Origin of the sequence: Leuconostoc mesenteroides subsp. mesenteroides ATCC 8293 (assembly GCF_000014445.1) — a bacterium.
GTDB lineage: Bacteria > Bacillota > Bacilli > Lactobacillales > Lactobacillaceae > Leuconostoc > Leuconostoc mesenteroides.
Window position 1 is genome coordinate 499281 of the sequence record NC_008531.1, and the last position, 115343, is coordinate 614623.

The window sequence follows — 115343 nt, forward strand, 5'->3', positions numbered from 1 at the left end:
TGAGGTTATAGAGCGTACACCAAATTTGAGCAAAAAAAGTCTATATGCGCATGCACATATTATCGGTGGGCAAATATTAGGTACAGCTATTAACACACTTTTCTTTGGGGTTTTAGGGGCCAATCTACCGCTTTTAATCTGGTTTATTCGCTTACGGTATTCAATCGCAATGTTTTTTAATGCAAAGTTATTAATGATGGAAGTTGTTACAATGTTGTTGGGTATGCTAGGAATTTTGATGAGTATCTGGGTAGCTAGTCGATTAGTTGTACATGGATATGTAAAAATACAAAGCAAAAATATGAGAAAAGGAGAATGAAGTCCACTTCTAAGACTTCATTATTAAAAATTAATTCATTATGAAAGAAACTTTTGATTTAATTGAACGAATCACACGTAATGACGGCAGTTCTTATTTTGAGCTAGGAAACATCCCTCATAATGGTCGTGCTGAGTATGCGGCTGAACACGGGTTTATTCAAAGTGTTCAGATTTTGAAAGTGAACATACCACGCTCCACTCACGTAGAAAAAGTGGAAGAGTATATTAATTCACACTATAAACTATTGCCTTTGGAATATGATGGCTGGGAAGAATGGGTTAAGACACCTGAAATTGAAGAAGAGTTACAAAGAATACTTTTGGATAATCGGTTGGGCTAACTGAAAACCGTGTTTAAAGACCGATTAGTAACAATGTATATGAAAAGTAACCAAAATGTTGTAATTTTGATCAATTTTATATATAATTAAGAGCGTTGTTGTTTGATGTGACAACGCAAATAAGTTTGGTAGTGTAGCCAAGTGGTAAGGCAACGGTCTGCAAAACCGTGATCGCCGGTTCGACTCCGGTTACTACCTTCTAAATATGATAAACGCTGTAAAATTTTATGGATGCTAGTTTAATTGAACAAGCTGACATTATAATTTTAGCAGTGTTTTTTATATAAGAAATAGTTATGATTGAAGATTTTGCCTGCAAGCGAATAAAAAGCTATTTGGTGAAAAAATAGATAACATGAAAAATATTGTTGATGTCTTTCAACCATTGAATTGATGTTAGCGTTTGACGAGCAAATACAGGCAGACACTGCCAACTATTTTTTTAAAAATGAAGTCAAGAAATGATATAGATAGCATTGCTCTGCTGTTGCTGTTGCCACGCTATCCGTACTTTTTTATATGTTATAATATTCAAGATGATAACCCTAAATGACAATGTGAATATTTTGCCAGGTGTAGGTCCTAAGCGCCTAGATGCGTTACATGAAATTGGTATTTTTACCATTGAGGATTTAATTAATTATTTTCCATTTCGTTATGAAGACTTAGGAGAACGGCTACCCTCTGAAACATTGGATGGAGAAAAGGCTACTTTTAAGGGAATTGTGAGTACACCCGCTGTTGTGACTCGTTTTGGCAAACGATCTCAAACACGTTTTGGACTAATGATAGAGCATGAAAATGTACGTGTATCATTCTTTAATCAGCCATGGATTGCTCAAAATGTCGAGGTCGGCCAAGAAGTTGCTGTTTATGGTACTTATGATGCTGCTAAAGCGTCCTTGACAGGAATGAAAGTGATCTCCAAGGCTTCCAATGAATTTGACCCAATTTACCCTTCGTCAAAACAAATAAGCGCTAAAACAATACGTCATTTGATAGAAATTGCGTGGGCCGATGTACGTGGTACAGTTGGCTCGTTAGTGCCCGATAAAATTCGTCAAAAATACCGTTTACTAGACAGAAATACGCAAATTGAAAATATGCATTTTCCCGCTGACATGGAGCAAGCTAAATTAGCACGCCGAAGTATAGCTTTTGAGGAATTTTTTATATTTCAAATGAGATTACAATTGCTCAAATTAGCTGATAAGAACTTTTCCGGTGAAGGTATTAATTATGATAGTAAAGCGCTAAACAAATTTGAAGCTGGCTTACCTTTCACATTGACGGGGGCACAACAAAAAGTTGTTTCTGAAATTTTGACAGATCAAAAACGTCCAGTTCACATGAACCGCTTATTACAAGGTGATGTAGGTTCTGGTAAAACGGTAGTTGCAGCAATTGCATTATATGCTGTTGTCACCGCAGGAATGCAAGCTGCATTGATGGCGCCGACTGAAATTTTGGCTCAGCAACACGCCATTAATTTAGCTTTAATGTTTGAAAAATCAGGCGTTGACATTCGCATTGAACTATTGACCAGTGGTATGAAAGCTGCAGCTCGACGTCAACTATTAGAAGATTTAGCTGACGGAACAATAGATATCTTAGTTGGCACACATGCGTTGTTACAACCGGATGTAATGTTTCATCACCTAGGTTTAGCAGTGATTGACGAACAACATCGATTTGGTGTCAATCAACGTGCAAAATTACGTGAAAATGGTGTGAATCCTGATATACTAGCAATGACGGCCACGCCAATTCCTCGTACCTTATCCATCACTACCTATGGAGAAATGGATGTATCAATAATTGATCAACTACCCAATGGTCGCAAGCAAATTCAGACACGAAAGATTAGTCATAATCAACTTGACTCGGCAATTAATTTTCTTAAACAGCAACTCTCAGAGGGCGCGCAAGCATATGTTGTGACGCCTCTGATTGAAGAGTCAGAAGCATTAGATGTGCAGAATGCGCAAGCAATGTATGAAGCATTACAACTTGAACTACCAAATGACACAATTGGCTTACTTCATGGTCGGCTCTCGAACGACGAAAAAAAAGCTTTGATGGCCGACTTTAAAAGAAACAAAATTCAGGTTTTAGTTGCTACTACAGTCATTGAAGTGGGTGTTGATGTACCCAATGCTAGTATCATGTTAATTATGGACGCAGATCGATTTGGATTGGCACAATTACACCAATTGCGCGGTCGAGTTGGTCGAGGTACGAGACAATCGTACACGATTTTAGTCGCAGATCCAAAGACCGATTATGGACGTGCTAGGCTTGATGCAATGGTCGAAACAACAGATGGTTTCATTCTAGCGCAAAAAGACTTGGAACTACGAGGTTCTGGCGATATATTAGGAACCAAACAGTCTGGTGTACCAGAATTTGCCGTTGGGGATCCGATTAAAGACTTGAAAATGATGGAAGTTGCTCAGCAAGAAGCAATTAGTATGGTTAGTACTGACGATTGGGATAAATCCTCTGAAAATCAGGAACTAGTGGATTATTTATCAAGAACAATGGCGCATTATCGGCACTTAGATTAAGCAGTGTTGGCGTAAGAATAGAGATTAAAAATGGAAAGGAACGTGTTCAGCTAATATTAGTTGAACACATTTAAAAAATATGAAAATCGCAATAGATGCAATGGGTGGCGATTACGCACCGATGGAAATAGTCAAGGGTGTAGAAATAGCTCGTGATCGTTATCCAGATATTGAATTTTTACTCTTTGGAACAAGTGAACAGGTTAAGCCACTTGTAAAGGATTGGTCACATATTACCTTAATTCCCACAACTGAAGTTATTGAGATGGGTGATGAGCCGGTTAAAGCAATGCGACGTAAAAAAGACTCATCAATGGTTCGTGCCGCAAATGCCGTTAAAGCTGGCGAAGCCGATGCTTTATTTAGTGCTGGAAATACAGGGGCCCTACTATCAAGTGCTATTTTCTTGATTGGTCGTATCAAAGGTGTTGACCGTCCAGCTTTGGCCACCGCTTTACCAAGCTTTGCTGGTGAAAATGATCAATTTGTATTTATGGATTTGGGTGCAAATGCTGAAAGTAAAGCCTCACATTTATATCAATACGGAATATTAGGGAGCTTTTATGCTTCTCATGTTTTAGGAATTAATGATGCACGAGTGCGTTTATTGAACAATGGTGCAGAAGAGGATAAAGGGGATGAGGTTCATAAAATAGCGCATCAGCTGATGAAAAACTCACAATCTTTTAATTTTTTGGGTAATGTTGAAGCACGTGAATTATTAGAAGGAACTGCAGACGTAGTGGTAGCTGATGGCTTTTCGGGTAATGCAGCATTGAAAGCAACGGAAGGCACTGCATTGATGATGTTGAAGCAAATTAAGCAGGCTATTATGCAAACAGGGCTTCGTGGTAAGATGGGCGGTCTCTTGTTAAAGCCAGCTTTCAAAGATATTCAAAAGAAGTTGGACTATAATGAAGCTGGTGGTGCAGTAATCTTAGGTGTTAATGCGCCTGTCGTTAAAACGCATGGTTCTGCCAAAGCTAATGCAGTTGCTAATACAATGGGACAGATTAAAAAAATGATTGAAAAAAATCTAGTGCCAGATATTCGAACATACATTGCAGACCATAAGGATGAGTTGCAAGCTGCGAAGAATGAATTGTAGTCACAAATTAGTGAATAAGTTATGGTATAATAGTTCTTTAGATTAAAGATTCTGGGAGTAATTACTGATGGCAATGGAAAAAGAAGCAATTTATAATATGATGGCGGATGAAATTGCAGAACGATTTAATGTGAAAAGAGATACCATTACGCCGGATTTGAATTTTTTGACAGATATCGATGCGGATTCTATCGACTTTGTTGAGCTGGTATTAGAAGTAGAAGATATGTTTAATGTCGAAATTTCTGATGATGATGCTGAAAATTTGGTTACGTTGCAACAGACAGTCGACTACATTGTTGAACACCAAAATTAAATGTTTAAATACTTTGTGTCATTCATTGGACTAACAAACATTTACAATATAGATACGTTTTAATGATTGCAGGCATTGTACTGAATCATGATATATTTTTGTTAAAGTAAGTCCTCACAAATTGTTATTTGTTTGGGGACTTTTTGTATGGTTGGCCAAAATATTAATTGAAACGATGTGTTAAAATGACAGATAACGAATTACAAAATCTTGTTGAGAAAATATCATTTGATATTTTTGATCGTCCATTTCAACATCATGCAACATTCAATAGCCATCTACGAACAACAGGTGGTCGCTATCTTTTGAAAACACATGATTTAGAATTCAATCCTAAAATGGTTACATTAGAAGACTTTAACAAAATTATCAAGCATGAATTGGTACACTATCATCTACATTTAAGGCATCAAGGGTACCAACACAAGGATAGCGATTTTAAACAATTATTAGTACGTGTGGGCGGTATTCAATATGCACCTGATATTGGTGAAAGACAATCATCTAAGTGTCAGTGGTTATATCGTTGTGAAAATGGGCATGATATTATTCGAAAACGCCGATTTCAAACTGAACGCTATCGATGTGGTCAGTGTCAAGCACGGATAAAATTTATTGGTAAATTATCGAATAAATAAACTGTTTTGTTATAATGAATGTACAAACACAATTGGAGATTATAATGATAAAATTGATTCTTTCAGATTTAGATGAAACATTGCTCGATGATGATGGTACGATTAATTCTCAAAATGTCACTGCTGTTCAAAAATTTGTGAAAAATGGCGGCTATTTTGTTCCTAATACTGGGCGTTCTTATAAGTCTGTTTTTGGTACATTAAAGGATCTAGGCTTAAACAAGCAAAACAAACAGTACGTGGTTTCATACAACGGTGGTGCAATCGTGGAAATCCATGAAGATGGTGGCGAAAAGATTATTGTCCAACACGGCATGGATTTAGAATTAGCCAAGAAAATTTTCTCTCTTGGCCAGATTCAGGCGGACATTGATACACACATCTACACGATAGATACACTATTCATTTATAATATTTCAAAAAATGATGAACAATATATGAGAGAACGTAGTGTGCCATATCAAGAAATGGCCAACGATAAGTTAGATTTTCTTTCGAATGAAAAAACGATAATGAAAGTTATTTTTGAACATCGTGATCCAGATGTATTACAAAAAATTGCTGACACGGTTAATGCTCAGCTTGCTGATAGGGTATTGACAACATTCAGTTCCAATCGTTATGTTGAGTTCAATCCCAAGGGGAGTGACAAGGGTTCTGCCGGATTAGAATTAGCTGACATGCTGGGAATATCACGAAACGAAGTTGCTGCGTTGGGTGATAATTTGAATGATGCAGCTCAAATCAAAGCCGCAGGCGTAGGTGTTGCCGTGGCAAATGCTAAACCGGAAATTAAAGAAATGGCTGACTTGGTATTGTCAAAAACAAATAATGAAGGCGCGGTTGCGGAATTCATTAATGAACATACAAGGAAATAAATGGGTAATTTAATTACGAGAATCATACTGTCGGTTGTTAGTTTCGCACTTTTTGTCCTAATATTCTTGTTGAGTGACCAACAAAACTGGCCATTATGGGTAACGATAACGCTTGTTGCTGTTTTGTTCATCGTGTTTAACATTTGTTTTGTATGGCTGTATTGGCAAAAGAAAAAGCGCACACTGGATGAGGATGACGATGCTTGAAACGACAAATGAAGTAAGACCAAAATCTTTACTGCTTAGAATAATTAATGTTGTTTTTACGCTATTTTTAATAGTTGTGGCACCCATCCCTTTGGTCCTTGCTACAAAAACAGATAATATATTTTTACAAATATTGTGTGCCGCAACAATGTTCATTTTTTATATAGGCATTGGGTTCTATGCTTATAGACTACTAAGAAAAAATGTACCTGGCCCAGTCTTTACCAAACCAGATATTCGAAACTGGCGAGGCCTCTGGTGGCTAGTAGGTATGTGGTTTGTTATGATAGCCATCGAGATGATACTAGCTCAATTACGGGTTCAACTAACAGGGGTTACCACAACCGAAAATCAAGAGGCTATTAATGAGCTAACTTCAAATTTAAATGTGACAATGGTTGCTATGGTAATTTATGGTACGTTTTTGGCACCTGTAGTTGAAGAATTAGTTTTTCGTGGGCTTATTTTAAATTATTTTTTCCGCAAAAGTTGGTGGTGGGCAAATATTATTTTGTCGGGGGCAGTTTTTGCACTGCCACACATGGATACGATTCCCACTAATCTCGCAGACACCTTAAGTTATGTGATATACGCTAGCATGGGGATGGTGCTCGCCTACATTTACAAAAAAACTGGTGATTTGAAAAATAGTATTGCCGTTCATATGTTGAATAATGGTATAACAATGATACCATTGCTAGTTGTAGCAATTATGAATGCTATATAATAAAAGACCAATGACTTAAGTCATTGGTCTTTTATTTATTTCAGAATTGTAGTAGTTCTTTGGTTGTGTGCGTATAAGGAATGAAGCCTTCTTTACTCATATAACCACTATCTTCAATACGGACACCGGCAACACCTGGAACGTAAATACCAGGTTCAATAGAAAAGACCATGCCTTCTTCAAGAATCATATCATTTCCCGCCATGATTGAAGGAAACTCATGTACTGATGAGCCTAAGCCATGTCCGAGTCGATGATTAAAATATTGACCATAGCCAGATTTTGTAATGATATTTCGTGCGATGGCATCCAGTTCGCTGGCTGTCATACCAATTTTAGCTTGTGATTGGGCCGTGAGTTGTGCTTCGAGCGTAATAGCATGTATTTTTTTGGCCTCGTTGCTCACGTTTCCAAAAGCTACTGTCCTTGTGGCATCTGAGGCATATCCTTCAGTCATCGTTCCTAAATCAAACAACGCCATTTCACCAGTATTGAGTGTATTTGTTGATGTTGAACCATGTGGGTCAGCGGCGTGGGCCCCAAATTGAACTAGCGTTTCAAAACTCATGCTAGATACGCCTGCTTTTTTGAGTTCATATTCTAATTCAGCGGCAACAGCTAACTCTGATATACCACTCTCTAGTGCGTTAAAGCCAATCTCAAAGGCGCGATCGGCATCACGACCAGCGGCCTTCATATGTGCTATTTCGTCTGGTGTTTTTATTAGGCGAAGTTGATTAATTTGATCTGTAATGTCAATAGAAAACTCTCCATCAGGAAAAGCGGTTTGCAGTAATTTAAGACGTGCAACTGTTAGATTATCGGCCTCAATGGCAAACTTTTTACCGTTGGTTAATGTTCTAATATGGTTAGTTAATTTTAACCAAGGATTTTCATGGTCTTCATAGCCAAAAGCAGCATAGCGCCAGCCACTTTCTTTCATACTGTTGACTTCCAGTGCCGGTCCAAACAAAAAAGGTTCACTATTTTCCAGTAGAACGAGCGCTAAAACACGTTCTATTGGATCAGATTCAAAACCGCTTAAATAGGCAACACTGTGGTAATTTGTAATGATAGCGCCTGACAACTCTTGTTTGGTCAGCCAGCTAGTTAATGCGCTGATTTTTTCTGCATTCATGACACTAACTCCTGTGAAATTTTATATAAATACATTGTATCACTTTCATCATGATGAATCTTTTCTTGTAACAAAGTGAAACAATGATGAAAACACTTATAATTAATGTTGTAAGCGTTTGCAATTTGATTCTGATTTGATATAATAGTGTAGATAACTTCTAAAAAAATAATAATAAATGTATTAAAGAGGAATAAATTATGCAAAAAAAGCAAACGGCTACAATTTATGATGTTGCTAGTCGAGTTGGTGTATCACTAGCAACAGTATCGCGAGTTGTAAATGGCAACAGTAATGTCCGTGAATCTACGAAACGTAAAGTATTGGATGCGATTGAAGAATTAGGTTACCATCCCAATGCTGTAGCACGTGGGCTGGCTTCAAAAAAGACGACTACCATTGGTGTTGTGATGCCAGACGTAACAGACATGTACTATTCAGAGCTGGCACGAGGCATTGATGATGTCGCTAATATGTATCATTATGATGTCTTGCTAACAAATACAGATGAAGATCCTGTGCGTGAAACAATGGCTATTAACAATCTTGCCAGCAAGCAAGTTGATGGCATTATTTTTATGGGCAATGAATTGGATCGTGAAGTTTTAAAGACAATCTCCTCTGTTGATGCACCGGTTGTTTTAGCTGGTTCTATTGATGCTGAAAAGGTTTTGCCAAGTGTTAACATTGACTATATTGCAGCTACTAAAGAAGCGGTTGAAATGGTAGTTAAAAATGGACATGAACGTGTAGCGTTAGTTACCGGACCAATGGAATATGCAATTAACAAACAACATCGCTTAGTTGGCTACCAAGCAGGTCTAGAAGCTGCCGGACAAGAGTTTGATGAGGATTTGTTATTTGCCTCTCATCAGGACTATTCTGCTGGCTATCAAATCGCTGATAAAATTTTTGCCACTAATGCAACAGCAGCTATTGTTCATGATGATGAAGTTGCATTAGGAATCATGAATTATATGCGCGATCAAGGGAAGTCAGTTCCTGAAGATTTTGAAATCATCACATCAAATGATACAAAATTTGCAATTGTGACGCGTCCTGCTCTAACATCAATCGGTCAACCTAAGTACGATATTGGTGCAGTCGCAATGCGTATGTTAACTAAATTGATGAATAATGAAGTGGTGGATAACATGCAAGTTACGTTACCACATACATTTGAAAAACGAGGAACAACAATTAATTAAGAAATAATATTGAAATATTTGACATGTTACGTTAATAAAAGTAAAATTAGAGAAATGATGTAGATTTCGTGTATTTGAGATTATTGAGGGAACATAACGGTCAAAATTATGGAAAGTCCAAAAAGACGTTATATCAAGGGATTTGATGGCTTACGTGCTTTAGCTGTCATTGGTGTTATTTTATTTCACTTAATGCCCACAAAATTTGTCGGTGGCTGGTTTGGCGTGCCACTTTTTTTTGTGATTTCAGGATATTTAATTACTGATCAATTGATACAAGAGTTTGATCGTAATCACAAGATTGCAATTTTTAAGTTTTATAAACGCAGATTAAAGCGTTTGTATCCTGCTTTAGTAGCCATGATGTTGATAGTGACTGCGGTGATTTTGCTTTTTGATCATCAGTTAGTCTACAATTTACGTCCTACTGTTGAAACTAATTTATTGTATGTCTTTAACTTTTGGGCAATTGGCCATGGACCGTCCTATTTTCAACAATTTGGTGGTGCTTCGCCTTTCACACATCTATGGTCACTTTCGATAGAGGGACAATTTTATTTTATTTGGCCGTTAGTTGTTTGGGCTATTTTACGATTGGGTTTGAAGCGAATAAATATTGCTAGCGTACTAATTTTGCTTTCATTAATTAGTGCAATATTAATGGCTGTTTTGTATGATCCTACTGCTATTAATCGAGTATATTATGGCACGGATACCCGACTATTTGCTATCCTATTGGGCACAGCCCTAGCATTTGTTTGGCCCTCGATTAAGCTCTCTAATCATGTTAGTAGCAAGGTGCAACGCTATCTTAATATTGCGGGATTCTGTTCCTTTTTACTTTGGGGATTAGGAACATTGTGGTTGAATGGGCAACATCCTGCGACTTATTATGGATTAATGTACTTGTTAACTATAGCAAGTACTGTTTTGGTTGCTGTAACAGCTCATCCGGCTTCCTGGCATGCCAAAATATTGGATAACAAACTTTTAAATTATTTAGGGAAACGTTCCTATAGTATCTACTTATATCAATTACCAGTTTTTGTGTTTTACGAAAAATTTATCCCACATTATCAACCAAATGTTTTGAATATATTGATTGAAATTGCGCTTGTTCTGCTGCTAAGTGAATTGAGCTACCGCTATGTTGAAAATTTGTTCCGTCGTAATGGAGAAAACCTGCGCCAAGTTGGTCATTGGTTGGTGCAATCACGTAATCGATTTTTCTTAATTTTAACGCCTGCGCTGATTTTTTTGCTTTTCATAGGTCATGGATTGGCAAGTCAAAATGCTGGTCAACCGCAACCACAGACTGAATTACAAAAGAAATTACTCAAAAATAAATTGGCGGTGAAAAAAAGTAATCAAATCGCTCAAAAATCGGCTAAACACTCTTCTAAGCAATCAAGTAATAAAAACATGTCGGCAGCTGATAAAAAAGTAATTGCAACATATGATTTAAACGCTGCACAATACATGAGCTTCAAGAATATGTCATTTACAGCTATTGGTGATTCGGTTATGTTAGATTCAGCACCATATCTCCAAGACATTAATCCCAAGATAGTGGTCGACGCAAAGGTGGGGCGCCAAGCCTACGAGGCACCGAATTTAGTGAAAAAAATGGCTCGCAACGATGAGTTGGCACCGAACGTCATAGTAGGATTAGGAACAAATGGTGAGATTAGAAGACAAGATTTAGATCGCATGATGAAAACCTTTGGTACAAAGCGACAGGTTTATTGGATTAATAATTTAGTACAGAGCAAACCTTGGCAGAAAGATAACAATGATATGTTGGCGAAAGCTAATAATGATTATAAAAATCTACATATTATTGACTGGTATCGTTTGGCAAAAAAACATTCGGATTGGTTCGCTGATGATGGTGTCCACCAAGGACCTCTTGGCGCACGAAATTACGTCAGATTGATTGTTGAAAAAACAGGTGATGTGAACAAAATCAAGTAAGAATTAGCGCATGCAACGTTTTAACATAATATCATTATAAATTATCCGTCAAAAGTTGAATTTTACACTTATTTATATTAGAATGAATATAAATAAGTGTTTGAGGGGGTATTATGTTTAAAAACATCAGAAAATTAACACCATTTTCACTTGCGTTATTATCGATTGCATTTATCATGTCGATTAGTCAGTCTACTATGACAACGGCTTATCCGATTTTGATGAAAAGTTTTAATGTTAATGCGAGCACTGTTCAGTGGTTAACAACAGGTTTTATGGTTGCAATGACACTAGTCATGCCGCTAAGTCCTTGGCTTTTGGATAATGTGTCCTTACGTAAATTACTCAATGGAATTGTAGCCCTCTTTTTACTAGGAACGTTTTTGGCTATGGTTACACCCAACTTTACCGGTATTATTATCGGTCGGTTGTTAGAAGGTTTAGCGGTGGGGGCCTTATTTCCAACATTTCAAAGTGTCATCATGGAAAATACTGATAAAAATCAACGAGGTCTAGCTATGGGCGTAGTTGGTTTAGTTATGGGTTCAGCCTTAGCTGTTGGTCCGATTATTTCTGGCGTGGTCCTGCAATGGATTTCTTGGCGTGCTTTATTTATGTTATTTTTTGTCATATTGCTGATTTTGATTATTGTTTTGCAAAATAAAATAGAAAACACGCACACTATGAAACCATCTGAATTCGATTGGTTTTCGGCTATAACCTTACTCGGATTTGGCGGCATTTTGTATGACATTTCAATCATTCCAACATCAGGAATTAACTTCTCGTGGTGGTTGATTTTAATAATTAGTGTCAGTTTATTAGCCATATTTATCGTTCGTCAAGTAAAATTACCTCAACCGTTTTTAGATTTAGCGGTGCTCAAATATAGAGGCTATGTTCCAGCTATGTTTTTAACGGGATTATCATATTCAGGACTAATTATTGCAACGGTTCTGATGCCTTTGTTTTATCAAAAAGTTTTTCATTTTAGCCCATTGTGGTCAGGACTACTCATGGTACCTGCAGCAATCTTTCTCAGCCAATTGAATCCAAGATCAGGGGCGATGCTCAACAGAATTGGGTTAAAAAAATTAGTTTATATTGGTATGGCAATGATGCTTGTAGGGTATGCGATTTTGGGTACTTTAGGGTCATTTTCGTGGATAGCGTGTTTGATAGCAGCTATGTTACTTGAAGGTGGCAATGCTTTCATTATGATGCCCGCAATTACTGCGGCAAATAACGCACTACCTAAAAATTTAGTTAGTCATGGTACTGCGATTATTACTACGATGCGTCAAGTCATTGGTGCAGGAAGTGTGGTTGTTGCTTCTATTTTAATCACCGCAATTAATACCAATTCATCATTTGTACATGCGTTGTTAATGACAAGTCGCTGGTTTATTGTTGTGCCACTCATTGGATTACTACTGACAGTCAGAATCAAGTCGAATTAACTATTCGGTTGAGAAGATGTGATGCCGACTTGATTGCGTTCCACGATAAAGCATGCTAGTATTGGATATAATAAATTATTAACGGTTGGGCGAAAGCTTCAAGAAGTTAACTAGTCGGGGAGCTAGTTGATTTTTGAAGCTTTTTTCTTTTTGTTTAGGAGAAATAAACGATATGATAAATGTTCTATTATTAATCACAGTAACTCTATTTTTCGGGAAAGTAGCTGTAAAACTAGGCCTTTCAGAGGTCATAGGTCAATTACTTGCTGGCATTGTCTTGGGCATGAGCTTTTTAAACGTCGTTCATAGCACACATTTAGTTCATGTGCTGTCTGAAATTGGTATTTTTATATTGATGCTAAGTTCTGGATTGGCGTCAGATATGAAAACAATGAAAAAATATGTCAAAGCTTCATCATTAATAGCAATCATGGGTGTTGTTATTCCGATGATTGCATTTCCAATTGCGTTTATTTTAATGGGATATAGTGTATCAGTCTCTTTGTTTTCGGGTATAGTTTTTTCTGCCACATCAATATCAATTACATTAGCTGTTTTAGCTGAGCAAAAAAAATTAACATCAGCAGTTGGCGCAATAATATTGTCAGCCGCCATAATTGACGATGTCATTTCATTGCTAGCCGTTACTTTATTTTCCGTATTTATTGGTAATGGTGGCTTCAATATGAGTAGCCTGTTACCATTAATTGCTTTTGTTATCGGCATTTTTCTGAGGAAAACATTGATTGCGGATCAAATATTCGAAAATACAAATCGGGTTGGACAGTGGATTTTTTATCCTATGTTCTTTGGATCAATAGGCTTGAATGTTTCGATAGGACAATTGAACAATAAAATTGTAGCGATTGTCTTATTTATTTTGTTAGCGATTATCACAAAATTTGTTGGATCATGGATTGGAGCTAAAATATCTGGCTTGAACGATACAGCTGCAAAAGCTATTGGTGCGGGTATGGTATCGAGAGGGGAAATGGCATTAGTCATTACACAGATAGGTTTATCATCACAAGTCATTAGCGCTGCAGTCTCAGGGGAGCTTATCTTGGTGATTATTTTTTCTACGCTCATTGCGCCAATTTTAATGAAACCATTATTTGCTAACATATAAAAAGCTTATTTTATATTAAAAAAAGAATATAATGACAAAACAGGTATACGAATCTCATCGATTAGGTTATTCTAAATTATAACTAGTATTCGAAAGGAATCAATTGGGATGAAAAAGCAGGGCATAATTTGTGGGGTTTTAAGTGCGACTTTATTTGGGATTAGTGGCATATTGGCAAGTATTTTATTTCGTAATCAAAATATTAATCCGGAGTGGCTGGTTGGTGTCAGAATGAGCTTGTCAGGAATAATTTTGTTAATTGTATTATTTTGTTTTTCAGGCCGTCGGGTTTTTGAAATATGGTTGAACAAAAGAGATGTTGTTCTAATTATTTTATACGGTATCGTTGGTGTTTTGTTAGCACAATCCAGTTTCTTTTTATCTGTATACTTTGGTGACGCAGCAACAGCAACCATTCTGCAATCACTTGGCCCAACTATCATTGTTATTTTATTGAGCTTAGCGACGAGAACGCTACCTTCTCGCTTAGATATTTGGTCAATTCTGATTGCCTTAACTGGTGTATTTTTGTTAATTACTAATGGCAACATCAATCAGTTAGTAGTAAACTCTAAAGCTTTATTTTGGGGTATACTATCTGCATTTGGTTTAGCTGCGTATACACTTATTCCAAAACCTTTGCTTGAAAAACAGTCACCCTTGGTTGTAGTTGCTTGGGGGTTATTGGTGGGTGGAACAGCTGAGAACTTTTTTCATCCCATTTGGTATATACCATCTCAGGTGAGCACTAAAGACTGGATTATCATGGTGTTTATTATTATAGCTGGCACATTACTACCATATGCTTTATATGTTATGAGCCTGAGCCAATTAAAACCTACTACAGCAAGTTTATTATCTACCATTGAGCCGATGGTGGCGACTCTTTTGTCGGTGACACTTTTACACGTTCACTTAAGGATGTTTCAAGTTTTAGGAATCTTGTTCATTATTTCAACAATATTTTTAATCAGCTTACCCCTCGAACGTATCTTTAAAAAAAGGCTTAGTGATCCCAAAATAAATTAAGTATTTGCTCAATTTTTCTGGTTTATTTGCATTATTATACTGATAAACTTAAAATGATAGGTAAGAAGTGAGGCAAAACATGACAACAATATATCAACATGGTACATTAGCACAATTAGTAGCGCGCCAAATGTCAGGGACAATAACAGTCGCTGAAATGTTGGAACATGGGGACACTGGCATTGGTACTTTTGAGGGCCTCAATGGTGAAGCTATTTTTCTAAACGGGGAAGCCTATCAAGCTGATAGTACAGGAAAAGTTCACCACATTACTGATAAACAAACTACATTACCTTTTGCATCAATCCATTTTGATCAACCGGAGGCAAGCCAAAAATTACCTTTTAAAAAAATAAAATATAGTAATTTGACTCAGAACTTGAAAGATGAGCAGTTATTTAACGTTTTCTCTGCCTTAAAACTGCATGGTGAGTTTGCCCACGTTCACGTTCGTATTGTAACAAAACAAGAGAAGCCATATCCAAGTTTGTTACAAGTAGCTGAACAGCAGCCTGAATTCAAAGCAGACAACATAACTGGTACATTAGTTGGATATTATGCACCAAAAGTTTTTGGCGGTCCAACCGCAGCAGGGTGGCATTTACACTTTTTGTCAGATGATTTAACCTTTGCTGGGCACGTTTTGGATTTTGAAGCAACAGATGTCGATGGTACTTTAGAAGTTTTTGATAACTTTTTGCAACATCTACCTATTAATAATGCTGACTTTAGAAGCATGAATCAGGATATAGCTGGTTTGGATAAAGCCATTGAGGCCAGTGAAGGCGGAAAAAATTAGCAGTATTTCCTTTGGCGAATGCTATGTGAAAAGTAATAATATCAAAAAAAGGAGCTCATTGAGCTCCTTTTTAATGTGATCTTGTTTCTTCAATAACATCGCGCATGGTATCAACAACACTCTGAGTATCTTGCGATAAATGTGAACCAACTAAAGTAAATAAAGTATCGATGATTGTAAGTTGTGCGATTAACGAACTCATGGATTCACTTCGGAAATTAACTTCTTCTGCCAATGATAATAATACTAGATCCGCTAGTTTTGCTAGCGGCGAATCTTTAAATGAAGTTACTGCGATAATTTTAACATGTTGTTCGTGCAACTTTTTTGCGATGAGAAGTGTGTCTTTATTTCGACCGGAATGTGAAATAACAACTGCAGTATCATTTGAATTAAGTTTAACGGCTTGCATTAATTGAACATCGTAATCTGGATGAGCGATGACGTCAATTGGAGTACGCAAGAACTTATGGTAAGCATTAAAAGCAACAATAGATGATCCACCGATACCAAAAAAGCCAACGCGACGAGCTGATATTAAAGCTAATGTGGCTTCGTCCAACTGTGTTGCTGTTAAGTTACTAACGGTTGCTGCTAAAGCATTTTCTGCACCGCCAAAAACTTTTTGAGCAACCGCAATGGTATCATCCGTATCAGCTATTTCTCCAAATAAATCGACAGATGCTGCCATTTGCGTGGCAGCACTTGCTAGTGAAACAGAAAATTCACGAAATGATTCTAAGCCGATTTTTTTGACAAAACGTGAAATAGTGGCGGTAGAAACACCTGATAATTCAGACATTTCCTGAATGTTGGCCTCTCGAGCTTCACTAACATGATTAATAATGAAATCAATTAATTTTTGTTCAGTTGTATTATATTGTTTACGTTGTGCCCGTAATTGGGCTATGATGTTATTTGCCATTTTTAATGCTCCAATAAACTAATAATACAAGATTAGAAAACAATTTTCAATAATAAGGTTGCAATGTGTAAATTATTTTCATATAATAAAAGTGTATTAAAAACTCAAAAAACAAAGAGGTAAGTAGACATGAAGTTTGCGATGATCGGCCTTGGTAAGATGGGCTTGAACTTGGTAAAGAACGCCGTTGATAACGGTCACGAAGTTGTTGCGTTTGATTTAAACGCTGACTTTGTTAAGGAAGCAACTGACTATTCAGCATCAGTTGAAGCTGCTTCTGACATTGATGATATGTTGTCAAAGTTGCCATCTCCAAAGGCAGTTTGGGTTATGGTGCCAGCTGGTGTACCAACTAACTCAACAATCGATACATTGATTGAGAAGATGGACAAGGGTGACATCATTATTGATGGTGGTAACTCTAACTACAAGGATAACTTGGAACAAAACAAGCGCACATCTGCTGCTGGTATTAAGTTCTTTGATGCCGGAACTTCTGGTGGAATGAATGGTGCCCGTAATGGTGGTAACTTCATGATTGGTGGCGATGATGCCGAAGCTTGGAAGATCATCGAACCTTTGTTTAAGTCAATTTCTGAAGAAGATGGTTACTTGTACACAGGTCGTTTGGGTTCAGGTCACTACTTGAAGATGGTTCACAATGGTATCGAATACGGTATGATGCAAGCAATTGCTGAAGGATTCGAAGTATTGGAAGCCTCACAATTTGACTACGACTATGAAGCTGTTTCAAAGTTGTGGAACCACGGATCAGTTATCCGTTCATGGTTGATGGAATTGGCTGAAGAACAATTCGCCAAGGATCCACATTTGGATGCTATCGCTGGTCGTATGCATTCTTCAGGTGAAGGTAAGTGGACAGTTCAAGAATCATTGGACTTGGACGTACCTGCACCAGTTATCTACTTATCATTAGCAATGCGTTACCGTTCATTGCAAGATGACACATTTACTGGTAAGGTTGTTTCAGCTTTGCGTAACGGCTTCGGCGGTCACGCAATGGACGCAGCTAAGTAATTAATAGAAAAACTGTTCAGCTTAATGAACAAAGCTCCCGCTTAAGGGAGCTTTTTCTGTTTAGGAGAGAAAATATTAAACGCTTAACATCGATTGGAGGTAAACAAATGGAGTATATGATAGGAGTTGATATCGGCACGACATCAACGAAGGCAGTTCTGTTTGATGATAAGAACGTTGTCGTAGCAAGTGCGAATAAAAGTTATGCTTTGTACCGTGATTTGCCTGATATGGCTGAAGAAGATCTTGATGAACTTTTTGAGGCATTGGTTTCCGCATTATCAGAGGTTGTACGTGTAGCTGATTTGAATAAAGGTAATCAGATTACTGCCGTATCATTTAGTTCAGCAATGCACTCATTAATTGCATTTGATGAAGATTGGAACCCATTGACACGCGCCATTACTTGGGCAGATACGCGTGCGGTGAAATACACCGAAGAATTGAAGGCCAACGGTATAGGCCAACAAATTTATAAAAATACCGGTACACCTATCCATCCAATGGCGCCATTGTCCAAGCTATTATGGTTAAAATCAGAACATACTGATATTTATCAAAAAGCAGCGCATTATTTGGGCATTAAGGAATACTTATTCCATCGACTTTTTGGTTCAAATAAGATGGACATTTCTATTGCTTCTGGAACTGGTTTGTTCAACATTTTTAATTTGGATTGGGATGACCAAGCCTTGTCAGTAACTGGTGTTCGTAAAGAACAGCTGCCACAACCAGTTGAACCTTATGAATACGAAACAAGTATGTTTGAAAAATATGCTGCGTTGATTGGTCTTCCAGCAAACACACCATTTGTTTACGGTGCCGGTGATGGGCCACTTTCAAACCTAGGTGTTAACGCAGTTAAACCTGGTGTTGCGGCAATTACAATTGGTACTTCAGGTGCTATTCGAGTCGTGTCAGAGCAACCGGTTATCGACCCTAAAGGTCGTACGTTCACCTATGCTTTGGATAAAGATAATTGGGTTGTGGGTGGTCCTGTTAATAATGGTGGGGATGTCTTCCGTTGGGCACGTGATAATATGTTTGATGCTGAAAAATCAACAGCTGCCTTACTTGGAAAAGATTCCTATGATTTGTTAACGGAAATTGCCGAGCGTATTCCAGCTGGGTCCGAGGGGTTGATTTTTCATCCATACCTAGGTGGTGAACGTGCACCAATTTGGGATGCCAATGCGCGAGGATCGTTCTTTGGTCTTAATCATGGGCATACGCGTGCACATATGTTACGCGCAGTATTAGAAGGTATTACTTTTAATGTGTTTATGGTTAGCTTGGCACTCGAAGAAGTTGTAGGTGATTTGAAATCAATCCAAGCAACGGGTGGCTTCGCACGCTCACCACTATGGCGGCAAATGTTTGCGGATATTTTTGAACAACCTGTCACAGTTCCAGAGGCATTTGAATCTGGGGCGCTGGCCGCAGTTATTGTTGCACAAAAAGCACTAGGAAAAATTGATAGTTTATATGAGATTGAGAAATACATTGGGGCAGCTAATACGTATTTTCCTGAGCCAAAAAACTTTGAAGCCTATCGAGAATTAGCACCAATCTTTATCCGATTATCTCGTCAATTGCAGACAGAATATCAAAATATTGCTAATTATCAAAGGAAGCATTCAAAATAGTTTAGTAAATAGTTACTGAGTATGAGTGGGGGAAGAATGTATTTGTAAATGAAAAGGAGATAACGGTCAGAGACCGTTAATGCAAGTAGATGGAATTTGTTATGTTGATTGTGTCAATTTTGATTTTGCTTATTTTGATTGCAAAGTTAAAGTTAAACACATTTGTTTCACTAATTATTACTGCTTTTATTCTTGCCTTGTTGCTTGGCATGAAGCCCATGGAGATACCAAGTGCCGTGCTTGGTAGTGAAGGAGTAGGAAATATTCTTGGTCCAAACTCGGTAATCTTTATTTTTGGTGGTATGATTGGTCGTTTAGTCGCTGATGCAGGTGGATCATACCGTATTGCCAAAACATTGATTGATTGGTTTGGTGTTAAGCGTCTGCAGTGGGCAGTATTGATCGCATCGTTTATTATTGGTATCTCAATGATTTTTGGTGTTGGTATGGTGTTGTTAATTCCAATCGTATTTGCTGTTGCTATTGAAGCTGGCGTGCCATTGCTTTACTTAGGTATCTCAATGACAGCTGCCTTAAGTTCGGCACAAGGATTTTTGCCACCACAGCCGGCGCCAACAGCTGTTGCCTCAGCTTTAGGTGCTAATATTGGAATGATGTTGATTTTTGGTTTGATTGTATCAGTAATTACTGCAGTTGTGGCCGGCCCAGCATTTACAAAATTAGCACAAAAATATGCACCAGATGCTTTTCAATTTAAAACAGAAATTGAAGCAGTTGGACCCGCAAAAAAGTATGACTTGGATGCGACACCAAAGTTCGGTTTGTCCGTACTAACTTCTGTCTTTCCATTGATATTCATGATCATTGCTACAATTTATAAGTTAATTTACACAGGTGGTGTAACGCCAAAGAACCCAAATACAATTGATCAAATTGTCGAGTTTGTGGCTAATCCTGCAGTAGCTATGACAATCGCACTAGTTTTTGCTATTTTTACAATGGGTATTTGGCAAAAGAAAACAATGGTTGAAGTAGGAAAATCATTGAACGAAGGAATGTCAGCTGTTGCTGGAATTTTGTTAATTGTTGGTGGTGGTGGCGCCTTGCGTGGTGTCTTGGTTACCTCGGGGTTGTCTGACAAGATTGCGACGATTTTCCAAGCTGGTGGTGCCATGAGTCCGATTGCTATTGTTTTGTTTGCTTGGGCTGTTGCGGCAGTCTTACGAGTTTCAGTTGGTTCAGCTACAGTGGCTGGTATGACTGCGGCGGGGATTGTTACGGGTATTTTAGCCGCCAATCCTGGTAACACATTATTGCCAGTATTCGTAGCGTTAGCTATTGGTGCCGGGTCATTAATAGCTTCACACGTGAACGATGCAGGATTTTGGATTTTTAAAGAATTTTTCGACTTATCAGTTAAGCAGACATTCCAAATTTGGACTGTTTTGGAAACAATTATTTCCGTAACTGGTTTGATTATTATTTTGATTTTAACGTCAGTATTTGCTTAAATTAAAAATGCTATTCCGATTGGAATAGCATTTTTAATTTGGAAAGGTGGTAAGTAACAGATTTATTCTATTAAACTTTATCGAAACGCTATTTTATTATCAAAATCCAACGAAAATAATAATTTGATTGGCATAATCATTCCTTATATGGGAAACGTTGACAATAAAATTAGAAAATGTTAATATATTAAAGTAACTTTTATAGAGTTGAAGGGATAAACATATGTCAGAATCAAAAACAAGAACAGGGTGGCTACATAAAGCGACTCCTGCTAGTTTTACCACTAGTGATCGACATCTACGTAAGACGTTAGGTGTTAAAGAAATGTTAGCTTTAGGTATTGGGACTATCGTATCTACAGCTATCTTTACCTTACCAGGTATTGTTGCAGCTAACCATGCTGGACCAGCGGTTGCAATTTCATTCGTAATTGCGGCAATTGTTTCAGGACTTGCTGCGTTTGCTTATGCGGAGTTTGCTTCGGCATTACCATTTGCCGGATCAGCTTATTCTTGGGCAAACGTTGTCTTTGGTGAAGTATTTGGCTGGATTGCCGGTTGGGCACTTTTGGCGGAATATTTCATTGCTGTCGCTTTCGTGGCTTCAGGGTGGTCAGCAAACTTCAAATTATTCCTTGGCTCACATAACTTAGTATTGCCAAAGGCTTTGGCTGGTTCATTTGCTGCTGGAAATGGCGGTGTCATTGACATAGCTTCACTATTTGCGGTTTTGATTGTCGCAGTATTGCTATGGCGCGGAACAAACACGACGGCTCGTGTTGAAAATGTGCTGGTTGTTGGTAAAGTATTAGTTATCTTAATCTTTATTGGTGTTGGTTTAACAGCTATTCACCCTGGTAATTATGTACCATTTATACCTGCTCATAAGGCAGGCACTGATTTTGGTGGTTGGTCGGGTATATTCGCAGGTGCTTCACAAATTTTCTTAGCCTACATTGGATTTGATTCAATTGCTGCTAGTTCAGCTGAAGCAAAGGATCCCAAAAAGACCATGCCTCGAGGTATCATTGGTTCATTAATTGTAGCAACAATCCTTTTCGTGACAGTAGCGCTTGTATTAGTTGGTATGTTCCACTATACAGAGTATAAAGACAATGCCGCTCCTGCTGCCTGGGCATTATTGCACTCAGGTCATGAATTTACATCTAATTTGTTATCAGTGGTTGCCTTAATCGGTATGTTTACAGCAATTATTGGTATGATGCTGGCTGGTTCACGATTGCTTTACGCCTTCGGTCGTGACGGTTTGTTACCAAGTTTCTTAGGAAAAGTTAATGATAAAGGATTACCTAACAATGCTTTGTTAGTATTGTCAGTCATTGCTATCTTGATTGGATCAGTATTTAGCTTTACTGAATTAGCTGGTTTGATCTCTGCCGGTACATTGATTGCCTTTATCATTGTTTCTCTTGGTATTTATGCATTACGTCCTCGTGAAGGTAAAGATATACAAGAACCTGGCTTCAAAATGCCATTTTACCCAGTGATGCCAGCATTGGCCGCATTGGGATCTGGATTTATTTTCTATGAGTTGGATAATCAAGCAAAGATTTATGCCTTTGGTTGGTTTGTGGTCGGTATAATCATTTATGCCGTTTACGGTTCTAAGCATAGTAAGTTGTCTCAAAAATAATCTAACAAAAAGTCCTGAATTTACAGGGCTTTTCTTGTATATAAATCTAAAAATAAATGTGAAAGCTGCTAAAAATGTCAAAAAATAAAGAGATTTTAGAAGAAGAAAAAATTCACTTGGCAAATGCAACGCGGGTTAAATATTTTGATATTGTCATTGATCACGGAAAAGGAGCCATTATTACGGATGCAGATGGGCATGAGTATATTGACTTATTGGCTAGTGCAAGTGCCACTAATACAGGTCATTCACATCCAAAGGTTGTGGAAGCAATTACTAGCCAAGCTCAAAAATTAATTCAGTATACGCCTGCATATTTTGCTAACACGGTGACTGCAAAATTAGCTGATCGCTTAGTGAATGTAGCACCAGGAAACTTCCAAAAACAAGTTGCTTTTGGTAATTCGGGATCGGATGCAAACGATGCGATTATCAAGTTTGCCCGTGGATATACTGGGCGACAATATGTTGTCAGTTTTACGGGTGCTTATCACGGTTCCACATATGGTTCGCTTTCTATCTCAGGAGTCAGCTTGAATATGACTCGAAAAATTGGGCCACTATTGCCAAACACGGTGAAAGTACCTTTTCCTGATCAGACGCAACGAATAGCCGGAGAAAGCGACAATGATTTTTCCGAACGTTTATTTAAACAGTTTAAATTACCATTTGAGACTTATTTACCAGCAGATGAAGTGGCGTTAGTTATTATTGAACCTATTCAAGGTGATGGTGGAATTATCAAAGCACCACAACATTATGTTGAATTGGTTTATGAGTTTACACGTGAACATGGCATTGTTTTTGCTGTCGATGAGGTTAATCAAGGCCTTGGACGAACTGGTAAAATGTGGTCAATTGATCATTTTGGAATTGCCCCAGATTTAATGAGTGTTGGTAAATCGATTGCCAGTGGATTGCCTTTAAGTGCAGTTATTGGGCGCAAAGAAATTATGGACAGTCTGCAAGCACCAGCTAATGTTTACACGACCGCTGGTAACCCAGTAACAGCAGCGGCAGCGCTAGCAACGCTAGACGTTATTGAAGAGGAGAACTTAGTTGCACGTTCTCGACAACTGGGTGAGTTGGCTAAAGCATTCTTTGAGTCTGCTGCTAAACGTTATGCCTTTATTGGAGATGTCCGTTTATATGGTTTGAATGGTGGTATTGATATTATCAATGATCATGGTGAACCTGATAATGAGGCAACTAATAAGTTAATTTATCGTATTTTTGAGTTAGGGGCGATTATGATTAGCCTAAGAGGAAACACCTTGCGTTTTCAACCCCCACTAGTTATTCAAGAAGAGGAGTTGCAGCGCGCCTTTGAAATATTAGAAAAAGCATTTTCTGATTTAGCGTCGGGTAAAATTGCATTACCAAAAACTGATAATCACATTGGTTGGTAATATGATATAATGATTAGGAATTCTGGACATACGAATTAGCCGTCCGTCAGTTAGAAATGTGCTGGGTGATGAAAAGCACACGTTGGCTTTTTTGCGCTACCAGACTTAATTGTGATTGAAAAATCACCGCTGCTCAGCGTTATGAGACATAAAGGTAAAGATTTTATTCAAGATCATTACAAATTGCGGTGGTACCACGGTAGAGCGTCCGCACTTTGTTTTGGTCTTTTTATATTATTTAAGGAGAAAATTTTTTATGAAAGACTTGAGTTCAGCAGAAATTCGCCAAATGTTTTTAGATTTTTTTGCTTCGAAGGGTCACGAAGTTGTACCTTCAAAAAATCTAATTCCGCAAGATGATCCAACATTGTTATGGATTAATTCCGGTGTTGCGACTTTAAAAAAATATTTTGATGGTACAGTAGTCCCAAATAATCCACGTATCACCAATTCTCAAAAGGCAATTCGTACCAATGATATCGAAAACGTTGGAAAAACAGCTCGACATCATACACTTTTTGAAATGATGGGCAACTTTTCAATTGGTGATTATTTTAAAGAACAAGCAATTCCTTGGGCTTGGGAGTTATTGACTAGTCCTGAGTGGTATGGCTTAGATGCTGAAAAATTGTATGTAACTGTGTATCCTAAAGATCAGGAAGCCAGAAAAATTTGGGAAGAAAAAACTAGCTTGCCGGATGGTCACATTTATGAAGTTGAAGACAACTTTTGGGACATTGGGGAGGGACCTTCTGGCCCTGATTCTGAAATATTCTTTGATCGTGGCAGTTCATTTCAAGATTTACCTGATGATGATCCAGAAATGTATCCGGGTGGTGAAAATGAACGTTATCTAGAAATTTGGAATCTTGTTTTCTCTCAATTTAATCATTTACCAGGATTAACAGATAATTCACAATACCCTGAGTTACCGCACAAAAACATTGATACTGGTATGGGGCTTGAACGTGTCGTATCTGTTTTCCAAAATGGCCGCACTAACTTTGATACAGACTTGTTTTTACCTATCATTCGGGCCACAGAGAAATTATCAAATCAATTTACCTATGATGATAGCCAAGATTCAGAGGTCAATACGAGCTTTAAAGTAATTGCCGACCATATTCGTGCAATAACGTTTGCAATTGGGGATGGGGCTTTGCCTTCAAACGAGGGACGTGGATATGTCATTCGTCGCTTGTTGCGCCGCGCAGTTTTGCATGGACAAAAATTAGGCATTAAAGGACAGTTTTTAACTAACTTGGTACCAATTGTTGGGGACATCATGGAAAGCTACTACCCAGAAGTTAAAGCCAACACTGCCAAGATTCAAAAGACTGTTGCTGCTGAAGAAAAGCGTTTTAATGCAACATTAACAGGCGGACTTTCTTTGTTGAATGATGTGATTAAAGAAGCTAAAAAGACGGGTCAGACACAAATTAGTGGTGCTGATGCCTTCAAATTATCTGATACTTATGGATTCCCACTTGAGTTGACGCAAGAGCAAGCTGAAGATGCTGGGTTGACAGTGGATGTGGATAGATACAATGATGAGTTGCAAGCGCAACGCGTTCGCGCTCGTGCTGCACGCTCTAATACTAAGTCAATGGGCGTTCAAAATGCTGTATTAACTGATTTGCGTGTCGATTCAAAGTATGTCGGTTGGTCCCAAACTGAAGTCAATCATGCGGAAATCGTTGCTATTATTGGCGAAGATGAACAAGGTGTTGATGCGCTATTGGATAATGCTGATGTTGATGCTACCGTACAAGTAGCCTTTGATGTAACACCTTTTTATGCCGAAATGGGCGGACAAGTGCCTGACTTTGGTGATGTTTTGAATACCAATGGAGATGTGATTGCTCATGTGACAGATGTTCAAACAGCTCCAAACGGACAACATATTCATACTGTTGATGTCATTTCAAGCTTTACTCTTGGTGATAAAGTAGATTTGAAGGTTGATATGGCACGTCATATCGCCGTATCCAAAAACCATACAGCAACGCATATGTTAGACCAATCATTACGTAATGTACTTGGCGGTGATGTTCATCAGGCGGGTTCATTAGTAGAACCGGAATATTTAAGGTTTGATTTCAATAATGAGGGACCCGTTTCAAGCGAAGATCTTGATAAAATAGAATCGATGATGAATCAAGAAATTGCTAAGAACCTACCGGTTACTTGGTTAGAAACTGACATTGAGTCTGCGAAAAAATTAGGTGCAGTTGCCGTATTTGGTGAGAAATATGGTGATCAGGTCCGTGTTGTATCCATTGGTGACTTCAACAAAGAGTTTGATGGCGGTACTCATGCTAACTCAACCGCAGAGTTAGGTCTGTTTAAAATAGTTAGTGAATCAGGAATTGGTGCAGGGGTACGCCGTATTGAAGCGGTAACTGGTCTACAAGCACTTTCACAATATAAGGCTCAGGAAAAAGCTTTGAAGGAAATAGCTACTGCTTTGAAAGCACAAAAACTGACCGATGCTCCGGAGAAAGTATATGATTTGCAAGCTGATTTACGTACGGTACAGCGCCATGCCGAATCATTAGAAGCTAAATTAGCTAATGCTACAGCAGGTGAAATATTTAATGATGTAAAAACTGTCAATGGACATACTTATATTACTGCCCAGTTACAGGTTTCTGGCATGGATGGCTTACGACAAGTTGCGGATAACTGGAAAGAAAATTATCCATCGGATGTTTTGGTACTAGCAACCGTTGCTGATGAAAAAGTAAGTTTGATTGTTGCTGCTGCTCCAGATGCTAATCAATCGGGCATTAAGGCCGGCGAACTTATTAAATCTATTGCACCACATATAGGTGGCGGTGGCGGTGGACGTCCGGATATGGCTCAAGCTGGTGGAAAAAAGCCTGCAGGTATTCCAGATGCATTTGCCGCAGTTTCGGCATTCTTAGCAGATAAGTAACTTGTTTGTAACTTGATTGATGTGATTATAGCGTAGTATAATGAGTGAATAAACAAGGCAGTATGGAGATAATTTCTAAAGAAAGGAGCGTGTACTATGACAGTAGGAGATGAAACAGCAATATTTGATTTTGGTAATCAAATGCCAAAAGATATCCATGAAACACTTGAGATTGTGTATAGTTCATTGGAAGAAAAAGGGTATAATCCAATTAATCAAATAGTTGGTTACTTGATGTCTGGCGATCCGGCCTATATTCCACGTTTAAATGACGCACGTAATTTAATTAAACGTCATGAACGCGATGAAATCATTGAAGAACTTGTACACGCCTATTTGAAAAAATAATGCGCATATTAGGACTAGATGTTGGTAGTCGAACAGTTGGTGTATCGGTTAGTGATCCGATGGGGTGGACAGCGCAAGGTGTTGAAATCATCCGCATCAACGAGGATGAAAAAGAATTTGGCATTGATCGGTTGGGAGAGATCATCAAAGAGAAAAACGCAACAGGTGTTGTTCTTGGTTTGCCAAAAAACATGAATAATAGTGAGGGACCACGTGCGGAAGCATCCCGAAACTATGCAAAGTTGATTGAGAAAACCTTTGGTTTACCAACTGATTTTCAGGATGAACGGTTAACTACGGTAGAAGCTGAGCGTATGCTCATTGAAGAAGCTAATATATCACGTAAAAAGCGAAAAAAAGTTATCGATAAAATAGCTGCTGAATTTATTTTACAAAATTATTTAGATTCGAAAGGCAAGTTAACCAAGTAGAATAAAAGCCTTGTCCCTATACGGAACAAGGCTTTTATTGTATAATGAACTTATGACATTTGATAAGGAAAAGAAGATGAGCGAAAATAACGCAGAAGTACAAAAAATTACGTTAATTGATGAAAGTGGCGATGAAGCATTATATGAAGTGTTATTCACATTCCATTCAGATGAGTACAATAAAGACTATATTTTGTTAGTACCAGAAGGTATTGAAGATGATGAAGAAGTTGATATTCAAGCATACATTTTCAACCCCGATGAAAACGGCGATGCTACAGAAGAAGAATTAATTCAAATTGAAGATGATAAAGAATGGGATATGGTTGAAGAAGTTTTGAATACTTTCCTTGAAGACGATTCAAATTTTAATTAATAGTGTGCATTAATAATAAATACTGATATTCATGATTCAAACATCATGGGTATTTTTATTTTGTGTTAAAAAGGGGCAAATTACTTTCAACGTAGCTTATCAAGTGATAAACTAGAAAAGGTAGAAACTACTTAGTTTAGAGTTAGTTTAAATATTTGAGGTAGACATGTCGAAATTTTGATCGTGTCTTTTGGAGGAATTATTATGGTTACGTTAGTGGGCATACTTGATTTAGCGCGTTTTCAGTTTGCGATGACCACGATTTTTCATTTTTTCTTTGTACCGATGTCAATTGGTTTAGCAGTTGTCGTTGCATCAATGGAAACAATGTATGTGATTAAGAAGGAAGAAGTGTATAAGAAAATGGCCCAATTTTGGAGCAAAATTTTCTTACTTAGCTTCGCCGTTGGTGTGGTAACGGGTATTATTCAAGAATTTCAGTTTGGTATGAATTGGTCGGCATATTCACGTTATGTAGGTGACATTTTTGGGGCACCATTAGCAATAGAAGCGCTCGTTGCTTTCTTTGCTGAATCAACCTTCATTGGTTTATGGTCATTTACCTGGGACCGTTTTAAACCGGCAATTCATGTCATTTTTATTTGGATTGTAGCCATTGCCTCTAGCCTATCAGCGTTATGGATTTTGGCCGCTAACTCATTTATGCAAAATCCTGTTGGGTATGCCATTGATAATAATATGGGGCGTGCCGAGCTGACAAGTATTTTTGCATTAATGACAAATCAACAGCTATGGATTGAATTTCCGCACGTTTTGATGGGAACTTTTGTTGCCGGTGGCTTTATCATTGCAGGAATGTCTGCATTTAAGTTGTTGAAGCTTAAAAAAGATGATGTGCAGGTTGATTTTTTCCGTAAGTCCATTAATATTGCTTTAGCTGTTGGTTTGATTGGTGTTGGTGGTACGGTAATTACCGGGGATCGTCATGCTTTTGAGTTGCAGTCTATGCAACCAATGAAGTACGCTGCTATGGAAGGCGTTGATGAGACAATGGATTCGTCAAAACGCGCTGATAAAGCACAGCCTTGGTCATTGTTATCTGTTACTAATCCGAAAACACATAAAGTAATCGCAAGAATTGAGGTACCATACGTACTATCAATTCTAGGAAATCATTCCTTAACTGGTGGAACAACTGTAGGGACAACTGAGTTAAACAAGCAATTTGAAAAAAAATATGGAAAAACACATGATGGCATTAAAGATTACTATGTGCCAGAAAATACGTTATTCTATGCTTTCCGTGTGATGGCAGTTGGCGCCGGATTATTAGGTATGGTGGCTCTTGTAGCGCTTTGGTTCAATCGTAGAAAAACGAATTTAATTTTGACTCAGCGTTGGTTCTTATGGATTCTAGGAATCATGACGTTCTTCCCATTTGTTGTGAATACCGCGGGATGGTTGGTAACAGAATTAGGACGTTATCCTTGGGTTGTATATGGATTAATGACAATCGCTGACGCTGTATCACCGAATGTTTCTGCCGCTTCGTTACTCATTTCAAATATAGTTTACTTCTTAACCTTCGCGTCACTTGGCGGCGTTATGATCTGGTTGTCTCGTCGTGTGTTGCATGATGGACCTGATGCAGAAAAAGAGGAAGAGCTATCACCACGTGATCCATATGAGGATTTAGCAGGAAGTGAGGAGGCAGCAAGATGAGTTTCTTACAAATATTATGGTTTGTTTTGATTGCCATATTATGGTCAGGATTCTTCTTTTTAGAAGGCTATGATTTTGGCATTGGCATGCAGTTTATTTTCAATTCCCGTAATCAAGATGATCGAGAAGCGCTGTATGAATCTATCGGACCTCATTGGGATGCCAATGAAGTTTGGTTAATTACTGCGGGTGGCGCAATGTTTGCAGCTTTCCCTTACTGGTACGCATCACTGTTTTCAGGATTTTACTTACTATTGTTTATTGTACTGATGGCATTGATTTATCGCGGTGTTTCCTTTGAATTTCGTGAACATATGCCTACCATTCAGGGGTCACAGTTGTGGGAACGTTTCATTGCAATTAGCTCGTTTATCGCACCATTTTTCTTAGGAATGATTTTTACTGCAATGGTATCAGGTATGCCAATGGATGCTAAGGGAAACTTGTCGGCTGGATTTTTCGATTATGTAACACCATTTACGCTTGTGGGCGGTATTGCTGTCACATTAATGAGTTATGTACATGGCTTGAATTATACACGACTGCGTATTATCGGTGATATTCGCACAAGAGCAATGGCACAATTGAAAGTTCTATATCCAATTTTGTTGGCTGGAGAAGCACTATTTGCAATTCTGCTGTTCTTCTACACGGATTTTTTCCAAACTAAATTGTTATGGACATTAATTATACTAGTGGCAATTGTTTTATCCACAGTTATTGGTTGGTATTTAACGGTTAATAAGAAAAAAGAAGTGTTCCCATTTATTTTATCTGGTTTGACTTTGGTTGAAGTCGTTATCTTAATATTCGTTGGCCTATTCCCACGTTTAATGGTAGCTAACAATCCGTTACACAGTTTAAAAATTATTAATGCATCGTCATCGCCATATACATTAAAAGTGATGTCATTTGTTGTATTAACAGCTTTACCATTGACATTAGGATATCAAATATGGAGTTTCTGGGTTTTCCGTAAGCGTATTGTAGCTGATAAGGTAGTTGAATAATAATTCTAAAAACGTTTACAATTGATTGTAGGCGTTTTTTTATTTAAGGAGAGTGTTTGGCAGGGTATTGTTATAGAGATAACAAACTATTGTTTAACACATATAAAAAATATGATAGATAAAAGACTTTTTGCGTTACCAGGTATTATTAGTTCTTTGGTAATCTTAGTTATTTTGACAGGAATTCAAGCATTTTCGATTATATTCCAGGGAGTTTTCTTGGCCCGAGCAATTGCTGATTTATGGCAAGGTAAAAGCATTGACCAAACACTTATTAATGTATTGTTTTTTGCGTTTTCTTTTTTGGTGAGACAACTATTGATTGTGTTAAAAAATAACTATATGTCGAAATTTGCTGATCGTACAGTGGAAAATTATCGTATTCAATTGTTGGCTAAGTATGCCGAAATTGGCCCTAGTATTATTAAACAATCGGGCACAGGAAATGCAGTTACAACACTAGGTGCGGGATTGGATAATGTTAAAAACTATTTTCAACTACTACTGATTAAAGTTTTTGATTTGAGTATTATTCCTTGGTTAATTCTGCTATATATTGTTTATCTTAAGTGGGAACAGGGACTATTTTTATTGCTAGTATTTCCAGTGGTTATATTGTTTTTCATCATTTTGGGCTTGGCAGCACAAAGTAAAGCTGATGCAGAGTTCGCTAATTTTAAGAACTTAAATAATCGTTTTGTAGATGCTTTACGAGGCCTGCCAACCTTGAAGCAACTAGGTTTATCGCAATCATATGGTGACGAAATTTATAATATTTCAGAAGATTATCGAAAAACAACCATGCGAACGCTGAGAATTGCGATTACATCAACATTTGCGCTTGATTTTTTTACGACTTTATCAGTTGCAATTGTTGCTGTGTTTTTAGGAATGGATTTAATGAACGCCAAAATGGCACTTTTCCCAGCGTTGACAATTTTGATTTTAGCGCCAGAATATTTTCTTCCTTTGCGTAATTTTGCTGATGATTATCACGCAACTTTGAATGGTAAAAATTCACTAACTGATGTTTTGGAAGTAATTGATACCAAAATTGTCGGTCCACAAGATGAACTTCAATTAAATAAATGGCAAGCAGAGAGTGAATTGTCATTGAACGCTGTGCAGTTTTCTTATGACTCAAAAGTCACCTTGAAAGATATTTCGTTGCACGCTAAAGGGTATCAAAAAATTGCTTTGGTTGGGGAAAGTGGTTCTGGTAAATCTACACTACTAAGTATTTTGGGAGGCTTCTTACAACCTGAACAAGGAACGATAAATATCAATGGACAGGAGATCAAACATTTAACACAACAGCAATGGCAGAAGCAGTTTTTTTATATGCCACAAACACCTTATATTTTTCATGAATCGTTACGTGATAATATTAGGTTTTACGCACCAAGTGCTAGTGACGAAGCAATCAATGAAGCTGTTGAAAAAGCAGGTTTATCCAGTTTGATTGATGAATTGCCAGCAGGGTTGAATACAGTAATTGGTGAGAGTGGGCGTCAACTATCTGGCGGGCAGGCGCAGCGTGTAGCCTTAGCAAGAATGTTGCTAGATTCATCTCGTAAAGTGCTCCTTTTTGATGAACCAACGGCTCATTTAGATATTGAAACTGAAATTGATTTAAAGAGAACGATGTCAACTATCTTGGATAAGCACTTAGTTTTTTTTGCAACACACCGGTTACACTGGTTAGATCAAATGGATTTAGTTATTGTGATACGTGACGGGCGCATTGTGGAAACTGGCGTGCCTGGTGTCTTACTAGCTGATACCAATAGTGCTTTGAATGCGCTGCGTCATGAATTGCATAAAGGTGGTCTGAAATGAAGCGATTGAAAAAATTATTATCACAAGATAGATGGATTCTTCCGTCCTTACGTCAACAAAAATCTGGCCTTTTTTGGTCGATATTTTTGAATTTTATGATTACTTTTGCCGCTGGTGCATTAATGTTTGTATCCGGATTTCTAATTTCTCGTTCTGCGCAACATCCTTCTAATATTCTCATTATTTACGTTCCAATTGTGCTGACACGTGCATTTGGCATTGCGCGTCCAGTTTTTCGTTATGCACAGCGTTTGGTGTCACACAATTGGGTATTACGTGTCGTTTCGAAAACACGTAAGCGTTTATACGAAAGTGCGGCCAGCACGGCTAGCAGTATTCGAGGACAACTGCAAACAGGTGAAGTGCTTAGTTTACTTGCTGACGATTTAGACCGTTTACAAAATCTCTACCTTAGAACGCTTTTTCCATTAGGTTCAGGTATGGTATTGTACCTTTTTCTCACAATAGCAATTGGCACAATTAATTGGTTATTCATGTTGTGGTGGTTTGTTATGTTGGCTGTTATCTTGGTTATTGTGCCATTATTGAGTTTGGCAGTGAACTATAAAGGTGTGCAACAACAAAAGAAATTACAGCAGAGTCTTTATATAGATGCAACCGATGCTATTTTAGGTTTGCAAGATTGGGTGCTATCAGGACGACAAGAAGATTTAGTACAAAATCAAGGCGAAACAATGTCAAGATTAGCTCATGTTAAGAACCAAAGTATGAAATTTGGCTGGTGGCGTGATTTTGTCATTCAAGTTTTAGTATTGATATTGACTATAACAACCTTAATGTGGGCAACCAATCAGTTTTCTGATAGTTCAAGTACAGTTAATTATATTGCGGCTTTCACACTTGCAATATTTCCTCTAATTGATAGCTTTATTGCTGTGAATCAAGGTGTAAGTGAATCCTCATTCTACGAAGATAGCATTGTGCGGTTAAATGATTTACCAGAACCAACCTTGCTACAGGAGACTAGACACACAACTAACTCAGCAGTAATTAATTTTAATCAAGTCACATTTAAGTATGGGGACAAAACAATTGTTGATAATTTGTCATTTGAAGTTCAGCCTAAAGAAAAAATTGCGTTACTTGGTCGTTCAGGCGCAGGAAAAACAACTTTATTAAAGCTTTTGGCAGGTGATATCCAATCATCTTTGGGTGAAGTGACAATCGATGAAACGCCAGTCCAGAACTTACAAGGGAGTATGTCTAGTTTGGTGGCTGTGTTGGATCAACAGGCGTATTTATTTGATACAACGATTATGAACAACGTGCGTATGGGAAATATTCATGCCACTGATGAGCAAGTTCAAAAAGTAATTGAGCAAGCTGGGTTACAGCCATTAATCAATTCCTTAACCAACGGATACTATACACAAATGCAGGAAGCAGGAACACGCTTTTCTGGTGGAGAACGGCAAAGATTTGCCTTAGCACGAATCATGCTGCAAGATGCGCCAATTGTGGTGCTAGATGAACCAACAGTATCACTAGATCCCAAAACAGAGTACGAGGTTTTATCCCAAATATTTTCAGTTCTCAAAGATCGAACGATTATTTGGGTCACACATCATTTGACAGGAATCGAAAATGTTGATAAAGTTTACTTTTTAGAGAATGGAAAATTCACGTTGAGCGGTTCACCAGCTGAATTGCATCAAACTTCAGCAAGATTTAAACAATTATTACTCATGGATCAATATTAATGGCGAAAAAAAAGCGAAGAAGATCAAAAAAAGGATTACAAAAACAGCGATTGCGTATGTTGTGTGGCTTGTTAGTTGCATTAGTTATTTTAGCCGCCATCACATCCAACACTGCGATTTATGAAAGACCTCAAAACAATCAGATCAATACAAACAGTGAAGAAGCAAAGAAGGTGGCTTGGATTAATGAGCTAGCGCCATATGCTCGTGAACTGCAAGAAAAATATGGGGTCCTGGCATCAATTAGCATTGCGCAAGCTATCTTAGAGTCTGACTGGCACACAAGTACGTTGTCAACAAAGTATAATAATCTATATGGCATTAAAGCGGATGCAGGACAAAAAAGTGCTGTATTACCAACGCAAGAGTATGTTAATGGTGAATGGATCACCATTCAAGGACGTTTTGCGGCTTATGATAGTTGGCAAGAAAGTATGAAAGCACATGCAAAACTATTGCATGATGGTACGAGTTGGAATGCAAAACAATATCAACACGTCTTGGATGCAGATGATTACGCTTCGGCTGCCAAAGCATTAACACAGGATGGTTACGCGACGGATCCTAATTACGCTAAAAAGTTAATTACAATTATTCAAACTTGGCATTTGGAAAGATTTGATGCAACAAAAAAGTAGACGTTAGTCTACTTTTTTTGTTTTTAAAATGTAAATTCATGCGGGAAAATACCCATCATTAAACTGTCATGGTATTCTCCTTCAGCAAAAAAATGTTGACGGAGAGTACCTTCAGGAATGAAACCAATTTTTTTATAAATGTGAATAGCTGCCGAATTATTCACATCAACATACAAGTAAACTTTATGCATATTCAGTACTGTGAAGGCATACTCTATTCCTGCTCTCATAGCAGCCTGTGCGTAACCATGACCTTGGAACTCTGAATGGATAATGATTTGAATTTCTGTGTGTCTGTGTAGCGTATCGATATCCATTAATTCAACAACACCGATAAAACGATCGTTCTCTTCCACAACAAAACGACGTTCAGTTTGATCTAAAATATGACGATCGTAAAGAATTTGTAATTCATCAAAAGATGTATAGGGCTCTTCAAACCATAATGCCATCACTTTACGTGAATTTTCTTGTTCGTAAATATAAGGGAGATCTCTTTTTTCAAGTGGTCTTAATTTCATAGAATGCTTCTTTCCTTCAATATGCTTTTACTGGTGATTATGCTTATTATTTTATCATTGATTATGAGGGACGTGTGCGTAAAAATGTTAGAATAACAATGGAAGCATGTTCGGAAGAGCCATTAGAGTTATTACATGAAAAATGGTAAAATAAAGGAAGTTATTTTTACAAGTAAGGACATAAAAATGCCAATTGAAACCCTAATTCAAGGAATGAATGATAAACAGTCAGAGGCTGTTCAAACCACTGAAGGACCATTATTGATTATGGCTGGCGCTGGTTCTGGTAAGACTCGCGTTTTGACACATCGTATTGCCCATTTGGTGCAAGATAAAAATGTATACCCATGGCGTATTTTGGCAATTACATTTACCAACAAGGCTGCTCGTGAAATGCGTGAACGTATTGCACAACTAGTTGATCCAGAAATTGCAAGAGAAATTTGGGTCTCAACATTTCACGCTATGGCCGTGCGAATTTTACGTCGAGATGGTGAGAGAATTGGCCTAGCACGTAATTTTACAATTATCGATACAAGCGCCCAACGCACGTTAATGAAGCGGGTTATTAACGATCTGAACTTAGATACTAATCAATATGACCCACGCACAATTTTAGGCACAGTTTCCAATGCTAAGAATGATATGTTGACAGCTAAGGCTTATGCTAAGCAGGCTGGTAATGTATATGAGGAAACTGTCGCTGAAGTGTATGCCGCATATCAAGCAGAGCTACGTCGCGCTCAGAGCGTTGATTTTGATGACCTAATTATGTCTACGATTGATCTATTCAAACAAGCGCCAGACGTTCTGGAACGATACCAAAATCAGTTTGAATACCTGCATGTTGACGAATATCAAGATACCAATGATGCGCAATATACGATTGTTAACTTACTAGCGAAACGTTCACGTAATTTAGCTGTTGTAGGTGATGCAGATCAGTCTATTTATGGTTGGCGTGGTGCTAACATGAATAATATTTTAAACTTCGAAAAAGACTATCCAGACGCTCACACAGTTTTGCTTGAACAAAACTATCGTTCAACCCAAAATATTTTAGATGCAGCGAATGCAGTTATCAATAATAATAATGAGCGCATCGACAAAAGCCTTTGGACTGAAAATGGCAAAGGCGATAAGATTACTTATTATCGCGCGCAAACAGAACGTGACGAAGCTAACTTTGTCTTGGCCAACATTCAAAAATCACGCCAAGAGAAGAATGCAGCATACAGTGATTTTGCAGTATTATATCGTACGAACGCGCAGTCACGTGGTATTGAAGAAGCACTTGTGAAAGCTAATATGCCATACACCATGGTTGGTGGACATAAGTTCTATGAGCGTAAAGAAATTCTTGATATCATGTCATACATGAATCTGATGACAAATCCTGCTGATAATGCGGCGTTTGAACGAGTAGTTAATGAACCTAAACGTGGTATTGGTGCAACATCGATTAATCGGTTACGGGATTTTGCCAATCGAATGAATTTGTCTTATATGGGCGCAATTGAAAATATTGAATTAGCACCAGAAATTACAGCTAAGGCAGCTTCAAAATTAATTCAGTTTGCTGAAATGATGCACAATTTGCGTCAACAGACTGAGTTTTTAACTGTGACCGAACTTGCTGAATTAGCGATGACAAAATCTGGCTATCGTCAAAAGCTAGCCGAAAAAAATGATCCTGAAAGTCAAGGTCGTCTAGAAAACTTGGAAGAATTTTTGTCAGTTACAAAGGAATTCGACTCAAAATACAATCCAGACGATCCCGAATCCGTTGATCCGATGACTGATTTTTTGAGTTCAACTGCACTAATGAGTGATTTGGATGATTTTGAAGAAGGTGACGGGGCAGTTACCTTAATGACTTTACACGCAGCTAAAGGATTGGAGTTTCCTGTTGTCTTTTTAGTTGGTATGGAGGAAGGTATTTTTCCTTTGTCACGGGCTATGATGGATGATGACCAACTGGAAGAAGAACGTCGTTTGGCCTATGTTGGTATTACACGAGCGATGAAAAAATTATATCTAACTAATGCTTTTTCACGCTTATTGTATGGTCGTACGCAAGCAAATGAACCTTCAAGATTTATTGATGAAATTTCAAGCGATTTATTGGATACACAATATGGTGGTACCTCTTCTTCGTCAAGTGATCGAGCTTTTCCATTTGATAAGAAAATGCAACGAGCAACAGCCACAACTTATAAGGCGGCCAGCCCAGTAACCAAAATGACTTCAGGAACAACCGGTGCTGATAGTACGGTTTGGCAGCCTGGTGATAAGGTGTCTCATAAAAAATGGGGAATTGGTACGATTGTTTCTGTGTCGGGATCTGCACAAGATCAAGAATTAAAAGTTGCTTTCCCATCAGAAGGGGTAAAGCAGCTATTAGCCGCTTTTGCACCAATTAAACGAGCAGAATGACAACGCTAATTATTATACGTGGCAATTCTGGTAGCGGTAAAACAACATTAGCCCATCAATTACATCGTGTTTTACCAGATAGCCTACTCATATCTCAAGATATTGTTCGTCGGGAGATGCTCAATGTTAAGGATCAGGTGGGTAACTTATCGATATCGCTAATCGAACAGTTACTTGAGTTTGGTAATCAACAAGAACAGTTTGTGATACTAGAGGGCATTTTGAAAAATAGTGTTTATGGTCCAATGATACGTAAGCAAATCCAATATTTTAGTCAAGTGGTTACTGTTTATTACCAATTATCCTTGAACGAGACAGTTCGGCGCCATTGCACTAAGCAAGTCACTGACTTTACTCCTAATGATTTAACTCGTTGGTATCAAAGGGATGACTCACTTCGCGTAGAAGGTGAAATGATTTTTGATGAGTCTGTGAGTTTGATGATGGCGGAAAAACAAATACTTACTAAAATAAATAAATATTGAGGTCGAGAATGTTACCAGATTTTACGCCAATTGAAAAATTAACAACACAAGACGCGCAACAAGAAACCGCGCGATTACAAAAGCAGCTTGTGCAATATGGCACGGCTTATTATGAAGATGACGCGCCACTAGTTGAGGACTACATTTACGATGCATTATATGCGCGGTTAGTTGCGTTAGAAGAAAAATTTCCACAATATGTGATTCCAGATTCACCAACACAGAATGTTGGTAGCGCAGATACAAAGTCTGAATTACAAAAAGTGGTACATCCTGCCCCAATGCTGTCGTTAGGGGATGTATTTAGCTTAGACGAACTTAACGACTGGGATGCAAGAACAACCAAGTCGCTTGGAAACCAAGCACCTTATAATTTAGAGTTAAAAATTGATGGCTTAGCAGTTGCATTGACCTACGTTGACGGGCAACTAGTACAAGCTTCTACGCGTGGAAATGGTATCGTTGGTGAAGATGTTACAGCGAATGTGAAAACAATTAAAGCAATACCAAAAAAACTGACTGAACCATTAACCATTGAGGTACGTGGCGAAATTTATATGCCAAAAGCTAGTTTTGCTGCTCTAAATAAGCAGCGAGAGGCTGATGGTTTAGAACCTTTTGCTAATCCTCGTAATGCTGCAGCCGGTTCCTTACGTCAATTGAACGTTAAAATTACTAAGTCACGAAACCTAGCGGCTTTTGTATACTATACGGCTGAACCTGAAATGCTAGGAGTGACAACTCAAAGTGGTGCGTTAGAACGATTTGCAGAATTAGGTTTGCCAACAGACACACACAATCGTGTCATCAATAAAATGGCCGATATTGCTGACTATATTGATGAGTATACTTCGGAGCGCGAAAGCTTGTCTTATGGTATTGATGGTGTTGTTGTTAAAGTGAATCAACTAGATTTACAGTTTGATTTAGGGAATACAGTTAAAATCCCACGTTGGGCTATCGCTTATAAATTTCCTCCGGAAGAAGCTTTGACAATCGTTTGTGACATTGAATGGACTGTTGGACGAACTGGGGCGGTAACACCTACTGCAGTTATGGACCCCGTTTTGCTAGCGGGTACAACTGTGCAACGTGCTAGTTTGCATAATCCTGATTATTTAAGGGAAAAGGATATTCAAATTGGTGATACGGTTACGCTACACAAAGCGGGTGATATCATTCCAGAAATCGGGCAAGTCATTTTAGAAAAACGTCCGACAGATAGTGAAACTTATCAGGTTCCGACAATATGTCCTGCCTGTGAATCAAATTTAGTTCACATTGAAGGTGAAGTAGCACTCCGCTGTATTAATCCATTCTGTTCAGCTCAAATTCAAGAAGGACTAACACATTTTGCGTCAAGAAATGCAATGAATATTGATGGCATGGGACCAAGAGTTGTCGGTCAACTACTAAAGGCAGGCTATATTAAAGATGTGGCGTCCATTTACCGCATAACGGTTGAACAATTACTAACTTTAGACAAGTTCCAAGAGAAATCAGCTGTGAAGTTAATTGATGCAATTAACAGTTCAAAGGAAAATTCTCTTGAACGCTTATTATTTGGCTTAGGGATTCGCATGGTTGGTGCAAAAGCGGCTCGACTGATAGCAGAAAAGTTCAGGACCTTATCAGCTGTTTCAGAAGCCTCTGTTGAAGACATCGCAAATATTAATGGTATTGGTCACACGATTGCCCAGTCAATTGTTCAATACTTTAGTACGCCAGAATCTAAGCAACTACTTGTCGAACTAGCTTCTTCCGGTGTTAACCAATCATATTTATCTGATACAGTGATTGACGAAAATTCATTTTTCTATGGCAAAAAGGTAGTCTTAACTGGTAAACTAGAACAGAGTAGTCGACCTGCTGCAACAAAATGGTTGCAAGATCATGGGGCTAACGTCGCCGGATCAGTGTCAGTGAAAACAGACTTAGTTATTGCAGGAGAAGCTGCAGGTAGCAAACTTGATAAAGCTAGTCAATTAGGTGTTACAGTTTGGACCGAACAACAGTTTGTTGATGAACAAGTAAAAGAGGACGGAAAATAATGAAGCGGATTGGTTTTCGTGGTTATATAGCGATTGTCGTTGGTATTTTGATTATCGCCGTTGGCATTTTATATTTTTTCAATGTGAATCGTGTCACACTAACAACAAGTAAAAAAACAAGTGGTGTCCAGTTGACTCAGAGCACACCAGGTCAGTACCAAACGGTGATCAAAAATGGTCGTTATTTGGTGAGTGCAGCTCGTGGTATTACGTCAACTTCTGAGACGAATAGTCTTGATGTGAAAAACTTTGAATCATCATTGCTTGATTTGGCTAAAACACATTTTAAGACGAGCAGTTATATTTTTCAAGAGGGACAATATTTGAGTTCGTCTACTGTTTCTTCATTACTTGAGCGTAAAAGTAGCAGTAATAGTGATGGATTAAATCCTGAAGATAATGGTAAGACAGATAGTTCACGTAATCCGATTTACGTTCAAACACTAACCGAACAAGATTTCATGACCAAAGATGGTGACGACCTTAAATTAGCTGGCATGGTTATCGGCGTAGCGATGAACACACAGGATGAATACCAAAAAGAACAATATGGTGCTACATATACACAAAATATTTCAGATGCTGATCGCATAGCTTATGGTAAAAAAATTGCACCAGAAATTATCAAAAAAGTTCGAGAACAAAAAGGGGTTGATTCAGATACGCCTATTGTGATTGCCATGTATGCCAATTCAAAAACAGATTCATTAGCGCCAGGTAACTTTTATGCAGAGTCTACAAGTAGTAGCGGAACTGACTTGAAAGAATGGACTAGCATTAATCAAAAGTCTATTGTTTTGCCTAAGGAATCAACTGATACATCAAGCTTGGGTTCAGAGGCTAACACATCTTTTGCTAACTTTAAAAATGATGTTTCAAATTTCTTTCCTAATATAGCTGGTGCTACGGCAGTTGCTAATTTTAAGTCAGGTACGCTTTCTAGTATGAAAGTTACAGTGACAACACAGTTCTACAGTCAAACTGAGATTGAAAGTTTTGCGACATATGTATCTCAATCGGCCTTAAAGTATTTACCAACGAATGTACCGATTCGAATAATTATTAAAGCTGCCAATGAAATGCAAGCAATTCTAATCCGTAATTCAGGTGACAAAACATTTACGACAACAATATTAGACTAAAAAAATCGACCAACTTGGTCGATTTTTTTATAGCTTGTTAATATAAATACTGTTAATCCATCCTTTAGTAGCTATTTTATACCAAACAATGTTATTATCATCGTGAATTTCTTCCGTTATTGCCACAAAATCACTATCGGAAACACTACCGATTGGCAACCCATAAGGTTCAGCATAGACTTCTATAGATTGATCGGGAAGGAAATTAACAACCGCGTTAGGCTGATTACTTTTACTTTTTTCTGCATCATTAAAATAGTTAATATTTTCAACTTCTGGAGCTGTGTCTGACAATTTCATTTGGGTAGCATCATAACGAATCCAATGATAGTCACCAATTTGATACCAAAATTGACCATTACCAGAAATAGCGCGTAATTGAGTTGCCCAAAAAGTATTTGGGTTTAAGTTTGTCGTAACGTTTGATAAATTATCTGGCTCTAGAAAAACTTGTACACTGGTTACTGTTTCGATAAACATGTTAATACGGTGTACAGCTTGCCATTCTTGTGGCCGATAATAAAGCTCTAATGACTGAGGTAGGCTACCAAACAATCCCGTCAAAGATCCTGAAGTATCGATATACTGATAATTGACGATATCTAAAATTGCGATTTCGTAAGGTGCGCCTGCTTCGCCATCTAATCTTGTTGGTTCGTGTAACTCATCACCAGTTGCTATATTTTTATAATAAACCCATACGGGCGATGTATTTGCCATAATATCCCCTTTGAATATACCTACATATTATATCACAAACAAAAAACGACCTGAAAGTCGTTTCATATCACACGTAAGTTAAATTTTATTTACAGTAACTGGTTCTGGCTTAACTTCACTAATAACAAATTCATTATGAACAATGTCAGCTTGCAAATGATGAACATCTGGGTGTTCTAAATAGAAATCGGCGATACCATCGGCAATTTTATCTTGCATGACACGACGGAGAGGTCGAGCACCCATCGCAGGGTCATAACCGAGCTCCACTAATTTCTGCTTAGCAGCAGTGCTTAAATCAATGTGCAAATCGTTGTCAGACAAGTTCTCATTCATATCAGTCAATAATAAGTCGACAATTTTTAGTAGATGATCTTGTGACAAAGGTTGGAAATCAATGATATCGTCTAAACGGTTCAAGAACTCTGGACGGAAATAATTTTCCAAACGTTGCATCAAACGATTTTGTTGATCAACTTGGGCGAATCCCACAGGTGTATTTCCTGTGTCTGTTGAACCAGCGTTAGAAGTCATAATAATGACAGTGTCTTTGAAACTCACTATGTGACCTTGTGCATCAGTTAGACGGCCATCATCAAGAATCTGTAAGAACATGTTCATTACATCTGGATGTGCTTTTTCTACTTCATCAAAGAGAACCAATGAGTAGGGACGACGGCGAACTTGTTCTGTTAATTGACCAGCCTCTTCGTAACCGACATAACCGGCAGGAGCACCAATCATTTTAGAAACGGTATGTTTTTCCATGTACTCTGACATGTCGAAACGAATCATTGCATCTTTGCTACCAAACATTTCCTTAGCTAATTGCTTGGCAGTTTCAGTTTTACCAACACCGGTCGGCCCGACAAATAGGAATGATCCAATTGGACGACCAGATTTTGTTAGACCAATACGATTACGGCGAATCGCCTTGGCTAGTTTTTCTACTGCCTCATCTTGACCAATTACATGTTTCGATAAGTTTTTATCCAAATCTTTTAGTTGATTAGCCTCGTTTTCTTTTAAAGCTCCAACAGGAATATCAGTTTTATCTTCAACAATTTTTAATATATCTTGCTCTGTTACTGTTTGTGGCTTTGACATCTCGGGGTGAGCCTCGACTTGTGCCTTTTGTGACTCAAGTTGGTTTACCTGATCACGCCAATAGCTTGCTTTTTCAAAATCTTCTTTATCAATTGCTTCTTGCTTTAATTTATCAGCTGCTTCGATATTCACTTGAATAGTTTTGGGGTCCGCAACTTTCATTGTCAAATTTTTACGTGAGCCAGCTTCATCAAGTAAATCAATTGCTTTATCCGGTAGGAATCTTTCTGGAATGTAACGATCAGATAGTTCAACAGCTGCTTGAAGGGCAGAATCACTGAATGTAACATAGTGATACTTTTCATACCGTTCACTAATTCCTTCTAAAATCGTGATAGTTTCTTCTTTAGAAGGTTCTTCGACTTGCACTGGCTGGAAACGACGGGCAATAGCACCATCTTTTTCAATTTTTCGATACTCATTTAAAGTTGTTGCACCGATTAATTGGAACTCACCACGAGCTAGGGCAGGCTTCAAAATATTACCTGCATCCATACCACCTTCAGCATTTCCGGCACCCATAATTTCATGAATTTCATCAATGAACAAGATGACATCATCGCTGTTCGTAACTTCTTTCATTAATTCACGCATCCGTGCTTCGAATTGACCACGCATGCTCGTACCTTGAACTAAGGCCGACATTTCCAAACGAATAACTTCTTTATGCTGTAACTTTTCAGGCACCTTTCCAGCTACAATAGCTTGCGCTAGGCCTTCAACAATAGCTGTTTTACCAACACCAGGTTCACCAATTAGTACTGGATTATTCTTTGTACGACGATTTAAAATTTCAATTGTGCGAGCAACTTCGTTATCTCGACCAATAACAGGGTCGAGCTTTCCGTCGCGAGCTTGTTTGGTTAAATTAATACCAAACTCATCAAGTAAGCGTCTTTTTTTATTACCATTATTATTTTTTTGTGCTTGTGTATTTTGTTGTCCTTGTGCTTGCGCCATTTGTTCATTCATTGCGCGAAACATTTCATCTAAATTACCAAAACCAAACGAATCTTGTTGTGCCATATCTTTTACTTAGTGTGAAGCACCATGGAATACAGTTATTGCATTTCACCATAGTATTGCACACGATTCCTTTCTGTAGGTTATGCTTTAATTATAGCACGATTTAAGAAAAATGCAATTAAAATTAGCACTCTTTAAAGTAGAGTGCTAATTTTAAAAATGTTATACTGTCTATGAGGTGAATTATGGATTATACACAAGCATTAAATGATTTGCGTGATGGGAAAATAGACGAAATTGAAGTGACACCAGCAGTATTTCCGGAATTTCAAAAGGCATGGGCAAATTTCGCATATCAGAATACTATTCGTGGTATTGCTCACGCTCACGGTAAAGTTACATATGTTCGCTCAAATTGATGTGCGAATTAAACCAGTTTTATGCTACAATATTATAAGTTAAGTAAAATTTAAATGTGTTGCAATTGCAGTCGTAACACGATAAGGGGCAGTACAGTGGCATTTTCATTTGGACAAAAAAATGTTGGTATCGATCTGGGTACCGCTAACACATATGTATATATCGAAGGTCGTGGCATCATATTGCGTGAACCATCAGTAGTTGCGCGTAATACACAAACCAATGAAGTCGTTGCTGTAGGTTCTGAAGCTAAAGACATGTTAGGCCGAACACCTGCAAGTATCGCTGCTATTCGTCCGATGCGTGACGGTGTTATTGCCGATTATGATACAACCGTTGCAATGATTCGTTACTATTTGCAAAAAGCACTTGGCGGACGTATTGGCAAACCTTATGTAACGATTGGCGTACCTTCAGGTGTAACAGCTGTTGAAAGACGTGCTGTTATTGATGCTGCTCGTGTTGCTGGCGCGCGTGACGCTTATGTTATAGAGGAGCCTTTTGCCGCAGCGGTTGGTGCTGGGTTACCAGTTATGGATCCTACTGGATCAATGGTTGTTGACATGGGCGGCGGAACGACTGATGTTGCGACAATTTCATTAGGTGGAATTGTTTCAAGCCGTTCAATCCGTATAGCCGGAGACAAGTTGGACGAAGCAATTGCTAATTTTGTTCGTAACAAATATAATGTTACCATTGGTGAGCCGACAGCTGAAAGACTCAAAATCGAAATTGGTGCTGCATCACTTGCTTTAGCACGTACCTTACCAAATGCTACGGTCAGAGGTCGTGACTTATTGACTGGTTTGCCTAAGACAATTGATGTTACCGCTGAAGATGTAGCCACATCAATTCAAGAACCAGTGCAAGAAATCGTGGCAGCTATTCGTGAGACGTTGGAATCGACTCAACCGGAGTTAGCTGCAGATGTTATTGATCACGGTATGATTTTGACCGGTGGTGGAGCATTATTGCGCGACATTGAAAAAATTATTCAGGATGCAACTAAGGTACCAGTTTTAATAGCTAACGAGCCATTAGATGCAGTTGCTATTGGTACTGGTGAGGCGTTGAAATCTATTGATGTCATGCGACAAAAGTAATGGTAGTTTAAAATAGCGTGGCGCTTGCGCTACGCTATTATTTATTTTCAAGAATTAATGTCAAATAAAAGTTTCTAAGTAAAACAAGGTAGCATACCATTGAAAGTAGATGAAACTGTCAACTGTTTTTAGAAGTGGTAACTGGCTTTTTGGGGAAATACATGAAAAAAATATTTTCATCACGCACGTTGGTATCAATAATTGTTGCGTTTATAGTAATTGTAAGTTTAATTGCAGGATCAAATTGGTGGGCCAAGAGAACGAATACGCCACCTTTTTTACAGCGGTTTGGGAATGATTTAGCGGGTGGCGTTAGTCGTATTATTGCTGTTCCAACGACTGCCGTTGGGCGTACAGCAAATAGTATTAGTAACCTGTTAGATACATTTGAAGAAAACAAGCGGTTGAAATCTAAGATTGATGAATTTGCTCAAGACAAGGTTCACCTACAAACAGTTGAAGAAGAGAACAAATCTCTGAAGCAACAATTAAAACTAAAAGCCACATTGACAGACTATAAAACAGTTTCGGCTGTGACCATTAGTCGTTCACCGACAACATGGCAGTCACAATTAGTTATCGATGAAGGATCCAATTCAGGTTTGAAAAAAGGGATGCCAGTGCTTGCAGGTGCCGGAATTATTGGCCGTATTAGTGAAGTAAACACAACTAATTCAAAAGTGGCTTTGATTTCTGATACTAGTTCCGATGCCAATAGATTTGCGATTAAAATTAAGGGTGATGATGGCGATGTTAACGGCATTGTAACAAGTTTTAACCGTGAGAAAAATCAACTAATTATGGGGCAAGTTACGTCAAATAATAAAATCAGTAAAGGTGATTTAGTTGAAACTTCTGGCCTCGGTGGTGTTATTCCAGCAGGATTGTACGTTGGTAAGGTTGCTAGTGTCACGACGGATGATTATGGTTTATCCAAGAAAATATACATTGAACCTGCGGCTGATCTAGGTAATATCACCACAGTTATGGTTGCAATTTCACAGATAGGAGCAAATTAATGGCATTTTGGCAATTGACGAGATTGCGTGTAATTTATCCTGTGTTATTATTTTTGATACTGTTTGTTGATGGAACATTCATGTCTAGTATGGGGGGGTTATTTACACAATTTCCTTGGCATATTTTACCCACTTTGACACTTGGTTGGCTCTTTTTGGGTGTCCAATTTGATGTTGAAAACGAGTTACCTTTATGGTTTTATATTGTGGTCATTGGTATATTGTTTGATATGTACTACACTGGTATTTTTGGTACATATACTTTTGCATTTATTGCCGCGGTAGCTGTGATGAAGCAACTGCATAAAGTGCTAGATGAGCGTCTAGTAAGTGGCTTGCTTTTATATTTAGCTGGCTTGCTTATTTACCTACTGATTTCTTATGTTAGTGGATTTGTTACTGGAATTGCTAATGTTAGTATGTTATCGTTTTTATTGTACGAGGTATTGCCAACAGTAATTTTAAATCTAGTTTTTGCGGCTGCATCATATTATCCCGTATGGTCTTTATTTCAGTTTCTGCGTTGACAAGTTATCTTTTTATAGTATAATTATGACCATATAGTAAAACGTTGAGTAGAAGAGTAGTTCATTTTAAATTTAGAAGAGAATTTGCGGTTGCTGTGAGCAAATAGTTAAATTGAACGAAACACATCTATGAGTATAAAGCTGAACAAAGTAAGCTTTGTCGGAAGTGTCCGTTATCACATAACAGTCTTTGACTTATTGAGATGCTACTAGTGATAGTAGCATAACAAAGAGGTGGAACCGCGATGAAACGCCCTCTAAATACATTTCTTGTATTTGGGGGCGTTTTTAATTGGTTAGAAGACTGGTGGAGAACTTTTGTGTGAGCAAAAGTTGAATTCGAGGTGGAACCACGCTTTTGCGTCCTCTTGCAGTAGAAATACTGTAAGAGGATTTTTTCGTTTTATAAATACATTATAAATGTGATTGTTCTTTCTCGTGAAAATATATGAGTTATAAGTGCAATTCAACAAAGGAGTTTCAATTATGAGTTATCTAACTACAATTCTTCCCAGTTTATTGGCTGGACTAAAAACGACGCTAGGGGTGTTCTTCCTAACAATCATTGGATCTGTACCATTGGGAATTTTAGTATCCTTAGGGATGAAATCACCTTACTTTACAATACGTTGGTTGATTAACGGTTATATCTGGATTATGCGTGGTACGCCGTTACTTTTACAATTGATTTTTATCTACTATGGTCTTGGAATGATGGGTATAGCATTTCCACGATTTGAAGCTGCTATCATAGCGTTTATTATCAATTATGCAGCCTATCTTGCTGAAATTTTCCGTGGTGGACTACAATCAGTCCCAAGAGGGCAATATGATGCTGCTAAAGTACTTGGCTTTAGTAAAATACAAACATTTTTTAAAATAATTTTGCCACAAGTAATCAAGATTGTTGTTCCTTCATTTGGTAATGAAGTGATTAACTTGGTCAAGGACACTTCTTTAGTTTATGTTATTGGCTTAGGTGACATCTTGCGAGCAGGAAATATTGCGGCTAGTCGTGACGTCACTTTGATGCCATATCTATTAGTTGGATTGATATATTTGATTATGACGGCGGTTGTCACATTATTATTGCGCCGTAGTGAAACAGTTTTGAATACATGGAGGTAATTTAATGTTAGAAATCAAAAACTTAACTAAAAAATACGATCAAAATGTGATCTTTAAATCCTTGAATTTAACAGTACATGATGGTGAAGTATTAAGCATTGTCGGCCCATCTGGTATTGGTAAAACAACCTTAATTAAAATTATGGCAGGATTAGAAACTGCAGACGATGGCGAAATTATTTTAAATGGTGAAAACATCGATATTAAAGGTGAAAGCTCCGATACGAATATTGGCATGATTTTCCAAGATTTTAATCTATTCCCAAACTACACAGTCATTGACAATATCACGTTAGCACCTATTAATGTTAATAAACAGTCTTCATCAAAGGCCGTTGAACAAGGGCAGGAGCTTTTGGAATCCTTAGGCATGTTAGATAAAGCTAATTTGTTTCCCTATCAATTATCTGGTGGTCAAAAGCAGCGCGCAGCAATTGCACGTGCACTGGCCATGAACCCGAAAATTTTGGCATATGATGAACCTACAAGTGGATTGGATGAAGCATCGACACACCAAGTCGCTGATGTTGTTAAAACGCTTAAGAAACGTGGTGTAACACAAGTTATTATTACGCACGATCAGCCATTTGCTGAAATGGTTTCTGATCGCGTGTTTGATTTTGCAACGGAGGTAAAACGCTAATGCCAAGCATGAAAAAGAAGATTGTTGTTAATAGTATTGTTGGTATTTTATTTATCGCACTGGTCGTTATGGCAGCTCTCTCTTTATCTAATAATTCCCAAAAAAGCAAAAGTACAGAACAGACAGTAGTGAAAACAGATCAATGGTCACGAATCAAGAGGGAAAAGCAAATTACGATTGGTCTAGATGATACATTTGTTCCAATGGGATTTCGCGATAAATCGGGTAAATTAGTAGGATTTGATGTTGATTTGGCAACCGCTGTGTTCAAGAGTTTGGGTATCAAGGTAAAGTGGCAACCCATTGATTGGTCAATGAAAGAAACAGAATTAAATACCGGAAACATTGATGCTATCTGGAACGGTTATACAATTACAGATGACCGGAAAAAGAAGGTTGCTTTTTCAACACCTTATCACAAGGCAACGCAAGTGCTTGTTACTTTAAAGAAAAGTAACATTAATAAGTTTTCTGATATGCAAGATAAAGTATTGGGCGATCAAACAGCTTCAAGTGGTGATCAAACTTTTGCACAGTATCCTAAAGTTTTGAAACAATATGTTAAAGATCAAAAGGTTATTGGCTATGATACATTTGACAAAGCATTCAATGATTTGAATGCGAGTCGCATTGATGGGTTATTGATTGATGAAGACTATGCACGTTATTATGTTGCGCATCAGTCTAACCCAAATGATTACACAATCACAACAGGTGGTTTCCCAGTAAATGACAATGCAGTTGGCTTCCGCAAAGCAGATAAAAAATTACGACAAGCAGTAAATAAAGAATTAAAAACTTATAAAAAAGACGGTCGTTTACAAAAATATAGTACGAAATGGTTTGGTAATTGACACATACTTTAGCAGCACCGTAATGGTGCTGCTTTTATGTTAGAATGGTATTAATAGTTTTTGTTGCGCTGGGGAGGGCAGTATGCTTAGGACATCTTTTTGGATTGTTATATTAATAGCATTGGTTATCAATACAATTATTTCATTTATTGCTGTTTTTCGGCAAAAACGTGAAATTGCTACAATTTGGGCATGGATGCTTGTGCTTTTGTTGTTACCTGTTGTAGGATTTGCCATCTTCTTTTTGGCTGGTAGTCGTATTTCTAGTAAAAAGATATTTCGCCTACGGACCCAAGAACAACGTGGTTTAGATCAGATTGCTTTAAATCAAAAAAAACAGTTACAAGATATTGAGAACTTACTTCCTATTCCATACAGTGCAACAGAATTGTTGAAATTATTTTTATCATCTGATCGCGCAGTTTTGACACGTGGTAATAAAATTACAATTTTTAGTGATGGACAAAAAAAGTTTGATAAATTATTCTCAGATATTAGGGCTGCAAAGGAACATATTCATTTAGAATATTTTTCTATTTTTGATGATAAAATAGGACATCAGCTAGTTGACCTATTAACTGAAAAAGCTGGTGAAGGTGTTGAAGTTCGCGTTATTTACGATCAGTTTGGTTCTCATGGACAACATCCTAAAATGTATAGACAATTACGTGCAGCTGGGGGTGTTGCTGTACCGTTCTTAATGCGACGCTTTCAGCTACTAACTTTGCGCTTCAACTTCAGAAATCACCGTAAAATTGCTATTATTGATGGTAAAATTGGATACATCGGCGGATTTAATGTCGGTGATCAATATATTGGTGAATCTAAAAAATTTGGTTATTGGCGTGATACTCATACTCGAATTATTGGGGATGCAGTATTATCATTGCAAAGTCGATTTTTAATGGATTGGAACGCCACCGCTGAAGGTAGAGAGTTATTGACCCAGACGACAAAGTACTTCCCTGAAAACTTCTCGTTACCAGGGAAGTCTATGGTTCAAATTGTTTCCAGTGGTCCTGATGACGATATGAAGCAGATCAAACAAGGTTACATGAGAATGTTTTCTTCTGCCCGTGAGAGCATAAGTATTCAAACCCCTTATTTCATTCCGGACGGTCCTGTGTTAGAAACGCTTGAAGTTGCTATTTTATCCGGGGTTAAGGTGAAATTAATGATACCTAATCAGCCCGATCATCCTTTAGTTTATCGGGCAACAGAATATTATGCTCAAGAATTAATTGATCTCGGCGCGACAGTTTACCGCTATGATGGTGGTTTTTTACATAGCAAGGTTGTGATCATTGATAACGAGGTAGCAACTGTCGGGTCAGCTAATATGGATATCCGTTCATTTTCTCTTAATTTTGAAGGCAACGCATTTATATATGATCCGGACTTTGCAGCTGATCTAGAAGATTTATTTGAGCAAGATGTATTAAAGTCCACAAAATTAACAATGGAATATTTTGAGAAACAGTCTGCCTGGATGAAGTTTAAGCAAAAGTTTAGTAGACTTTTCTCACCAATACTATGAAAAAAACAATTATTAATCACGGCGCGAATCTTGTGATTCTGCCAACCACACAATTTAAAACATTGCACATCGCCGTTGATTTTTCAACAGCAGTTGAGCCTGAGAACATTAGTGCACGTGCATTAGTGTCTTATTTGACTGCTGTTAGCTCGGCACGTTATAAAACACAACAACAAGTGGCGCAAAAAACAATTGATTTGTATGGTGCCCAATATCAAACTGATGTTTTCCGCATTGGTCAAACGCATCATGTACGCTTTACTTTGCAAATACCAGCACCCACCTACATAGTGGGTGGAAAACAGCTTCTGACCGAAGCTTTTGATTTTTTACGCGAGATGATATTTAATCCTTTGACGGAGAATCATGCATTCAATGAACAAGTATTTGCCAATGAGCAGCAAAGCCTAATTAATGAACTTGCCAGCGTTAAAGATGATAAAAGTCGTTACGCGGTGGCTAAACTTCGTGAAATAACCTATGATAAATCTGGCATGCGTGTATCCGCTAGTGGTAATGAAGAGACTGTTGCTCATTTAAATCCATCTGGTGTTTATCAAGCTTATCAGAACATGATCAACGACGATGCTATGAATATCGTTGTGCTTGGTGATATTAATCAACAGCAAATTATTTCATTGTTAGAGAAGTGGCCGATTGTGCCACATCAAGCTAAGGAAGAAAAAGAGCCATTTTATAGGCAAGCCTCTCGATTACATCTTAGTGAATTAGTTGAGCATAAAACTTCGATTAATCAGGCTATGCTTACCATGGCTTATCAATTAAATGTTAAACCATTTGATGATCAGCGTTTTGCTGTTATGGTCATGAATTCGTTGTTGGGTGGTACGCCACTATCAAAATTATTTATGAATGTGCGCGAGAAGGAGTCACTAGCATATAGCATCTATTCTCGTTGGCAACATGATACTGGATTTTTAACTATTGCGGCTGGCTTGGATACTACAAAAGTGCGTCAGACTGACACGATGATACAAGAACAAATTAAAGCCGTTCAAGAGGGCGACTTTGACAATCAAACAGTTGATGCGATTAAGATGAGCTTAATTAGTGATTACTTAAGTCAACGTGACTCACCTGCAAGTCAAATGGAAGTTGCTTTTTCTCGATTACTCACAAGAAGAGAAACGAGTGAACAGGAATGGATTGATCGCGTTAAGTCTGTGACTGCTGACGATATTCAAAATGCTGCTCAAAAGATATCGCTTCAAAGTCGTTATATATTATTGCCTGAGGTCTAATATGAAAACAAAACATTATCTAAAGCTAAAAGAAGATGTGATTACAGAAACGTTAGATAATGGTCTGTCAATAGTGATGGTTCCGAAGTCTAATTACCATAAAACTTTTGCTGTGTTAACAACGGCTTATGGTGCGTTAGAGCAAAAATTTGCTATCGATGATGCACAACCAATTCAGATTCCTGCTGGCACAGCACATTTTCTGGAGCACAAACTATTTGAAAAAGAAAATGAAGATGCATTCGCAAGATTTGGTGAATTGGGGGCTGATGCTAATGCATTTACCAATGCTTATCAAACAAGTTATCTGTTTTCAACTACTCAAAACTTAATACCAGCCTTAACACATTTATTAGATTTTGTTCAAACGCCTTATTTTTCAAAACAAACAGTAGAAAAAGAACAAGGAATTATTGGGCAAGAAATACAAATGTATGATGATGACCCTAATTGGGCACTCTATATGGGATTGTTAAATACATTATATCCTGACTCGTCAATTGCTAAAGATATCGCTGGAACCCGTGAAACGATTGCAACCATCACACCTGAACTACTATACGCTATTCATTCTGCATTTTATCAACCTACACAGCTGACACTACACATTGTGGGGCATTTTAATCCTGAAGAAATATTAGCAGTTGTTAAAGATAATCAATTCAAAAAAGATTTACGTCCTAAAAAGTTAACCCGTTTCCAGGAAAAAAATTTACCAGCAAAAGAACAACAATCAGAACGCTACTTTAATGTTTCGCGTCCTAAAGTTGCCTTTGGTATCCGACTTGATCAGAATCAGGTCGCTGGTATAGAAGCAACCAAACGTATTTTAATTGCTGATATTTTGGATGATTTATTGTTTGGCGAGCAAACAGATTGGTATCAGAATTTATATAGTCATGGTATTATTGATACAGAATTTAACACATCATTTGATATTATAAAACATTATCAGTATGTGAGTTTTTTTGCGGAAACGGACGATTATGACATTCTGACGCAAGAAATTCAAAGTCAAATTGACGATTATCAAAATGTTTTAGAAAACCAACAAAATGCTTTTGAGTCACTACGAAGAGCTACAGTTGGCGAGGGGATCCAGAAATTGAATTCCTTAGAAAATATGGCTTTGCAAGGTGATGATGTCTTGTTTGGAACTAATCTTTTTGATAAGATAGAGTTGTTACAAGATTTAACATTTGATGACATTCTTGTAACAGCGGATAAAATATATCGAAATGCTACGTTGCAACGATTTGTGTTGCATAAGTAGTCTTGTGGGCTATTATGAATGAAACTTTAACAAATCAAATAGGCGAGCAACTTAAGGCTGCTCGCTTAGAAAAACAATTATCATTGGATGATATCCAAGAAATTACAAAAATCCAACGCCGGTATTTATCAGCTATTGAAGAAAACAATCTTAGCGTTTTACCTGGTGATTTTTACGTTCGTGCTTTTATTCGGCAATATGCATTAGCTGTTGGGTTACATCCCGATGAGTTATTAGGAGAAACAAAACCAATTTCTATGTCTCGAACTAGCGACTTGAGCCGGGCACACAGGGATAATGATGGTATTGTTCGTGCTGGGATAGATAATACCCCAACAGCAAGATCACGGTTGGCAAACTCTATGCCAACAATTGGTTTAGGGCTATTGATTCTTGTGGCTTTAATAGTTATTTGGTTTGTATTGACACACATAGGAACCAATTCTCAACAGACATCTAACGGCGGTAATATCTCTGTTTCTACTTCTGAGGTTTCCAAATCCTCTAGTAAATCATCAGCATCGAAGTCATCTGCTTCTAGTTCCAGTGAGGAATCCTCGATACTTGATTTAGGTACACCAGAAACAAATACAAGTTTGCAGACGACAATCTATAATTTGTCTAATGAAAATACTAAAAAGCATACAGTTGTTATAACAGCAAAGAACACAGGTACTTCAGTTAAGGTCAATGATGCTAGTAGTAACATTTTACTAAATGAAACATTGGCTAGTGGCAGTAAAACAGTAGAAATTCCATCGGGAACAACGGCATTTAATCTACAATTTTCTAATGTTAATAATGCTTCAGTTACAGTTGATGGACAAAATGTCGAAGTAAGTGGTGCAACAACATCATTTTGGAATGTGCTTTTTAATCTCAATAAATAAAGGATGTATCATGAATTTACCCAATAAACTAACTGTTTTCAGAATTATTTTAATTCCAGTATTTATTTTATTGCTGACAGTACCATATGCTTGGTCTAATATCAGCTTTTTAGGAGCAACCATGCCCGTTAATTGGTTGATTGCCGCTGTTGTATTTGCAATAGCCTCTGCAACTGACTTCTTGGACGGTCAGATAGCTCGTAGCCAGCATTTAGTTACCAATTTTGGAAAGTTTGCGGATCCTTTGGCTGACAAACTTTTGGTTATGACAGCGTTGATTTTCTTAACGAGCTTCAATGTTGTCCCAGCTTGGATGACTGCGGTTATCGTTATTCGAGAGTTAGCCGTTACAGGTTTACGTACACTAATTGTTGAAAACAATGGCAAGGTTTTGGCAGCACAGATGCCAGGAAAGATAAAAACATTTTCACAAATGTTTGCTATTTTCTTCTTATATATTCACAACGCGCCATTTTCCATTATTAATTTTCCTATTGGGGATGTCTTATTGTGGGTTGCTGTTATCTTTACAATTTATTCTGGTATCGATTATTTTTGGCAAAATAGAAATGTCTTTTCTGATGGTATGTAAGGAACTAAAAGCGCTTTTAGCGCTTTTTTCGTATAATCAAGAAGAAAGCAAACAGAAACGAACAAATGTTCGAAAAGCACTTGCTTTTGACTCGCGAAAAAGGTACACTAATCAAGTAAGATAAAAGGAGTTAGCCGCAATGGTAGCAAAGAAAACGACTAAAAAAGACGATCAAGCAAAGAAAGATGGTCGTCGAGCCGCGCTAGATGAAGCGCTAAAGAAAATTGAAAAGAACTTTGGGAAAGGTTCAGTGATGACGTTAGGAGATAACGCGCTAACGCAGATCGAAACGATCCCTTCTGGTTCTGTTAAAATTGATGTTGCTTTGGGTGTTGGTGGCTATCCCAAGGGGCGTATTATTGAAGTATACGGTCCAGAATCATCAGGTAAAACAACCATCGCACTTCATGCAGTTGCTGAAGTTCAAAAGCAAGGCGGAACGGCTGCCTATATTGATGCTGAAAATGCTTTGGACGTTAAATATGCTGAAGCCCTCGGCGTTAAAAAAGACGAATTACTTTTGTCACAACCGGATACAGGCGAACAGGGATTAGAAATTGCTGATGCTTTGGTACAATCAGGTGCCGTAGATATGATTGTTGTTGACTCAGTTGCTGCATTAGTACCTCGTGCCGAAATCGAAGGTGAAATGGGTGATGCGCACGTTGGATTGCAAGCTCGTTTAATGAGTCAAGCACTACGTAAGTTAGCAGGAACCCTGAACCGAACGGGAACAATTGCTATTTTCATCAATCAAATTCGTGAAAAAGTCGGCGTAATGTTTGGAAACCCAGAAACTACACCCGGTGGTCGTGCACTAAAGTTTTATTCGACAGTACGTTTAGAAGTTAGACGTTCAACACAAATTAAAGACGGTACTGATGTCACTGGTAATTTGACAAAAGTTAAAATTGTTAAAAACAAGGTGGCTCCACCATTCAAAGTTGCTGAAGTTGATATTATGTATGGCCATGGTATTTCACAAACTGGTGAAATTCTTGATCTCGCTGTTGATCAAGATATTATCGACAAAGCAGGTGCATGGTATGCTTACGAAGGTGAACGAATTGGTCAAGGGCGTGAGAAAGCTAAAGACTATTTGGATGATCCTGAGCATGCCGCATTGCGACAAGAACTATATGTCAAGGTGCGTCAAGCATATGGTATTGATTCTAATGCGAATGGTACTGCCGTTTCAAATACGGAGGCTCAAGCAGAAAAATCTGATGAGCAAATTAATCTGCCGGATTTGGATACAACGACTGATGATTCTTTAACGGACGAACCAATTGTATAAATTACGTAAATATTGAGAAAAACGTTAGGTCGTTTTTCTTTTTTTTGTTACAATGCAAGTATAGAAACGCATGGAGATAGACATGACTAAGATACTTGTTGTTGATGATGAAACGGCAATTGCAACGCTGCTGCAATACAATTTGCAACAGAATGGTTACGAAGTAACAGTTGCATCGGATGGTTTATCCGCTTATCAAAAGGCAAAAGAGCAACAATTCAATGCAATATTGTTGGATCTAATGCTGCCAGAAATGGATGGCATGACCGTTTTAAAGCAGTTACGTCAAGATAAAGTTAGCACACCAATAATTTTGGTGACTGCAAAAGGGGATGAGTTTGATCGTGTGCTTGGCTTAGAATTAGGTGCAGATGATTATATCACTAAGCCTTTCAGCCCTCGAGAAGTTGTAGCAAGACTAAAAGCTGTATTACGTCGTTCACAAGTTAGTACAGATACCAACAAAACGGACGAAATGGTTATTTCTATACAAGATTTGCTCATCAATGATAGCAAAAAAACAGTTATGAAAGAAAATATTGTTTTGTCCTTAACGCCACGGGAATATGATTTATTATTATATTTTGCACAGCGATTGGGACGTGTAATTGATCGTGAAACAATTTTGACGGCTGTGTGGGGATATGAATATACTGGCGAAAGCCGTATGGTAGATATGCATATCAGTAACTTACGAGATAAGATTGAGTCAAATCCAAAGGCGCCTAAAATATTGAAAACAGTTCGCGGATTTGGATATACTATGACGAATTAGTGTTTTCATAAGACATATGTGGCGTTATTATAGTAAATGGCAAACTGTAGACATAGCGTCGGAGGTGAGCCATTTTTGTTTTTGTAAATTTTTCTTTACACGCATTTACAAGAATGCGACCAAATTGTGGCGTGTTTCATAACATAACTCCCGTAATATATAAGTTGTAAACAAGGAGCGGCACCCAAGAGCCTCTACTACAACCTTGTTTCACTACATATTTCTAAGGGAGAAATCTTCATGAACAAAAAGATTGTAGGAATTATTGGTGGTATAGTGGTCATTGCGGCTGGAATAGCCTTGTATACTTCTGCTAATGATAAGTCCAGCGATAATAAAACAAGTACGACGTCATCTTCTAATGTTAGTGGAAAAGTGTTATCGTTAGGATCAACAGCATTACAGCCTTTAGCAGAGCAAGTTGCTAAGTCATTCCAAGAGAAAAATCCTAATGTAACAATTACAGTGCAAGGTGGTGGATCGGGTGCCGGGTTAAGTCAAGTATCTGATGGATCAGCACAAATTGGTAACTCAGATGTGTTTGCTGAAGAAAAAGATGGTATTGACGCCACTAAACTAGTGGATCATAAAGTAGCTGTGGTTGGTATTGCGCCAGTTGTGAATAGTGATGTGCAGATCACGAGTTTAACAAAAGAACAGTTGCGTAATATTTTTACTGGTAAGGTAACAAATTGGAAAGAAGTTGGTGGTAACGATGAAAAAATTGTCGTTATCAATCGTGCAACTGGGTCAGGAACACGGGCTGTTTTTGAAAAAAATATCTTGGACGGTCAGGATGCTGTACAAGCGACCGAACAAGATTCCAATGGCACGGTGCAAAAGATTGTCAAAACAACACCAGGATCGATTTCGTACCTGGCATTTGCTTACCTCGACTCTGACGGTATTAAGGCACTGGACTTAAATAAAGTTCATCCTAATAAAAAAAATGTTGAAGATAATTCATGGCCAATTTGGGCTTACGAACACATGTACACTAAGGGGAAGCCAACTGGGGCTACTAAGTCATTCTTAGAGTACTTCACGACCAAAGAGGTTCAAAAAAATATTGTACCTAAGCTAGGATACATTGGATTAACAGATATGAAAGTCACTCGCGATGCAAGTGGTAAAGTGACAGATAAATAAGTATATTTGATAAGGACAAGCAGAGTGCTTGTTTTTTTGTGCGTTACCGTTATGCAAATTCAAAACCATGATAGAATAAACTTATGAAGAAAAGAATTGGCAAAATAACCAGTATATATAGTCTAAATATTTTATTATTATTTATAGTAACTCGAGTGATCCACGTGTCTCATAATCAGCTCTACATATTAGTTATTATATTTTTTGTTGTAGCTAATTTTGAAGTATGGTTTTTAAATTTTTGGCAAAATAAAGAAACAGCAGAATTAACAATTATGAAGAATAGAATGATTGCTACTTCAGCTGGAGAAACACCACGGGGTGTTTTAGCAGAACCAACATCTCCATACTACGAATTATTAGAACATTCAATGAATTACAAAGTTATGTTCGCCATTCGCAATATAGTGCCAATCGTGAAATAAATAATTATCAGACATTATTGGCCAGCTTACCAGTTGGGGTCATTAATGTTAGTCGTCATCATATGATAGATGTTTTCAATCAAACCGCTGCCGATATGCTTGGTGTAGAGATGCCAGAAGTACCAATTTTAGACAGTTTAGTGATTCGTCAGTTTACTTTGTCAGAAATCATTAATCATACCTTTAATACCAATCAAAGGCAGCATTCCATTTTGAACTTGATGATTGATGGCGAGGCGCGACAATATGACGTTAGCACATTATTTCATCAATCTGGATCAAATGCAGAAGTGATGGTTATGTTGTATGATTTGACAGAGGTATTGAAATTAGAGCGCATGCAAGCCGATTTTTTGGCAAATGCTTCGCATGAGTTTAAAACACCGTTGACTGCAATTACAGGATTTGTTGAGACGTTACAGGGTGACGCAGGGGCGGACGAAGAAACGAGAACCCAATTTTTGCAAATTGTGGCGGATGAGGCAAAACGTTTGTCAGCACTGGTTAATGACATATTGTCTTTGTCACGTATGCAACACAAAGTGGATGAAAAAATATCTAATTTGGAAATTTCAGCCATTGTTGAACAACAATTAGAAAAAATTGATACTAAAACGATTACGGTACACAATGATATTGCGCCGGACTTTAGTGTGTCAGGTATTGCTAGTGATGTGTCTACTATCGTCCAAAATTTATTAACTAATTCGGTTAAGTATAATAAAATAGACGGTGAAGTTTGGATATCAGCATATAAAGACACGCAACAATGGCAAATAAAAGTCAGTGATTCGGGTATTGGTATTCCGTTAAATCAGCAGTCTCGTATATTTGAGCGTTTCTATCGTGGTGACGAATCAAGACAACGTAAAATAGCAAGTGGTACTGGATTGGGGCTCGCTATTGTCAATGAGATTGTGAACCAACATAATGGGGAAATCAATATTAAATCACAAGTAGGTGTCGGTACGACAATCAGTGTTATTCTACCCTTGTAGAAACGCGTCAAAACATTAAAATTGATGTTTTTTTGTATGAAAACATCATGCTCTTTACACAATCTTTACATAAAAGCGTTTTGACATTTACATAGGTTTAAGATAATAAATATGTAGTAGTAAATCTTGGGAGGCATTAACATGTCGAAATCATATCGCGGTTCAATCGTATTCACGATTGTAGCCGTGGCAGTTGCTGCAGCGCTTGGAACAGCGTATGCAATGCGCGATAAAAGTGCGTCAAATACGTCGATCACTGCAGTTGGGTCAACGGCTTTACAACCGCTGGTTGAAGCTGCTGGCGAGGAATACGCTAAAGACAATATTGGTACCTTCATCAACGTTCAAGGCGGTGGAACAGGTACAGGGTTAAGTCAGGTGTCGCAAGGCGCTGTTGACATTGGTAATTCTGATGTATTTGCTGAAGAAAAAGACGGTATTGATGCCAAAGAGTTAGTAGATCATCAAGTCGCAGTTGTCGGCATTGCGCCACTATTGAACAAACACAATGGTGTCAAAAATTTGACAACTAAACAACTTATTGCTGTTTTTACTGGAAAGGTAACGAATTGGAAAGAGGTTGGTGGTAATGATCAAAAAATTGTCATCATTAACCGTGCGGCCGGATCAGGGACACGAGCCACTTTTGAACAATGGGGATTGAATGGCGCACAAAGTACTGAGGCACAGGAACAAGATTCTTCAGGAATGGTTCGTTCAATTGTCAGCACGACACCAGGGGCTATCTCATATGCAGCCTTTGGTTATATTGATGACAGTGTGGTAGCGGCTAAAGTTAATGGTGTAAAACCTACTAAACAGAATGTCGTTTCTGGAAAATATGCTATTTGGTCATATGAACATGTTTACACCAAAGGAAAACCATCCGAACCTGTAGCTAAGTTTTTAAAGTATTTAACTTCCAAAAAGGTTCAATCAACACTTGTATCGAAACTAGGATACATATCAATTCATGACATGAAGATTAGTCGTGACGTAAATGGTCAAGTGACTAGAAAATAAACATATTTCTTGTTCGAAAATATCATATTTCGACATGCACCTTGGAGAAAAAATGGATAACATTACAAAAAAACTTATGCAGAGATCTGAATCCACGCATAAGGACACGTTTGGACGTGCTGTTAGTTTAACGGCATTAGCCTTGATTGGTATTGTGGTCGTGGCAATTTTCGCCTTTGTTCTGAGTCGCGGACTTTCAACATTCTTTAGAGATGGCGTTAATGTTAAAGACTTTCTATTTGGAACAACTTGGAATCCGTCTGTAACCAACCCGGCAACAAAGCAGCCTTATATTGGTGCATTACCAATGATCATTGGTTCATTTTTAGTAACCTTTTTAGCTGCGGTAGTTGCTACGCCATTTGCGATTGGAACATCTTTGTTTATGACTGAAATAGCGCAAAAACGCGGGGCAAAAATTATGCAACCAATTATTGAATTGCTGGTTGGTATTCCCTCAGTTGTCTATGGGTTCATTGGTTTAACTGTCGTCGTTCCTTTTATACGAAATATAACTGGTGGCTCTGGTTTTGGTATTTTATCTGGAACAATAGTTTTGTTTGTTATGATATTACCAACTATCACCTCGATGACCGTGGACACATTAAAATCAGTTCCGCGTTATTACCGAGAATCTGCTTTAGCAATTGGTGCTACACGTTGGCAAATGATTTATAAAGTTGTTTTGCGTTCAGCAACACCTGGTATTATGACAGCTATTGTGTTTGGCATGGCACGTGCATTTGGTGAAGCCCTAGCTGTTCAAATGGTTATTGGTAATGCTGCATTAATGCCTACAGGCTTAACTACTCCAGCATCTACCTTAACGTCTGTTTTGACTATGGGTATCGGAAACACGGTTATGGGATCACTACAAAATGATGTCTTGTGGACTCTGGCAATGATTCTATTACTGATGTCATTGGTATTTAATTTGATTGTTCGTGCAATTGGACGTAGAGGAGCGATGAAATAATGAATGCAAAAACTGCTGATAAAATTGCAACAGGCGTTATTTACGCTATTTCTGGCATTGTCGCTTTAATTTTGTTTGCGATGCTAGCTTTTATTCTTGTACAAGGCGTACCACATTTATCATGGCACTTCTTAACTTCTCCAGCACGTGCATTTGAAGCAGGCGGTGGTATTGGAATACAACTTTTTAATTCTTTCTACTTGTTAATTTTAGCCATGTTGATTAGCTTTCCCATTGCGTTGGGTGCAGCAATTTATCTTAATGAATATGCGCAAAAAAATCATTTTACAGCAATTATACGTACAGCTATCGAAATATTAAGTTCTTTGCCTTCTGTTGTTGTTGGTTTGTTTGGATTCTTACTTTTTGTTGTACAATTTAAATTAGGTTTTTCTATTTTGTCTGGTGCAATTGCATTAACATTGTTTAATCTACCTCTTTTGACACGTTCAATCGAAACGAGTTTAGCACAAATTCCTGATTTACAGCGTGAAGCAGGTGCGGCACTTGGCTTGTCACGATGGGAAACGGTTTTGCATGTTATTTTGCCTGCAGCCGTTCCATCAATTGTGACGGGTGTTGTTCTATCGGCTGGACGAGTATTTGGTGAAGCTGCAGCCTTAATTTATACTGCAGGACAATCTGCTCCAGCTTTGAATTTTGCCGACTGGAATCCATTTAACATTTCAAGCCCTTTGAATCCAATGCGACCAGCAGAGACACTAGCTGTACATATTTGGAAAATTAATTCTGAAGGTATTATGCCTGATGTTAGTGCCGTGTCAGCAGGAGCTTCTGCTGTTTTGATTATTGTTGTGTTGCTATTCAACTTTAGCGCACGAAAATTAGGTATGAAGCTTTACAAGAAGTTAACGAGTGCGTGAGGCCATTATGATAAATTCAAATACAGATCTTAAACCAGCTAGTGAGTTCATTAGAGAAAATGCACCAGAGCGGTTTATTTATAAAATGGATACCGAAAAACATGAAATTGCTCTGTCCACACATGACTTGCAAGTGTTTTATGGTGATAATCTTGCCTTGAGCGAAGGCGACCTGCAGTTTGAGCGTTATAAAATTACGAGCTTGGTTGGCGCTTCAGGATCCGGGAAATCAACATTTTTACGTTCACTAAACCGTATGAATGATGGTGTTGCTACCGTTAATGGGAACATTATGTATCGCGGTTTGGACATTAATACCAAGAAAATTGATGTTTATGAAATGCGTCGACATATCGGCATGGTATTTCAACGTCCCAATCCTTTTGCTAAGTCAATTTATGACAATATAACTTTTGCACTAACTAGCCGAGGTAATTACACTAAGCAGCAACTAGATGAAGTAGTTGAAACCAGCTTGAAACAAGCTGCTTTATGGGATCAAGTTAAGGATGAACTAAATAAATCCGCATTAGCATTATCCGGTGGTCAAGCACAGCGATTGGTGATCGCTCGTGCGTTGGCATTGAAGCCTGATATTTTGTTGTTAGATGAGCCTTCGAGTGCGCTAGATCCTATATCATCCGCTCAGGTTGAAGACACGCTACTTAAATTAAAAGATCAATATACAATTATTATTGTTACTCACAACATGCAACAGGCAGCCCGAATTAGTGACTATACAGCATTCTTTCATATGGGCAAGGTCATTGAATACGATCTAACACGAAAAATATTTACGCGACCAAAAGTAGCACTTACAAACGATTACATATCAGGTAACTTTGGATGACAGATAATAAAGAAAAAACAATTTTATCAACCCGCGATGTACATCTTTGGTACGGAAAAAAAGAGGCGTTGCATGGTATTGACTTAGATTTTCCAGAGAAGGGCATTACTGCGTTAATCGGCCCTTCGGGATCAGGAAAATCAACATACTTACGTGCAATTAATCGTATGCATGATTTAGAAGATAATGTGACGGTGACAGGGTCTTTCAAATTCAAAGATACGGATATTTATGCACCCACAACCGATACGGTTGACCTACGCAAACGTATTGGGATGGTCTTTCAACAGCCTAATCCATTTCCGTTTTCAACTTATGAAAATGTGGCATTTGGCTTGCGACTTGCTGGGGTCAAAGATAAAGCTGTTTTGGATGAAGCGGTAGAAAAAGCTTTGAAGCAATCTTCTGTTTGGGATGAAGTGAAAGATAATTTGCACAAGTCAGCTCTTGGATTATCCGGTGGTCAACAGCAACGTGTCTCCATTGCACGTGTTTTGGCTACATCCCCAGAACTTTTATTGTTAGACGAACCTACATCTGCGTTAGATCCAGTGTCTAGTCACAACATTGAAGAAACTTTGTTAAAATTGCGCGACGATTATGCAATGATTATTGTGACACATTCGATGTCACAAGCATCACGAATTTCTGATCGTACTGCATTTTTCTTGAGTGGTGACTTAATTGAAGTTGATGAGACAAAGCATATCTTCTTGGATCCAGCAAAAAAAGAAACACAAGATTACGTTTCAGGTCGTTTTGGCTAATTTACACAATTTGGATACAGAACAGTTATAATATAATAAAGTTAAAGGAGGTTTCACTATGCGTCGATTATTTGATGAAGAATTAGCAGATTTAGATAGCTCATTTACAGAAATGGGTATGCTGGTTTCACAAACTATTCAAAAAGCTGTGCAATCATTCGTGGACCACGATCGTGAAGGGGCTCGTAAGATCCTAGAAAACGACCACCAAATTAATGAGCGCGAGGCAGCTATTGAAAAGAAAACTTTCGAAATGATAGCTTTGTATCAGCCAGTAACCACTGATTTACGTGAAATTGTTACTATCTTAAAGGCTGTATCAGTGCTTGAACGTATGGGAGACCAAGCACGTAATATTGCAAATTCAACAATACGTGTTAAAGGCACGAAGCACATTGCTAGTGTTGAACAAGAACTGGGCGAAATGGGCGAGATGGTTGCTACTATGGTTTCAGAGGTCATGGATTACTATGTGAAAAATGATGCTCTTGGTGCTGAAGCGATTGCTGATAAAAACAGTGTGCTTACGCAAAGTGCTGCTAAAGTTCGAACAGATTCTGTTAATGGTATGAAAGAGGACGCCGAATTGGTAGACTCAGCAGCAGATTACTTAGTAATTGCAGGATACTTGAAGCGAATTGGTGATTACACGACAGATATTGCTGAGTGGATCGTGTACAAGAGAACAGGAAAAATTATTGAATTAAATCCTGGCTATAATTTCTTTATATAAAATTTGTTTAGTTAAAAGGCACGACAACTATGTCATGCCTTTTAATTTGCTATTAATTTGAGAAAAAAATAAAGTTTTGAATCATAGTTATAGCAAAACGATTCCCACCACAATGAATAGGACTAGAAAAATCATATTGAGTAGGGTAAAGGTTTTGAAGAATTGAAAGTTTGAACGATTTTGCGAATAGCCAGCGTATTGCCTTAAGGCCAGTAAGTTAGCTAAGGAGGCAATAATAGTGCCTAGACCACCAACGCTGACACCTAAAAATAATGCATAGACATGGTTTGTGAATTTGGATAATAATACAGCAGCAGGGACATTACTAATCAATTGACTTGTGACGATAGCCGATATAAAAGTTGATAAAGCATTATTTGTATGGTTAGTGATCAGCCCGCTAACAAAGTTAATACGACTAATCGCGCCAACAATTATGAAAAAATTAATGAACGTCAGTATGACTGCATAATCAACGCGTTTAAATATTTTTTTACTAAGCGTCAACCCACTTAGGAGGCTAATAAGCAGAGATATGATTACAGGAATGACTGATAGTATACCCAATAACACCACTATACTTGCTAGTAGTAGCCACACTGTCTTTGTTCGGTTTATGGATATTATATTTGAACTTTGTTTTTCAATCTGTTTATTTTTAATAAACAAAACAGAGAAAAGCAAAGTGATCAGTGAGATTAAACCAAAAGGAATGCTCATTCCTAAAAAATCAATGACACTTAACTTATAAAAAGAAACAATATATATGTTTTGTGGATTACCAAAAGGTGTGAATGAACTGCCAAGGTTAGCGTAGATGGTTAACAAGCTAATAGCGAATATTTTAGGAAATGGGATGCGTTTACTAATATTAAAGAAAATTGGGATAAGCGTCAGGATAGCTACATCGTTTGTAAATAACATCGAACCAAAGAACGAACAGAGTAAAAGGACTAGAAAAACTAAGCGTGTAGAATGGCACTTTGAAACGATGTAATTGGCAATAAATTTTAAAATTCCTAAATCTTGATAGATGGCAATAATAATTAACAAGGATGATAAGGAAATAATGGTTTTAAAGTCGATGTCTGTTGATTTCACCTGACCAAAGCATAAAGATAAGATGGACAGTATGAGCGTTATGAAAAATGTTTTATCAGTTAAAATGCGTTTCAATGTGTTAATCATAGATTATTGTGCCCCGATGTAACAAGGAAATAAGTTAGTCGTTTCATAAGGAGTTCTCCGTATGCTTTCAAGTGATGTCGTTATTTCATGCCACTGCTAGTTTTGCGTCATCACAATGTGATAATCAAAAAGTGGATTGATAGCACGACTAGTTACAATAGTACCAAATCTGCAAGAGCATAAACACAGTTAGGTTAAATTTAATTAAATACTAAGTATCACAGATGATTATTAGATAACAAAGTAAGTAAGTATTTTGGATAGTTACTTTCAAGTACATTTGACAAACTATCTAGGATATTTGTTATAATGGAATTATTGAAAGCTTACCATATCAATATGGTAAACGTTTTCAAAAATTATAAGTAATGGAGAATTTAATGCGATTTATTGTTCGTTTAGCGATAAACATGCTGACCTTTCTACTTTTATCAATGATTTTTCCATCAGGATTTAGAGTAGATAGCTGGGGTGCAGCTTTGTTGGCAGCATTTGTATTATCGATATTGAATGCTATCATTAAACCAATTTTAACAATTTTAACGTTACCATTAACGATTTTGACATTTGGCTTTTTTGCTATTGTTGTTAATGCAATGTTATTGGAAGTGACTGCTGATCTTGTTGGCGGATTTGAATTTTCAAGTTTTGGCTGGGCAATGATTATTGCACTTATTGTTTCCATTATTAACACGTTTTTGACAAAAGATTTGCATGTGCAAGTAGAAAGACATTAAAATGGCACAAAATTCAGTAACAGTAAAACAATTAGTAGAAAATACCCGACTAAAGATTGTTGCCGGTGAACAGTATCTAGACCGAGAAATTACTACTGCAGATATTTCTCGCCCTGGATTAGAAATGACAGGTTATTTCAATTACTATGCGCCAGAAAGAATTCAGTTGCTTGGTATTACTGAAACATCGTTTTCTGAGCGTATGAGTCATGATGAATTACTACTAGTATTTCGTCGCATGGCGGATGAAAAAACGCCGGCATTCGTTATTTCAACTGGATTACCAATAAGTGATGAATTAAATCAAGCAGCTGATGAAGCACATATTCCGATTTTGTCATCAACCTTAACATCCTCACGAATTTTATCCAACATGACATATTATTTGGGTGGTGAACTCGCGCCACGTAAAAATGTGCACGGTGTTTTGATTGATGTTCATGGATTAGGCGTTTTAATTACTGGCGACGCGGGAATTGGTAAGACAGAATCAGCCTTGGAATTAATTCAACAAGGAAAAGCACGTTTGGTCGCTGATGATCGTGTCGATATTTATCAAGAAGATGAAGAGAGGCTGATTGGAGAGCCAAACGGTGTATTACGTAACATGATGGAAGTGCGTGGTGTCGGAATAATTGATGTTCAGCAAGTTTATGGTGCTGTATCTGTTCGATCACATGCTACAATTGCGTTAAACATCCATTTATCTAATGGTAAAATTGGTGAAGCTAATTTTGACCGCTTAGGTGACGATAATGACTCCTTAGAAATTTTGGGTGTTAAGATTAAGCGAATGGTTGTGCCGGTGACGCCTGGTAGAAATACTGCAAGTGTGATTGATGCAGCCTCGGTCAAGTTCCGTACGGCGAATATGGGCATTGATGCGCTGAAAACATTGGAAGAGCGTATGACTGCTGAAATGGAAAAGAATGAAAAAATTGATGCAGGGGACGAAAAAAATGACTAAAATAGCCGTATTGGGCGGTGGCTCTTGGGGCACTGCGTTGGCAAACGTTGCTGCAGAAAATAATAATGATGTGCGTCTGTGGACACGTACTGCGACACAAGCGGATGAAATAAACAGTCAACATACCAACCAAAAGTATTTGCCAGACGCAAAGTTATCATCTGAGTTAATGGCAACCAGTAACATGGCCTTGGCAGTGATGGATGCTGAAATTGTTTTGACAGTTGTTCCTACTAAAGTTGTACGAGAAGTTGCACGTCAGCTAGCCGACGTTTTAAATAAGCAAGATCATCAGGTGATTTTGGCGCATGCTACTAAAGGACTAGAGCAAGTAACCTATAAGCGTGTGTCGGAAATGCTTGCCGAAGAAGTACCTGCAAAGTACCGTTCCACGTTGGCAATGATTTCTGGCCCATCGCATGCAGAAGATGTTATCAAGCATGACTTGACATCTGTATCGATTGCTTCTGAAAATGAAGAGGCTGCCAAATTACTACAGCAGGTATTTGCCAATAGTTCATTTAGACCTTATACGAATCATGATTTGTTAGGATCAGAACTGGCAGCGGCTTTAAAGAATATTATCGCCATCGGATCAGGTGCGTTAATAGGATTAGGTTATGGTGCTAATGCACAGGCTGCTTTGCTGACACGTGGTTTATCGGAAATGCGCGCCCTAGGTCAAGCAATGGGCGCCCAACCAGAAACGTTTTTAGGACTTGCAGGCATTGGTGATTTGATTGTTACTGGCATGTCACCAAACTCCAGAAATTACCGTGCTGGGAAACAGTTAGGTGAAGGAAAGAGTTTGCAAGAGATTCAAGATGACATGGGCATGGTTATTGAGGGTGTTAGCACTACAAAAGCAGTATATGAATTTTCGCAACATCATCATGTGGAAATGCCTATAACAGCCGGTATTTATCGCATATTATATGAAAATGAGCCATTACGCGATGTAATTAGCGACCTAATGAGTCGTCCGTTGCGCAGTGAAGATTAGAAAAAATAAAGAGGAAAAAATCATGAAACCAGTACGTAAAGCTATTATTCCAGCAGCAGGATTGGGCACACGTTTTTTGCCAGCAACTAAGGCATTAGCTAAAGAAATGTTGCCAATCGTTGACACACCAACGATTGAATACATCGTGCGTGAAGCGATTGAATCTGGCATTGAAGATATCGTTATTGTTGATGGTAAATCAAAGCGTTCCATCGAGGATCATTTTGATTCTAACCCAGAATTAGAGAATAATTTACGTGAAAAAGGAAAGGATGAATTATTAAAGCTTGTCGAGGAAACAACAGATATTAATATGTATTTCATCCGTCAATCACATCCCAAGGGTCTCGGTGATGCTGTACTGACTGCTAAAGCGTTTATCGGTGACGAACCGTTTGTTGTTTTGCTGGGTGATGACTTGATGCAAGATGAAGTACCGTTGACAAAACAATTGATCCAACGTTATGAGGAAACTGGTGAATCAACGTTAGCTGTTATGAAAGTACCTCACGATCAAGTATCAGAATACGGTGTAATAGATCCAGCCGCGCAAGTTGATAAAGGTGGACTATATCGTGTAAAGAGCTTCGTTGAAAAGCCAAAGCCTGAAGATGCACCTTCAGACCTAGCGATTATTGGCCGGTACCTTTTGACACCTGAAATTTTCGAGGAACTAGAAAATACAAAACCTGGTAAAGGAAATGAAATTCAATTGACTGATGCTATTGATTCATTGAACAACCGTCAACACGTATATGCTCATGAATTTAAGGGTAGCCGTTATGATATTGGTTCAAAAATTGGCTTCTTGGAAACAAACATTGAATTTGGTTTAAAGCATCCGCAAACAAAAGATGCATTACGTGCTTATATTAAAGAATTGGCATCAAAGTTGTAATTTAAAAACAGGAGAAATACTTCCTGTTTTTTTAAATAAGATGGTTATGCTCGACAAGGGGTACATAATCGAGTACAATTAGTGTTAACAAAAAGTAAGTAAAGGGGTAAAATATGTCAGAAGAACTCAAGGAATATGATGTGGTCGTTATTGGGGCTGGACCAGCGGGAATGACTGCAGCCACATATGCTTCAAGAGCTAATTTATCAGTATTAATGTTGGATCGTGGTATTTATGGCGGCCAAATGAATAATACAGCTGAGGTGGAAAATTACCCTGGGTTTGATTCGATTTTGGGACCAGATTTAGCTGAAAAGATGTATTCTTCGTCAACACAATTTGGTGCTGAATATGGTTTTGGATCAGTAGAAAGTATTGAAGTTGAAGATTATAGAAAAATAATTCACACAGACATGGGGACTTATGCTGCTAAAGCAATAATTATCGCAACTGGGTCAGAGCATATCCACTTAGATGTAACGGGTGAAGATAAGTATCAGGGTCGTGGTGTAAGTTATTGTGCGGTGTGTGATGGTGCATTTTTCCGAGACGAGGATGTTCTAGTTATTGGTGGTGGTGATTCGGCTATCGAAGAAGGTTTATACCTAACTAATTTAGCAAAATCAGTGACAGTACTTCATCGTCGTGACAAATTGCGTGCACAACAAATTATCCAAAATCGTGCATTTGATAACTCTAAAATGAAATTTGAGTGGCATACCGAAGTGGTGGCGATTACTGGTGACGATGACAAAGTTACAGGTGTTGACGTTATCAATAACCAGACAAATGAAAAGCGTCATATTGATGCTTCAGGTGTGTTCATTTACGTAGGATTAAAGGCAAATACGCAAGGCTTTGAAAATCTCAATATTACTGATCCAGAAGGATGGATTGTAACAGACGATAAGATGCAAACGAGTATTCCCGGTGTTTTTGCTGTCGGCGATGTTCGTGTAAAAGATTTGAGGCAAATAACTACTGCTGTCGGCGATGGTAGTTTGGCTGGTCAGGGTGTATACGATTATATAAGCAGTTTGCCCGCTACTGAAAAGATTGCAGAATAAGCTAAAAAAAAACGATGACCAAGAGTCATCGTTTTTTTTATTTTAATTATTTAACGATTTCACAGAATTCTACGATAACGCCATCAGGTCCTTGAAGATTAAAGAACTTGATTCCTTTATCCCAAAATGGTAAATGTTGTACTTCTGAATCAATCAGAGTGAAGCCTTCAGCCTTAGCGGCATCAAAAGCGGCATCAGCATCAGTAGTGTCCATTGAAATATGGTTAATAGCTCCTGGCTTACCAGCAACTTCGTCACCACTCCATGTTTCGATCACTAGATTTTCACGTTGCATAAAAATGACATTTCCGGCAGGAAAATCACCAGTCTTTTTAAAACCTAATTTGGTCCAAAATGCTTCAGATTGTTCTAGTGAAGATGATGGAATACCAACGTGTTGTAAACCTGAGTAATAATCAGCAAAAGCCATAATTTTTTCCTCCAAAATTAATATTTTTCATACCAAACAATGAGTTTATCTTATTCACCAACATCAACAGCTTGGTGATCTAAATTACGAAATACTAGTTTGTCAGCAATTCCAGTTATTCCGCCTTGGAAAAGAAAGGCGAAGAGCGTTCCTAAGCCAAAATTATACAGATTTGGGAAAGTAATAATAAACGCAATAATGGCAAAAATTGTTGGTGGAATGTATGAGGCCCACATTGCTTTGAAAGCAGAACCCTTAAAATACTTAAAACGCAAAATTTGCATCAAATCATCTGCTGGATGCAAAACCAAATTCACACGTTGATATATTGAAATAGCAGTACCAATAAGGGCAACTCCTACGAAGTTAATCACGATGTACAAAATGACCATTGGCAATGACTTTGCATCAGGCATAATTTGATTAAAAATGTTTGAAAACCATTGAATGAAAATTGAAAAAGGTAGCATGAATATAAAGTTACCTAAAATTCTTTTCCAATCAAGCTTCTTCATCAAAAATGCATTTAAGAAGGAGATTAACATACCAAGAACTAGAAAAGCCCAGAATAATGCTAGAGAATTATTTCCTAGAATCGCGTGACCTAAGTTAGCTTCTGCTGCTGTCCAGTATGCAGAACCAAGAAAGGCAGGGTGAATATGATCAGAGGTAACTAATGTTAAGACATTACCCATGGCATTGATAACTAGCGAAATAGTAAAGTAGGTAATCGACAAACTCATTGAAATAGTTCTAGAGCTTTTCGTCTTTGTCTCGTTTTGAGTCATAATTATGCCTCTTCGCCGCCAACCTTCACAACAGCCTTAGATACGACACCTAACTTACCGTTAACAAAGTCGTCAACAGTCTTATAGTCTAATTCGTGTGACATCAATGCTTCAACATTCAACTTACCAGATGATAGCAGAGCCAGTGAATCTTCAAAGGCGTTAGGGTTGATAAATGAACCTTGAATAGTTAACTGCTTTTGGAATACTTCATAAGTGTTCATTTGGAACTTGGCGTCAGGACCACCAACACCAAACATCAATACTTGAGCGCCACGAGCTGATGCTTCAATAGCAGCTTCTTGTGTTTGTGGTAGACCAACGGCTTCAATAATGACATCATATTCACCTTCAGGGATCTTGTCACCCTTCATTGTGTTGTACGTGTTCTTTACGCCAAACTTTTCTTTGTTCATTGCCAACTTTTCGTCAACAATACCAGCTAAGTCAACTTGGTGAATACCATATGCTTGCAAGATTTGAACGAATAATTCGCCCATGAATCCATCACCAATTACCAAAGCCTTTTGGTAAGGGGTAACCTTCAACAATTGAATACCGTGAACGGCACATGAAATTGGTTCAACAACAGCAGCTGACTTTAATGAAACGTTATCAGGAATTGGATAAACAACAGATGCAGGTGCAGTGAAGAATTCTTCAAAGCCACCATCACGTGTCACACCAACAGCTGACAAGTTTTCGCATAATTCAGGGCGTGCAGTACGGCAGTACTTGCATTGTCCACAATAAATGTTAGGGTCAACAGTTACGCGGTCACCAACTTTAACGTTAGTAACAGCAGAACCGATTTCTGCAACAACACCTGAGTTCTCATGACCAAGAACGATTGGAGGAACAGCATCAGCTGAACCTGGCAAACCAGCGTATAGTGCGTGATCAGTTCCACAAATACCAGCAAACGCTGTGTGAATCAAAACTTCATTTGGCAAAACCTTTGGACGGTCAATGTCCTTTACTTCTAATTTCTTAGTTCCGGTTAGAACAAGTGCTTCCATGATTAATTCTCCTTTTTTGTGACAAAAGTAACTTACGGTGACTATGCTAAACCTTTGGCATTATAAAGTCAAGTCTCAGGCCAAATTAATTTTCGATTATAAGGCTGTTGGTGTGATAAAATAATATAAGACTATGGAGGTATGTAATGGTTGCAAAATTAAGTGATGTCGCAGCGCTAGCTGGTGTTTCTGTGACAACAGTATCACGTGTTATTAACAGCTATGGTTCTTTGAGCCAAAAAACAATTGATAAGGTCCATGCTGCAATGCGTGAACTACATTATCAACCAAATGCAATGGCACGTTCATTACAAGGTAAATCATCACAATTTATAGGTTTGATTCTACCTAATATGGAAAACCCATTTTTTACTGCACTAGCCAATGAAATCGAACAGTTATTGTTCTTAAAAGGTTATAAAGTTATTATTGCAGTATCAGCAAATAATGTTGAAAAAGAGCAGCAATACTTGCAAATGCTCGCTGCTAATCAAGTTGAAGGTATAATAACTTCTTCACACAATCTAGATATTGAAGAGTACCAGAATACTTATTTACCGATTGTCTCTTATGATCGATATCTATCAGATGATATTCCTATCGTTTCTGAAGACAATGAGGAAGGAGGCTATCTTGCTGGTAAGTACTTGCTTTCAACAGGTGCTCGACGCCTATTAATACTGAGCGATGATGATGGCTCGAAATCACCTACACATATTCGCTATGATGGTTTTTTGAGAGCGACAAAAGATTCTTCAGCCAAGGTGTTCCAAGAAAACTTTAACTTGGAAGGGTTTGCTTCCAAAGAAGATCTCGATAAAATGATTAACTACGTTATAAAAGACGATATTGATGGTGTTTTTGCTTACAATGATGTTGGTGCAATTCAATTACAAAACGCACTTAGAAAAATCGGCAAACGTGTTCCAGAAGATGTAAAAATTATAGGTTACGATGGTACACCAATCGTTCGTCAGCTACACCCTGATTTGCCAACAGTCGTACAACCAGTGAAGCAGGCGGCGAAAGTTTTGATTGACGTATTGTTTGCGGTGATAGAAAATCCTGGAGAAAAGCCACAAAATAATGAATTACTTGGTGTTGAGTTATTTCAACCCGAGTAATAAGTGATCTTGTCGCGCTTTTTTCAAAATAATATGACATTTTGGAGGGGAAATGTTTATAAATATATTAGCAACGATGCCAGAGTGGATTACCCATCTAATTGGAAGCGACACTGAATTTTCTATATCAACTTTCATTGTGATGTTTTTACTAATCTTTGTTGAAACGGCAGGTATTCTAACAGGATTTATTCCTGGAGATGCTATTTTGATTACAGTCGGAGGCTTGGCAGGGACACATCACAATATTTTTGAATTGGGGCTAGTTATTTTAGTTTTTGCCGTTGCGTCCTTTTTGGGGGATGGTGTTAATTACTGGTTTGGCGCCTATATTACAAAGCAATTTGGTAAAATTCCAATTATTAAAAAACATGTACATGGTGAGTTAGTTGAACAAATCGCAGGCAATTTTCATCCAAAACGCTGGTTGTTATTTATTGTCTTGGGACGTTTTTTACCTTTTATTCGTGTTGCGGTACCACTATTAGCTCACCGTTTAGGGTTAGCATTTTTAAATTACTTACGGATGTCAGCCTTTGCTAGTTTTCTGTGGTCACTAGTCATGGTTTCAATAGGTTATTTTATTGGTCATCTTGAAATTCCAAGACGAATTTCAATTGCCTTAATCATTATAATGGCTGTAGTATTTATAGTGATTTTACGCAGTCCTAAATGTCGGCAACGCATTATTCAATTGTTTATTCGAAAATAAATTTGTTATAATTTAAGAAATTACGAAAGAAGAAGGTAAATCATGAGTTATAAAGAAGCACTTAAAAAATGGCAAGAAGCGACTTTACCAGATTATTTGGCTGCTGATTTAGAAAAATACACACCAGACCAGCAGGAAGACGCTTTTTATCAAAATCTAAGTTTTGGTACAGCTGGAATGCGCGGTGTATTGGGTGCAGGGACAAACCGCATGAATGTTTTCACAGTTCGTCAAGTAACTGAAGCTTTGGCGCGTTACATTGATGAGCAAGGATCAGATGCAAAAAAGCGTGGCGTAGCAATCAGTTTTGATTCGCGTCATTTTTCGCCTGAATTTGCTTCAAATGCGGCACAAGTATTGTCGGCACACGGAATTAAGAGTTTCCTTTTTAGTTCGTTGCGTCCAACACCAGAATTGTCATTTACTGTACGTGAATTACACGCTTTCGCCGGCATTATGATCACTGCATCACATAATCCTAAAGAATATAACGGTTACAAGGTTTATGGAGAAGATGGCGGTCAAATGGTTCCAGAAGCAGTTGATGCTGTGGTTAACGAACTGGCGAACATTACTGATATTTTTAATATCGCATTAGACGAAGACAACAAAAATGTACAAATTATTGATGATGAAATTGATAATAAATATTTGAAGAAGATGGAAACAGTGACGGTGAACGCTGACCTTGTTGCCAAAGAGGGTGCTTCGCTAAAGTTTGTTTATTCACCGCTACACGGAACAGGGCAATACATTGGTGAAAAAGCATTGCAGCAGGCAGGTTTCACAAATTACACAATTGTAAAAGAACAAGCTGTTATTGATGGTGATTTTCCAACGGTTAAAAAACCTAATCCGGAAGATGCTGCCGCGTTATCATTAGCTATTGAATATGCTAAGCGTGATGGGGCAGATGCTGTTGTAGCAACAGATCCTGACGCTGATCGTATGGGGGCTGCTGTTAAACTAGCGGATGGTACATTCCAAATTTTGACAGGAAATCAAATTGCCGCTGTGTTGGTTAACTACTTATTAACAGCTAAAAAAGACACAAACACTTTGCCAACTAATGGGTCGATTGTGACATCAATTGTATCGTCACGCTTTGCGTCAAAGGTTGCTGAAAGCTTTGGTGTTGAAACAGCTGATGTGTTAACTGGGTTTAAATATATTGCAGCTACAATTGATCAATTTGAGGAAACAAAATCCAATACATTTTTGTTTGGTTTTGAAGAAAGTTTTGGCTACTTGGTCAAGCCATTCTCTCATGATAAAGATGCCATTCAAGCATTGGTATTATTTGCAGAGGTAGCTGCATACTACAAGTCACAAGGGAAGACTTTCGCAGATGGATTGTATGAATTATTTGAGAAATTTGGATACTTTGAAGAGAAAACAATTAGCTTAGATTTCCCAGGAATTCATGGCAATGATGAAATGGCGGCAATTATAGCTGGCTTTCGTGATAACCAACCCGCTGAAATTGGCGGAGTAAAAGTTGCACGCGTGCAAGACTTTTCAACCTCGGTCGAAACAAGCAAAGATGGATCAACGGCTAAGTTATCTCAACCAAAAGCAAATGTGTTAAAGTATTGGTTGGATGATGGTTCTTGGGTGGCCTTACGACCATCAGGCACAGAACCTAAGCTAAAGTTCTACATTGGGGTTGAATCTGAGTCACAACAAGAATCACAAGCTAAAATTGATATTATTTCCGCCGATTTAATGAAGCGCGCAAAATAATACTAGACATAAAAATTATAATTTGCTATAATTACTGTTGGCTATCAAAGCCCACATTAACGATAATCCGCTGTGCGTTTAGCCTAAGGGCAAGTGTATGATTGTCGATCAGGAGAATGACCAATGCGTCAAAATACTATTTTAGAAAACGTTACATCAGCACAATTACGTACTGACATTCCTGCTTTCCGTGCAGGAGACACTGTTAAGGTGTATGCCAAGATCGTTGAAGGTTCACGTGAACGTGTTCAGTTGTTTGAAGGTGTTGTTATTAAGCGCAAGGGCGCTGGCATCCAAGCAACTTATACAGTTCGTAAGATTTCTTCAGGTGTTGGTGTGGAACGTACATTCCCATTACACTCACCACGTGTTGAAAAGATTGAAGTTACTCGCTTTGGTCAAGTACGCCGTGCAAAGTTGTACTACTTGCGTGCTTTGCAAGGTAAGGCAGCTCGTATTAAAGAACGTCGTCGCGACGTTTAAGGTATGTAAAAGGTATTTCTTCGGAGATGCCTTTTTTTGTTAATTATTCCTTAAAAAGTTATTTACTTCACTAAATGTTATGTCATTGTCGCGTAATACTTTTGTCAAAATCCAGACACATTATTACGAATGAATTAGTCTATAATAGACATATACTCAAATAACATTTGAGTTTCATTACTTCCCCCAGTAATGCATCAATCAGCTCCCCCAATTGTTGATTGATACACCGATAACTTATGTTATCAACCCCCTGACCAACCCCCCTCTTCGGTCAGGGGTTTTTGTTTGCAAAAAAGTATTGAAATGTAATAAAAAACCGCTAACGCTGTCGTTAACGGTTTTTTATTATTTAAAAGGGGACTGTGAGTTTTCTGTAGATGTTGGCACATTAAATGGATCAATTTCTTCACCAGATAAAGCACTTAACCCAGAACTTTCTTCTGTAGGCATGACGGTTTCATCAAACTTAAAAGCTAACAAGGAGTCTGTGATAGACTGTTCACGTGAAATATCGTCGTTATCGCGTACTTCCACAACGGTAGCTTTTTCTGTTGTAGCATGTGTTCGATCTAAGAAAGAATCTCGTGCAGCTGCACGTTGCCTAAGATCATCAACATTAACCGTTTCAGATAGGTCAGTGATTACTTCAAAAGAAACGCCTTCGTTTTTCTTCAAATACTTGAAATTGGCTTCTGCAATGGCACCAGTTTGTACTTCAAGCTGTTGTGCTAAAAAGCCGGCCTCTAAACTAAAATCAGCATTTTTATTTAACGCAAGACGTTGTCGCACTAAATCGCCAGTTAATTCCCAACGTTGGTTCTTGCTATTTTGTGATTTAATTTCTAAATCACCAAAGGCAGCGTTGGCAAAAAACTCTTTTACTGTCGACAGTGTGTCAGTTGGAAACTGACGTGCAATTTCTTTACCGGCCCAGTATAAAATATGCGGATAGTCTTCTTGAAGTAAATTCTTTAAGAGACCGTCCCGTAGCAAACTGAGTGCAAAACTGTTTACTTGAAAGTTTGTTTGTAAAATTTTATCGTAATCGTTGATATCCATGGTTGACGAAAATCCTTTCATTTCATTATACACAAAATTAGTGCTCAAATGCTTGCATTTTTTATTATCCTCGTCATAATTAATTATATGATAAAAAATAATCCTATTGGGCTAGTTGACTCTGGTATTGGTGGCCTAACTGTTGTCAAAGAATCCCAGAAGCAATTACCGAACGAACAATTAATTTATATTGGTGATACGGCACGTATGCCATATGGACCGCGCTCCGAAAAAGAAGTTATTGACTATACTTTTCAAATGGCTCATTATCTGGTAAATGAACAAAATATCAAAATGTTGGTCATTGCTTGTAATACTGCCACTGCTAGAGCTTTATCACAATTACGAGAACAATTATGTATTCCAGTCATTGGTGTCATTCAACCAGGCGCAGAAGCGGCCGTTTCAATTAGTCAAAATAAAAAAATTGGATTGATTGCAACTCAAGGCACTGTCGAATCGCAAGTCTACAATGAAAAAATGTTAGCAATTGACAATAATGTTCAGATTACTTCGCAAGCTGAGCCTGAATTTGTTACTTTAGTGGAAAATAATCTCTATCAGAGCGATGAAGCCCGCGAGGTAATTGCCCATCATTTGAGTGCCTTCAAAGAGGCAAATATTGACACGCTAATCTTGGGGTGTACTCATTTTCCATTACTGACGCCTTTTATTCAAGAAGCAGTCGGATCGGATGTTACACTAGTTGATTCTGGCGCCAAGACGGTTGCGGTGATGAAACAATATTTGGATGAACTCGACATTCATTCAGAAGTGAAACACAATCATAGCGATGATATTTATAACACGACAGGTGATAAACTAAAATTCAAAACGATTGCTAGTAGTTGGTTAGCACGAAATCATGAGTTAGATGTGCGCCACCTTAATATTGTTGGGGACCATTTGGAGGAAGAAAAGTGAAGCTAATTATAGCGAGCAATAATGCTCATAAAATAACTGAAATTGAAGCCTTACTGGCGTCAATAAGTATTGACTTACCTGTCGTTTCACTTCAAGAAATAGGGGATGTTCCCGAAATTGTTGAAGATGGGACAACATTTGAAGAAAACGCTGTGAAGAAAGTTGAAACGATTGCTAAAGTTGCCCCTAATGATTACATTTTGGCTGATGACTCTGGTATGTCAGTGGATGCTTTAAATGGTGAACCTGGAGTTTATTCAGCACGTTATGCTGGCGATCACGATGATCAAGCAAATATTGATAAAGTTTTGCAAAAGTTAGCTAAGGTTCCTAACGAGCAGCGAACAGCACACTTCAATAGCGTTATCGCTTTACATAGTCCTAAGGGATCAAACCTAATAGTTAACGGACAAGTAGATGGCTATATAACAGAAAGTGAACGCGGACAAGATGGATTTGGATATGATCCAATATTTTTTGTACCCAGCATGAACAAAACCTTTGCAGAAATGTCTGCAAGTGAAAAAAATACAATTAGTCATCGTGGTTTAGCACTGCAAGAACTCGGTAAAAAATTACCAGTTTGGTTGAAAGGAGAATAATGGTTAAATTTTTAATTGTTTCAGATATACACAGTGATCGAAAAATTTTAGTAGATATTTTGGCTCAGTGGCGAGATAAAGTTGATGGCATTTTTTACAATGGTGATTCTGAATTGAACGCTGATGATGACATTTTTGCGGGTGTTTCTACGGTAATCGGTAACATGGATGATGATCCTGATTTTGCTGAAGCACGTTCAACGGTTATTGATGGTATAACTTTTTTTCAAACCCACGGTCACCTTTACAATGCGACGGCAATATTAAAATGGGCTAATTTGGATTCGATGAACGAAGCTGCAAATGATGCCCATGCACAAGTTGTTTTGTTTGGTCATACACACAAAGAAGGGGCTGTTTCATATGATCATAAGTTATTTATCAATCCAGGTTCAACAACCCTGCCAAAGGGGTCACGTGCGGACCTTGGTGGAACTTATGCGGTTCTAGAAGTAACAGATGATAAGTATATCGTAACGTTTTACACACGTCAGCATCAGGCCGTGCCTCATTTAACTGTGACAGTAAATCGATAAAATTTTTTAAAACATAAAAACTCCTTTTGTTATAATTTACTTATAAGCTTAAGGAGTTTTTATTACGTCATATTAAACAGTATGATGTTCAAAAACATAACCACATCATCGAACGTGTATAATATAGGACTAGCTATGACAGAAGATAACCCACAATTTAATCAATGGTATGAACAAGACACCGAAGTAGATCATTTATTACGTGACGCAGCTGCCAATGATGAAGAACAGCGTAGTGAATTATCATTGCGTCCGCAATTTTTGCGTGAGTATATTGGGCAAGAGGCATTAAAAGAAGAGTTAAATGTTTATATTTCGGCAGCAAAGCAACGTGAAGAAGCATTGGATCATGTATTGCTTTTTGGACCACCAGGATTAGGTAAAACAACGCTAGCGATGATTATTGCTAATGAGATGAATGTTAATATTAAAACAACATCGGGTCCTGCTATTGAAAAGCCAGGTGATTTGGTAGCATTACTGAATGAACTGGAGCCGGGGGATATCTTGTTTATTGATGAAATACATCGAATTCCTACTAATATTGAGGAAATAATGTATTCAGCAATGGAAGATTATTTTGTTGATATTATGGTTGGTCAGGGGCCAACGGCGCGTCCAGTTCATTTTCCGTTGCCGCCATTTACTTTAATCGGGGCAACCACGCGTCCTGGTATGTTATCCAAGCCACTTCGTGATCGATTTGGCATTATTAACTCGCTACAATACTATACTCCAGAAGAATTACAGCAAATAGTCGTTCGCACGGCAGACATCTTTAATGCACCAATTAAATCGGAAGGTGCATATGAAATATCGCTGCGCTCTCGTGGCACACCTCGTATCGCCAATCGTTTGTTGAAACGCGTCCGTGATTTTGCTCAGGTCGAGGGAAAAGATGCAATTGACAAGAATATTGTGACTATTGGTTTGGATAAATTGCGCGTTGACAATAGAGGTCTTGACGAAACCGATCATAAGCTTTTAGAAACAATGATCGAATATTATAAAGGTGGGCCGGTTGGGTTAAATACAATAGCTGCTAATATTGGTGAAGAGTCAGAAACATTAGAGGCAATGGTTGAACCATATTTATTGCAGATTGGTTTTTTGCAGCGCACACCGCGTGGACGTGTTGTCACTGAAGCGGGGTACACTCATTTAGGGCACGCCTATCAAAGGAAATTATGACAAATTTTATTATTTCAGACACACATTTCAATCATGAAAAAATTCTATATTTTGATAAATCACGGGCAGTATCACTGCAAGCATTAAATATAGAGCCAACGATTGAAAATATGGATCGATATCTGGAGGATACTTGGAACGAAACTGTAACGGATGAGGACGCAGTTTATTTTCTTGGCGATTTGGGCATGTTTCGCAAGAAACAGGATTTTGTAGCACAACTTAGTCGTCTAAAAGGTAAAAAAGTGTTCTTTAAAGGGAATCACGATCATTCAGATCAAATTAAAGCAGCAATAAAGACACCGGAAACAAACATTATTGAATATATTGAAACTGCTAAGGCTATAAAAATCAATGGTATTAATGTATGGATGAGCCATTATGCAATTGATTTGCCATACCCCGTTTTATCTGTTCACGGACATATTCATGAAGCAGAATACAAACAAGCTAGTATGGTGAATTTATCGCTTGATTCCTCGTTTATGCAAAAAAGACGTTTCGGCCAACCGCTTACTTTTGATGAACTAACCGAAGAATTGACGGACAGAATGGACAAAATTCAAAATGAATATGCAATTGAGTCCGATAACAAGCGTTATGATCGGTCTGTTGAGCGAGCTTTCGATGAAACGATAACAATTAATAAACCGACCGCTACACAGCGTCATGAATTAGCTTTATTAGTTGATCATTTGAATCAACATGATTTGACATATGCTGATGTCTTGGAGCAACTTGAAATTCCAAATGTAAATAAAGTGTTGACTGCCGATGAACTTGAAAAAGTAGCGCAAACTGGCTTTGAATTCGAAAAGAAAACAGGTCTCAGTGGTAACACCGGCAGTGTATAAAGTGTTTTCTAATTTTTTCATTTGTTAAGCCAGTGCAATGGCTTTTTTCTTTGCAAACAAGTATGTTACAATGGAAATTAGATTATTTTTAAAGGGATTCGATATCATTATGGCAGAAGAAAAAAAATATACATTATCAGATTTTGATTATGATTTACCAGAGGCGTTAATTGCACAAACACCGTTGAAGCAACGTGATGCTTCGAGATTATTAGCATTGAACGCTAAAACTGGTGGCTATGAGGATAAACATTTCTATGACATATTAGATTACTTGAATCCTGGGGATGCTATTGTCATGAATAATTCACGTGTTTTACCAGCACGTTTACATGGCGCACGTCCGGAAACTGGTGGACATGCTGAAGTCTTACTACTTCGTCAAGATCATGGTGATGTATGGGAGACGTTAGTTAAACCAGCGAAAAAATCACCCGTTGGGTCAACCATTGTTTTTGGTGATGATATTGAAAATCCGATTATGACCGCAACAGTTGTTGGTGAATTAGAACATGGTGGTCGATATATTGAATTTCATTATGATGGCATTTTCATGGAGCTACTTAATCAGTTGGGCGAAATGCCATTACCACCTTATATTAAAGAAAAGCTTGACGATCAAGAACGTTATCAAACGGTATATTCAAAGGTTGATGGTTCAGCAGCAGCACCAACAGCAGGGCTACATTGGACACCTGAGTTGTTAGATAGGGTTCGTGCCAAAGGTGTTAAAACGGTCGAATTAACGCTTCATGTAGGTCTTGGAACGTTCCGGCCTGTCGATGAAGAAAATATTGAAGATCATAAAATGCATTCGGAATTTTATCAACTCAGCCAAGAAGCTGCGGATGAATTGAATTCGGTTAGAAAACACGGTGGGCGTATCATTGCTACCGGTACGACGTCAATACGTACCCTTGAAACTATTGGTACTAAGTTTAATGGTGACCTGACCGCTGATTCAGGTTGGACGGATATTTTTATTAAACCAGGATACAACTGGACAGTTGTAGATGCCTTTATAACTAACTTCCATTTGCCTAAATCAACATTGGTCATGTTAGTCGCTGCTTTTACTGGGCGTGATAATATTTTGAATGCTTATAAACATGCGGTTGATGATCAGTATCGTTTCTTCAGTTTTGGAGACGCGATGTTTATTCATAAATAATAAAGACGAACAAAACGAAAAAAAAATACATCTGACTCTCAGACGTATTTTTTATTTGTGTATCTGTTTATCAAAGTAGAATGCTATAAAGAGTAACAACGGGGGTAACATGAGATTTATTTTAGGTTTGTGTGCATTGATATCGGGCATGCTTTTTACCAAAATTGTGAATTCGGAAGCGGGCTCTGTGGAGCCACCTTCAATGTTAGAAAAAGTAGTGCTAACACAAATTGAAAATGGTTCGGTAGGCCAAACGCCGCACTCTGGCTATGTGAATGGCAGTTATCATAAGACGGCTGAACCGGCTAACGGTTATTTAGATGATGGAACTGGAAAGTATTTTTTTAAAGATGGCAAACGTCAAAGTGGTTTACAAACGATTGGATCAAAAACTTATTATTTTGATTCAGTAACAAACCTTGCTGTTAAAAATCAATTGAAGTCAGTTGATAAGCATACGTATTACCTTGCTTCTGATGGGAGCGTTCAATACCGTGTTAATGGTAATTTTCAAACAAAGCTAATTGCTCACCGTGGGGCGTCAAATTTAGCACCTGAGAATTCAATACCAGCGTTTCAATTAGCTAAAGGTAGTTATGGTGCGGAGACAGATATTTGGCTTACAAAAGACAAGCAGTGGGTTGTGAGCCATGATGGTACTATTGATCGTATGACTAACGGTCATGGTGCTATTAAAGACTTAACCTTAGCTCAGATTAAACAATATCATATTGATTCTGGTGTTAATGTTGGAAAATATCAATCACTAACTTTGCCAACCTTAAAAGAGTATTTAACTGAGATGTCTAATAATAATTTACGGCCAATTATTGAAATTAAACAGCCGGCTAGTCAAATGAGCGATGGTGATGTTCAAAATTTAATTGCTGCAGTTAAAAATGCAGGATTGTATAACAACAGTACGATAATTAGCCTGCAGTGTGAAGCCTTAAAACACGTATATGCACTAGACAAAAAGATTTCGCTCGAACTTTTATGGGATTCGGCTAGTGATCCAGTGCAGTTGTCTGAAAAATTAAACGAATTAGGGCCCAAAGCAGGGCTGGATATTAACGGGAAAAAATTAACGAGTCAAACAATTCAAGCGCTCAGACAGCAAGGGCGACGACTAAATGTTTGGACAATATCACCGTCAGAGTTCCCTTATTATATTGGACTAGGTGTTGATGAAATTACGACGGATGCTAACAGTTTTAGTTTAAACTGATTTATTTTAGGGTGAGTGCTATGTGCGTTTTATGCTAAACTAAAAGAAACCATTTGAAAGAGAGTTATTGCGTAAATGTATGAGTATATTAATGGGCTAATCACAAATATCACACCATCGTATATTGTGATTGCATCCCGAAGTGGCGTGGGATATCGCCTGTACAGTGCTAATCCTTATCGTTTTGAGGAGAATGTGGAATCGCATGTCTATGTACAGCAAATTGTTCGTGAAAATGACATCAGCTTATATGGATTTATTGATGCTGATGAGAAAGCCTTGTTTAATAAACTATTAAATGTGTCAGGGATTGGGCCTAAAAGTGCCTTAGCCATTTTGGCAAACGGGGACGCCGAGGGTCTTATTAGTGCAGTTGAAAATGATAATGTGGCTTATTTGACACAATTCCCTGGTGTCGGAAAGAAAACGGCGCAGCAAATTGTTTTGGATTTGAAAGGGAAGTTAGATGAGTTAGCATCTAAAACAGGTATGGTTGATTCTTCAAGCAATCCAGAACAATCGCAAGCCTTGGATGATGCGCTTGAAGCACTATTAGCACTTGGCTACACAGCTAAAGATGTGAAAGCGGTCGCTCAGATTATTGGTCGTAATAGCGATACTACAGATGGATATATTCGCTCAGCTTTAAAGCTGTTGGTTAAATAAAAACATCCGTGAGGATGTTTTTTTGTAGAATAAATTGATAGGCATTTGAAGTAGTCTGCATTTATTTTGAAGGATGTATTTGATATAATAAACATTGTCTGAAATACTGAAAATACCTCTGAATATTTTGCGAGGATTAATCAGATATGACAAAAGTCGCTCACCAGCGATTACTTGAAAATGGCTGATTTAAACTAATTTTCAAGTCAAAATAATGAAAACATCAGGAAGAAGGTTGTCATGGTGATTATTACTGCGGGTATGATCGGTGTTGGTAAAACAACACTCACAAGTTTGATTGCAAAGCATATGAATACGAAAGCATTTTATGAACCGGTAGGCGATAATCCCGTTTTACCGCTTTATTACTCTGATCCAAAGCAATATGGTTTCTTGTTGCAAATATACTTTTTAAATCGTCGTTTCGACATGATTAAGCAAGCGTTGGCGGATGATAATAATGTGCTTGATCGTTCAATTTATGAAGATGCTTTGTTTACAGAAGAAAACCACAAAGATGGTAATATCTCTGACTCTGAGATGGACGTTTATACCAGCCTATTAGATAATATGATGGTTGAACTACAAAAAATGCCTAAAAAAGCTCCTGATTTGATGGTATACGCTGAAACTGATTTTGAAACCATTTTATACCGTATTAAAAAGCGTGGTCGTGATTATGAACAATTTGATAATAATGAAGGTTTAAGAGCCTATTATTATAAAATGTGGTCAGCCTATCGTGATTGGTTCGATGCTTATGATGCATCTCCAAAAATTAAAATCGATTTGCAGACTTATGATCTTGAGCAAGCAGATAACCAAAAGATTATTTTGGAACAAATTGATGATGCACTAAAGGCTATTCGATAAATAAAAAAAGAAGTTCAAATTTGAACTTCTTTTTTATTGAGCCTTTTTCTCAGCATCTAACAAGTCACGGATTTCTGTTAAAATCTCTAATTCAGGATTAGCTTTTGCTTCTTCTTGTTTGTTAGCTTTAAACAAGCGGTTAATAAACTTAACAATCAGGAATACAACGAAAGCAGTAATCAAAAAATTAATTACGTCATTTAAGAAAGCACCATATTTAAATGTTAACGTTTTTGTAATGACAAGCTGCAATTGGTCTAAGTCTGTTGTTCCGCCAGTTGCAAATGCAATGATTGGACCGATTAAGTTAGTTGTTAATGATTTAACTAATCCAGTAAAGGCGCCACCAATAATGACACCAACTGCCAAGTCAAGTACATTTCCTCGCATAATAAAAGCTTTGAATTCCGATAACATTAAGTTTGCTCCTCTATTCTCTTTAAAATTATTCTTGATTAAATTATACAATAAATGCAGATTTTTGCCAAAAAAACGAATACTATGATACTTTAATTTTCGTTTAATTGATTTGAATTTAATTTAGAAGTGCTAAATTACCAATATTAAGAAATGTTAAGGAGCATTATTATGGATTTTATCAAACGGGCTGGGCTCTATTTACGGCAAAAAATAGGGCGTACAGCGTTGATTACACTGGTAATGAGTGCCATTATGATATTTGTATTGGCAGGTATCATCATACAAAGCGCTGCTATTCAAGCAACGAATAGCGCTAAAAATTCGGCAGGTACGACGGTTACTTTAAGTGCAGACCGTGAAAAAGCTTTTGCCTCAATGCGCAAAAGTCAAAGCAGTTCGTCTTCATCAAGTAGCTCATCGTCTAATGCAGCACCGGCTGCCATTACAATGCCAAGTGTAAAAATTAAAACGGCTGAAAAAATTTCTGCTTTGAGTAATGTGGCTGGTTATCAATATAGTAATAGTGCTTCAGTAAATGCTAGTGGCTTTTCAGCGGTTACAACATCCTCATCAAGTGGCGGCGGTGGTCAAGGTGGATTCGGTGGTTCATCAAACAGCGGTGATATAACAATTAGTGGTGTGTCAACAACAGCTGCCGAAACTAACTTCAAATCAAAAAGTTATAAAATCACATCAGGTCGCGGTATTACCGCCGCCGATAAAAATACTAATAATGTTGTGATCGAAAGTGAATTGGCAACAAGCAACAGCTTAAAAGTTGGTAGCACCATTAAGGTTAAAACAACAGACGATGATGCAAAAACTTATACATTAAATGTTGTGGGTATTTACAAAGCAAAGACATCATCATCAAGTCAAGGTGGACCAAATATGAGTGATCCATCAAATACAATCTATACAAGTTATACATTTGCAGGAACAGTTAATGGTGACACAACATCTGTAACAAGTGTTGTTTACACATTAACAGATTCATCTAAAGAAAAGGCATTTACAAAGCAAGCTAAAAAGCTAATTTCAAGCAGTTTCAGTTTGACATCTAGCTCGGAAACTTATGCTTTGTTGATGAAGCCTATGAAGAATGTTCAAAGTTTTGCCAATAAGATTGTTTGGATTGTTGGTATTGCTGGTACGATTATTTTGGCATTAATTACCGTTTTGATGATTCGTGAACGTCGTCATGAGATTGGTGTCTTGATGGCATTAGGAGAAAGTAAATTTAAAATTGTGCTTCAACTTTTCTCAGAATTATTTGCGGTATTAGTATTGTCTCTAGTGATTGCAGGAGTTGCTGGAAACTTTGTAGGAAGTGCGGTAGGGAAGCAACTTGTTTCACAACAAACTACTGCTACGCAATCAACTAGCACCGGCGCTGGGTTTGGTGGCGGTGGTGGACAACAATCAGGTGGCGGCGGTGGATCAGCACCTTCTGGCGCTGGTAGAAGTGGTCAAACTAGTATGACAGCTAGTGGCAGTCAAGTAAGCAACCTAAAAACAAAGATTAGCGCAAAGTCAATGGCTGAACTTGGTGGCTTAGGTTTGGGAATCATTGCGATTGCTGTCGTCGCTGGATCAACACCAATTTTCCGCTTAAAGCCAAAAAAGATTTTGTCAAATGAATAAAGTAAAACTATTGCAAAATTATTCATGCGCCTTAATGGCTAATCAGAAGGAGAATTATTAATGACATTGGCAATAAAAGATTTAACACATCAATATAATGCACAGGAAAAGCCACTATATGAACATATTAATATGTCATTTGAACCGAAAACATTGTATAGTATAGTCGGACAATCTGGTTCTGGTAAAACAACACTGCTTAGTTTTTTAGCAGGTTTAGACACACCATCAGAAGGGACGATTACGCTAGATGGTGAGAACATTAGTAAGTATGGATTAACCAAATACCGGAATCAAAAGGTTGCAATCATTTTCCAATCATATAATCTCTTAAATTATATGACGGCCGCACAAAATGTATCATCAGCGTTGTCGATGACCAAATCAAAGCATACTGGCGACAAGGATTATATTTATGCAACCTTAGAGAAGCTTGGTATTAACCGTACGTTGGCAGATAAAAATGTTCAGCAGTTGTCAGGTGGTCAGCAACAACGAGTGGCCATTGCACGAGCTTTGGCTGTGGATGCTAAAATAGTTATTGCTGATGAGCCAACAGGTAATCTGGATGAGGAAAATACACAAGAAGTTATCAAAATTTTCCAAGAACTGGCACATGAAGTTGGTAAAACAGTTATTTTGGTTACACACGAACCCAATGTGGCTCAAGCAGCCGATGTGCAAATTAGTTTGAAAAATCGTCAGTTCACAATTGTAGAATAACAATCAACAAAGAGCGCTATCATCAAAAGTTAGTGCTTTTTTTATTGACAAATTAATGATGTATCTATATAGTTTAGGGCATATGCAATTATTGGGGAGTCTATAATGATCAATCAAAAAACACGTTATTTCGTAATAACGACACTTTTTATCGCAATTGTATTTTTACAAATTTTTGTTCCTTGGCTTGGGTTATTACCCCTTGGGGCATTTATTGTTGGCGCTTCAGTGACGATTATTCAATTTACCGTTGCCATTGCTAGCATTATTTTAGGTCCAAAATATGGCGCAATTGTTGGCTGCTGGTGGGGATTATTATCATTTGCAAATGCCATCACTCATCCAGGAACGATAGGTTCTTTAATGTTTCAAAATCCTTTGACTGCCATTATTCCACGTGTTTTAGTTGGTTTGATTATTGGCTATCTCTTTAATAAGCTACTACGAAACCAGTCTACAGCGATTCGGACGGTTGGGTTAGGGGTATTAGGTACAACCGCAGCTTTAATCAACACAGTAGGGGTTGTTTTGCTAACCACGTTAGGTTTTACCATTATGCATACTAACTTCACGGGTGTACCAACGCACAATATCTTAGCTTGGCTGATTAGCATTGTATCATTTAATGCCTTGTTTGAAATGATTGTAGGATTTATTCTAGTCAGTATAATTGGTAGTGTATTATTACCAATAGCCGAACGAGCGAATATAATAGGATAGAAAAAGGGTGCCAAATCGGCACCCTTTTCTGATGCGTCCACCCAGACTCGAACTGGGAGCTAAAACTTAGGAGGTTCTTGTTCTATCCCGTTGAACTATAGACGCAGTACTCATAAATTATACCGATATTTGGTGACAAAAACAAATGTTAAATGAATAATGTTGCTCTATGATATGATATAGGCGTGGAATACACAATAGGAGTAAATATAATGAGCAACAATAAGACGAAATATTTGGTGATTACAACCTTCTTTATGGCAATTATCTTATTACAAGTACTGATTCCTTGGCTTGGATATATACCGCTCGGTGCTGTTATTGTGGGCGCACAACCAACAATCATACAGTTTACCGTAGCTATCGCTGCAATTCTTCTAGGCGCACGTCGGGGTGCCTTTATTGGTGGCTTTTGGGGATTGTTAACTTTATGGCAAGCTTGGTCGACACCGGGGTCTATCGGTTCATTAATGTTTCAAAATCCTTTTACGGCGTTTATACCTCGTATTTTGGTAGGTCTAATAATTGGTATGGCGTTTAATAAGTGGTTGCGCAACAAAAATTTTGGTTTCCGTACGCTTGGATTGGGATTCTTGGGCGGACTAGCCGCTTTGATTAATACAGTTGGAGTGGTCTTGCTTACTGTCATCGGTTTTACGGTGATGCGCACGAATTTTACCGGCATACCTAATCATAATTTACTAGGCTGGCTCATAGGCATCGTGTCGTTTAACAGTATTTTTGAAATTATTACTGGAATCATTTTAGTAGCTGCCATTGGTAATGTTTTGGTTCCCATTGCTGAAAGAGCTGGGATAAAAGGGTAGCAGCATAATAAAAAAGACATCAGTTAAGATGTCTTTTTTATTGTAAACCTGATTGGGTTTTGTTACTTGCAATGAGTTGAACATTATTGCTGTCACCGCTAGGTGTAAAGACGATAGAGACTTTTGTACCACTTTGGCTTTGCCAAGTAGCATAAGCATATTTTTGATCTGCGGTTAAGTAAGTAGGGTTACCGTAAGTAGCACGAATTTGATCATAGGTGGCTGAACCAAGGGCAACTTCATTATAAGTTGCTAAAGACCAGTTTCCAAATGTAGTTGTACTTGAAGAAGCGGCACTTGATGAGGAAGAACTATCGCTAACACTAGATGTATTGCTGTTATCTTGTACTGGTGTCTGCGTCGCATCTTGGGTAGCACTGCTTAAGACTTGGGAAACTTCGCTACTAGCAACAGATGGAGCTGCAGCCACGCTTGTGGAAGAACTTATAACTGAAGTGGATTCTTCTGCTGAAGTACTGTTTGATGTATCTGAAGAGGTACTTGCTTTTTTTGCCTTCTTTTTGCTTGAAGATGTCGATGAGCTATGAGAAACTTTGCTTGAAGAAGTTGCTTTTTTGTTGTCAGATTGGTGACCAACAATTACAAATCCCATCACCACTACTGCAACAAAAATAATAATTATTATAATGGCATTGCGAACTTTGTGTGATGGTTTGAATGGATGACGTTGCATGAGGTATCTTGTTCCTTTCATCTATAGACATGCTGTTTATTAATTTTTATCTGTCATCTTAACAGATACTATTCTATTATTAACACGCTGTTTCAATAATACCAGAAAAGAGTTGAAAAGTATGCTAAAATAGAAACATTACGTATCGAGACAAGCAACAAGGAAGACCTCAGTGTTTTAGACCAGTAGGCTCCTGTTATTCATAAATATACGAATAAAAAAAGTGTGTAGACTATGGTGATACCTAAAACATCTAGTTAATCGCACGTTTATAAAGGAAAGATTAATGACAGATTTAAGTATTATTCCCTTTGGCGGAGTCCGCGAAAATGGGAAAAACATGTATGCCGTCACAGTTAATGACGAGATTTTTATATTGGACGCAGGATTAAAGTATCCAGAAACAGACCAGCTTGGTGTAGATGTAGTGGTGCCGGATTTTGAATATTTGATTAAGAATACTGAAAAAATTGCGGGCGTTTTCTTGTCACACGGACACGCGGATGCAATTGGTGCTTTGCCGTATTTTTTGCAGCAAGTCAATGTACCGATTTTTGGATCCGAACTAACAATTGAATTAGCTAAGCTAGCAATAAAAGATCAGCCGGCACTAAAAGATTATAATGATTACCACATTATTAATGAAAAAAGTGAAATTGACTTTGGTAATGTTAAAGTATCCTTCTTTAATACCACACATTCAATTCCAGAATCACTAGGTATTGTAATTGGTACTGAATATGGCCAAGTTGTGTATACTGGCGATTTTAAGTTTGATCAAACAGCAGAAAGTTACTATCGTACTGATATTCCTCGTTTAGTAGAAGTTGGTCAGAGGAAAGTATTGGCTTTATTGGCTGATGCTGCTGGTACAGAGGGTGGAGCTGATTCAGTTAATGAATCAAAGATTGGCGATTATATATTAGAAACGTTCCGTGACAACAAAAAAAAGCGCATTATTGTAGCGGCCGTTGCTTCGAATATTCAAAGAATTCAGCAAATTATTGATGCCACTGCTGCGACAAAACGTAAGCTTGTCTTATCAGGAAATGATATCGAAAATGTTGTACGGACAGCTATCAAATTAAAAAAGTTGCAGTTACCTTTGCCAGAAAGTCAACTATTCGTCAGTTTAAAAAATATGAAGAGTTTAGTTGCCCATGAAACGGTTATTTTAGAAACAGGCCGCATGGGGGAACCAATTAAGCATTTGAACCGCATGGCAAATGGCGAAGACGCTCACATTAAGATTGGCTCAGATGATCTTGTGTTTATTACCACAACACCTTCTACAGCCATGGAAAGTGTTGTAGCAAAAACACGCGATATGATTTTCAAGCAAGGTGCTGATGTGAAGCAGATTAGCACTGATATGCGTTCTAGTGGTCATGCATCACGAAATGATTTACAAATGATGCTTAACATCATGCAACCAGCGTACTTTATGCCTATTCAAGGAGAGTATCGTGTGATGTCAGCAGCTAAAGATGCTGCTGAAGAGGTTAATTTACCTGAAGATCATATTTTGATGGCAATGAAGGGGGATCAATTTAAGTTAATTGACGGCCAATTTGAGTTAAAAGATTCTTTTGCTATTGGTGAAACGTTGATTGATGGATCCGGTATTGGCGATATTGGTAACGTGGTCTTGCGTGATCGTCGTATTTTGTCTGAAGATGGTGTTTTTGTTTCTGTTGTGACAATTGATCGTAAAAAACGTCAAGTTGTATCAAAACCAAAGTTAACATCACGTGGATTTGTTTATGTTAAAGCAAATCGTGATTTAATGAAAGAAGCTTCTGATTTAACCGTTAAACAGATTGAAGATTATTTAACTAACAATAAAAGTTTTGATTGGAATGAGCTAAAAGCCGGTGTTCGCGATGTATTGTCACGTTTCTTATTTGAGCAAACAAGACGCCGACCTATGGTTATGCCTGTAGTTATGGAAGTTAACCAAAATCGCAGACCAAATAACCATAAAACAACGCCGACACAATCTGGTGCTCAAGCAAGCAAAAAACCAGCACAAAAGAAACTGGCAACACCTAATAGCAATAAAAAAAAGGTTCGCCGTCCAGCAAAAAAGAACGTACAAAGTAAAACTACTGAATAATAAAAGTCCCAACTCGATTGAGTTGGGCTTTTGAATATTTGAAAGGAGGGCATGTGTTTTAATGATATACTGCATGATTTGGATATTGTTTGAGCACAATAAATTATGGATGAAAATATAACACCAGAAAATCAAGAATTAATTGATCGAGCCAATATTGAGACAAAACAAAAAAATTGGCATGATGCTGCTGAAACGTTAGCCACACTCTACGAAAAGATGCAAACATTCAAAGTTAATTATCGTCTAGTAACGGCGTTATTTATGGATGAGCAATATCAACTTGCTTCATCTTATGCGGATGACTTTCTATTAGAATATTTAGATGATGAATCTAATTTTCGAATGATTGTAGCGCTTGCAGTTCAAAATCAAAATTTTGTTTATGCACAACAATTGGCTGTACTTTGGGATGATTTAGACGTCGTTGATGAAGTTCTAAAGGAAATTAGACAGGCTGAGGAACGGGCGCAAGAGAATATGAAAGCAACACTTGATACTGTTGCGCGTCAGTTTTATCATATGAGTGATTATGATTTACTAGCACAACGTGATCGCTACGAATCTGCGCGACATTTACCAGTAGCACAGTTTGTTGTTGGTGCTAAATTTCTCCTTGTGGATCCGTACGCATTACCCATTATCCGCGCAACTTTATTAGAAGATCTGCAAAAACTACAGATTGATGGGGTAGTTAAGTACCGCTGGCTTGATGATGAAATTTATACGATACAGCTCAGTGATGTAATGCCATTAACTAGTTCAGCAGTTTTTGAAGCTGCAGCAGCAACACTTGAAAGCAGATTAGGGCAAGAAGACCCCATTGCCTTAGAAATGTTGGCTCATCAAATGCGCATTGAGCTAACATTGCTATACCCACGAGTTGATATCGCAATAACTGATATTGAAAAATGGGTTGATAACAGTATCGCACATTATTATGGTCGCTCTAAACCAGATGAGCCAGAAAATCAACGACAATGGCATGAAAAAATAAATGCGTTGACTGAAAGCTTTTTTGAAAATTAAGTTCAAAACGGTTTACATTTTCTTAATAAGTCGGTATAATAATTTCTGGCTTCAAAAGCCGGAAAAATGCAAGTTATTTGTTGTCTTTTGACGGCTTGCGTTGTAAAATATATTTATAAACATTTTTCATAATATTGAAAAATGAATTTTGGAGGAAACTACATTGGCTAAGGAAACTTACGTTCGCACTAAGCCCCACGTTAACATTGGTACTATTGGACACGTCGATCACGGAAAGACGACTTTGACTGCCGCTATCTCAAAGGTATTGGCTGAAAAGCAAGGTGTTGATGCTACTGATTTTGCTGAAATCGATAACGCGCCTGAAGAAAAAGAACGTGGTATCACAATTAACACTTCTCATATCGAATATGAAACAGAGAAGCGTCACTATGCCCACATTGATGCCCCAGGTCACGCGGATTACGTTAAAAACATGATCACTGGTGCTGCCCAAATGGATGGTGCTATCTTGGTTGTTGCTGCAACTGATGGTCCTATGCCACAAACACGTGAACACATCTTGTTGGCACGTCAAGTTGGTGTTGACTACTTGGTTGTCTTCTTGAACAAGACTGATTTGGTTGATGATGAAGAATTAGTTGAATTGGTTGAAATGGAAGTTCGTGAATTGTTGTCAGAATATGACTTCCCTGGTGACGATATTCCTGTACTTAAGGGTTCAGCTTTGAAGGCTTTGGAAGGTGATCCTGAACAAGTTAAGGTTATCGAAGAATTGATGGATACTGTTGATTCATACATTCCAGAACCAGCACGTGAAACAGACAAGCCATTCTTGATGCCTGTCGAAGATGTCTTCACAATCACTGGTCGTGGTACAGTTGCTTCTGGTCGTGTCGACCGTGGTGTATTGACTACAGGAACTGAAATTGAAATCGTTGGTTTGAAGGACGAAGTTCAAAAGACTACTGTTACAGGTATCGAAATGTTCCGTAAGACTTTGGAAGAAGCTCAAGCGGGTGATAACATTGGTGCATTGTTGCGTGGTGTTGATCGTAGCAACATTGAACGTGGTCAAGTTTTGGCAAAGCCAGGTTCAATTAAGACACACAAGAAGTTCAAGGCTGAAGTTTATGTCTTGACAAAGGAAGAAGGTGGTCGTCATACACCATTCTTCACTAACTACCGTCCACAATTCTACTTCCACACAACTGATGTTACAGGTGTTGTTGAATTGCCAGCCGGTGTTGAAATGGTTATGCCTGGTGACCAAGTGACATTCGAAATCGAATTGATCTCACCAGTTGCCATCGAACAAGGGTTGAAGTTTACTGTTCGTGAAGGTGGCCACACTGTTGGTGCTGGAACAGTTACTGATATCGAAGACTAATAATGTTATTAGTCTTCAAAAAAACACGCGTAAGCGTGTTTTTTTTATTTCTTCTTTTCGTCTTTATCATGACCTAGTGCTGCTTTTCGAGTTTCGTCATTACTTTCACTAGTTGGTAATGAAATGAGATCTTCGAATGAATTTGATACTTTTTCTTCACGATTTACAATTTTAGCCATTAATAGTCTCCATATATAGTTTATTAAAGTTAGTTTTATGCAATATTATACAATGTATTCAGTTTAATACGAATAACAGATGCATATAAATTATAACACTGTATAATAGTAATTAACATTAGAAATGGAGATTAATAATGACTGAGTTATTGAATATAAAAAACTTGAAAAAACAATTTGGTGAAAAAATAATTTTTGATAATGTAAATGTCGCTGTGCAAAAAGGAGAGGTTATCTCTGTTATTGGTCCTTCTGGCGCAGGCAAATCTACTTTTTTGCGCGCCATTAATATGTTAGATGCACCAACTAGTGGTAAGGTGAATTTTGAGGATCAGGATTTAACAAATCTGTCTGAAAAAGAGTTGGATCAGTTACGTGAAAAAATGGGTATGGTGTTTCAAAGCTTTAATTTGTTTCCAAATTTGTCTGTGATTGAGAACATTAAATTAGCACCGGTAAAAGTTAAAAATATTAGCGACAAGGAAGCAACAAAAACTGCTGAAAAGCTACTTGCTCAAGTTGGCCTAGCCGATAAAGGAACTGTTTATCCAGACAGTCTCTCAGGAGGGCAGAAACAACGTGTAGCGATTGCACGTGCTCTGGCAATGTCTCCTGATGTATTGCTCTTTGATGAGCCGACAAGTGCCTTAGATCCAGAAATGGTAGGTGAGGTATTAGGCGTGATGAAGCAGTTGGCAGAAGATGGAATGACCATGATTGTTGTAACGCATGAGATGGGGTTTGCACGTGAAGTAGCGGATACTGTATGGTTTATGGCTGACGGTGGCATACAAGAGATTGCTACACCACAATCATTCTTTGATAAGCCAAAGACAAAGCGGGCACAAGAATTCTTAGAAAAAGTGTTGTAAAACAAAAAGATGAACAAGCAAAAGAAACATGCCGGTGAATTTGCCGCCACACTAATAGAAGATGGAATGGTTGTTGGTCTTGGAACAGGTTCTACGATAGCATACTTTTTAGAGGCATTAGCTAAACGTATTCAAGATGAAAAAATGACTATTATTGGCGTGACCACCTCAACAAAGACTGCCAGATGTGCGGAAGAACTTGGTATTCCGATTCGTGATATTGACTTAGTACCAATGATAGATTTAACAATTGATGGTGCGGATGAGGTTGATCAGCATTTAAATGGCATCAAAGGTGGTGGAGCAGCTTTCTTAATGGAAAAAATTGTGGCGAGATATTCTAGACGTGTGATTTGGATTATTGACGAACAGAAGCTGCATAGTAAACTGGGACAATTTCCTTTGCCAGTAGAAGTAGTAGCATTTGGCAGTGGTAAACTAATAGCTGAACTAAAAGAGCGTCATTTGCACCCCAAATTACGTCTAGACAACCATCAGCAACCGCTAGTAACGGACTTAGGACACTATATTGTTGATCTAGATTTAGAACAAATTGATCAGCCGTTTGAACTAGGGCGTTATTTAGATGGACAGATTGGTATCGTTGAGCATGGGCTATTTCTAAATGTTGCGGATCAAGTTATTATTGGACAGGACGAAGGCTATCGGATCATGAATAATTTACAGAAAGAAATGTAATGTATTAAAAGCGCTTACATTATTTTTTTAATAGCGTTATAATGTAGTTATTAAGAAATAAGAGGGATAGGCGTATGGCATATAATAACATTTTGGTTGCAATTGATGGTTCAGAAGTTTCAAACACATTGATAAAAAAAGTTGTTGCGTTTGCTCCTGATTCACACATTGATATTTTGACAGTAGTGGATACCACAGGTGGTGGTTATTTTGGTTCGATCGCAATGAATGAAGACGTGGTTTACCAAATGGAACAAACTGCAGAAAAGGCTATTAATGAATCTTTTGATTACGCTAAGTCATTGGGGCATAATGATGTCGATATTCATGTACGTTTTGGTTCACCAAAGCGCGTGATTGCACGTGATTTCCCGAAGGACCACCATAATGATTTAATTGTGATTGGTGAAACCGGGCTGAGCCGTTTACAAAGAGCGATGGCAGGTACGGTACCATCCTTCGTAACACAGGTTTCTAAAGTAGATGTTTTGATTATGCGGACGTTTGAAAAATGAAGCTCAAAAAAACAGGTAGCATACACTACCTGTTTTTTTATTGTGCTTCTTTTATAATTTCAATATTTGTAATCTTTACGGGATTAGCCGGCTTTGATTTTTCACCACTTGAAGTTGCGCTAACTTTAGCGTTGGCTATTTTATCTACTACCGCCATGCCATCAATGACTTGACCAAATACAGTGTAATTACCATCCAAACTAGGATAGCCGCCTTTTTTATAAGCATTGACAATTTTTGTCGGGTAAATATTGGGGTTGACGCCACTTGAAACATCTTCTGGGTTTTGGACAATGAAGAACTGACTAGCATTAGTGTCTGTACCTGCATTTGCCATTGAAACAGCGCCACGAATATTGTATAGTGAGGTACTAATTTCATTTTTAAATCCGTTACCACTATCGATATTCTTGTCTTTACCTTTCCAAATTGATTGCCCACCACTACCTGTACCTGTTGGATCACCACCTTGAATCATAAAATTATTAATAACACGATGAAATGATGTGTTGTTATAGTAACCATTTTTGGCGTGAGTAATGAAATTTTCAACAGCTAGTGGTGTGTATTTATTGAAGAGTTTTATGGTGATGTCACCATAAGTTGTCTTCATGATGAGTTTACTCTCGTTTTTAGCAATTTTAGTTGTTAGTTGAGGGAGGGCAACTTTATCTAGTTGAGGATCTTTTTTTGTACTAGCTGTTTTTTGCTGTGTCATCAGTAAAATGCCAACAATGCTAATGATTAATATGATTCCCATAATAATATGCGGCAAAAATTTTTTCATCATTAAATCCTTTCAATAACATCCGTTTGGACGAACCTTGTAATATAACTGGCTTGTGAATAGTCGGCCTCAAGTAGATTATTTTTATATTCATGCCATGCTTCAGGTACTTGCTCAAATTTAACAATGAGTAAACCCCCGTGGGTTAGCCGCGGTAAGACGTATGAAATTTGTTGTAGGTAATTAGCTGGTCGATCGTTAACATTTTTAGCGTCATCAGAATAATCGAAAATGGCGACACTAATTTGGTTTTGTGAACCAAGTTCATTGATGAATTGGTCATCCAATGTTTTCCCCAGCAAGGTTACACGATCTGACAAGCCACTCATGAAAAGTGAAGCAGCGGCAGCATTGGCATTGTCCTTGGTTGTCGCATAGCTAAGCACTTTTCCAGCATTCCCAACTCTCGTAGCTAAAAATCTGGTATTGATACCATTTGCCGTCGTGCCATCGAGAACTATATCGTTAATTTTGACTGTTTGTTCAATTAATTGATGTGTGAAAGTATTACTTGTGAGAATCATGAAGAACTCCTGTAGGTGATTTAAGATCAAAAATAAAATACTTCGAAATAAAAAGTAACACGTAACCAAGTGATAAACCAGCAAGAATATCACTTGGATAATGCACGTTAACATACACTCTGCTGATTGGAATAATGATAATTAAACTAGTTAGAACAATTACACTGGCAGTTTTGAATAAACTTGGCTTTAGGTGATAATTGATCAAAATAATTAATGAACCATATAATAAAATTGCGGCCATAGAATGACCAGAGGGAAAGCTGTAGCCACTCTCTTGAATAAGTTGTGGTTGTGGCCTGACACGAGTAATCATGTGTTTGAGCACTTGTGTAATGATTCCAGCTGAGAATATGATATTAACGGACAAAAATAAAAGTTCGCGATAACAATGTTTATAGGCCAGAAAAATACTAACAATTACTGATACTACAATAATTGCAGTCATATTGCCAGCCTGTGTAATATAAGTAAAAAATAAAGTAGTAAAGGTACCACGATGTTGGATCAACTGTTGGAAAAATATATCAAATTGGCGAAACCAGTTGGGACTCATCAGAACGCCAAACGTCATTATACCAAAGAGTATAGTCGCCAATACTGTACTTAATCTTTGTTTCTTTTGTTGAATAGTCATGCATTCAATTATACCTGATTATAGTAATTTGTGTTATAATAATAGCATTATTGTTCAACACTATTACGTATGGCGGGGTATCAGAGAGTAAGTGGCGCTGGAAACTTACCAAACAAAGTTCGGAACTCAGTTGATTAAATTGCTAGTGAAACTAAGTAGCTGGCAACGTTTTGTCGCGTTAAGATAAATAAGACGTAGCAATACGTGAACATGGGTGGTACCGCGAAAATTAAGTTTCGCCCCGTGTCATGCCTTTTTGGTGTGATATGGGGCTTTTTTGTTTCAACGGAGCGTCCATGCATCACTAAAGAGAATAAATAAATGATAAAAGGAAAAATTTATGGCATACGATCACAAATCTATTGAAGCCAAGTGGCAAAAATATTGGGATGAACACGAGACGTTTAGGGCTCCTGATAAATCAGAAAAAGAAAAGTACTACGTTATGGATATGTTCCCCTATCCTTCTGGACAAGGATTACATGTTGGGCATCCCGAGGGGTATACAGCGACTGATATTATGAGTCGTTATAAGCGTGCTAAAGGTTTCAATGTTTTGCATCCAATGGGATGGGACGCATTTGGATTACCTGCGGAACAATACGCAATTAAAACAGGTAATAATCCAGCAGGCTTCACCAACAAAAATGTCCAAGTGTTTAAAAATCAAATTAAGTCACTTGGCTTTTCAATTGATTGGTCGCGTGAAATCAATACAACTGATCCTGAATATTATAAGTGGTCACAATGGATTTTTGAAAAGTTATACGAAAAAGGCTTAGCCTACGAAGATGAAATCATGGTTAACTGGGCTCCAGATTTTCCAGGTGGGGGTATTGTTGTTGCCAACGAAGAAGTCATTGATGGTAAGACAGAACGTGGTGGTTATCCAGTTTACCGCAAGCCAATGAAACAATGGGTTTTGCGCATTACAGCTTATGCCGATCGTTTACTTGAAGATTTGGAAGATTTAGATTGGCCAGAAGCTATTAAGGAACAACAACGTCACTGGATTGGGAAGTCAATTGGTGCTTCTGTATTCTTCAATATTGCAGATTCAGACAAACAAATTGAAGTTTATACCACACGACCAGATACGTTGTTTGGTGCCCAGTATATGGTTCTATCACCAGAACATGAACTGGTAGATGAAATCACTACGCTAGAGCAAAAAGAAGCCATTGCCAACTATAAAAAAGAGGTAGAAACTAAATCTGATTTGGAACGAACAGATTTGAACAAAGATAAGACCGGAGCCTTTACAGGTGCTTATGCTACTAATCCAATCAATGGTGAGAAGTTACCTATTTGGATTGCTGACTATGTTTTGTCTTCTTACGGTACTGGTGCTATCATGGCTGTTCCAGCACACGATGATCGTGATTGGGAATTTGCTAAAAAGTTCAATTTACCAATTAAAGCTGTTATTGAAGGTGGCAATGTTGAAGAAGCTGCTTACACTGACGATGGTACGCATATTAATTCTGGCTTCTTAGATGGGTTAAATAAGCAAGAAGCCATCGATAAAGCTATTAGTTGGTTGGAAGAACATAATGCTGGTCATCAACAAATTAACTATCGCTTGCGTGATTGGATCTTTTCACGTCAACGTTATTGGGGTGAACCTATTCCAGTTATTCATTGGGAAGATGGTACACAAACCCTCGTTCCTGAATCAGAATTGCCATTGCGTCTACCAGAAATGACACAAGAACAATTAAAACCTTCTGGAACGGGAGAATCACCATTAGCTAATGCTACTGATTGGCTAAATGTTACTCGTAAAGATGGTGTTAAGGGGCGTCGTGAGACCAATACTATGCCGCAGTGGGCTGGTTCATCATGGTATTTCCTACGTTATGTTGATCCGCATAATTCAGAGGCATTGGCTGATCCTGAAAAGTTAAAGTACTGGATGAATGTTGATTTGTACGTAGGTGGTGCAGAACACGCTGTTTTGCATTTATTGTATGCACGTTTTTGGCACAAGTTCTTATATGACTTAGGTGTTGTACCAACTAAAGAGCCATTCCAAAAATTAGTTAACCAAGGCATGATCTTAGGTGAAAACCACGAGAAAATGTCTAAATCTAAGGGGAATGTTGTTAATCCTGATGAAATTGTTAACAATTATGGCGCAGATACATTACGTGTATATGAAATGTTCATGGGGCCATTGACACAAAGCAAGCCTTGGTCTGAAGATGGCGTTTCCGGATCGCGTCGTTGGTTGGATCGTGTATGGCGTCTGCTAGTTGATGAGGAAGATAAGTTACGTGACCATGTAACAACGGTCAACAAAGGGGACTTAGATAAAATCTATCATCAAACAGTTAAAAAAGTTTCGGAAGATTTGGAGAATATGCGATTTAACACAGCTATTTCTCAATTAATGGTTTTTGTTAATGAAGCATATAAATCAGAAGCTTTACCTGTCCAGTATATGGATGGTTTTGTTCAAATGTTGGCGCCGATTGCACCACACTTAGCTGAAGAACTATGGTCAAAACTTGGACATGAAGAGGATATTAGTTACGTTTCATGGCCAACTTATGATGAAAGTCAGCTTGTTGAAGATAGTGTGGAAATTATTTTCCAAGTGAATGGTAAAGTGCGTGGTAAAGCCACTGTTGCTCGTAACATTGATAAAGATGCTATGCTCGACTATGCTAAGGCTGATGAAAATGTCCAGAACTTTATTTCTGGTAAGGAAATTCGCAAAATAATTGCTATTCCTGGTAAGTTTGTTAATATTGTGGTAGGTTAAGATATCGAATTAACAAATTTATACTTTATTGCTAGTTGAAGAAAAGCAATAATCCCGCTTTTGCGGGGTACATAATTAAAAATGAGGTCTCAAACATGACGAATGATCAACGTCCAGAAAAATTCAACGGTAATAGTCGCGTTGATAAAACAGATGTTGACGGTAAAACGTTAACGGCTGATGAAATTCTAGCATTGGCAGGACGGCACTTACAAGAAAAACGTAATCTGGGACCAAAAACGACACGGAAGTCACGTAGCCATGCTACTATGCCTCAGCCAACAGAACAAGAAATTTTGGCTATTAAAGAGAAAAATATTCGTGCACGGCAAAAAATTATAAAAAAGAAACCTAATTTGCAGGTTCCAGAACAACTATCTACTGCTGATAGCTCTCTAGAGAAACAACCAACGACAAAAGAAAGCAATCAAGCAACATTAATTAAAGGTTCAGCGTGGTTGTCCGTTGGAAACATGGTTTCACGCGTATTAGGCGTTGTATACTTAATTCCGTGGATGGCCATGCTTGGTAGCTACGGTACAAGAGCGAACGGCTTATTTAACCAAGGATATACCATCTATGCAATCTTTTTAGCGATAGCCACATTTGGTATTCCTGCAGCCATTTCAAAAGTAGTCGCGGAATTGGCAGCTAAAAACGATGTCTACAGATCAAGGCAGTTAACAAGGCAATCTATGGCCTTGGGTATTGTACTAGGCATAGTGTTTGGTTTGATTTTGTACTTTGCTGCTCCCGCTTTATCCAATAATAATGCTGATGTTATTCCAGTACTTCATTCCTTAGCACCGGCGGTAGCTATTTTTCCTTTAATGTCAATGATCCGTGGCTTATTTCAAGGGCATCAATTAATGAGTATATCAGCCATGTCACAGGTTGTAGAACAAATTGCTCGGGTTATTTACATGCTAGTAATGGCAGTTATTGTGTTAAAAGCTGACCCAGATAATTGGACTGGTGTAGTTGTGCAATCAACTTTTGCAGCATTTATTGGTGCCATTTTTAGTATGTTGGTATTAATGTGGGGATGGGTGAAGTATCGTCATATATTGTCCCGACCAGTGCTTCACTCTGTAAAACACGAAAAGGCTAGAACACTCAGTTTAGTGCTAAATATTTTGAAAGAATCATGGCCATTTATCATTATTGGCTCTGCTATAACACTGTTTCAAGCTGTCGATCAGTATTCATTCTTTAGCATAATGAATCACTTTTTTTCCGTTTCTAAATCGGATTTGTTGGAAAAATTTTCACTCTTTAGTGCAAATCCCAATAAGCTCATAATGATTATTGTGCCATTTTCAACTAGTATAGCGGCGACAGCGTTACCAATGTTATCAGGTAGTAAAGCTGCGTTAACTTATGAAACGATTCAAGATCAATTAAAGCAGGTATTGAAGTTGTTCTCTTTGATTATGTTGCCTAGTGTTTTGGGAATGTATGCAATTGCAGAACCTTTGTATAAAATGTTCTATCCAATTGAGGCCTCAAACCAAGAAGGTATTTACATGCTACAATACTCAACAATCTTGGCATTGGTATTTAGTTTGTTCATGTTGCTTGCATTTGTATTACAAGCTCTTTCAGAAGTTAAAATTGTTATGAAAGCATTCTTTGTTGGCATTATCATTAAAATCGTTTTGCAGATTCCATTGATACGCTATTTTGAAGGTATGGGTGCTTTGATGACGAGCGTGATTGGCATGTTCATTTCAATTCTCTATATGTTGGACTTTTTGCAAAAGGTTTATGGTGTTTCATTTAGTATGATTGGTAAAGAACTATGGCAAATGTTTATGGCTTCAGCCCTAATGGCTATTGTTGCCTATATTATCGTCTTTGCTATGGACAACTTTATTTTCCCAATGGATACAAAGTTCTCGGTTACTGTGACAACTTTTAGTGCGGTCTTGATTGGTGGCGCTTTGTTAATCATAACGTATTTGCGAATGGGCTTGGGAGATGAGTTATTAGGCCGAAGAATGCGTTATATTCCTAAAATACTGCAACCAAAACGATGATTTTTCATCGTTTTTTTTTATGATAAATAACACCTATAAAGACAATAAAAAATTCTTAAGATAGTACTTTTTGAGGATTATATAGGGTATGCTAAAATTAGGTTTTAAATTAAGCTTTTAGCGGAGGCAAAACAATGACAGATTCTCAAACTGTGTTGCAGCCAGAATTAATCAATCGGCTCGATAGTAAAATTATGTACCTCGGACAATTACAGTCTGCTGTAATGAACCAACAGGTGCCCCAAGTATATGAATTACTTGACTCCAAAAAATTTAACGAGCAAATTCGCCAACGTCCTCATGCAGATTCTAATGCCTTACTCGCCCAAATGGTTACTGACATTCATGATAATCTGGCAATTTTCTTAGCACCTGAATTATTGAAATATTTAAAACAACAGTTTAGTTTTTTTGATTTTGTGGCAACCAGCGATGAACCATCAATTTATCAAGTGTATATTGGCACTTGGTGGGATCACCGCCAATTTGCAATCTTAGACGTGTTGTCGCTCACGTTAACAATTAATAAAAAAATAGTCAGTGAATGGCAAGAAACAATTAAATTGCCAACTGGTGCAAATATCAATGATATTCAAATTCGTGAAATAAAACAAATTACGAATGGCTTACAAACTTTTTTGGACGATGAAACTAAACGGAATTTAGAAGTGCAAGTTTTAAATGATCAGTTAGCTCAACTAAAAGAAAATAAATCTGGACTGCTAGGGCGTACTGATAAAAAGGCCCGGGAAGAATTAGAAAATAAACGTGATTTGTTGTTGGCCTCGCAGCAAAGAGTTCCTGAAGTAAAAGCTAAGTTAGCTGAACACGAATCCGAAATGCTTCAATTGGAAAAAGATGACGCTTTACGTCACCTAGAAATCGAAGAAATATTGTCACATTTTGATGACATTGACGCTTTCATTCAAAAAGTAGATCACCTTTATGTTGACTACTTGAAAACACTATTGCAGAAGAAATGATATGAATTTTGATACTTATAACTATTCACAACAATTGAAGAAAGACTTAGAAGTGTTTCAACGGTGGCAAGTGTTAATTGAAGCACTTTCTGAAGCCAATCAGACTGCTGAAATATTGGATATTACCAAAAAAATATTGGCTTTTGACGTTCATAAATCAGAAATTATGCGTGTAGCGAGTGAACACTGGTACCCCAATACACATTGGATTGCTGTGGCTTTCTCAAACTTAGCTAAAATGACCTCGCTATCGCATACGCAAGTCATTTTACCAAAGATGCAAAAAGTGGCTGAACTCCATTTTGAAGAATTTCCAAACGCGGCTTTCCAATTTACCAAGGCACCTTTAGCTGCAGGAGGTTATTATTTAGAAGAAATATCTCAAAATTTACGCGTTGCATACTGGGATATTGTAAATAAACGTTTTTACTTAGACACTGTGCATTTCATGAAGTTAGTGCAAACAGAAGCCATTCAAATCGCTGGTGTTGAGGCATTAACTATTTTTCAAAAGCGCTTGACAGCAATTAGCTATCTTCTAAAAGATAACGAGTATTCTATTGATATTGTCGGACTTGATATGACAGATACTCAAAATTTGATGATGCAGCAAAAGGATTTGTCAGCTGAAATACTTGATAGTTTGTTTGTTGAGGCGGCAAAGCAAAACTTTGTCTTAACGTTATTACAAAATGATAAAGACGGAGCGGTATTAAAAATAGGATCTGTATCATTAGAGATTATTCAGTACCGTGACCAACAAGAGCACGCGGTCTGGCAATATGATATCATTGATAATAATAAACGTGTTACAATTTATACACTGTTTCAACAATTACCTTTTTTTGCCAACTGGTATGAAAAATGGTTTAATGAAGTTGGTCTGAAGGACAAACGTGCAGTTTTTGTGGATTAAAGCCCAAACTGGCGTCGATTAGAAAGAGGAAACATTATGACAATATTGATTATAATTGCGATCGTTGTAATTATCGCTGTTGCTTGGGTTAGCATTTACAACTCGCTTGTAAAAACACGCATGCAAACAAAAGAATCTTGGAGCCAGATTGACGTTCAATTAAAGCGTCGTAATGATTTGATTCCAAATTTAGTGGAAACTGTTAAGGGGTACGCTAAGCATGAAAGCGGTACGTTAGAAGAAGTAACGAAACTCCGTCAAGAGGTGGAACGGGCCGCAACGCCGGCTGATAAAATGGTTGCCTCAAACCAATTGACTGGTGTTTTATCTGGATTCTTTGCCCGTGCTGAAGCATATCCTGATTTGAAAGCTAATACAAACTTTACAAAGTTGCAAGAAGAACTAACAAACACGGAAAACAAGATTGCCTATTCACGTCAGTTGTTTAATTCAACAACAGCACTTTACAATACGAAGTTACAACAATTTCCAAGTAATATTGTTGCGGGAATTCATCATTTTGAACCTAGTGAATTTTTGCAAGTCCCAGAAGCTGAGAAAGAAGTCCCTACGGTTAAGTTCTAATGTTGTACCAACAAATACAATCAAATAAACGGCGCACCATTGTATTATTATTTGTATTTTTTATTTTGGTAGCCTTAGTCGGAGCTGCAGTAGGTTACCTATTGCTTAATTCCTTAGAAACTGGCGTAGTTGCGGCCATAGTTATTGGTGCTATTTACACAATTATTATGGTTAGTAATTCAACTAATGTAGTCATGGCGATGAACCATGGTCACGAAATCAAAAATGCTGACCAAGCTCCAGAACTGTGGCACACAGTCGAGGACATGGCGATGGTTGCTCAAGTACCGATGCCACGGGTATTTATTATTGATGACGATAGTCCTAATGCTTTTGCTACCGGAAATAATCCTGAGCATTCGGCAGTTGCCGCCACTACTGGGCTACTGAAGATTATGAACCGAAGCGAGTTAGAGGGTGTTATCGCTCACGAAATGAGCCATGTGCGCAACTACGACATACGAATTTCAACTATTGCTTTAGCCTTAGCCGCTGCTATCACACTATTAACTAATATTGGTGGTAATTGGTGGTTTTGGGGCAGTGGTGATAGGCGACGGAATGATGATCGTAATGGTGGTGGTGGTTTACAAATACTGTTGTTAGTATTTTCGATTTTAATGATGGTTTTAGCACCGTTGGCTGCTGCAGCAATTCAAATGGCGATTTCACGTAACCGTGAATATCTTGCTGATGCTGGTAGTGCGGAGCTAACGAGAAACCCACAAGGATTGATTTCAGCATTACGAAAATTAGGTAACGCACAGCCGATGAAGGATGTGGATTCTTCATCAGCTGCATTGTATATTAGTAATCCTTTGAAGAACAAGGAGCGTTTGTTTGATACGCATCCACCAATTGAAGAACGTATTGATCGTTTAGAAAAAATGTAAAATGCGTAAAGGTTAATATAATTGAGCAAAACAAAAAGTCACGAACATATTCGTGACTTTTTTTGTTATGATAAAGAATGATGTAATTTGAATTTTGTGGAGTGTTGGGCGATGAAAAATATTAAAATTAACTGGCGAAAAGTACTACTTACGATACTCATCTTTTTTGCTAGTTCAGTTGTACAAGTAGTTGGATTAAACGCTTTTTTAATTCCTAATAATGTTTTCTCAGGTGGATTTAACGGTATTGCGCAGCTATTATCTTTGTTCTCCCAAAACTTTTTCCACGTTAGCATGCCTACTGGAACATTTATTATGATATTCAACATTCCAGTTGGAATTGTTGGTTGGAAAATGATTGGTGGCAAATTTACAATATTGAGCTTTGCTAATTCACTATTCGTATCTGCTGTTCAAATTATTGCGCCAACACAAGCCCTAACTACGAATCCGCTGTTAGCAGCCTTATTTGGTGGCTTATTAATTGGTGCTTCGATCGGCCTAGCCATGAGATATGGTTTTTCAACAGGTGGTATGGATATTGTCGCGATGGTTGTTCAAAAGCGAACCGGAAAATCGATTGGTGCACTGATGAATGTGATTAATTTCGGTGTTGTTGTTATTGCTGGTTCATTTATAGGCTGGCAAAATGCCTTATTCACAATCATTGGTATTTATGCAACCGGTCGTGTTGTTGATACGCTATATACTGGTTATCAGAAGTTGACGGCAATGATTGTGACCTCCAAAGGTGATGAAGTCGTTGCAGAGTTGCACAAAGACCTAATCCGAGGAATTACCATTTTACCATCGAAAGGCGCCTATACCAAACGTGATTCGACAACATTAATGATGGTTCTTTCCCGTTACGAATTATTTGAAATGCAAGAGGTCGTCCATCGTGCTGATCCAAAAGCGTTTATCAATTTAATGAACACAGTTAGTGTTTCAGGGGAGTTTCTTGATGCTGACCGTCAGCTGCAGATGAAGCGGGCGGTCGCTGTTCCAAAAGTTGAAACCGTCGAGGCGCAGATTGAAGCTGAACAACGGCTAGAAGAGCAACTTGAAAATTTAGACGATAAAAAGTAAAATATAGGAAATAGAAGGAGAATACTTATGCCAATAGTACAAGTCGAATTGCTTGAAGGTCGTACTCACGAACAACTTGCCAAAATGGTGAAAGACATTACCAATGTTATTGTTGAGGACGCAGGCGCATCACGAGAAGCCGTTCACGTTATTTTACGCGAAATGCCAAAAGACCATTATGCGGTTGGTGGTGTCTTAAAAAGTGATCAATAATTTTATTACAAACGATTAAAAACGGGGTATTTTATTCACCCTGTTTTTTTGTAGAAATAAAATTTCAAGTTAGTAACAATAGTGCATTCCTTATGTTTTTTTAACAATTTCATGATAGAATTAAAATGTTAAGAAAAATTTAAACATTGAGAGTAAAAAATAACACTGATTGTGGTGTTTAGAGTGGAAAGGTAGGGAAATATGGAACGACTGGATAAAAAAGTAGTAGCTTCAGGACTGAGTTTATTAGGTCTAGTAGGCGTTGGCTCGGGTATCGCCCATGCTGATGATGTTAAAAGCACTGTCAACAAGGCTGTTAATTCTGTTGCCGAAGCTGCTGGACTAATTGATAACAAAACGGTTAATCTCACTCAAAAGAGTCTAACAATACCAAAAGATAAAGTAGCTCATATTGAGACACCAGCTGAGAAAAAAGTTTCCCAAAAAGCCACTACTAAATTAACATCATATAAAGTAAAGGCTGGAGATTCTCTTTGGTCGATTGCTCATAATCATAATTTGAATGTAGATGATCTCGTGAGTGAGAATAATAATTCTGATTTGATATCAGTAGGGCAAACATTAAACTTGCCAACTAGTGTTGGCGCCGATACACAAACAACAGTGGCTGATCAATCACCAACAGACATTAATAAAAGTACTGATTCCTACGCTGACTCGTTGCAAACTGCCGCTAGCGCACCTGTTTCAGAGGTGTCAGCAGCTGGTAACGTAGAATCAACGGAATCTTCAGTCACTTCTAGTACTTCCAGTCAAGATTCGTTGGCCTCGAGCTCAGCAGCTGAAAGCTCAGTATCTTCGACTCCATCAAGTGAAGAATCAACGTTGGCAAGCACCGCAGATTCTAGTGTGTCAAGTGGAGAATCAGCGCCATCAAGTTCAGTGACAGAGAGTTCGTCAGTCTCGAGCGGATCAGATGAAGAAACAAGTTCAGCGACGGAGGCCACCTCTTTAACAACGTCTAGCACGGCAGATGTAGTGTCAGAAACGCAAAACACATCAGGCAATACTAGTTTGCAAAGTAGTGAGACAATAGCTGCAAGTGCTGCAAGTGACGCCACAGCTTATACGAGTTCTTCAGATTCAACTGCAGCAGATGCTTCAGCCAACATCAATAGTTCTTACGGTGCAGCTGCTGTTTCAAGTTCCGATTCGAGTGCTGGACAACAGTATAATCAGCTATCTTCAACTACGAACAGCAATGGTAGTTTAGTCAATCTTTCTACTGGGTCTGTCAGTCAAATAGTAAATTCTAATACAACACAATCTATGTCTGGAAATTCTGCCGCAATTATTGCGCTAGCGCAACAATTGGTAGCACAAAATATTCCTTATGTTTGGGGTGGAGGAACGCCTTCAACTGGGTTTGATTGCTCTGGATTAGTGAGTTATGTTTTCAAAAATGCTGCCGGCATCTCATTACCACACTCGTCCGTTGAACAAGAAATGTACACTCAAAAGAAGTCGGTTTCTCAAGCTCAACCAGGTGACTTACTATTTTGGGGTACGCCAGGCGCTTCATACCATGTGGCTATTTATATTGGCAATAATCAGTATATTGCCGCACCAAAGCCTGGATTGAATGTACGCGTTGAAACGATTTCACCGAATTTTTTGCCATCTTTCGCCGGCTCAATTAAGTGATTTGGTGCATCAAAGCAAGAGACTAATTGTAGTATGAGCACTAATCCATCAAGAGGGATAAGTGCTTTTTATTTTATTTTTAAATAAATAGTAATCATTACTTTTATATGGTATAATTAATTCATGAGTTACTTTAAGTAAGCTCATTTTACTATTGTAATTACTGACAGTTACTACACATTTCTTCCATGATTAGATAATTGTAACTTACAATTTCATTTATCTGTTTGTCAGCATTGCATTATTTAAGCGCCGTAGCAGGTGCCTTTTCTTTTGAACAATCCTTGTTTTATTGACTATCGTTTTGGCTTGTAACCTGCTTTTAGAGAACTTATAATTAATAATATAGTTTGGTTGATCTTCAATGAGAAAACTTGAACTTTTGCGAAAGCCACTCACCCCCGTGTGGCTTTTTGTTTTGCACTTTTTGAGGTAAATGGACCCATTATTAGAATCAAAATAATTTACAAACATTATGTACTACGATATGATTGATTTGTAACATTGAATAAACCTCAAGGAGAACATGTACGATGACAGTTGAAGAAAAATTTGATAATGCCAAGGACAAGATTGCTGGAAAAGCAAAGGAAGTTGAGGGGAAAGTTACTGGTGACAAACAACGGGAATTACAAGGTAAAACCCAAAACATTTTCGGTAAGGCAAAAGACGCTGTAACTGATATCAAGGATGCAGCAGAGGAAGCCGTTAAAGATACAATTGATGACTACAAGCAAGATAGCAAAAAAAATATTGATAAATAAATATATGAAGAAAAGAGCAACTGATTGTAAATAAAAAAAATCAGGTGCTTTTTTTATAAGTTATTGAGTGTTTAATTAGTTGTAAATTACATATTTCTAGGAAAATTTTAAGTCAAGTCAGATGGTTTTTTCCTGCCTAACTAACGGTTGCTTTTTCTCATAAAAGCGGGTAATATGATAACAACAACTAAAGAAGTTATTTGCAGATATATCGTTGGAAAACGGCCAACAGTTTCTACCACGCCCCAAAAGTCGTGACTATCCGCAAATGTTTTTGACGATTCAAAAGCATTTGTGGATCTCTGTGTCCCAGATGCTTTTTTTGTGTTTAAAGATGATGGCGGATCCGTTAACAATTGTGTTAACAAAAAGGCCTGATTAAATTATATAAACTACCGGTGAAGTTCGTGTTAAAAACAAATTGCAATACCTACTGGGGATGGGTTCAATTGTTTATTTGTTTATACGACAAAGGTAGAATGCATGTTTATTTTGGAGGATCTTATGCAGAAGTTTAGTTCAACAAACAAGTTTGTCCCAATGGGATTAACATTTGAAGACGTCAAGTTAGTTGACGACTTACAGTCAACTGTGACACCTGAATCTGTTTCGGTGACCACAAGCTTAACACCTACTTTGAAGCTTAATATTCCATTACTATCAGCTGCGATGGATACAGTGACAGAAGCACGCTTTGCCACAGCTTTAGCTAAGTTAGGTGGCCTTGGTGTCATTCATAAAAATATGACAATTAGTGCACAGGCTGATGAAGTTCGCAAGGTTAAAACGGCAACGTTTGACTCAGCAGACTTTCCTAATGCGGCTGTTGATGCTAAAGGACATCTGCTTGTTGCTGGTGCCGTTGGTGTAACGAATGACACTGTAGATCGTGTGCAAGCTATGGTTGAAGCAGGAGCTGATGCAATTGTGCTGGATTCCGCACATGGACATTCTGAGGGCGTTCTCCGCAAGGTATCTGAGGTGAGGTCGACTTTCCCTAATTTAAATATTATTGCTGGTAATATTGCAACTCGAGAAGGTGCAGCTGCATTATACGATGCGGGCGCTGATGTTGTTAAAATTGGAATTGGCCCTGGATCAATTTGTACCACACGTGTGGTTGCTGGTATTGGTGTACCACAAGTTTCTGCTATTCGTGATGCCGCCCTTGAAGCGGCTGCACGTGGCAAGAAGATTATTGCTGATGGCGGTGTTAAAACGTCATTAGATATTGTTAAAGCAATATCAGCTGGTGGAAATGCGGTTATGCTTGGATCAATGTTTTCTGGGACGGAGGAAACACCCGGCGAAGTGTTTGAGGACAATGGTCAAAAGTACAAAACATATCGAGGTATGGGTTCAATTGCTGCGATGGAAAATGGATCAAAGGATCGTTACTTCCAAGGTGAAGTGAACGAAGCTAAAAAGATGGTACCAGAAGGTATTGAAGCTCGTGTTACATATAAAGGCGATTTGACAACCATTTTAAATGCTATGTTAGTAGATATTCATAAAAAAATGGCACAATTAGGAGAAACGACGATTGATGACTTAGTTAATCATGAGCATATCGCACGTGATAGCGAAGTATTTGATTTCGAAGCAGCGACGGATAAGCAAAAGCCTGTTGTTGCTGCCCAATTCTAATTATCATTGCAAATAATAGTTCAATCATCTTTGGAGAAAATCATGCCTGAAAATACAGAGTTCATAGGTCTTGGCTACGATCAAGTTTTGTTAGTACCAGGAGCCTCAAATGTTTTACCATATAGTGTTACCTTGCGTACACAATTGTCAGAAAATTTTGAATTAAATATTCCGCTTGTTTCAGAGGCTTTTGGTCCGGAAACAGATACACGTGTTGCGCCAACTGCTTTGAATGGTGGGTTAGGCGTTGTTGCTGAGCAAGAAGATTTATCAAAACAAGTAGCCAGTTTGCAACAAGTTAAGGAGACAGTCGTTGATACTGACAAATATCCTAATGCTTTAGTTGATTCACAGAATCATTTACGTGTAGCAGCTGAAGTGTGGTTAGTGGCTGGTGCAGAAACTCGTGTTGCTGCATTGGTTAATGCAGGAGCGGATGCTATATTCTTTTATTTGCATGAAACGCTAGCCAAGAATACGCGTGATCTTATTAAGCAAATACGACAAGCACATCCAGATTTGTTCATCGCTGTTGGTGTCGTTGAAGATCAAAGCATTGCTGCTGCTTTATATGAAGCAGGAGCAGATACAATACTTGCAGGACGTTCAGTTGACTCATCACTACCAAACGACATTACATACCCATTCTTAACAGTCACAATGAATATTGCAGATGTGGCAGCTGCATATGACAACAAATCAGTCATTGCTGTTGGTGGTATTCATTATTCGGGTGACATTGTTAAAGCGATTGCAGCAGGGGCAGATGCGACAATGGTATCAGATCTGTTAAAAGGATCAGTACTGGAATCTGACGGTTCGTTTAAAGAAGGAGATATGTCAATTGATGATGCAATCTTCCAAACTGACGGTGGCTTGCGCGCCGGAATGGGTTACACGGGGTCACAAACAATTGAAAGCCTAAAATTGAATGCTAAGATTGTTCAAATAACAGATAACGGTTTGCGTGAATCACATCCACATGATGTTGAAATTACTAAACAAGCGCCTAACTACGCGAAAGGATAAGCAATGGTTGACAAACTTGATAAAGTCTTAGTTTTAGACTATGGAAGCCAATATAATCAATTAATCACACGACGTATACGTGAAATGGGTGTGTTTTCAGAACTTAAGTCACGTAATATGACTGCCGAAGAAATCAAGTCCTATAATCCCAAGGCCATCATCTTGTCTGGTGGTCCTAAGTCGGTTTATGAGGAAAATGCGTTTACCATTGATAGCGAAATATTCAATT

110 protein-coding genes, 2 tRNA genes, 2 pseudogenes, 1 riboswitch and 1 other annotated feature (2 of these 116 cut by a window edge) are annotated in these 115343 nt (G+C 37.9%); of the genes and pseudogenes, 97 read left to right on the forward strand and 17 right to left on the reverse strand.

The features are described 5' to 3' along the window. The 10 genes from LEUM_RS02605 to LEUM_RS02650 all read left to right on the forward strand — a co-directional run. Nucleotides 1-319, forward strand: the 3' end of a protein-coding gene (locus LEUM_RS02605; protein WP_011679365.1) for a YibE/F family protein. The gene continues 458 nt to the left of window position 1, outside the view; 319 of the gene's 777 nt are visible here — the last part of the coding sequence; the start codon falls outside the window, past its left edge; it ends in the stop codon at nucleotides 317-319. A 40-nt stretch (nucleotides 320-359) separates the two neighbouring features. After that, entirely contained in the window at nucleotides 360-662 is a 303-nt protein-coding gene (locus tag LEUM_RS02610) for a hypothetical protein (RefSeq protein ID WP_010289461.1), read from the forward strand. A 127-nt stretch (nucleotides 663-789) separates the two neighbouring features. Beyond that, a tRNA-Cys gene (locus tag LEUM_RS02615) sits at nucleotides 790-860 on the forward strand. A gap of 338 nt (nucleotides 861-1198) precedes the next feature. Further along, nucleotides 1199-3229 (forward strand): ATP-dependent DNA helicase RecG, encoded by a 2031-nt coding sequence (gene recG / locus LEUM_RS02620; RefSeq protein ID WP_011679366.1) that lies wholly within the window; start codon nucleotides 1199-1201, stop codon nucleotides 3227-3229. Nucleotides 3230-3308: 79 nt separating this feature from the next. Next, entirely contained in the window at nucleotides 3309-4337 is a 1029-nt protein-coding gene (plsX, locus tag LEUM_RS02625; RefSeq protein ID WP_011679367.1) for a phosphate acyltransferase PlsX, read from the forward strand. 67 nt (nucleotides 4338-4404) lie between these two features. Beyond that, complete coding sequence (acpP, locus tag LEUM_RS02630) at nucleotides 4405-4653, forward strand: acyl carrier protein (protein WP_010284595.1); 249 nt, start codon at nucleotides 4405-4407, stop codon at nucleotides 4651-4653. 185 nt (nucleotides 4654-4838) lie between these two features. After that, nucleotides 4839-5291 carry a SprT family protein gene (locus LEUM_RS02635; protein WP_010284594.1) on the forward strand — a complete coding sequence of 151 codons (453 nt, stop codon included), beginning with the start codon at nucleotides 4839-4841 and terminating at the stop codon, nucleotides 5289-5291. Nucleotides 5292-5335: 44 nt separating this feature from the next. Beyond that, a complete protein-coding gene (locus LEUM_RS02640; protein ID WP_011679368.1) occupies nucleotides 5336-6169 on the forward strand; it encodes a Cof-type HAD-IIB family hydrolase in 834 nt (277 codons plus the stop codon). After that, entirely contained in the window at nucleotides 6170-6376 is a 207-nt protein-coding gene (locus LEUM_RS02645; protein WP_011679369.1) for a hypothetical protein, read from the forward strand. It begins immediately after the preceding gene. Next, entirely contained in the window at nucleotides 6369-7103 is a 735-nt protein-coding gene (locus LEUM_RS02650; RefSeq protein WP_004164534.1) for a CPBP family intramembrane glutamic endopeptidase, read from the forward strand. Before LEUM_RS02645 ends, LEUM_RS02650 begins: the two co-directional genes overlap by 8 nt. 40 nt (nucleotides 7104-7143) lie before the next feature. On the opposite strand, the gene LEUM_RS02655 is transcribed toward LEUM_RS02650, so the two are convergent. Then, entirely contained in the window at nucleotides 7144-8241 is a 1098-nt protein-coding gene (locus tag LEUM_RS02655) for an aminopeptidase P family protein (protein ID WP_011679370.1), read from the reverse strand. 200 nt (nucleotides 8242-8441) lie between these two features. Between LEUM_RS02655 and ccpA the strand changes: the two genes are divergently transcribed. The 6 genes from ccpA (at nucleotide 8442) to budA (ending at nucleotide 15840) form a co-directional block, all read left to right on the forward strand. Then, nucleotides 8442-9449, forward strand: coding sequence for a catabolite control protein A (gene ccpA, locus LEUM_RS02660; RefSeq protein ID WP_011679371.1), 1008 nt, complete (start codon nucleotides 8442-8444; stop codon nucleotides 9447-9449). Between the two features lie 108 nt (nucleotides 9450-9557). Further along, nucleotides 9558-11423, forward strand: coding sequence for an acyltransferase family protein (locus LEUM_RS02665; protein ID WP_011679372.1), 1866 nt, complete (start codon nucleotides 9558-9560; stop codon nucleotides 11421-11423). Between the two features lie 113 nt (nucleotides 11424-11536). Continuing rightward, the gene (locus LEUM_RS02670; RefSeq protein WP_011679373.1) at nucleotides 11537-12883 is read left to right on the forward strand and encodes an MFS transporter; all 1347 of its coding nucleotides are present in this window, start codon (nucleotides 11537-11539) and stop codon (nucleotides 12881-12883) included. Between the two features lie 172 nt (nucleotides 12884-13055). Then, complete coding sequence (locus LEUM_RS02675) at nucleotides 13056-14012, forward strand: cation:proton antiporter (protein WP_011679374.1); 957 nt, start codon at nucleotides 13056-13058, stop codon at nucleotides 14010-14012. A gap of 108 nt (nucleotides 14013-14120) precedes the next feature. Further along, on the forward strand, nucleotides 14121-15041 hold the full coding sequence (locus tag LEUM_RS02680; protein ID WP_011679375.1) for a DMT family transporter: 921 nt from the start codon (nucleotides 14121-14123) through the stop codon (nucleotides 15039-15041). Nucleotides 15042-15120: 79 nt separating this feature from the next. After that, nucleotides 15121-15840, forward strand: coding sequence for an acetolactate decarboxylase (gene budA, locus LEUM_RS02685; protein WP_011679376.1), 720 nt, complete (start codon nucleotides 15121-15123; stop codon nucleotides 15838-15840). A gap of 70 nt (nucleotides 15841-15910) precedes the next feature. Here the strand turns inward: budA and LEUM_RS02690 are convergent, their stop codons facing one another. After that, nucleotides 15911-16765 carry a MurR/RpiR family transcriptional regulator gene (locus tag LEUM_RS02690; RefSeq protein ID WP_004164526.1) on the reverse strand — a complete coding sequence of 285 codons (855 nt, stop codon included), beginning with the start codon at nucleotides 16763-16765 and terminating at the stop codon, nucleotides 15911-15913. Between the two features lie 129 nt (nucleotides 16766-16894). Here LEUM_RS02690 and gnd point away from each other — a divergent pair, with 129 nt between their 5' ends. The 14 genes from gnd to LEUM_RS02760 all read left to right on the forward strand — a co-directional run bounded on the left by gnd (nucleotide 16895) and on the right by LEUM_RS02760 (nucleotide 34968). Continuing rightward, nucleotides 16895-17803: a phosphogluconate dehydrogenase (NAD(+)-dependent, decarboxylating) gene (gene gnd, locus LEUM_RS02695; protein ID WP_011679377.1), complete on the forward strand. Its 909-nt coding sequence runs from the start codon at nucleotides 16895-16897 to the stop codon at nucleotides 17801-17803. A gap of 107 nt (nucleotides 17804-17910) precedes the next feature. Then, nucleotides 17911-19449: a gluconokinase gene (gene gntK / locus LEUM_RS02700; protein WP_011679378.1), complete on the forward strand. Its 1539-nt coding sequence runs from the start codon at nucleotides 17911-17913 to the stop codon at nucleotides 19447-19449. An 89-nt stretch (nucleotides 19450-19538) separates the two neighbouring features. Further along, nucleotides 19539-20921, forward strand: a complete 1383-nt coding sequence (locus LEUM_RS02705; RefSeq protein WP_025267858.1) for a gluconate:H+ symporter — start codon at nucleotides 19539-19541, stop codon at nucleotides 20919-20921. A 223-nt stretch (nucleotides 20922-21144) separates the two neighbouring features. Further along, on the forward strand, nucleotides 21145-22575 hold the full coding sequence (locus LEUM_RS02710) for an APC family permease (protein ID WP_011679380.1): 1431 nt from the start codon (nucleotides 21145-21147) through the stop codon (nucleotides 22573-22575). 74 nt (nucleotides 22576-22649) lie between these two features. Then, nucleotides 22650-23984, forward strand: a complete 1335-nt coding sequence (locus LEUM_RS02715; protein WP_011679381.1) for an aspartate aminotransferase family protein — start codon at nucleotides 22650-22652, stop codon at nucleotides 23982-23984. 256 nt (nucleotides 23985-24240) lie between these two features. Continuing rightward, nucleotides 24241-26922, forward strand: a complete 2682-nt coding sequence (alaS, locus tag LEUM_RS02720; RefSeq protein WP_011679382.1) for an alanine--tRNA ligase — start codon at nucleotides 24241-24243, stop codon at nucleotides 26920-26922. A 96-nt stretch (nucleotides 26923-27018) separates the two neighbouring features. Further along, nucleotides 27019-27270, forward strand: a complete 252-nt coding sequence (locus tag LEUM_RS02725) for an IreB family regulatory phosphoprotein (protein WP_004164519.1) — start codon at nucleotides 27019-27021, stop codon at nucleotides 27268-27270. Continuing rightward, a complete protein-coding gene (ruvX, locus tag LEUM_RS02730) occupies nucleotides 27270-27701 on the forward strand; it encodes a Holliday junction resolvase RuvX (protein WP_011679383.1) in 432 nt (143 codons plus the stop codon). The genes LEUM_RS02725 and ruvX overlap by 1 nt, the downstream gene beginning before the upstream one ends. 76 nt (nucleotides 27702-27777) lie before the next feature. After that, entirely contained in the window at nucleotides 27778-28077 is a 300-nt protein-coding gene (locus tag LEUM_RS02735) for a DUF1292 domain-containing protein (RefSeq protein WP_011679384.1), read from the forward strand. A 204-nt stretch (nucleotides 28078-28281) separates the two neighbouring features. Then, a complete protein-coding gene (locus LEUM_RS02740; protein ID WP_011679385.1) occupies nucleotides 28282-29760 on the forward strand; it encodes a cytochrome ubiquinol oxidase subunit I in 1479 nt (492 codons plus the stop codon). After that, nucleotides 29757-30770, forward strand: a complete 1014-nt coding sequence (cydB, locus tag LEUM_RS02745; RefSeq protein ID WP_011679386.1) for a cytochrome d ubiquinol oxidase subunit II — start codon at nucleotides 29757-29759, stop codon at nucleotides 30768-30770. Before LEUM_RS02740 ends, cydB begins: the two co-directional genes overlap by 4 nt. A gap of 111 nt (nucleotides 30771-30881) precedes the next feature. Further along, a complete protein-coding gene (cydD, locus tag LEUM_RS02750; RefSeq protein ID WP_011679387.1) occupies nucleotides 30882-32609 on the forward strand; it encodes a thiol reductant ABC exporter subunit CydD in 1728 nt (575 codons plus the stop codon). After that, complete coding sequence (gene cydC, locus LEUM_RS02755) at nucleotides 32606-34330, forward strand: thiol reductant ABC exporter subunit CydC (RefSeq protein WP_011679388.1); 1725 nt, start codon at nucleotides 32606-32608, stop codon at nucleotides 34328-34330. Before cydD ends, cydC begins: the two co-directional genes overlap by 4 nt. Beyond that, complete coding sequence (locus LEUM_RS02760) at nucleotides 34330-34968, forward strand: glycoside hydrolase family 73 protein (RefSeq protein ID WP_011679389.1); 639 nt, start codon at nucleotides 34330-34332, stop codon at nucleotides 34966-34968. The genes cydC and LEUM_RS02760 overlap by 1 nt, the downstream gene beginning before the upstream one ends. A 23-nt stretch (nucleotides 34969-34991) precedes the next feature. Here the strand turns inward: LEUM_RS02760 and LEUM_RS02765 are convergent, their stop codons facing one another. Next, complete coding sequence (locus tag LEUM_RS02765; RefSeq protein ID WP_011679390.1) at nucleotides 34992-35489, reverse strand: GNAT family N-acetyltransferase; 498 nt, start codon at nucleotides 35487-35489, stop codon at nucleotides 34992-34994. A gap of 186 nt (nucleotides 35490-35675) precedes the next feature. Between LEUM_RS02765 and pcrA the strand changes: the two genes are divergently transcribed. The 4 genes from pcrA to LEUM_RS02785 are packed head-to-tail and all read left to right on the forward strand — an operon-like array spanning nucleotide 35676 to nucleotide 41603. Then, entirely contained in the window at nucleotides 35676-37925 is a 2250-nt protein-coding gene (gene pcrA, locus LEUM_RS02770; RefSeq protein ID WP_041775261.1) for a DNA helicase PcrA, read from the forward strand. Beyond that, entirely contained in the window at nucleotides 37922-38410 is a 489-nt protein-coding gene (locus LEUM_RS02775) for a kinase (protein ID WP_011679392.1), read from the forward strand. Before pcrA ends, LEUM_RS02775 begins: the two co-directional genes overlap by 4 nt. A gap of 8 nt (nucleotides 38411-38418) precedes the next feature. Further along, nucleotides 38419-40461, forward strand: coding sequence for an NAD-dependent DNA ligase LigA (gene ligA, locus LEUM_RS02780; protein WP_011679393.1), 2043 nt, complete (start codon nucleotides 38419-38421; stop codon nucleotides 40459-40461). Next, nucleotides 40461-41603, forward strand: a complete 1143-nt coding sequence (locus LEUM_RS02785; RefSeq protein ID WP_011679394.1) for a CamS family sex pheromone protein — start codon at nucleotides 40461-40463, stop codon at nucleotides 41601-41603. Before ligA ends, LEUM_RS02785 begins: the two co-directional genes overlap by 1 nt. A 27-nt stretch (nucleotides 41604-41630) precedes the next feature. Here the strand turns inward: LEUM_RS02785 and LEUM_RS02790 are convergent, their stop codons facing one another. Then, complete coding sequence (locus LEUM_RS02790; protein ID WP_011679395.1) at nucleotides 41631-42323, reverse strand: MucBP domain-containing protein; 693 nt, start codon at nucleotides 42321-42323, stop codon at nucleotides 41631-41633. Between the two features lie 78 nt (nucleotides 42324-42401). Next, a complete protein-coding gene (locus LEUM_RS02795; RefSeq protein WP_011679396.1) occupies nucleotides 42402-44456 on the reverse strand; it encodes an ATP-dependent Clp protease ATP-binding subunit in 2055 nt (684 codons plus the stop codon). Nucleotides 44457-44641: 185 nt separating this feature from the next. Between LEUM_RS02795 and LEUM_RS10670 the strand changes: the two genes are divergently transcribed. The 22 genes and pseudogenes from LEUM_RS10670 (at nucleotide 44642) to phoU (ending at nucleotide 65521) form a co-directional block, all read left to right on the forward strand. Continuing rightward, nucleotides 44642-44815: a hypothetical protein gene (locus tag LEUM_RS10670; RefSeq protein ID WP_004164495.1), complete on the forward strand. Its 174-nt coding sequence runs from the start codon at nucleotides 44642-44644 to the stop codon at nucleotides 44813-44815. 96 nt (nucleotides 44816-44911) lie between these two features. Next, nucleotides 44912-45919 carry a rod shape-determining protein gene (locus tag LEUM_RS02800; RefSeq protein ID WP_004164494.1) on the forward strand — a complete coding sequence of 336 codons (1008 nt, stop codon included), beginning with the start codon at nucleotides 44912-44914 and terminating at the stop codon, nucleotides 45917-45919. Between the two features lie 161 nt (nucleotides 45920-46080). Continuing rightward, on the forward strand, nucleotides 46081-46938 hold the full coding sequence (gene mreC, locus LEUM_RS02805; protein WP_011679397.1) for a rod shape-determining protein MreC: 858 nt from the start codon (nucleotides 46081-46083) through the stop codon (nucleotides 46936-46938). Further along, a complete protein-coding gene (gene mreD / locus LEUM_RS02810; RefSeq protein WP_011679398.1) occupies nucleotides 46938-47465 on the forward strand; it encodes a rod shape-determining protein MreD in 528 nt (175 codons plus the stop codon). The genes mreC and mreD overlap by 1 nt, the downstream gene beginning before the upstream one ends. A 35-nt stretch (nucleotides 47466-47500) precedes the next feature. After that, nucleotides 47501-47726, forward strand: a binding site (T-box leader). Between the two features lie 225 nt (nucleotides 47727-47951). Continuing rightward, nucleotides 47952-48593, forward strand: coding sequence for an amino acid ABC transporter permease (locus LEUM_RS02815; protein ID WP_011679399.1), 642 nt, complete (start codon nucleotides 47952-47954; stop codon nucleotides 48591-48593). Nucleotides 48594-48597: 4 nt separating this feature from the next. Then, on the forward strand, nucleotides 48598-49236 hold the full coding sequence (locus LEUM_RS02820; protein WP_004164488.1) for an amino acid ABC transporter ATP-binding protein: 639 nt from the start codon (nucleotides 48598-48600) through the stop codon (nucleotides 49234-49236). Further along, nucleotides 49236-50090: an amino acid ABC transporter substrate-binding protein gene (locus tag LEUM_RS02825; protein WP_011679400.1), complete on the forward strand. Its 855-nt coding sequence runs from the start codon at nucleotides 49236-49238 to the stop codon at nucleotides 50088-50090. The genes LEUM_RS02820 and LEUM_RS02825 overlap by 1 nt, the downstream gene beginning before the upstream one ends. A gap of 82 nt (nucleotides 50091-50172) precedes the next feature. After that, entirely contained in the window at nucleotides 50173-51627 is a 1455-nt protein-coding gene (gene cls / locus LEUM_RS02830; protein WP_011679401.1) for a cardiolipin synthase, read from the forward strand. Next, the gene (yfmF, locus tag LEUM_RS02835) at nucleotides 51624-52889 is read left to right on the forward strand and encodes an EF-P 5-aminopentanol modification-associated protein YfmF (protein WP_011679402.1); all 1266 of its coding nucleotides are present in this window, start codon (nucleotides 51624-51626) and stop codon (nucleotides 52887-52889) included. The genes cls and yfmF overlap by 4 nt, the downstream gene beginning before the upstream one ends. Nucleotide 52890: 1 nt before the next feature. Then, a complete protein-coding gene (gene yfmH / locus LEUM_RS02840; RefSeq protein WP_011679403.1) occupies nucleotides 52891-54162 on the forward strand; it encodes an EF-P 5-aminopentanol modification-associated protein YfmH in 1272 nt (423 codons plus the stop codon). Between the two features lie 14 nt (nucleotides 54163-54176). Beyond that, nucleotides 54177-55052 (forward strand): helix-turn-helix domain-containing protein, encoded by an 876-nt coding sequence (locus LEUM_RS02845; protein ID WP_011679404.1) that lies wholly within the window; start codon nucleotides 54177-54179, stop codon nucleotides 55050-55052. A gap of 10 nt (nucleotides 55053-55062) precedes the next feature. Beyond that, a complete protein-coding gene (gene pgsA / locus LEUM_RS02850; protein WP_010285285.1) occupies nucleotides 55063-55644 on the forward strand; it encodes a CDP-diacylglycerol--glycerol-3-phosphate 3-phosphatidyltransferase in 582 nt (193 codons plus the stop codon). Between the two features lie 139 nt (nucleotides 55645-55783). Next, nucleotides 55784-56941 (forward strand): recombinase RecA, encoded by a 1158-nt coding sequence (gene recA, locus LEUM_RS02855; RefSeq protein WP_011679405.1) that lies wholly within the window; start codon nucleotides 55784-55786, stop codon nucleotides 56939-56941. Between the two features lie 82 nt (nucleotides 56942-57023). Further along, entirely contained in the window at nucleotides 57024-57716 is a 693-nt protein-coding gene (locus tag LEUM_RS02860) for a response regulator transcription factor (RefSeq protein ID WP_011679406.1), read from the forward strand. Nucleotides 57717-57956: 240 nt separating this feature from the next. Then, nucleotides 57957-58865 carry a phosphate ABC transporter substrate-binding protein gene (locus tag LEUM_RS02865; RefSeq protein WP_011679407.1) on the forward strand — a complete coding sequence of 303 codons (909 nt, stop codon included), beginning with the start codon at nucleotides 57957-57959 and terminating at the stop codon, nucleotides 58863-58865. 83 nt (nucleotides 58866-58948) lie between these two features. Continuing rightward, nucleotides 58949-60288 (forward strand): annotated as a pseudogene (locus tag LEUM_RS02870) (sensor histidine kinase). 141 nt (nucleotides 60289-60429) lie between these two features. Next, nucleotides 60430-61311, forward strand: a complete 882-nt coding sequence (locus tag LEUM_RS02875; protein ID WP_011679410.1) for a phosphate ABC transporter substrate-binding protein PstS family protein — start codon at nucleotides 60430-60432, stop codon at nucleotides 61309-61311. A 52-nt stretch (nucleotides 61312-61363) separates the two neighbouring features. Then, nucleotides 61364-62287, forward strand: coding sequence for a phosphate ABC transporter permease subunit PstC (pstC, locus tag LEUM_RS02880; RefSeq protein ID WP_011679411.1), 924 nt, complete (start codon nucleotides 61364-61366; stop codon nucleotides 62285-62287). Next, nucleotides 62287-63171 (forward strand): phosphate ABC transporter permease PstA, encoded by an 885-nt coding sequence (gene pstA, locus LEUM_RS02885; protein ID WP_010291776.1) that lies wholly within the window; start codon nucleotides 62287-62289, stop codon nucleotides 63169-63171. The genes pstC and pstA overlap by 1 nt, the downstream gene beginning before the upstream one ends. Before the next feature lie 7 nt (nucleotides 63172-63178). Next, nucleotides 63179-64021 carry a phosphate ABC transporter ATP-binding protein PstB gene (gene pstB / locus LEUM_RS02890; protein WP_011679412.1) on the forward strand — a complete coding sequence of 281 codons (843 nt, stop codon included), beginning with the start codon at nucleotides 63179-63181 and terminating at the stop codon, nucleotides 64019-64021. Continuing rightward, the gene (pstB, locus tag LEUM_RS02895; RefSeq protein WP_011679413.1) at nucleotides 64018-64788 is read left to right on the forward strand and encodes a phosphate ABC transporter ATP-binding protein PstB; all 771 of its coding nucleotides are present in this window, start codon (nucleotides 64018-64020) and stop codon (nucleotides 64786-64788) included. The genes pstB (LEUM_RS02890) and pstB (LEUM_RS02895) overlap by 4 nt, the downstream gene beginning before the upstream one ends. Before the next feature lie 58 nt (nucleotides 64789-64846). Continuing rightward, nucleotides 64847-65521, forward strand: coding sequence for a phosphate signaling complex protein PhoU (gene phoU / locus LEUM_RS02900; RefSeq protein WP_004164468.1), 675 nt, complete (start codon nucleotides 64847-64849; stop codon nucleotides 65519-65521). An 87-nt stretch (nucleotides 65522-65608) separates the two neighbouring features. Here the strand turns inward: phoU and LEUM_RS02905 are convergent, their stop codons facing one another. Then, nucleotides 65609-66709: an SLC13 family permease gene (locus LEUM_RS02905; protein WP_011679414.1), complete on the reverse strand. Its 1101-nt coding sequence runs from the start codon at nucleotides 66707-66709 to the stop codon at nucleotides 65609-65611. 380 nt (nucleotides 66710-67089) lie between these two features. Here LEUM_RS02905 and LEUM_RS02910 point away from each other — a divergent pair, with 380 nt between their 5' ends. From LEUM_RS02910 to trxB, 5 genes are all read left to right on the forward strand, one after another. Next, nucleotides 67090-67446 (forward strand): phage holin family protein, encoded by a 357-nt coding sequence (locus LEUM_RS02910; RefSeq protein ID WP_004164465.1) that lies wholly within the window; start codon nucleotides 67090-67092, stop codon nucleotides 67444-67446. Between the two features lies 1 nt (nucleotide 67447). Then, complete coding sequence (gene hprK / locus LEUM_RS02915; RefSeq protein ID WP_004164464.1) at nucleotides 67448-68413, forward strand: HPr(Ser) kinase/phosphatase; 966 nt, start codon at nucleotides 67448-67450, stop codon at nucleotides 68411-68413. Further along, complete coding sequence (locus LEUM_RS02920) at nucleotides 68406-69416, forward strand: NAD(P)H-dependent glycerol-3-phosphate dehydrogenase (RefSeq protein ID WP_011679415.1); 1011 nt, start codon at nucleotides 68406-68408, stop codon at nucleotides 69414-69416. The genes hprK and LEUM_RS02920 overlap by 8 nt, the downstream gene beginning before the upstream one ends. 22 nt (nucleotides 69417-69438) lie before the next feature. After that, nucleotides 69439-70314: a UTP--glucose-1-phosphate uridylyltransferase GalU gene (galU, locus tag LEUM_RS02925; protein WP_010285820.1), complete on the forward strand. Its 876-nt coding sequence runs from the start codon at nucleotides 69439-69441 to the stop codon at nucleotides 70312-70314. Between the two features lie 113 nt (nucleotides 70315-70427). Then, nucleotides 70428-71381: a thioredoxin-disulfide reductase gene (gene trxB / locus LEUM_RS02930; protein ID WP_011679416.1), complete on the forward strand. Its 954-nt coding sequence runs from the start codon at nucleotides 70428-70430 to the stop codon at nucleotides 71379-71381. Between the two features lie 46 nt (nucleotides 71382-71427). On the opposite strand, the gene LEUM_RS02935 is transcribed toward trxB, so the two are convergent. Genes LEUM_RS02935 through LEUM_RS02945 form a run of 3 tightly spaced genes read right to left on the reverse strand, consistent with a single transcriptional unit; the run spans nucleotide 71428 to nucleotide 73618 of the window. Further along, a complete protein-coding gene (locus LEUM_RS02935; RefSeq protein WP_011679417.1) occupies nucleotides 71428-71811 on the reverse strand; it encodes a VOC family protein in 384 nt (127 codons plus the stop codon). A gap of 50 nt (nucleotides 71812-71861) precedes the next feature. After that, nucleotides 71862-72599: a DUF6198 family protein gene (locus LEUM_RS02940; RefSeq protein ID WP_011679418.1), complete on the reverse strand. Its 738-nt coding sequence runs from the start codon at nucleotides 72597-72599 to the stop codon at nucleotides 71862-71864. A gap of 2 nt (nucleotides 72600-72601) precedes the next feature. Further along, on the reverse strand, nucleotides 72602-73618 hold the full coding sequence (locus tag LEUM_RS02945) for a zinc-dependent alcohol dehydrogenase family protein (RefSeq protein WP_011679419.1): 1017 nt from the start codon (nucleotides 73616-73618) through the stop codon (nucleotides 72602-72604). A 146-nt stretch (nucleotides 73619-73764) separates the two neighbouring features. On the opposite strand from LEUM_RS02945, the gene LEUM_RS02950 reads away from it, so the two are divergent. The 4 genes from LEUM_RS02950 to rplS all read left to right on the forward strand — a co-directional run bounded on the left by LEUM_RS02950 (nucleotide 73765) and on the right by rplS (nucleotide 77680). Then, entirely contained in the window at nucleotides 73765-74742 is a 978-nt protein-coding gene (locus tag LEUM_RS02950) for a LacI family DNA-binding transcriptional regulator (protein ID WP_011679420.1), read from the forward strand. Between the two features lie 52 nt (nucleotides 74743-74794). Next, nucleotides 74795-75454: a DedA family protein gene (locus tag LEUM_RS02955; RefSeq protein ID WP_011679421.1), complete on the forward strand. Its 660-nt coding sequence runs from the start codon at nucleotides 74795-74797 to the stop codon at nucleotides 75452-75454. Nucleotides 75455-75496: 42 nt separating this feature from the next. Continuing rightward, nucleotides 75497-77197 carry a phospho-sugar mutase gene (locus LEUM_RS02960; protein ID WP_011679422.1) on the forward strand — a complete coding sequence of 567 codons (1701 nt, stop codon included), beginning with the start codon at nucleotides 75497-75499 and terminating at the stop codon, nucleotides 77195-77197. Nucleotides 77198-77320: 123 nt separating this feature from the next. Continuing rightward, entirely contained in the window at nucleotides 77321-77680 is a 360-nt protein-coding gene (gene rplS / locus LEUM_RS02965; protein WP_004164446.1) for a 50S ribosomal protein L19, read from the forward strand. A 348-nt stretch (nucleotides 77681-78028) separates the two neighbouring features. Here rplS and LEUM_RS02970 read toward each other — a convergent pair whose 3' ends face one another. After that, nucleotides 78029-78742, reverse strand: a complete 714-nt coding sequence (locus LEUM_RS02970) for a YslB family protein (protein ID WP_011679423.1) — start codon at nucleotides 78740-78742, stop codon at nucleotides 78029-78031. Nucleotides 78743-78790: 48 nt separating this feature from the next. On the opposite strand from LEUM_RS02970, the gene racE reads away from it, so the two are divergent. From racE to LEUM_RS03015, 9 genes are all read left to right on the forward strand, one after another. Next, nucleotides 78791-79666: a glutamate racemase gene (gene racE / locus LEUM_RS02975; protein WP_011679424.1), complete on the forward strand. Its 876-nt coding sequence runs from the start codon at nucleotides 78791-78793 to the stop codon at nucleotides 79664-79666. Continuing rightward, nucleotides 79663-80268 carry an XTP/dITP diphosphatase gene (locus LEUM_RS02980; RefSeq protein ID WP_011679425.1) on the forward strand — a complete coding sequence of 202 codons (606 nt, stop codon included), beginning with the start codon at nucleotides 79663-79665 and terminating at the stop codon, nucleotides 80266-80268. The genes racE and LEUM_RS02980 overlap by 4 nt, the downstream gene beginning before the upstream one ends. Then, the gene (locus tag LEUM_RS02985; protein WP_011679426.1) at nucleotides 80268-80804 is read left to right on the forward strand and encodes a YfcE family phosphodiesterase; all 537 of its coding nucleotides are present in this window, start codon (nucleotides 80268-80270) and stop codon (nucleotides 80802-80804) included. Before LEUM_RS02980 ends, LEUM_RS02985 begins: the two co-directional genes overlap by 1 nt. A 135-nt stretch (nucleotides 80805-80939) precedes the next feature. Then, entirely contained in the window at nucleotides 80940-81995 is a 1056-nt protein-coding gene (gene ruvB, locus LEUM_RS02990) for a Holliday junction branch migration DNA helicase RuvB (protein WP_011679427.1), read from the forward strand. Further along, entirely contained in the window at nucleotides 81992-82849 is an 858-nt protein-coding gene (locus tag LEUM_RS02995) for a metallophosphoesterase family protein (protein WP_011679428.1), read from the forward strand. The genes ruvB and LEUM_RS02995 overlap by 4 nt, the downstream gene beginning before the upstream one ends. A gap of 109 nt (nucleotides 82850-82958) precedes the next feature. Beyond that, nucleotides 82959-84020: a tRNA preQ1(34) S-adenosylmethionine ribosyltransferase-isomerase QueA gene (gene queA, locus LEUM_RS03000; RefSeq protein WP_041775262.1), complete on the forward strand. Its 1062-nt coding sequence runs from the start codon at nucleotides 82959-82961 to the stop codon at nucleotides 84018-84020. 109 nt (nucleotides 84021-84129) lie between these two features. Beyond that, nucleotides 84130-85248 carry a glycerophosphodiester phosphodiesterase gene (locus LEUM_RS03005; RefSeq protein WP_242824526.1) on the forward strand — a complete coding sequence of 373 codons (1119 nt, stop codon included), beginning with the start codon at nucleotides 84130-84132 and terminating at the stop codon, nucleotides 85246-85248. Between the two features lie 75 nt (nucleotides 85249-85323). Further along, entirely contained in the window at nucleotides 85324-85914 is a 591-nt protein-coding gene (ruvA, locus tag LEUM_RS03010; RefSeq protein WP_011679431.1) for a Holliday junction branch migration protein RuvA, read from the forward strand. Nucleotides 85915-86154: 240 nt separating this feature from the next. Continuing rightward, nucleotides 86155-86787, forward strand: a complete 633-nt coding sequence (locus tag LEUM_RS03015) for a deoxynucleoside kinase (RefSeq protein ID WP_004164424.1) — start codon at nucleotides 86155-86157, stop codon at nucleotides 86785-86787. Nucleotides 86788-86820: 33 nt separating this feature from the next. Here LEUM_RS03015 and mscL read toward each other — a convergent pair whose 3' ends face one another. After that, nucleotides 86821-87204 carry a large-conductance mechanosensitive channel protein MscL gene (gene mscL / locus LEUM_RS03020; protein WP_011679432.1) on the reverse strand — a complete coding sequence of 128 codons (384 nt, stop codon included), beginning with the start codon at nucleotides 87202-87204 and terminating at the stop codon, nucleotides 86821-86823. A 171-nt stretch (nucleotides 87205-87375) separates the two neighbouring features. On the opposite strand from mscL, the gene LEUM_RS03025 reads away from it, so the two are divergent. The 3 genes from LEUM_RS03025 (at nucleotide 87376) to LEUM_RS03035 (ending at nucleotide 90294) form a co-directional block, all read left to right on the forward strand. Further along, nucleotides 87376-88851: an ABC transporter permease gene (locus tag LEUM_RS03025; RefSeq protein ID WP_011679433.1), complete on the forward strand. Its 1476-nt coding sequence runs from the start codon at nucleotides 87376-87378 to the stop codon at nucleotides 88849-88851. 60 nt (nucleotides 88852-88911) lie between these two features. Then, nucleotides 88912-89574, forward strand: coding sequence for an ABC transporter ATP-binding protein (locus tag LEUM_RS03030; RefSeq protein ID WP_011679434.1), 663 nt, complete (start codon nucleotides 88912-88914; stop codon nucleotides 89572-89574). Nucleotides 89575-89679: 105 nt separating this feature from the next. Further along, nucleotides 89680-90294, forward strand: coding sequence for an ECF transporter S component (locus LEUM_RS03035; protein WP_011679435.1), 615 nt, complete (start codon nucleotides 89680-89682; stop codon nucleotides 90292-90294). Nucleotides 90295-90326: 32 nt separating this feature from the next. Here LEUM_RS03035 and LEUM_RS03040 read toward each other — a convergent pair. Next, nucleotides 90327-90399: transfer RNA gene (locus LEUM_RS03040), tRNA-Arg, on the reverse strand. 107 nt (nucleotides 90400-90506) lie between these two features. Between LEUM_RS03040 and LEUM_RS03045 the strand changes: the two genes are divergently transcribed. Next, complete coding sequence (locus tag LEUM_RS03045) at nucleotides 90507-91121, forward strand: ECF transporter S component (protein WP_004164419.1); 615 nt, start codon at nucleotides 90507-90509, stop codon at nucleotides 91119-91121. 37 nt (nucleotides 91122-91158) lie between these two features. On the opposite strand, the gene LEUM_RS03050 is transcribed toward LEUM_RS03045, so the two are convergent. Continuing rightward, complete coding sequence (locus LEUM_RS03050; RefSeq protein WP_011679436.1) at nucleotides 91159-91815, reverse strand: hypothetical protein; 657 nt, start codon at nucleotides 91813-91815, stop codon at nucleotides 91159-91161. Between the two features lie 286 nt (nucleotides 91816-92101). Here LEUM_RS03050 and LEUM_RS03055 point away from each other — a divergent pair, with 286 nt between their 5' ends. The 3 genes from LEUM_RS03055 (at nucleotide 92102) to tuf (ending at nucleotide 96311) form a co-directional block, all read left to right on the forward strand. After that, complete coding sequence (locus LEUM_RS03055; protein WP_011679437.1) at nucleotides 92102-93931, forward strand: ribonuclease J; 1830 nt, start codon at nucleotides 92102-92104, stop codon at nucleotides 93929-93931. Nucleotides 93932-94036: 105 nt separating this feature from the next. Next, the gene (locus tag LEUM_RS03060; RefSeq protein ID WP_011679438.1) at nucleotides 94037-94960 is read left to right on the forward strand and encodes a hypothetical protein; all 924 of its coding nucleotides are present in this window, start codon (nucleotides 94037-94039) and stop codon (nucleotides 94958-94960) included. A gap of 163 nt (nucleotides 94961-95123) precedes the next feature. Beyond that, nucleotides 95124-96311, forward strand: a complete 1188-nt coding sequence (gene tuf, locus LEUM_RS03065; protein WP_011679439.1) for an elongation factor Tu — start codon at nucleotides 95124-95126, stop codon at nucleotides 96309-96311. A 44-nt stretch (nucleotides 96312-96355) separates the two neighbouring features. Here the strand turns inward: tuf and LEUM_RS10905 are convergent, their stop codons facing one another. Continuing rightward, entirely contained in the window at nucleotides 96356-96490 is a 135-nt protein-coding gene (locus LEUM_RS10905; RefSeq protein WP_010692185.1) for a hypothetical protein, read from the reverse strand. 137 nt (nucleotides 96491-96627) lie between these two features. Here LEUM_RS10905 and LEUM_RS03070 point away from each other — a divergent pair, with 137 nt between their 5' ends. The 3 genes from LEUM_RS03070 (at nucleotide 96628) to LEUM_RS03080 (ending at nucleotide 98576) form a co-directional block, all read left to right on the forward strand. Beyond that, nucleotides 96628-97362, forward strand: coding sequence for an amino acid ABC transporter ATP-binding protein (locus tag LEUM_RS03070; protein WP_011679440.1), 735 nt, complete (start codon nucleotides 96628-96630; stop codon nucleotides 97360-97362). Between the two features lie 9 nt (nucleotides 97363-97371). After that, a complete protein-coding gene (rpiA, locus tag LEUM_RS03075; RefSeq protein WP_011679441.1) occupies nucleotides 97372-98061 on the forward strand; it encodes a ribose-5-phosphate isomerase RpiA in 690 nt (229 codons plus the stop codon). A gap of 74 nt (nucleotides 98062-98135) precedes the next feature. Next, the gene (locus LEUM_RS03080) at nucleotides 98136-98576 is read left to right on the forward strand and encodes a universal stress protein (RefSeq protein WP_011679442.1); all 441 of its coding nucleotides are present in this window, start codon (nucleotides 98136-98138) and stop codon (nucleotides 98574-98576) included. Nucleotides 98577-98613: 37 nt separating this feature from the next. Here the strand turns inward: LEUM_RS03080 and LEUM_RS03085 are convergent, their stop codons facing one another. The 3 genes from LEUM_RS03085 to LEUM_RS03095 are packed head-to-tail and all read right to left on the reverse strand — an operon-like array spanning nucleotide 98614 to nucleotide 100524. After that, the gene (locus tag LEUM_RS03085; RefSeq protein ID WP_041775263.1) at nucleotides 98614-99363 is read right to left on the reverse strand and encodes a peptidylprolyl isomerase; all 750 of its coding nucleotides are present in this window, start codon (nucleotides 99361-99363) and stop codon (nucleotides 98614-98616) included. A 2-nt stretch (nucleotides 99364-99365) separates the two neighbouring features. Next, complete coding sequence (locus tag LEUM_RS03090; protein ID WP_011679444.1) at nucleotides 99366-99887, reverse strand: hypothetical protein; 522 nt, start codon at nucleotides 99885-99887, stop codon at nucleotides 99366-99368. Beyond that, the gene (locus LEUM_RS03095; protein WP_010290697.1) at nucleotides 99871-100524 is read right to left on the reverse strand and encodes a phosphatase PAP2 family protein; all 654 of its coding nucleotides are present in this window, start codon (nucleotides 100522-100524) and stop codon (nucleotides 99871-99873) included. Before LEUM_RS03095 ends, LEUM_RS03090 begins: the two co-directional genes overlap by 17 nt. 340 nt (nucleotides 100525-100864) lie before the next feature. Between LEUM_RS03095 and leuS the strand changes: the two genes are divergently transcribed. The 13 genes and pseudogenes from leuS to guaA all read left to right on the forward strand — a co-directional run. After that, a complete protein-coding gene (gene leuS, locus LEUM_RS03100; protein ID WP_011679445.1) occupies nucleotides 100865-103291 on the forward strand; it encodes a leucine--tRNA ligase in 2427 nt (808 codons plus the stop codon). 95 nt (nucleotides 103292-103386) lie between these two features. Then, nucleotides 103387-105330: a putative polysaccharide biosynthesis protein gene (locus LEUM_RS03105; RefSeq protein ID WP_011679446.1), complete on the forward strand. Its 1944-nt coding sequence runs from the start codon at nucleotides 103387-103389 to the stop codon at nucleotides 105328-105330. A gap of 134 nt (nucleotides 105331-105464) precedes the next feature. Then, nucleotides 105465-106313 carry a hypothetical protein gene (locus LEUM_RS03110; protein ID WP_011679447.1) on the forward strand — a complete coding sequence of 283 codons (849 nt, stop codon included), beginning with the start codon at nucleotides 105465-105467 and terminating at the stop codon, nucleotides 106311-106313. Nucleotide 106314: 1 nt separating this feature from the next. Continuing rightward, nucleotides 106315-107229 (forward strand): hypothetical protein, encoded by a 915-nt coding sequence (locus tag LEUM_RS03115; RefSeq protein WP_011679448.1) that lies wholly within the window; start codon nucleotides 106315-106317, stop codon nucleotides 107227-107229. A 36-nt stretch (nucleotides 107230-107265) separates the two neighbouring features. Continuing rightward, nucleotides 107266-107814, forward strand: coding sequence for a LemA family protein (locus LEUM_RS03120; protein WP_011679449.1), 549 nt, complete (start codon nucleotides 107266-107268; stop codon nucleotides 107812-107814). Next, nucleotides 107814-108707, forward strand: coding sequence for a zinc metalloprotease HtpX (htpX, locus tag LEUM_RS03125; RefSeq protein WP_011679450.1), 894 nt, complete (start codon nucleotides 107814-107816; stop codon nucleotides 108705-108707). Before LEUM_RS03120 ends, htpX begins: the two co-directional genes overlap by 1 nt. Before the next feature lie 111 nt (nucleotides 108708-108818). After that, a complete protein-coding gene (locus LEUM_RS03130; RefSeq protein WP_011679451.1) occupies nucleotides 108819-109796 on the forward strand; it encodes a YitT family protein in 978 nt (325 codons plus the stop codon). A 27-nt stretch (nucleotides 109797-109823) separates the two neighbouring features. Beyond that, nucleotides 109824-110009: a 2-hydroxymuconate tautomerase gene (locus tag LEUM_RS03135; protein WP_004164395.1), complete on the forward strand. Its 186-nt coding sequence runs from the start codon at nucleotides 109824-109826 to the stop codon at nucleotides 110007-110009. A gap of 201 nt (nucleotides 110010-110210) precedes the next feature. Further along, a complete protein-coding gene (locus LEUM_RS03140) occupies nucleotides 110211-111674 on the forward strand; it encodes an NlpC/P60 family protein (RefSeq protein WP_011679452.1) in 1464 nt (487 codons plus the stop codon). A gap of 533 nt (nucleotides 111675-112207) precedes the next feature. Continuing rightward, complete coding sequence (locus LEUM_RS03145; protein ID WP_011679453.1) at nucleotides 112208-112438, forward strand: CsbD family protein; 231 nt, start codon at nucleotides 112208-112210, stop codon at nucleotides 112436-112438. Between the two features lie 184 nt (nucleotides 112439-112622). Beyond that, a riboswitch (purine riboswitch) is annotated at nucleotides 112623-112719 on the forward strand. A gap of 223 nt (nucleotides 112720-112942) precedes the next feature. Continuing rightward, nucleotides 112943-114085, forward strand: a complete 1143-nt coding sequence (gene guaB / locus LEUM_RS03155) for an IMP dehydrogenase (protein ID WP_011679454.1) — start codon at nucleotides 112943-112945, stop codon at nucleotides 114083-114085. A 42-nt stretch (nucleotides 114086-114127) separates the two neighbouring features. Beyond that, nucleotides 114128-115114, forward strand: coding sequence for an IMP dehydrogenase (locus tag LEUM_RS03160; protein ID WP_011679455.1), 987 nt, complete (start codon nucleotides 114128-114130; stop codon nucleotides 115112-115114). Nucleotides 115115-115117: 3 nt separating this feature from the next. Continuing rightward, nucleotides 115118-115343: pseudogene (gene guaA, locus LEUM_RS03165) on the forward strand (glutamine-hydrolyzing GMP synthase); it runs 1320 nt beyond the window's last position.

Excerpts from the sequence above, each read along its gene's own strand:
- cydD (WP_011679387.1), top strand. The coding sequence starts at position 30,882 with ATGATAGATAAAAGACTTTTTGCGTTACCAGGTATTATTAGTTCTTTG.
- LEUM_RS02635 (WP_010284594.1), top strand. The coding sequence starts at position 4,839 with ATGACAGATAACGAATTACAAAATCTTGTTGAGAAAATATCATTTGAT.
- plsX (WP_011679367.1), top strand. The coding sequence starts at position 3,309 with ATGAAAATCGCAATAGATGCAATGGGTGGCGATTACGCACCGATGGAA.
- ccpA (WP_011679371.1), top strand. The coding sequence starts at position 8,442 with ATGCAAAAAAAGCAAACGGCTACAATTTATGATGTTGCTAGTCGAGTT.
- LEUM_RS02645 (WP_011679369.1), top strand. The coding sequence starts at position 6,170 with ATGGGTAATTTAATTACGAGAATCATACTGTCGGTTGTTAGTTTCGCA.
- ruvA (WP_011679431.1), top strand. The coding sequence starts at position 85,324 with ATGTATGAGTATATTAATGGGCTAATCACAAATATCACACCATCGTAT.
- LEUM_RS02820 (WP_004164488.1), top strand. The coding sequence starts at position 48,598 with ATGTTAGAAATCAAAAACTTAACTAAAAAATACGATCAAAATGTGATC.
- LEUM_RS02790 (WP_011679395.1), bottom strand. The coding sequence starts at position 42,323 with ATGGCAAATACATCGCCCGTATGGGTTTATTATAAAAATATAGCAACT.
- racE (WP_011679424.1), top strand. The coding sequence starts at position 78,791 with ATGCTTGCATTTTTTATTATCCTCGTCATAATTAATTATATGATAAAA.
- ruvB (WP_011679427.1), top strand. The coding sequence starts at position 80,940 with ATGACAGAAGATAACCCACAATTTAATCAATGGTATGAACAAGACACC.
- gnd (WP_011679377.1), top strand. The coding sequence starts at position 16,895 with ATGAAGTTTGCGATGATCGGCCTTGGTAAGATGGGCTTGAACTTGGTA.
- alaS (WP_011679382.1), top strand. The coding sequence starts at position 24,241 with ATGAAAGACTTGAGTTCAGCAGAAATTCGCCAAATGTTTTTAGATTTT.
- LEUM_RS03145 (WP_011679453.1), top strand. The coding sequence starts at position 112,208 with ATGACAGTTGAAGAAAAATTTGATAATGCCAAGGACAAGATTGCTGGA.
- gntK (WP_011679378.1), top strand. The coding sequence starts at position 17,911 with ATGGAGTATATGATAGGAGTTGATATCGGCACGACATCAACGAAGGCA.
- mreD (WP_011679398.1), top strand. The coding sequence starts at position 46,938 with ATGGCATTTTGGCAATTGACGAGATTGCGTGTAATTTATCCTGTGTTA.
- LEUM_RS02905 (WP_011679414.1), bottom strand. The coding sequence starts at position 66,709 with ATGATTAACACATTGAAACGCATTTTAACTGATAAAACATTTTTCATA.
- cydB (WP_011679386.1), top strand. The coding sequence starts at position 29,757 with ATGAGTTTCTTACAAATATTATGGTTTGTTTTGATTGCCATATTATGG.
- LEUM_RS02910 (WP_004164465.1), top strand. The coding sequence starts at position 67,090 with ATGCGATTTATTGTTCGTTTAGCGATAAACATGCTGACCTTTCTACTT.
- LEUM_RS02650 (WP_004164534.1), top strand. The coding sequence starts at position 6,369 with ATGCTTGAAACGACAAATGAAGTAAGACCAAAATCTTTACTGCTTAGA.
- mreC (WP_011679397.1), top strand. The coding sequence starts at position 46,081 with ATGAAAAAAATATTTTCATCACGCACGTTGGTATCAATAATTGTTGCG.
- LEUM_RS02995 (WP_011679428.1), top strand. The coding sequence starts at position 81,992 with ATGACAAATTTTATTATTTCAGACACACATTTCAATCATGAAAAAATT.
- yfmH (WP_011679403.1), top strand. The coding sequence starts at position 52,891 with ATGAAAACAAAACATTATCTAAAGCTAAAAGAAGATGTGATTACAGAA.
- LEUM_RS02950 (WP_011679420.1), top strand. The coding sequence starts at position 73,765 with ATGGTTGCAAAATTAAGTGATGTCGCAGCGCTAGCTGGTGTTTCTGTG.
- recG (WP_011679366.1), top strand. The coding sequence starts at position 1,199 with ATGATAACCCTAAATGACAATGTGAATATTTTGCCAGGTGTAGGTCCT.
- LEUM_RS02640 (WP_011679368.1), top strand. The coding sequence starts at position 5,336 with ATGATAAAATTGATTCTTTCAGATTTAGATGAAACATTGCTCGATGAT.
- phoU (WP_004164468.1), top strand. The coding sequence starts at position 64,847 with ATGCGTCGATTATTTGATGAAGAATTAGCAGATTTAGATAGCTCATTT.
- LEUM_RS03005 (WP_242824526.1), top strand. The coding sequence starts at position 84,130 with ATGAGATTTATTTTAGGTTTGTGTGCATTGATATCGGGCATGCTTTTT.
- yfmF (WP_011679402.1), top strand. The coding sequence starts at position 51,624 with ATGAAAAAAACAATTATTAATCACGGCGCGAATCTTGTGATTCTGCCA.
- LEUM_RS02670 (WP_011679373.1), top strand. The coding sequence starts at position 11,537 with ATGTTTAAAAACATCAGAAAATTAACACCATTTTCACTTGCGTTATTA.
- pstC (WP_011679411.1), top strand. The coding sequence starts at position 61,364 with ATGGATAACATTACAAAAAAACTTATGCAGAGATCTGAATCCACGCAT.
- LEUM_RS02795 (WP_011679396.1), bottom strand. The coding sequence starts at position 44,456 with ATGGCACAACAAGATTCGTTTGGTTTTGGTAATTTAGATGAAATGTTT.
- ruvX (WP_011679383.1), top strand. The coding sequence starts at position 27,270 with ATGCGCATATTAGGACTAGATGTTGGTAGTCGAACAGTTGGTGTATCG.
- LEUM_RS02985 (WP_011679426.1), top strand. The coding sequence starts at position 80,268 with ATGGTTAAATTTTTAATTGTTTCAGATATACACAGTGATCGAAAAATT.
- LEUM_RS03120 (WP_011679449.1), top strand. The coding sequence starts at position 107,266 with ATGACAATATTGATTATAATTGCGATCGTTGTAATTATCGCTGTTGCT.
- LEUM_RS03015 (WP_004164424.1), top strand. The coding sequence starts at position 86,155 with ATGGTGATTATTACTGCGGGTATGATCGGTGTTGGTAAAACAACACTC.
- LEUM_RS03070 (WP_011679440.1), top strand. The coding sequence starts at position 96,628 with ATGACTGAGTTATTGAATATAAAAAACTTGAAAAAACAATTTGGTGAA.
- LEUM_RS03030 (WP_011679434.1), top strand. The coding sequence starts at position 88,912 with ATGACATTGGCAATAAAAGATTTAACACATCAATATAATGCACAGGAA.
- LEUM_RS02665 (WP_011679372.1), top strand. The coding sequence starts at position 9,558 with ATGGAAAGTCCAAAAAGACGTTATATCAAGGGATTTGATGGCTTACGT.
- LEUM_RS02680 (WP_011679375.1), top strand. The coding sequence starts at position 14,121 with ATGAAAAAGCAGGGCATAATTTGTGGGGTTTTAAGTGCGACTTTATTT.
- LEUM_RS03060 (WP_011679438.1), top strand. The coding sequence starts at position 94,037 with ATGGATGAAAATATAACACCAGAAAATCAAGAATTAATTGATCGAGCC.
- LEUM_RS03035 (WP_011679435.1), top strand. The coding sequence starts at position 89,680 with ATGATCAATCAAAAAACACGTTATTTCGTAATAACGACACTTTTTATC.
- LEUM_RS03050 (WP_011679436.1), bottom strand. The coding sequence starts at position 91,815 with ATGCAACGTCATCCATTCAAACCATCACACAAAGTTCGCAATGCCATT.
- LEUM_RS02935 (WP_011679417.1), bottom strand. The coding sequence starts at position 71,811 with ATGGCTTTTGCTGATTATTACTCAGGTTTACAACACGTTGGTATTCCA.
- LEUM_RS03055 (WP_011679437.1), top strand. The coding sequence starts at position 92,102 with ATGACAGATTTAAGTATTATTCCCTTTGGCGGAGTCCGCGAAAATGGG.
- LEUM_RS02765 (WP_011679390.1), bottom strand. The coding sequence starts at position 35,489 with ATGAAATTAAGACCACTTGAAAAAAGAGATCTCCCTTATATTTACGAA.
- queA (WP_041775262.1), top strand. The coding sequence starts at position 82,959 with ATGGCAGAAGAAAAAAAATATACATTATCAGATTTTGATTATGATTTA.
- LEUM_RS03135 (WP_004164395.1), top strand. The coding sequence starts at position 109,824 with ATGCCAATAGTACAAGTCGAATTGCTTGAAGGTCGTACTCACGAACAA.
- LEUM_RS02960 (WP_011679422.1), top strand. The coding sequence starts at position 75,497 with ATGAGTTATAAAGAAGCACTTAAAAAATGGCAAGAAGCGACTTTACCA.
- LEUM_RS03095 (WP_010290697.1), bottom strand. The coding sequence starts at position 100,524 with ATGACTATTCAACAAAAGAAACAAAGATTAAGTACAGTATTGGCGACT.
- LEUM_RS02940 (WP_011679418.1), bottom strand. The coding sequence starts at position 72,599 with ATGACTCAAAACGAGACAAAGACGAAAAGCTCTAGAACTATTTCAATG.
- LEUM_RS02920 (WP_011679415.1), top strand. The coding sequence starts at position 68,406 with ATGACTAAAATAGCCGTATTGGGCGGTGGCTCTTGGGGCACTGCGTTG.
- LEUM_RS03025 (WP_011679433.1), top strand. The coding sequence starts at position 87,376 with ATGGATTTTATCAAACGGGCTGGGCTCTATTTACGGCAAAAAATAGGG.
- LEUM_RS02825 (WP_011679400.1), top strand. The coding sequence starts at position 49,236 with ATGCCAAGCATGAAAAAGAAGATTGTTGTTAATAGTATTGTTGGTATT.
- pstB (WP_011679412.1), top strand. The coding sequence starts at position 63,179 with ATGATAAATTCAAATACAGATCTTAAACCAGCTAGTGAGTTCATTAGA.
- LEUM_RS02875 (WP_011679410.1), top strand. The coding sequence starts at position 60,430 with ATGTCGAAATCATATCGCGGTTCAATCGTATTCACGATTGTAGCCGTG.
- LEUM_RS03090 (WP_011679444.1), bottom strand. The coding sequence starts at position 99,887 with ATGATTCTCACAAGTAATACTTTCACACATCAATTAATTGAACAAACA.
- LEUM_RS03115 (WP_011679448.1), top strand. The coding sequence starts at position 106,315 with ATGAATTTTGATACTTATAACTATTCACAACAATTGAAGAAAGACTTA.
- LEUM_RS02775 (WP_011679392.1), top strand. The coding sequence starts at position 37,922 with ATGACAACGCTAATTATTATACGTGGCAATTCTGGTAGCGGTAAAACA.
- LEUM_RS02945 (WP_011679419.1), bottom strand. The coding sequence starts at position 73,618 with ATGGAAGCACTTGTTCTAACCGGAACTAAGAAATTAGAAGTAAAGGAC.
- LEUM_RS03085 (WP_041775263.1), bottom strand. The coding sequence starts at position 99,363 with ATGAAAAAATTTTTGCCGCATATTATTATGGGAATCATATTAATCATT.
- LEUM_RS03080 (WP_011679442.1), top strand. The coding sequence starts at position 98,136 with ATGGCATATAATAACATTTTGGTTGCAATTGATGGTTCAGAAGTTTCA.
- LEUM_RS03045 (WP_004164419.1), top strand. The coding sequence starts at position 90,507 with ATGAGCAACAATAAGACGAAATATTTGGTGATTACAACCTTCTTTATG.
- LEUM_RS02710 (WP_011679380.1), top strand. The coding sequence starts at position 21,145 with ATGTCAGAATCAAAAACAAGAACAGGGTGGCTACATAAAGCGACTCCT.
- guaB (WP_011679454.1), top strand. The coding sequence starts at position 112,943 with ATGCAGAAGTTTAGTTCAACAAACAAGTTTGTCCCAATGGGATTAACA.
- cls (WP_011679401.1), top strand. The coding sequence starts at position 50,173 with ATGCTTAGGACATCTTTTTGGATTGTTATATTAATAGCATTGGTTATC.
- LEUM_RS02785 (WP_011679394.1), top strand. The coding sequence starts at position 40,461 with ATGAAGCGGATTGGTTTTCGTGGTTATATAGCGATTGTCGTTGGTATT.
- LEUM_RS03105 (WP_011679446.1), top strand. The coding sequence starts at position 103,387 with ATGACGAATGATCAACGTCCAGAAAAATTCAACGGTAATAGTCGCGTT.
- acpP (WP_010284595.1), top strand. The coding sequence starts at position 4,405 with ATGGCAATGGAAAAAGAAGCAATTTATAATATGATGGCGGATGAAATT.
- LEUM_RS02865 (WP_011679407.1), top strand. The coding sequence starts at position 57,957 with ATGAACAAAAAGATTGTAGGAATTATTGGTGGTATAGTGGTCATTGCG.
- LEUM_RS02655 (WP_011679370.1), bottom strand. The coding sequence starts at position 8,241 with ATGAATGCAGAAAAAATCAGCGCATTAACTAGCTGGCTGACCAAACAA.
- LEUM_RS03130 (WP_011679451.1), top strand. The coding sequence starts at position 108,819 with ATGAAAAATATTAAAATTAACTGGCGAAAAGTACTACTTACGATACTC.
- ligA (WP_011679393.1), top strand. The coding sequence starts at position 38,419 with ATGTTACCAGATTTTACGCCAATTGAAAAATTAACAACACAAGACGCG.
- pstA (WP_010291776.1), top strand. The coding sequence starts at position 62,287 with ATGAATGCAAAAACTGCTGATAAAATTGCAACAGGCGTTATTTACGCT.
- LEUM_RS02955 (WP_011679421.1), top strand. The coding sequence starts at position 74,795 with ATGTTTATAAATATATTAGCAACGATGCCAGAGTGGATTACCCATCTA.
- LEUM_RS03140 (WP_011679452.1), top strand. The coding sequence starts at position 110,211 with ATGGAACGACTGGATAAAAAAGTAGTAGCTTCAGGACTGAGTTTATTA.
- LEUM_RS02740 (WP_011679385.1), top strand. The coding sequence starts at position 28,282 with ATGGTTACGTTAGTGGGCATACTTGATTTAGCGCGTTTTCAGTTTGCG.
- LEUM_RS02715 (WP_011679381.1), top strand. The coding sequence starts at position 22,650 with ATGTCAAAAAATAAAGAGATTTTAGAAGAAGAAAAAATTCACTTGGCA.
- rplS (WP_004164446.1), top strand. The coding sequence starts at position 77,321 with ATGCGTCAAAATACTATTTTAGAAAACGTTACATCAGCACAATTACGT.
- LEUM_RS03110 (WP_011679447.1), top strand. The coding sequence starts at position 105,465 with ATGACAGATTCTCAAACTGTGTTGCAGCCAGAATTAATCAATCGGCTC.
- budA (WP_011679376.1), top strand. The coding sequence starts at position 15,121 with ATGACAACAATATATCAACATGGTACATTAGCACAATTAGTAGCGCGC.
- pcrA (WP_041775261.1), top strand. The coding sequence starts at position 35,676 with ATGCCAATTGAAACCCTAATTCAAGGAATGAATGATAAACAGTCAGAG.
- LEUM_RS10905 (WP_010692185.1), bottom strand. The coding sequence starts at position 96,490 with ATGGCTAAAATTGTAAATCGTGAAGAAAAAGTATCAAATTCATTCGAA.
- pgsA (WP_010285285.1), top strand. The coding sequence starts at position 55,063 with ATGAATTTACCCAATAAACTAACTGTTTTCAGAATTATTTTAATTCCA.
- galU (WP_010285820.1), top strand. The coding sequence starts at position 69,439 with ATGAAACCAGTACGTAAAGCTATTATTCCAGCAGCAGGATTGGGCACA.
- LEUM_RS02845 (WP_011679404.1), top strand. The coding sequence starts at position 54,177 with ATGAATGAAACTTTAACAAATCAAATAGGCGAGCAACTTAAGGCTGCT.
- LEUM_RS02705 (WP_025267858.1), top strand. The coding sequence starts at position 19,539 with ATGGAATTTGTTATGTTGATTGTGTCAATTTTGATTTTGCTTATTTTG.
- recA (WP_011679405.1), top strand. The coding sequence starts at position 55,784 with ATGGTAGCAAAGAAAACGACTAAAAAAGACGATCAAGCAAAGAAAGAT.
- cydC (WP_011679388.1), top strand. The coding sequence starts at position 32,606 with ATGAAGCGATTGAAAAAATTATTATCACAAGATAGATGGATTCTTCCG.
- LEUM_RS02735 (WP_011679384.1), top strand. The coding sequence starts at position 27,778 with ATGAGCGAAAATAACGCAGAAGTACAAAAAATTACGTTAATTGATGAA.
- mscL (WP_011679432.1), bottom strand. The coding sequence starts at position 87,204 with ATGTTATCGGAATTCAAAGCTTTTATTATGCGAGGAAATGTACTTGAC.
- LEUM_RS02675 (WP_011679374.1), top strand. The coding sequence starts at position 13,056 with ATGATAAATGTTCTATTATTAATCACAGTAACTCTATTTTTCGGGAAA.
- LEUM_RS03160 (WP_011679455.1), top strand. The coding sequence starts at position 114,128 with ATGCCTGAAAATACAGAGTTCATAGGTCTTGGCTACGATCAAGTTTTG.
- LEUM_RS02690 (WP_004164526.1), bottom strand. The coding sequence starts at position 16,765 with ATGGCAAATAACATCATAGCCCAATTACGGGCACAACGTAAACAATAT.
- LEUM_RS02725 (WP_004164519.1), top strand. The coding sequence starts at position 27,019 with ATGACAGTAGGAGATGAAACAGCAATATTTGATTTTGGTAATCAAATG.
- LEUM_RS02815 (WP_011679399.1), top strand. The coding sequence starts at position 47,952 with ATGAGTTATCTAACTACAATTCTTCCCAGTTTATTGGCTGGACTAAAA.
- trxB (WP_011679416.1), top strand. The coding sequence starts at position 70,428 with ATGTCAGAAGAACTCAAGGAATATGATGTGGTCGTTATTGGGGCTGGA.
- LEUM_RS02760 (WP_011679389.1), top strand. The coding sequence starts at position 34,330 with ATGGCGAAAAAAAAGCGAAGAAGATCAAAAAAAGGATTACAAAAACAG.
- hprK (WP_004164464.1), top strand. The coding sequence starts at position 67,448 with ATGGCACAAAATTCAGTAACAGTAAAACAATTAGTAGAAAATACCCGA.
- pstB (WP_011679413.1), top strand. The coding sequence starts at position 64,018 with ATGACAGATAATAAAGAAAAAACAATTTTATCAACCCGCGATGTACAT.
- LEUM_RS02860 (WP_011679406.1), top strand. The coding sequence starts at position 57,024 with ATGACTAAGATACTTGTTGTTGATGATGAAACGGCAATTGCAACGCTG.
- LEUM_RS02970 (WP_011679423.1), bottom strand. The coding sequence starts at position 78,742 with ATGGATATCAACGATTACGATAAAATTTTACAAACAAACTTTCAAGTA.
- LEUM_RS02610 (WP_010289461.1), top strand. The coding sequence starts at position 360 with ATGAAAGAAACTTTTGATTTAATTGAACGAATCACACGTAATGACGGC.
- rpiA (WP_011679441.1), top strand. The coding sequence starts at position 97,372 with ATGAACAAGCAAAAGAAACATGCCGGTGAATTTGCCGCCACACTAATA.
- LEUM_RS10670 (WP_004164495.1), top strand. The coding sequence starts at position 44,642 with ATGGATTATACACAAGCATTAAATGATTTGCGTGATGGGAAAATAGAC.
- htpX (WP_011679450.1), top strand. The coding sequence starts at position 107,814 with ATGTTGTACCAACAAATACAATCAAATAAACGGCGCACCATTGTATTA.
- leuS (WP_011679445.1), top strand. The coding sequence starts at position 100,865 with ATGGCATACGATCACAAATCTATTGAAGCCAAGTGGCAAAAATATTGG.